The sequence below is a fragment of the Rhizobium anhuiense bv. trifolii genome (assembly GCF_024346605.1).
GTDB lineage: Bacteria > Pseudomonadota > Alphaproteobacteria > Rhizobiales > Rhizobiaceae > Rhizobium > Rhizobium anhuiense.
The window spans coordinates 1941909-2055680 of record NZ_CP098803.1; the positions used below are offsets into that span (position 1 = coordinate 1941909).

The following is a 113772-nucleotide window of genomic DNA, read 5'->3' on the forward strand; positions in this document are numbered from 1 at the left end:
CAACCGGAGTTCGGCGCCCCGGAGCCCGGCCGGATCATCTCGGGCGATCCGCAATTCCGTAGCTGGAACCTGGAGGAGGCCGAAGGTGGCCTCTATTCCGGTATCTGGGAGGCGACGCCGGGCAAGTGGCGGATTGTCTACGAAGAGTGGGAATATTTCAGCCTGCTCTCCGGCCATTCGATCGTGACGGAGGAGGGCGGCGAGCCGGTGCATCTGAAGGCGGGTGATCGGATGATCCTCAGGCCCGGCTTTAGGGGAACGTGGGAAGTCGTTGAAACGACTCGCAAGGATTATGTGATCAAGGTTTGAGCAGACCGACGCCGGCGACCCCGGGCCTGTCCCGGTTTGCGGCGATAATGGCCTGTTTTTCCGCCAATGACAGCGCTTCTTTGCGGGATAGAACGCTTTTAACCAATCCCATTAATCGGGCCTACATCGTCAAATGCTAGATCTGATCTGCAGCGCATTGCGGACATGATGTCTCCTGCCGTCTCACAGACATGGCCTTGCAATTAATCTTTGCGGAATTTGCATGTCGTCGAATCTTGCAGGTAGGCACGTTCGGACTCAGACGTCTTCCATCATTGCGACAACCGTCTGCTTCCTCGTCGTCGCTCTCGTCCTGACCGGCCTTATGGCTCATGTCGTCGTCAAGATGACCCGGTCGGCAAACGAGATCGACGATGCCAGGGCCAATCGCGCTGCCCGCGCCGCAATCGGCGCTTTTGTGGCTCGCCTGGGTTCGACAACGACTGACAATGCCGTATGGGACGATGCCTATCGTGCGACCTCATCGCCGACCGCCGCCGATTGGGCCTATGAGAATTGGGGAAAAACCAGCGAGGATTACGCGCTCTATGACGGCGCGATCGTCATCGGCCCCGACCGGTCTTCGGTTGTCTCGGCCTATGCCAAAGGCAAGCCCTTCCAGCCGAGCGCGTTTTTTGGCGAAACCTTTGATCAGCAGATCAATGCGGCCGCTGATCCTGGGCGGGCGCCGGTGGTCAATTTCATCAAGACCGAGAGCGGCGTCGCGCTGATCGCCTCGCAGGCAATCCAGCCGTTCGAGGCGAGCGGCGAGCTTCCGAAGCTCAGCACGTTGAGCTTCTACAAGGACATCACGCCTGAGGTTCTCGACACGCTCTCGAACGAACATGAACTCGAAGGCCTGCACCTCGAGACGACGCCCAAGCCGGCGTTCCTGAACGCGCCGATCACCGACATGAAGGGGGCCGTCATCGGCTATCTCGTCTGGCCGAGCAAGGCGCCCGGAAGCACCGTGTTTCATCAGGTTGCTCCTTACGTCGCGGCCGCTATCGCCATCCTTGCGCTGTTCCTGATCGGCGTTCTGTTGGTTGGCGCGTCCGAGGCGCGACGCCTGCGCCAGTTGGCGCAAGCAGCACTTTTCGAGGCGGGCCATGATAGCCTGAGCGGCCTGTTGAACAGGCATGGGCTTCTCAGCCTGCTGGAAGACCTCGAGGATGTGGGCTCTACGCCACTCCGGCTCTATCTGGTCGACCTTGATGGCTTCAAGGCCGTCAACGATGCCTGGGGGCATGCGGTGGGGGACGATTTGATTCGGCTGGTCTCGAACGCGCTGACCGCCTGCCACCCCGAAGTCGTTGCCGCGGCCCGGCTGGGGGGCGACGAATTTGCATTGGTGCACGTCGGATCCGCCACGTGCGAAGACATGGAAAAGACCATTCTGGCGCTGTTTACCGAGCCCTTCAAAATCGACGGACGAACGATCGAAGTCGGCGCAAGCATCGGAGCGGCTGCGCTCAACGGAGACATTCCGCCTTTGGAGCTGCTCCGCAGAGCGGATATGGCCCTCTATCGCGCCAAGACAAATGGCAGGGGGCAGGCGATCGAATACGATCCTGAACTGGACCAGGAACGCCAACGCGTCGCCGAGCTGGAAGGCCTGTTGAAGCACGCCATCAGCAGTGGCGCGATCGAAGCCGTTTTCCAGCCTCTCGTCTCCGCCACAACAGGCGCTGTCACTGGTCTTGAGGCGTTGGCACGCTGGCGAACGGCGACGGGCAACATCAGTCCGGAGATTTTCATCCCGCTTGCCGAGAGATGCGGCCTCATCGATGCGCTTGGCGTTCATATGCTCAGAACATCGATCGAGCATGCCAAGAACTGGCCCGATCTGGCATTGTCGGTGAATGTTTCGCCGATCCAGCTCTGCAATCCGGAATTTGCCGCCGAAGTGATCTCGGTGCTGCAGGAACTCGATTTCAATCCAAGCCGGCTGACGCTGGAGATCACCGAAGGTGTCCTGATGACAAATCCGGACCAGGCGCGACGATCGATAGATCAGCTGAAGCGCGTCGGCATCAAGTTTGCGCTCGATGACTTCGGCTGCGGCTACGCCAGCATTGGCGCATTGCGGCAGTTCGGGTTTGATCGCATGAAGATCGACCGCTCGCTCGTGTCGGCTCTCGACGAAGGCGCAAATGGCGCCGATGTTCTTCGGGCGACCATTTCCCTGGCGACCGCCCTGCAGATTCCGGTGACCGCCGAAGGGATCGAGAATACCCGCCAGGCGGCAATCTTGCGCGACGCCGGCTGCGATCAGCTGCAGGGATATCTGCTTGGAAGACCTATGTCGGCACACGACATATCCAGCAAGCTGGAAGAAGAGTCAGCCGCATGACTTTCCAGGCGCGGCTGTGATCACCATTGCAGATCCAGGCGGTCCAGCCCGTGGAAATGGTAGACGTCCTTGACCACCGGCGTCTTTGACAGTTTGAGACCGGGAAGCCGTTCGAACAGGATCGGCAGCACGACATTGAGCTCCAGCCGGGCCAGCGGCGCGCCGATGCAGAAATGGATACCGGCGCCGAAGGAGAGGTTCGCCGCCTCGTTGCGATCCGGCCGGAAGGTGAGGGGATCGCTGAATTTCGCCGGGTCGAGATTGGCGGCGGCGAGGATGAGGCTCACCTTGTCGCCGCGCTTGAAGGAGACGCCGTCGATTTCGGCAGGCTCCAGCGCCCAGCGCTGGAAGATGTGCACCGGCGCGCCGATGCGCAAGGTTTCCTCGACCGTGCGTTCCGTCGTCGCTTCGTCCCGGAAGAGTTCCGAGGGATCGCAGCCGCTGTCGAGGATGATGCGCACGGAATTGCCGATCTGGTGCACGGTCGCCTCATGCCCGGCATTGAGCAGCACGATCGTCGTCGAGACGAGCTCCTCCTCTGTCAGATATTGGCCCTTGTGCTCGGTATGGATCATGTGGGTGAGCAGGTCGTCGCGCGGTTCGGCGCGGCGTTCTGCGATCACCGTCTTGACGTAGTCGGAAAATTCCTTGGCCGCCCGTTCGGCCTCGTCTTCCTGCTCGCGCGTGCGGCCGAACATGTACATGCGGACATAGGCGTGCGACCAGGCAAGCAGCTGCGGCCCCATCTCCTCGGGAATGCCGATCATCCGGGCGATCATCGTCACCGGGATGATGTCGGCAAAGGCCGAGAGCAGCTCGACCTCGCCCTTTTCTGCAAAGCCGTCGATCAGCCGGTTGGCGAGTTCGGCAAGCTCCGGCTTCATCTTCTCGACATGGCGGGAGACGAAGGCGCGGTTGACCAGCGTGCGCAGCCGCGTGTGCTCGGGCGGCTCGATTTCGAGCAGAGAATACCGTTCCGAGAGATCGAAACTGGCAAGATGCGGCATCGGCTCGGCAAGGCCGAGCTCCTCGCGACTGGCAATATGCAGGATCTGCCGGCCGAAGCGGCGATCGCGCAGCAGTGCGTTCACATGGTCGTAGCCTGTGAAGAACCACTGCTTCTGCTCGCTCCAGTAGAAGGTCGGGCAATGGGCGTGAAGTGCCGCATAGGCGGCATTCGGATTGCCGTAGAAGGCCGGGTTGCGGCCGTCCAGCGAGACATGGCGGCGGGCCGGATCGATCGAGAGAAAGGACGGTATCATCATGTCCCGAGGCTTAGCGGATTTGCCGGGCCTCGGAAAGATGCGGGTGAAGAAGCGGGCTAGCCGGCCCGCGACAGCGTGCCCATGCGCCGCAGGGCCTCGACCTGATCGTCGACCGTCGGCACGAGTTCGCCGGCGGTGCTGCTCGGTGTGGCCGGTGCAGGGGCTGCGGCCTCCGCTTCGCCGAAGGTGACCGTGCAGTTGCGGCCGGCGGCCTTGGCGGCATAGAGCGCCCGGTCGGCAGCCGAGATCAGCTTGTCGATATTGGCTTCGATCGAGGAGGCGAGCGCGATGCCGATGCTGACCGTGACCGGGACGATCGCTTCGCCGGTGCTGACGGGCAGGCGGCAGAATTCGGTGCGGATCGCTTCGGCGATCGCCTCGGCTTCCGTCTGGTCCGTAACCGCGGCGAAGGCTGCGAATTCCTCGCCGCCCATGCGGCCGAAGATGCTGTTCGGAATATACTGGCGGGCCATGCGGGCAAACGCGGTGAGCACGGCATCGCCGGATTGGTGGCCGAAACGATCGTTGACGCGCTTGAAATGGTCGAGATCGAAGAGCATCACCGCGACCTGGCGCTGCTCGTTATGGGCTTTTTCCTGGGTGGCGTCGAAATAGCCGAGCAGGCCGCGGCGGTTGAGCACGCCGGTCAGCGAATCGGTCAGGGTCAGCGCACGCAGGTGCCGTTCGGAGCGCTCCATGATCAGCCGGCACGTGAACGCGAAGGCGATGGTCAGCAGGAAGGCGCTGGCCATGGCGGAGACGCCGCCGAGATTGGTCGCCTCGATGTCGCTCGGCAGCGTCAGCGCCGTCGTCAGCGCCGAGCCGAAGCACAGGCAGCCCTGGATGACGAAGACGCCCATCAGTTTGACGCGGGTGCGCTCGCGGCGCATGTCGCCGGCGGCGACCGCCATGGCGAGTGCCGTCGCACCTGTCGCCGAAGCGAGATTGTATAGCACCACGCGGTTCGAATAATCGCTGTTGACCCAGGGCAGGAAAACCCCGGCCAGCCAGATGACCGGCGGCAGCAGCGCCCACCATTCGATCCTCTTGCGGTCGAGTGCGACAAAACCCGCCACCCAGGCACTCTGGCCGAGCAGCGCAATGGCATTGCCCGCCTCGATGGAAAGCACGCTGGGGATTTCGCTGCGCAACGCAATCATCGCAAAGCCGATGCCGGTCAGCAGGAAGCCGAGACCCCAATAGAGATAGGCCTCGTTCCTGACGTTGTGGCGCCAGGCGACGAACAGCACCAAAGCAAGCGTCATGGCCTCGGAACACCAGATGGCGAGACCTGTAGCAATATTGAACACGGCAGCAAACCCCTCGTCTGTCGGCCCTTTTCAGTTGGCTTGCATCCTTGCCGAGGAAGCTCGCCACTTCCTTAATGTCGCTGCGCTGCGGCATGGTTTTGGGCCGATATCTGCCGGTAGGCTTTCCGTTGGGTAAACGTGTATAAGCACGGTCGAATGAAGTAAGCCTTCCTTCATCCTGTCATGGAGAAAAACCGGGGGAGACAATGCCGAGGGCTCGCCGTTAACAGGCGTTTGGGGGAAAGAGGCTACCAGGAACCGCCCGGCCCCGCCTTCTTAACGTTATCCTCAGGCGTGTCTTGAAGAGGAGGGCAGGGACACTCTATGTAGGGATAAGACATTTTTCTTTGATTCCCGGCGCCGGCCGGCGAGACGTTGACAAAGGACGCACATGAGAAACCCAGTCGATACCGCTATGGCCCTCGTGCCGATGGTCGTGGAACAGACCAACCGCGGTGAACGCTCCTACGACATCTATTCCCGCCTGTTGAAGGAACGCATCATCTTCCTGACGGGCGCCGTCGAAGACCACATGGCGACGCTCGTCTGCGCCCAGCTTCTCTTCCTCGAGGCCGAAAACCCGAAGAAGGAAATCGCCCTCTACATCAATTCGCCCGGTGGCGTCGTCACCGCAGGCATGGCGATTTACGATACGATGCAGTTCATCAAGCCCGCGGTTTCGACGCTCTGCATCGGCCAGGCCGCGTCCATGGGCTCGCTGCTGCTGGCCGCCGGCCACAAGGACATGCGCTTCGCCACGCCGAATTCCCGCATCATGGTGCATCAGCCCTCGGGCGGCTTCCAGGGCCAGGCTTCGGACATCGAGCGCCACGCCCGCGACATCCTCAAGATGAAGCGCCGCCTGAACGAGGTCTATGTCAAGCACACCGGCCGCACCTATGAAGAAGTTGAAAAGACGCTCGATCGTGACCATTTCATGGATGCGGACGAAGCCCAGGGCTGGGGCGTCATCGACAAGGTTCTGACGTCGCGCCTCGAAATGGAAGGCGAACAGGCCTAGTAATTAATTGGGATGGTGTTTTTGTCGCCACAGTTCTATCCCATTTGTGATTGAACAAGGGCTTTCATCCGGCGACGAAGACGCTAATAGTAACTATTAATGCTATGTTGAATTTTTATGACATAGCATTCGGCATTCGAAGGGGAATTCGTTGCCGCCGGAACCCGGACATGATTGGTTGGGACCGGTTCGTACCCCCTGAAGCCCTTCTCGGCAAAGGCTCCGGAAACGGAGTGCCGCCAGGAGCTGATAGAGTGGACCGCGATTTCGCCTTGAAATGCGGCGTGCTGGAAGGAAAATGATATGAGCAAGGTCAGCGGCAGCAACGGCGGCGACTCCAAGAACACTCTCTATTGTTCGTTCTGCGGAAAGAGCCAGCACGAAGTCCGGAAACTGATTGCCGGACCGACCGTCTTCATCTGCGATGAATGCGTCGAATTGTGCATGGACATCATCCGCGAGGAGAACAAGTCCTCGATGGTCAAGTCCCGCGACGGCGTTCCGACGCCCCAGGACATCATCAAGGTCCTCGACGAATATGTCATCGGCCAGCGGCAGGCGAAGAAGATCCTGTCGGTCGCCGTGCACAACCACTACAAGCGCCTGGCGCACGCCTCCAAGAACGGCGAAGTCGAGCTGGCGAAGTCGAACATCATGCTCGTCGGCCCGACGGGCTGCGGCAAGACCTATCTTGCCCAGACTCTCGCCCGGATCATCGACGTTCCCTTCACCATGGCCGATGCGACGACGCTTACCGAGGCCGGTTATGTCGGCGAGGACGTCGAAAACATCATCCTGAAGCTCCTGCAGTCTGCCGACTACAATGTCGAGCGTGCGCAGCGCGGCATCGTCTACATCGACGAAGTCGACAAGATTTCGCGCAAGTCCGACAACCCGTCGATCACCCGTGACGTCTCGGGCGAGGGCGTGCAGCAGGCGCTGCTGAAGATCATGGAAGGCACGGTCGCTTCCGTACCGCCGCAGGGCGGCCGCAAGCACCCGCAGCAGGAATTCCTGCAGGTCGACACGACGAACATCCTGTTCATCTGCGGCGGCGCCTTCGCCGGCCTCGACAAGATCATCTCCGCCCGTGGCGAGAAGACCTCGATCGGCTTCGGCGCCACCGTCAAGGCCCAGGACGACCGCCGCGTCGGCGAAGTCCTGCGCGAACTGGAGCCGGAAGACCTGGTCAAGTTTGGCCTCATCCCCGAGTTCATCGGCCGTCTGCCGGTTCTGGCGACGCTCGAGGATCTCGATGAAGATGCGCTGATCCAGATCCTGTCCGAGCCGAAGAACGCGCTGATCAAGCAGTATCAGCGCCTGTTCGAGATGGAAGACGTGGAACTGACCTTCCACGAGGATGCCCTGCGCGAAATCGCCCGCAAGGCGATCGTGCGCAAGACCGGCGCCCGCGGCCTTCGCTCGATCATGGAGAAGATCCTGCTCGACACGATGTTCGAACTGCCGACGCTGGAAGGCGTGCGCGAGGTCGTCATCTCGGAGGAAGTGGTGCGCGGTTCGGCCCGTCCGCTTTACATCTATGCCGATCGTCAGGAAGAAAAGGCCAACGCTTCGGCGTGATCTTGCTGCTTTCCTATGATTATTTTGGGGGCTTGCCATCGGCAGGCCCCTTTCTATTTGAAAAACCATGCGAGGCGCTGTTAGTATTTTGCCGGTGGGAACCGGAATTGCCTTTGCCGATGTTGCGCAAAGGGGAGTGCTTGGCAATGATGCGGTGATTCCGTAAGCCTATTGTTGGCGTTTGTATTTTAGCCGGGTCGGAAGTGGTAAGCGCCGGTCCAGCCACGCGCTTCATAGTGTTGGCGTTCCGTTGTAACAAAGCCGTCACATCCGGGGAACGCGGGCGTTAGCGTGGCTTGAAAAGCGTAGTCAGAACCTCCACTTGTAGCAACAAGTGAGAGTGCCGGCCGGTCCCAAGCGGCCGTGCAGAGAGCCCGGTAACGGGACGATGGAAAGGACATAAAATGACGAAGAAAACGTCTGTAGCGAGCAGCACTGCCTACCCTGTTCTGCCCCTGCGCGACATCGTGGTTTTCCCGCATATGATCGTGCCGCTGTTCGTCGGACGGGAAAAGTCGATCCGTGCGCTCGAAGAGGTCATGGGTTCCGACAAGCAGATCATGCTGGTGACGCAGATCAACGCCAGTGACGACGATCCGGATCCGTCCGCGATCCACAATGTCGGCACCGTGGCGAACGTGTTGCAGCTCCTGAAGCTGCCCGACGGCACCGTCAAGGTTCTGGTCGAAGGCCGCGCCCGCGCCGAGATCGATACCTATACCAGCCGCGAGGATTTCTATGAGGCGCTCGGCCATGTGCTCGAGGAGCCGCATGACGATCCGGTCGAACTGGAAGCCTTGTCGCGTTCGGTCGTCTCCGAATTCGAGAGCTATGTGAAGCTCAACAAGAAGATTTCGCCCGAAGTGGTCGGCGCCGCCAGCCAGATCGACGACTATTCCAAGCTCGCCGATACGGTCGCCTCGCATCTGTCGATCAAGATCACCGAGAAGCAGGAGATGCTGGAGACGACCAGCGTCAAACAGCGCCTCGAAAAAGCTCTCGGCTTCATGGAAGGCGAGATCTCGGTCCTGCAGGTCGAAAAGCGTATCCGCTCGCGCGTCAAGCGCCAGATGGAGAAGACCCAGCGCGAATATTATCTTAACGAGCAGATGAAGGCGATCCAGAAGGAACTCGGCGACGGCGAGGAAGGCCGCGACGAGATGAGCGAGCTGGAAGAGCGCATCTCCAAGACCAAGCTGTCCAAGGAAGCCCGTGAAAAGGCCGATGCGGAACTGAAGAAGCTGCGCCAGATGAGCCCGATGTCGGCGGAAGCCACCGTCGTGCGCAATTATCTGGACTGGCTGCTCGGCATTCCGTGGGGCAAGAAGTCGAAGATCAAGGCCGATCTCAACAATGCCGAGAAGATCCTCGAAGCCGATCACTTCGGTCTCGACAAGGTCAAGGAGCGCATCGTCGAATATCTGGCCGTGCAGGCCCGCGCCACCAAGATCAAGGGCCCGATCCTGTGCCTCGTCGGCCCTCCGGGCGTCGGCAAGACCTCGCTCGCCCAGTCGATCGCCAAGGCGACCGGCCGTGAGTATGTCCGCATGGCACTCGGCGGCGTTCGCGACGAAGCCGAAATCCGCGGTCACCGCCGCACCTATATCGGCTCGATGCCCGGCAAGGTCATTCAGTCGATGAAGAAGGCGAAGAAGTCCAACCCGCTCTTCCTGCTCGACGAGATCGACAAGATGGGCATGGACTTCCGCGGTGATCCGTCCTCGGCTCTGCTCGAAGTGCTCGATCCGGCGCAGAACTCGACCTTCATGGACCACTACCTGGAAGTCGAATACGACCTGTCGGACGTGATGTTCATCACGACGGCGAATACGCTGAACATTCCAGCACCCCTGATGGACCGCATGGAAATCATCCGTATCGCCGGCTACACCGAGGATGAAAAGCGCGAGATCGCCAAGCGGCACCTGCTGCCGAAGGCCATCAAGGAACATGCGTTGCAGCCGGAAGAATTCTCGGTCAGCGACGACGCCCTCATGGCGATCAGCCAGCAGTACACCCGCGAAGCCGGTGTCCGCAGCTTCGAACGCGAATTGATGAAGCTCGCCCGCAAGGCGGTCACCGAGATCATCAAGGGCAAGACGAAGTCCGTTCACGTGACGGCCGCCAACATCTCCGACTATCTGGGCGTCCCGCGCTTCCGCCATGGCGAAGCCGAGGGCGAGGATCAGGTCGGCGTCGTGACCGGTCTTGCCTGGACGGAGGTCGGCGGCGAGCTGCTGACCATCGAAGGTGTGATGATGCCGGGCAAGGGCCGCATGACGGTCACCGGCAATCTGAAGGACGTCATGAAGGAATCGATCTCGGCAGCGGCCTCCTATGTCCGCTCGCGCGCCGTCGATTTCGGCATCGAGCCGCCGCGCTTCGACAAGAGCGACATCCACGTGCACGTGCCGGAAGGCGCGACACCGAAGGACGGCCCCTCGGCCGGCGTCGCCATGGCAACCGCGATCGTCTCGATCATGACCGGTATCCCGGTGAGCAGGCATGTGGCCATGACCGGTGAAATCACCCTTCGCGGCCGTGTGCTGCCGATCGGCGGTCTCAAGGAAAAGCTGCTCGCAGCGCTTCGCGGCGGCATCAAGAAGGTGCTGATTCCGGAGGAAAACGCCAAGGACCTGGCGGAGATTCCGGATAACGTGAAGAACAACATGGAGATCATCCCGGTATCCCGCATGGGCGAGGTGATCAAGCATGCGCTGATCCGGCGGCCGGAGCCGATCGAATGGGACGGCACGGTGGAAACGCCCGTCATCGCAACGGTCGAAGGCCTCGATGAGACGGGCGCAACCATAGCGCATTGAGTGGCCTGTGCCACATTTATGCCCCATTGGGACAAAACAGACAAAAAGGCTGGCGGAAACGCCAGCCTTTTTTGTGAAAACGTCATGTAGACGCTTGCTTTTCCTTGATTTGCAGGGCTTTTGGGTTTCCGGCGGGCCTGATGAAACCTATTCTGCGCCTAGCTTACATTTGAGTCGTTTCATACCATTTAGAAAGGGGTGGAAACATGAACAAGAATGAACTCGTGTCCGCAGTAGCCGAAAAGGCAGGACTGACGAAGTCTGACGCGGCTTCCGCTGTTGACGCGGTTTTCGACGTTGTCCAGGCTGAACTCAAGAACAAGGGCGACATCCGCCTCGCGGGTTTCGGCAGCTTCACCGTTTCTCATCGCGCTGCAACGAAGGGCCGTAACCCGTCCACGGGCGCTGAAGTCGACATTCCGGCTCGCAACGTGCCGAAATTCACGCCCGGCAAGGGCCTGAAGGACGCCGTCAACGGCTGATCTGAGATTATCCGCCAACCGGAAACGAGACCGGTTGTGCAGGATTTGAGAGGGGTTCGGCTTTGCCGGACCCTTTTTGCTTTTGGCAGGCCCTCTTGCCTTTTTGCTTTGGCTGACCTTGCTGTCGCGCGGGCTTTAATTTACGACATTTCTGTTCTCAGGGCGGGGTGAAACTCCCCACCGGCGGTAAGGGTCTCGACTCAAGCCCGCGAGCGCCTTCTCTCGCGTCGAAGCGGGGAGGGGTCAGCAGATCCGGTGCGATTCCGGAGCCGACGGTTAAAGTCCGGATGGAAGAGAATGAGTGTCGGCTGTGCGAAGGGCAGGGATCTGCCCCGTGTCGCTTGGTCGTGGCTCATGCGTCCTGATTTATGTTGGTCCCTGGTTTCGGATGAAAGACATGAATCAGACTTCCCTAGCCGCAGAGCCGTCTCGCGCCGTTGTCGGCGCCCTCTGGATGGTCCTTGCCGGCATTGCTTTTTCGCTTCTCAACGTCGTCACCCAATGGCTGACGATGACGCTTGCCTTCCCCTCGGCCTCGGCCGCCTTCTGGCAATATGGCTTCGCCTTCCTGTTTTCGCTGCCCTTCCTTCGCAGGCTCGGCCTTGCGACGATGCGCACGCGCTATCCCTGGCGTCACCTGGCGCGCGTGGCACTTGCCGCGCTCGGCGTCGAGGCCTGGGTCGCCGGCCTTGCTTCGGTGCCGATCTGGCAGGCGATCGCACTGGTGATGACCTCGCCCTTCTTCATCATTCTGGGCGCCCGGCTTTTCCTTGGCGAGCGCGTCGGCCCGGCCCGCTGGGCGGCGACCGCGGCCGGTTTCACCGGAGCGATGATCATTCTGCAGCCCTGGTCGGACGGTTTTGGCTGGGCGGCTCTCCTGCCCGTGCTCTCGGCGCTGCTGTGGGGCGCCTCGTCGCTGATCACCAAGAGCCTGACGGGCATCGAACGACCGGAGACGATCACCGTCTGGCTGCTCGTGCTGCTGACGCCGATCAATGGCGGGCTGGCGCTTGCGGCGGGCTTTGCCGTGCCGACCGGTGCAACGCTTGCCCTGTTCCTGCTGGCGGGGCTTTTGACCGCGGCAGCCCAGTATTTCCTCACACTTGCCTATGCCGCGGCCGATGCCGCCTATGTCCAGCCTTTCGACGATCTGAAGCTGCCGTTGAACGTGCTGGCCGGTTGGCTGTTCTTCGGTTATGCGCCGGCGGGTTATCTCTGGCTGGGAGCGGCTCTGATCCTCTCCGCGTCGCTTTTCATCATGCGAAACGAGATGCGCAGGGAGCGCAAACCCGCCTGAGGTGATCCGGCGAAAAATGCCGCCTCTGTCATGCCTCTGTCATGCCGCTCCCGCAGAAAACTCATGTTTCGAATATTCGACACATGGGGGATTTCATGACCATTTCATCGCGCAAGGCAGCGCTTGCTGCCGTGCTTCTCGCATCCGTCGCCTTTCCGGCCGCGGCCGAACCAGTTTTCAACCGCATCGCTTCCTTCCCGGTCGCCCAGAACCTGCCTGATGACAAGGACAAGCTGTCGGTCAGCTCCGCCGAAATCATCACTGCGACCGACGACGGCAACACGCTGATCTATAGCGACAGCCCGCTCGGCGCGATCGGCTTCATCGACATCACCGACGCCAAGGCTCCGAAAGCCGGCGGCGCTGTCATGATGGACGGTGAGCCGACCTCGGTTACCTCGAGCGCCGGCAAGGCGCTCGTCGCCGTCAACACCTCCGAAAGCAAGGCAAAGCCCTCGGGGCGTCTCGCGATCGTCGATGTCGCGACCAGGAAGATCGAGAGCACTTGCGATCTCGGCGGCCAGCCGGATTCGATCGCCCTCAACAAGGACAAGACGCTCGGCGCCATCGCCATCGAAAACGAGCGTGACGAAGAGGTCAATGACGGCAAGATCCCGCAGATGCCGGCCGGCGACCTCGTCGTCTTCCAGGTCAGGAACGGCACCGTCGATTGCGGCACCATCAAGCATGTGGCGCTGACCGGCCTTGCCGGCGTCGCCCCGGAGGATCCGGAGCCGGAATTCGTCGCCTTCAACGGGTTGAACGAGATTGCGCTGACGCTGCAGGAAAACAACGAGATTGTCATCATCGACGCCAATACGGCCGCGGTGAAGACGCATTTCTCCGCCGGCAGCGTCGATCTGACCGGCATCGACACCAAGCGTGACGGCGCCCTGAAATTTTCAGGCGAATCCAAGGGCGTGCTGCGCGAGCCCGACGCCGTGAAGTGGCTCGACGACAACCGCCTCCTCGTCGCCAATGAAGGCGACTACCAGGGCGGCTCGCGTGGTTTCACCATCTTCGACAAGACGGGCAAGATTCTCTACGAATCGGGCGCATCCTTCGAACGCGCTGTCGCCCATATCGGCCACTATCCGGAAAGCCGGTCGGGATCGAAGGGCGTCGAGCCCGAAGGTCTCGAAGCCGCCAAATTCGGCGACGAGCAATATTTCTTCCTGCTCGCCGAACGCGCCTCGGTCGTCGGCGTCTATAAGGATACCGGCGCCGATCCCGAACTCGTCCAGTTGCTGCCGTCCGGCATTTCGCCGGAAGGCGCGATCGCCATTCCTGCGCGCAATCTGCTTGCAACCGCCAACGAACTCGACCTCGGCAAGGACGGCGGTGCGCGCTCGCATGTGATGATCTATGAGCGCTCGGAAGGCGAAAAGGCCTATCCGCAGATCGTCTCCGCCGACAAGGACGGCAATCCGATCGGCTTTGCAGCTCTTTCGGGTCTTGCTGCCGTTCCGGGCAAGCCGGGCATGCTCTATGCCGTCAGCGACAGCGTTCTCGGCTCGCAGCCGACGATCTACACGATCGATGCCAGCAAGAAGCCGGCCGTCATCACCGAGGCCCTTGTCGTCAGGCGTGACGGCGCTCCGGCCCAGAAGCTCGACATCGAAGGCATCGCGGCTGCCGCCGACGGCTCCTTCTGGCTCGCCTCGGAAGGCTACAGTGAACGTCTCGTTCCGCACGCCCTCTATAACGTCAATGCCAAGGGCGACATCAAGGCCGAGATCGCCCTGCCGAAGGAGCTTGCCGCCAACGAAATCCGCTACGGCTTCGAAGGCGTGACCATTGTCGGCACCGGTGACGATACGACACTCTGGATGGCGGTGCAGCGCGAGTGGGGTGACGACGAGAAGGGCTTCGTCAAGCTCGTCTCCTACAATCCGAAGAGGAAGGAATGGGGCGCCGTGCGCTATCCGCTCGACAAGACGGAAAGCGGCTGGGTCGGCCTGTCGGAAATCTCGGCCCAGGGCGACAGCGTCTACATCATCGAGCGCGACAACCTGGTCGGCGATGCCGCCAGGCTGAAGAAGCTCTACAAGGTCGCGATATCGGAGCTGAAGCCCGCCAAGCTTGGCGGTGCACTGCCGGTCGTCAAGAAGACCGAAGCACACGACTTCCTCGGTGAACTCAAGACCGCGACCAACGGCTATGTGCTCGACAAGCTCGAAGGCTTCACCTTCGACGCCTCGGGCAAACCCTACGCGGTCACCGACAATGACGGCGTCAGCGACTCCTCCGGCGAGACACTGTTCTTCCCGGTCGAGCTGAATGCGACAAACTGAAAGCTGCCCCTCGCCCTAGCCCTCTCGCCGTAAAACGGGGAGAGGGGACGTGCCCTGCGAGAGGTGTACGGGGAACGGAGGCGTTGCGGCATGGTCCCTTCACCCCGCGAGTGGGGAGAAGGTGGCGGAAGCCGGATGAGGGGCCATCTGGCCTCCCCAGCAAAGAATCAGCACTCCGACTCTACCAGCGCTGATGCACATGCGGCGCGATCAGCCGCTCGTAGATTTCGCGGGTTGCGGCCATGACGTCGGCCGAAAGCGGTGCAAGGTCGGCGGCGGCTGCGTTGGCCTTGGCCTGCTCGGCATTGCGGGCGCCGGGGATGACGACGGTGACGGCTTCAGCCATCAGGATCCAGCGGAGGGCGAAGGCGGCCATGGTGGCGCCTGCGGGCACCAGCTTGCGCACCTCTTCCACTGCCTGCAGGCCGACCTCGAAGGGCACGCCGGCAAAGGTCTCGCCGACATCGAAGGCCTCGCCGTGACGATTGAAATTACGGTGGTCGTCGCTGGCAAAGTGCGTGTCTCGGGTGATCTTGCCGGAGAGGAGACCGCTTGCGAGCGGCACGCGGGCGATGATCGCCACGTTCTTGCGGCGCGCCTCTTGGAAGAACAGGTGGTCGGGGCGCTGGCGGAAGATGTTGTAGATGATCTGGATGCTGACGACGCCGGGATATTCGATCGCCTTCAACCCGTCCTCGACCTTTTCGACGCTGACGCCGTAACCCTTGATCTTGCCGGCCTTCTGCAGAGCGTCCAGGCTCTCGAAGACCTCCGGTTGGTAAAGCACCTCGCGCGGCGGGCAGTGCAGTTGCACGAGGTCGAGGCTGTCGACCACGAGGTTCTTGAGGCTGCGATCGATGAAGCCTTCGAGATTGGCCGTGGTGTAGCCTTCGGCGACATGCGGGTTGAGGCGGCGGCCGGCCTTGGTGGCGACCATCGGGCGGGCGCCGCCGCGCGTCTTCAGCACGTCGGCGATGATTTTTTCCGAGCGGCCGTCGCCGTAGACATCAGCCGTATCGATGAATGTCATGCCGGCATCGAGTGCGGCATTCAGGGCGGCGCGTCCGTCCGCCTCGCTGATATCGCCCCAGGAGCCGCCGATCTGCCAGGCGCCGAAGCCGACATTGGTGACGGTGAAGGGCATGCGGCCAAAAGCATGGTGTTTCATGAAAAATCCTCCCTACTGCATGTCGCCTGAAACTGTGTAGGGATAACGACATGCATAAAAACAAAGAGCCAAGGCGCGTCGCATGAAGCAAGCGCGATGCGATGCGCTTTGGTGATGAAAGACATTGGAATTATCAGTCGGGCGACTTTGCGGCAATTGTCGATCCGGCTTTGATTGGCCGCCTCGATGAAATATCGTTCCGCCACAAGGCTTCAACCGCAATGAATGGAAAAGGAAAGATCATGGAGATCAAACCCGCCGGCTCTCGCCCCTCGACGAAGCCACCGGCCGACTATTTCACCGGCGCCGTCCGCCAGGATCCGCTGATGGAAGCGCCGGCGCCGGCCCGGGCGAGGGCGGTCTCCGTCACCTTCGAACCCGGCGCCCGCACGGCCTGGCATACGCATCCGCTCGGCCAGACACTGATCGTCACATCAGGCAAGGGCCTCGCCCAGAGCTGGGGCGGGGACATCCGCGAAATCCGCCCCGGCGATACCGTCTGGTTCGCACCTGATGAAAAACATTGGCACGGTGCTGCCCCGGATACGGCGATGACGCATATTGCCGTGCACGAGGCGCTGGACGGCAGCCATGTCGACTGGATGGAAAAGGTCAGCGACGAGCAATATTCCGGCAAAGTGTGAGCGGATCAGAGCCGTTTCAGGCAATAGGAAAAATGCGCGTGCGATTCGACCGTCAGGAACTCGAATTGCCAGCAGTAATCCTTGCAGAACTTGGTGACCGCCTCGACGACGCCATAGACGATCGGTTTGACCGTATTGCCGGTGCAGAAATCATGCCCGGCAATGCGCCCCGTCCGCTTCACCTTCTTGTCGCAGAGCAGCAGTTCCTGCCAGGTGAGATCGAAGGAATGGTCGGTATCGATATAGGCCCAGTCGAGGAAATCGTCCTCGAACTCGGCAAGCTTCTCCAGCGACGTGCCCTGCATCAGGTGCAGCCGGCCGGCCGCGATCTCGGCCGCGAAATTCGTGTGGATCGCGTCCAACCCGGAGCTGTAGCGATCCATCGACCAGGGATCGATGAGGTAGAGCTGCGCCGGACGGTTCTTTTCCAGGATCTCCGCCGTATATTCGCCGAAGGCTGCGCCGACCTCGACGCCGATGCCGCCGTTCGGGATCCGGTAAAGCAATTCGCCGCGGTCCGGCAGCAGCCGGGCATTCTCCATGTGATGGGCGCTGAGCGGAGTGCGCGGCATGCTCGCCCGGAGCGCCTGCCTTTCTTCACGTGTCTTCATCTCGGATCTCGGGATTGCGGGCGACTGACGGCCCTGATGCGGTTTGACGGGAAGGTAGGAGCGACTGGTGCCGATGACAACCGCATGACGGGAATTTGCTTCTTTCGGACAAACCGCTAAGTTCCATCTGTGAACTGACGAAAAAGCCTCGGGAGGAGCGATTTCATGAGACGCATGTGGCCTGAAGAATTCAACGCCATCATCAGCGGAGCTGAGGAGGTGATGTTGGAAACACCAGCCGAGGCCGGCGAAGCGCCGCTGCAGCGCAAGGCGCTGAAGGCGCGAATCACCATGCAGGATTATGAGCGGATCTGGCCGCTCGCCGAGATGCGCTTCCGGCTTGGCGAAAGGGATGGCAAGGCCATCACCCTGATCACCACCAATCCCCATTACCACGCCTGGCACCCGAAGGACGGCGGCAGCGTCGATTCCGTGTCGGACAGCGGCCGCCATTACAAGACGGATTATCTCATCGTGCACTTCCTGCTCGACGATGTGAAGGAAACGTCTCCCGCCTGAGGCTGAGGCCCGGTGCGGCCGGAAGCCGCACCGGCGTCCTGTGGAAGCCAAGTTGATCCCGACGCTGATGACAACGGCGGCGATATCGCTAACTTGGGCGAACCATATCCTTACGAATTGGAGGTTCCCGTGACAGGCAACGTGCTGGATATCCCGGTCAAGACTGTGGATGGTCGCGAGACCACGCTCAACGAATACAAGGGCAGGGTGCTCCTGGTCGTCAATGTCGCCTCGAAATGCGGGCTCACGCCGCAATATGAGGGGCTGGAAAAGCTCTATGGCGAAAAGCGCGAGCGCGGCTTCGTCATCGCCGCTTTCCCCGCCAACGACTTCAAGGGCCAGGAACCCGGCACCGACGCCGAGATCCTCGACTTCTGCACCAGCGCCTACGACGTCACCTTCCCGATCTTCTCGAAGATCTCGGTCAAGGGCGAGGCGCAGCATCCGCTTTACCGGCAACTGACCAAATCGGGTGTCGCGACGACCGGCGACGGACCGATGCGCGAGCGCCTGAAATCCCACGGCATGACAGGCGGCGACGAGGACGACATCCTCTGGAACTTCGAAAAATTCCTGATCGGCCGCGACGGCAGAGTCGCCGCCCGTTTCGCGCCTGACGTGACCGCAGATGATTCGCGGCTGGTTTCGGCGGTGGATAAGGAATTGGCGAAGAAATGAAGGCCCTCGGGCGACACCAGTGGCGTCTGGACTCTCAGATAGTCTTCAGATTCCAAGCACGGTCACAAGCGGGGGCGTAAAGTCCTTGTAGCCCAGTCTCGGCCAGTCACACCTTCTGTCGAATCGCGTTTTTGGTTCGTGGCGCTGGCATTTCGGATTCGTCTTGAAGGCGTATCCGGGCAGGCTGACATAGATGGCACTTGGCGTGCAAAGGGCAATCGCGATGCACAGCGTCAATGCGGAGCATAGGGTCCTCATGACAAACCTCCAGGCGTCGTAAGCCTTCAAGCGCGGAGACTTTCCGGGCGGCGAATTCTCCCACTTTTGCCGGTCTCCATCCATTCGCCCAATAGGAAGTGGCGCGAAGGCGGGGAGTAGCCCGTTTTGTGGAGCGCTGCGGGGATGGCGTATCTGAAGCTGCCGGGCGTAACGCCTTGGTGCGCGGGAACGTCTTGCCGAATGCCGCTTCGAGAACGCAGACCTACCCGCACTCGGCCACGGTCGCAGTCACTCCAGCCAGAAGCGGGCAGAGATTTTGATAGCATGAGGTTGATATAGGACTGATCGCCGCTTCGCCTTACGTCGCTCTAATGGTGGACGATTCGCGGCTGGTTTCGACGGTGGACCAAGAACGGGCGAAGCGATGAAATGGTGACGATGAGTGCCCGCCAGACGGAAGGCGTACCCATCACCCCAATCACCCAGTCACTTCTGTGTCAGAGAAAATGAGAAGGCGCATCGGGCGCCGCTCATAAATGAAACGCGGTTCTGGAAAAACGAAAACCTATATTCATCGCCACTTTGACCGCTGTCTCTAAAAGATGCGGGGAATCGGCTGATTTTGCTGAAGACGCCGCGCTGGCTGGCTTTCATGATTTCCAGGCTGCAGGCTGAATTGTCGGCATCGACCGAAAAAACAATCGGCAGATCCGACTGCATTCTCAGGAGATATGTTCTGGCTTCGCGGCCCGGAGTTTCTCCCGACGTAGTCATCGTCTGGTCTCCGACAGACAGGAACACCTCTTGCGCGGGCTCCTTGGCAATGCACGGCGCAGCCGCGCTGGCGAGAAGCAGCGCGGAGGTGATGGCAACGATTTTCATGAGGTGTCTCCTGACGAAACACCTTGCGCAGATCGTGACCGGATTAGCGAGCGAATTCGGAAACCCGAATCGGATGGACAAGCAGCGGAAACTTTGGAAATGGTGGGCGATGAGAGACTCGAACTCCCGACATCCTCGGTGTAAACGAGGCGCTCTACCAACTGAGCTAATCGCCCATCGCAAACGAAGCCGGATCGGCCTGCCGCGTTGGTGGCCGTGATCTATGCGGAACGCGGCAAAACCGCAAGAGTGTTTGTGAAGATTTTTTGATTTTTTTGGTGGTGCTCCCGTGTCTTGCCCCGTGTCTGGCAATGCCGCTTAGGTTCGGCTCGGCTGTGGAAAAGTGAGGGGAGGGTGGCGAGCATCTCCGTTTCGAAGGCGCTGCGTCTGCGCCTGAGCATCGCTGCGGAACACGGAAGTGCCGGCTTTTGTTCGTCTGGCACCCAACCCGCCGAAACATTTCACAGACTGTCATGGTTTTGTCTCCAAACCTGCTTGACACTAAAAGACGAACCCCGTAGTTAGCCGCTCATCGAAACGGGCAGCCGTTTTGGTGAGGGTGCGAAGGCATCCGGACTGCTTGAAATGAATTGCGGGTGTAGCTCAGTTGGTTAGAGTGCCGGCCTGTCACGCCGGAGGTCGCGGGTTCGAGCCCCGTCACTCGCGCCATTTCAAGTCTTTGTAAAACGCAAATGCGATTTGTCGTTTGTCCGGTTTCTTCATCCTCGCGGCCGCCAATGGCCGATCATATGCGCGGGTGTAGCTCAGTCGGTTAGAGTGCCGGCCTGTCACGCCGGAGGTCGCGGGTTCGAGCCCCGTCACTCGCGCCATTTTCTTCCGAAAGCCATGCAGTTTCCAATGGTCAGACATGCAGCTTCAGGCAGCTTGCGTGGATTTGTCGCGACATCGTTGCATCTGCTTGATAATGTCCGCGCGCGACGCGTCGAATTGCCTATGTAAATCTCTTGCGCCGGGGCGTCGGCTGCGCTAACCACGGCTTGTTGCAACGCACGTTCGCTTGCCGGGCATTTGCCCAAATGCGCGCCTGGCGCCTCCGGCAAGCAGGGATGAACATGATGACTGAACTGCTCAGTTCTTATATTCCGATCGCTATCTTCATCGCTATCGCGCTCGTTATCGGCCTGGCGCTGCTCATTGCGCCGTTCGCCGTGGCTTTCAAAGCGCCTGATTCGGAAAAGCTCTCGGCTTACGAATGCGGCTTCAACGCGTTCGACGACGCCCGCATGAAGTTCGACATCCGCTTCTACCTCGTGTCGATCCTCTTCATCATCTTCGACCTCGAAGTCGCCTTCCTCTTCCCGTGGGCCGTTTCCTTCGGCGCCATCGGCTGGTTCGGCTTCTGGTCCATGATGGTCTTCCTTCTCGTGCTGACCATCGGCTTTATCTATGAATGGAAGAAGGGAGCCCTGGAATGGGAGTAGCCCCTGTGAGCAATCAGCCCCTCGTCGCCCAGCAGCCGAAGGGGATCATCGATCCCTCGACCGGCAAGCCGATCGGCAGCAATGACGCCTTCTTCGGCGAGATCAACAACGAACTCGCCGACAAGGGTTTCCTTGTCACCTCGACCGACGAGCTGATCAACTGGGCCCGTACCGGCTCGCTGATGTGGATGACCTTCGGTCTGGCCTGCTGCGCCGTCGAAATGATGCAGCTGTCGATGCCGCGCTACGACGTCGAGCGCTTCGGCTTTGCGCCACGCGCCTCGCCGCGCCAGTCCGACGTGATGATCGTCGCCGGCACGCTGACCAACAAGATGGCGCCGGCGCTGCGCAAGGTCTACGACCAGATGCCCGAGCCGCGCTACGTCATCTCGATGGGCTCCTGCGCCAATGGCGGTGGCTATTATCACTATTCCTATTCGGTGGTGCGCGGTTGCGACCGCATCGTGCCGATCGACATCTACGTGCCGGGCTGTCCCCCCACGGCGGAGGCGCTGCTTTACGGCGTGCTTCTGCTGCAGAAGAAGATTCGGCGTACCGGCACGATCGAACGCTAAGGGTTAAGGACAAGGCAATATGAGTGAAGCCCTGACTGAGCTTGCGTCCTACCTTGGTGAAGCGCGCGGCAACCTGGTCGCCGCATCGCAGACGAAGTATGGCGAGCTGACGGTGACGACGACGGGTGAAAACCTGGTCGCGCTGCTGACCTTTTTGCGCGACGACGCCAAATGCGGTTTCGTCAACCTGATCGATATTTGCGGCGTCGACTGGCCGCAGCGCGAGCTGCGTTTCGATGTCGTCTATCATCTGCTGTCGCCGAAGAAGAACCTGCGCATCCGCGTCAAGGTCGCGACCGACGAAGATACGCCAGTTCCCTCGGCCTGCGCCGTCTATCCCGGCGCCGACTGGTTCGAGCGCGAGACCTGGGATATGTACGGCGTGCTCTTCACCGGTCACCCGGACCTGCGCCGCATCCTGACCGACTACGGTTTCGAAGGCCACCCGCTGCGCAAGGACTTCCCGACGACAGGTTTCGTCGAGGTCCGTTACGACGACGCCGCGAAACGCGTCGTGTACGAGCCGGTCGAGTTGAAGCAGGAATTCCGCAACTTCGACTTCATGTCGCCATGGGAAGGCACCGACTATGTGCTGCCCGGTGATGAAAAAGCGAAGCAATAAATTAAAGGCGGCTGGCGGCTTTCGCCGCCACTCATCGGTTATCTGAGAACGCGAGCCATCGCCATGACAGAACATAACGTCCGCAACTTCAACATCAACTTCGGACCGCAGCATCCGGCGGCGCATGGCGTTCTTCGTCTTGTCCTGGAGCTTGACGGCGAAATTGTGGAGCGGGTTGATCCGCATATCGGCCTGTTGCATCGCGGCACCGAGAAGCTGATCGAGACCAAGACCTATCTTCAGGCCGTGCCCTATTTCGATCGCCTCGACTATGTCGCGCCGATGAACCAGGAGCATGCCTATGCGCTGGCCGTCGAAAAGCTGCTCGGCATCGAGATTCCGATCCGCGGCCAGCTGATCCGCGTGCTCTATTCGGAAATCGGCCGCATCCTCTCGCATCTTCTGAACGTCACCACGCAGGCCATGGACGTCGGGGCGCTGACGCCGCCGCTCTGGGGCTTCGAAGAGCGTGAAAAGCTGATGGTGTTTTACGAGCGCGCCAGCGGTTCGCGCATGCACGCTGCTTATGTCCGCCCGGGCGGCGTCCATCAGGACCTGCCGGAACAGCTCGTGCAGGATATCGGCGACTGGTGCGACCCCTTCCTGAAGGCGCTCGACGACATCGACGACCTGCTCACCGGCAACCGCATCTTCAAGCAGCGCAACGTCGATATCGGCGTCGTCTCGCTGGAAGACTGCTGGGCCTGGGGCTTTTCCGGCGTCATGGTGCGCGGTTCGGGCGCTGCCTGGGATCTGCGCCGCGCCCAGCCTTATGAATGTTATTCCGATCTCGAATTCGACATTCCGATCGGCAAGAACGGCGACAACTACGACCGCTACCTGATCCGCATGATCGAGATGCGCGAATCGGTCCGCATCATGAAGCAATGCGTCAATCGCCTGCTGTCCGATGCCAAGACCGGCCCCTTCTCGTCGATCGACGGCAAGGTCGTACCGCCGAAGCGCGGCGAGATGAAGCGCTCGATGGAAGCGCTGATCCACCACTTCAAGCTCTATACCGAAGGCTACCACGTGCCGGCCGGCGAAGTGTACGCCGCCGTCGAGGCGCCGAAGGGCGAGTTCGGCGTCTATCTCGTCTCCGACGGCTCCAACAAGCCTTATCGCTGCAAGATCCGCGCGCCGGGTTATGCCCATCTGCAGGCGATGGACTTCATGTGCCGCGGCCATCAGCTTGCCGACGTCGCGGCCGTGCTCGGCTCGCTCGACATCGTCTTCGGCGAGGTGGACCGCTGATGCAGCTTCTGCCGCTGGCCGTCGCACTCCTTCTTTCGGCATCCGGAGTTTCGGCTCAGGAGGCCGATAGCCTCGGCACGCCGCTGGGCCATAAGGAAGAGACGCCGCCGGCGCAGCAATCGTCCATGGGCGAGCTTTTGTCCAAGGGCTATCAGATCAAGGCTGCCGTTCCGAACGGCGGCAAATTCGTAGTGTTTATGCAGAAAGACCAGTCGGCCTATGCCTGCGAAATGCAGTCTTTGACCGCTTCGCGGTGTGGAACCCTAAACTGACAAGGCGTGAGGAAGAATGTCCGTTCGTCGATTAGCCGAAGATCAATTTCAGCCTGCCGCATTCGCCTTCAGCGATGAGAATGCGGTCTGGGCGGACAAGACGATCCAGAAATACCCCGCCGGCCGCCAGCAATCGGCGGTCATTCCGCTATTGATGCGGGCGCAGGAGCAGGACGGTTGGGTCACGCGCGCGGCGATCGAAAAGATCGCCGACATGCTCGACATGGCCTATATCAGAGTGCTCGAGGTCGCGACCTTCTATACGCAGTTCCAGCTGCATCCTGTCGGCACGCGCGCCCATGTCCAGGTCTGCGGCACGACGCCCTGCATGCTGCGCGGCTCGGAAGCGCTGATGTCGGTCTGCAAGAGCAAGATCCATGCCCATGCCTTCGAGCGCAATGCCGAAGGCACGCTGTCCTGGGAAGAGGTCGAATGTCTCGGGGCCTGCGTCAACGCGCCGATGGTGATGATCGGCAAGGACACCTATGAGGACCTGACGCCCGAGCGTCTCGAAGAGATCATCGACGTCTTTGCCGCCGGCAACGGCGCCAGCATCAAGCCCGGCACCCAGATCGACCGGATATTTTCAGCACCCGAAGGCGGCCCGACCTCGCTGACGACGGAAGAGCCGAAGGCCAGGACGCGCGCCAAGAAGGCCGATGCCGAAACCGTGTCGGCTCCGGTCGATGCCGCGCCGGTTCCGCCTTCCGAGGCCGCCCGCCCGAAGAGCACCGATGCCGAGACCAATGCAGCGCTGAAGACGCCGGCAACCGCACCGAAGGCGGCGGCGAAGAACGCCAAGGCCGCCGAAGAGCAGCCGATATCGGGCACGGCGGCTGCCGAACCGGCGCCGAAAGCTACCGTCAAGGCCGAAGCCGCCCCGTCGGCCAAGCCTTCCCTGACCGACAAGAACCGTCCGTCCGGCATCGAAAAGCCCGCAGCCCCGGATGATCTGAAGATGATCTCGGGCGTCGGTCCGAAGATCGAGGCGACGCTGAACGAAATCGGCATCTTCACCTTCGCGCAGGTCGCGGGCTGGAAGAAGGCCGAACGCGAATGGGTCGACGGCTACCTGAACTTCCGCGGCCGCATCGAGCGCGATGACTGGGTCAAGCAGGCCAAGGCGCTCGCCAAGGGCGGGGAAGCGGAATATATCAAGGTCTTCGGCAAGAAGCCGCGGTAAGAGGTGAAGCATGTTACAAGATAAAGACCGCATCTTTACCAACATCTACGGCCTCAAGGACAAGTCCCTGAAGGGCGCGATGAGCCGCGGCCACTGGGACGGCACCAAGCAGATCCTCGAAAAGGGCCGTGACTGGATCATCAACGAGATGAAGGCATCCGGCCTTCGCGGTCGCGGCGGCGCTGGCTTCCCCACGGGTCTCAAATGGTCCTTCATGCCGAAGGAAAGCGACGGACGCCCGCATTACCTCGTCGTCAACGCCGACGAATCCGAGCCCGGTACCTGCAAGGACCGCGACATCATGCGCCACGATCCGCATACGCTGATCGAAGGCTGCGTCATCGCGAGCTTCGCCATGGGCGCCAATGCGGCCTACATCTATGTGCGCGGCGAATATATAAGAGAGCGCGAGGCGCTGCAGGCGGCGATCGATGAATGCTATGATTACGGCCTGCTCGGCAAGAACAACAAGCTCGGCTGGGACATGGACATCTTCGTCCATCATGGCGCCGGCGCCTATATCTGCGGCGAGGAAACCGCGCTGCTCGAAAGCCTCGAAGGCAAGAAGGGCCAGCCGCGCCTGAAGCCGCCATTCCCGGCCAATATGGGCCTCTACGGCTGCCCGACGACTGTCAACAACGTCGAATCGATCGCTGTTGCACCGACGATCCTGCGCCGCGGCGCCGGCTGGTTCTCCGCCATCGGCCGCCCGAACAATGTCGGCACCAAGCTGTTCATGCTCTCCGGCCACGTCAACAAGCCGTGCACGGTCGAAGAGGAAATGGGCATCACCTTCCGCGAGCTGGTCGATCGCCACGCCGGCGGCATCCGCGGCGGCTGGGACAATCTGCTCGCCGTCATTCCGGGCGGCGCATCCTGCCCGATCGTTCCGGCCAAGGACATCATCGACTGCCCGATGGATTTCGACGGCTTGCGCGGCGTCGGCTCCTCCTTCGGCACGGCGGCGGCGATCGTCATGGACAAGTCCACCGACGTCATCAAGGCGATCGCCCGCATCTCCGCCTTCTTCAAGCACGAGAGCTGCGGTCAGTGCACGCCGTGCCGCGAAGGCACGGGCTGGATGTGGCGGGTGATGGAACGCATGGCCAAGGGCAATGCCCAGAAGCGCGAAATCGACATGCTGTTCCAGGTGACCAAGCAGATCGAAGGCCACACCATCTGTGCGCTGGGCGACGCAGCCGCATGGCCGGTGCAGGGTCTGATCCGTAACTTCCGTCCCGAGATCGAAAAGCGCATCGACCAGTATACGGCGAGCGCGCTCGATCACGGCGCGGTTCTGGAGGCGGCTGAATAATCATGGCGGACAATGCATCCAAGGCTGGGAAGAAGGAAGAAGTCGCCGATTTCGCGGCCGGTTTCGGCCGCCTTGCCGCCGAGATGCTTGAAAATGCACAGGCGATGCCGGTGCATCCGCTGATGGCGCATCCGGCTGCAGCCTTTGCCGCGGCAACGGCGATCGGCTTCGGTTTCTCGACGCAGATGGCCGGCGCCTTCTTCGGGGCCTGGCAGAGCGCCCTGGAAACCACGAGCAAAGTCGCTGCCGCTCTCGATGACACGCCGCCGGACGAGCCGGCGCCCGATGTCGAAATCCGGCCGGAGAATATTCGCCCTGCCGTCAAGGCTTTCACCAAGCCGGCGGCCGGGAAGAAGGCAGGGCCGACACTGACTGTCGTCAGGCCGGTCAGCGAGCCGATCCCGGCCAGCCAGACGAAGCCGGTCACTGAAGCGAAGTCGGTCGGCCAAACGAAGCCGGTCAGCCAAACGAAGTCGGTTAGCGATACGAAGCCGGGCCAGCTGAAGCCGGCCGTGAAGGCAAGACCGGCTGCGCGGGCTGTCAAGGCCGACGATCTCAAGCTGATCGCCGGCATCGGCCCGAAGCTGGAGCAGGTGCTGAACGCCAAGGGTATTCGCAGCTTCGCCGAGATTGCCGCCTGGACCGACGCGGAAATCGCCCGGCTCGACGCGGAACTCGGCTTCAACGGCCGCATCGGCCGTGACGACTGGACCGGTCAGGCAAAAGTTCTGGCAGGGCGAGGCCGCAGGAAGAAATGAACTGTCCGGCCGTGTCAATCGGCCGGAAGAATGGGCAGATCGGCGGACGGGCGGGGGCCTTTCGATGCCGGTGCGGGTTCCGGGTCTGGAACGCGTGACAGAGAATTTCGGCGACATCCGGTGTCGGCAGGACGAAAGATCCGGCTTGGCAATGAGAATGTTGCAAAAATAGGTTTGTTTGCCGTCATCAGGCAAACGGGAAACAGGACTGAGCGACGATGGCAAAACTGAAGATTGACGGCAACGAGATCGAAGTTCCGGATCATTTCACGCTATTGCAGGCGTGTGAGGATGCCGGCGCCGAGGTTCCGCGCTTCTGCTTCCACGAGCGCCTGTCGGTTGCCGGCAATTGCCGCATGTGCCTCGTCGAGGTGAAGGGTGGCCCGCCGAAGCCGCAGGCTTCCTGCGCCATGAGCGTGCGCGACATTCGCGGCGGCCCGAACGGCGAACTGCCCGAGGTCTTCACCAACACCCCGATGGTCAAGAAGGCCCGCGAAGGCGTGATGGAATTCCTGCTGATCAACCATCCGCTGGATTGCCCGATCTGCGACCAGGGCGGCGAATGCGACCTGCAGGACCAGGCGATGGCCTTCGGCATCGACACCTCGCGCTATCAAGAAGACAAGCGCGCCGTCGAAGACAAGTATATCGGCCCGCTCGTCAAGACGGTGATGAACCGCTGCATCCACTGCACGCGCTGCGTTCGCTTCACGACGGAGGTTGCCGGCATTTCCGAACTCGGCCTGATCGGCCGTGGCGAGGATGCCGAGATCACCACCTATCTCGAACAGGCGATGACCTCCGAGCTGCAGGGCAACGTCGTTGACCTTTGCCCGGTCGGCGCGCTCACCTCCAAGCCCTTCGCCTTCACCGCGCGCCCGTGGGAATTGAACAAGACCGAATCGATCGACGTCATGGATGCCGTCGGTTCGGCGATCCGCGTCGACACCCGTGGCCGCGAAGTCATGCGAATCCTGCCGCGCGTCAACGAGGCGATCAACGAAGAGTGGATCTCAGACAAGAGCCGCTTCATCTGGGACGGACTGAAGACCCAGCGCCTCGATCGGCCCTATGTGCGCCGCGACGGCCGCCTGCAGCCCGCCACCTGGGCCGAAGCCTTCGGCGCCATCAAGGCCGCCGTCAGCGCCACTTCGGGCGACAAGATCGGCGCGATCGCGGGCGATCTCGCTTCCGTCGAGGAAATGTATGCGCTCTCCGAACTGGTGAAGTCGCTGGGCTCGACCAATCTCGACTGTCGCCAGGATGGGGCGGCACTCCATCCGTCGCTCGGCCGCGCAAGCTACCTGTTCAACCCGACCATTTCGGGCATCGACCAGGCCGATGCGCTGTTGATCATCGGCGCCAATCCGCGCTTCGAGGCGGCGATCCTCAATGCCCGCATCCGCAAGCGCTGGCGCCGCGGCAAGTTCCCGATCGGCGTCATCGGCGAGCCGGGCGAGCTGCGCTACAGCTATGATTACCTCGGCGGCGGTCCCGACACGCTGAAGGATCTGATCGACGGCAACCACGCTTTCGCTGACGTGCTGAAGAACGCCGCCAAGCCGATGATCATCATCGGCCAGGGCGCGCTGTCGCGCACCGACGGCGCCGGCGTTCTCGCCAGTGCCGCCAAGCTCGCCGGTTCGGTCGGCGCAGTCGTCGAAGGCTGGAACGGCTTTGCCGTCCTCCATACCGCAGCCTCCCGTGTCGGCGGCCTCGACCTCGGCTTCGTGCCGGGTGCTGCCGGCGTCAATGCCGCCGAAATGCTGAGCGCGATGGACGTGCTCTTCCTGCTCGGCGCCGACGAACTCGATTTCGCCGCCAAGAAGGCCAGGCTCACCGTCTATATCGGCTCGCATGGCGACAACGGCGCGCATCATGCCGACGTCATCCTGCCGGCTGCAGCCTATACCGAAAAGTCCGGCACCTGGGTCAACACCGAGGGCCGCGTCCAGATGGGCAACCGCGCCGGCTTTGCGCCGGGCGACGCCCGCGAAGACTGGGCGATCATCCGCGCCCTGTCCGACGTGCTCGGCAAGAAGCTTCCCTTCGATTCGCTGGGCGAACTGCGCGTCCGGCTCTATGCCGCTTTCCCGCATTTCGCTGCCATCGACGAGATCGCCGAAAGCGATAGCGCCCAAATTGCCGCAGTTGCGAAAAAAGCCGGCAAGATGAACAAGTCAGGGTTTGCGTCGCCGGTCAAAGACTTCTATTTGACGAACCCGATAGCGCGCGCCTCGGCTGTCATGGCGGAGTGCTCGGCATTGGCCCGCAACAACTTCAAAGTCGCGGCAGAGTAAGGGCAGGGGACTATGGATTCTTTCTTTTCGACCTATGTCTGGCCGGCGATCATCATGATCGGTCAGTCGCTGCTGCTTCTGGTCTGCCTGCTCGTCTTCATCGCCTATGTGTTGCTCGCCGACCGCAAGATCTGGGCGGCCGTGCAGCTGCGCCGCGGCCCGAACGTCGTCGGTCCCTTCGGCCTGTTCCAGTCCTTCGCCGACCTTCTGAAGTTCGTCTTCAAGGAGCCGATCATTCCGGCCGGCGCCAACAAGGCGGTGTTCCTGCTGGCCCCGCTGGTGACCGTGCTTCTGGCGCTGTCCACCTGGGCGGTGGTGCCGCTGGCCGACGGATGGGTGATCGCCAACATCAATGTCGGCATCCTCTATATTTTCGCCATCTCCTCGCTCGAGGTTTACGGCATCATCATGGGTGGCTGGGCTTCGAACTCGAAGTATCCGTTCCTCGGCGCGCTGCGTTCGGCGGCCCAGATGGTCTCCTATGAAGTTTCGATCGGCTTCGTCATCGTCACCGTGCTTCTCTGCGTCGGCTCGCTGAACCTGACCGATATCGTCAATGCCCAGCATACCGGCCTCGGCACCATGCTCGGCCTGCCGTCGTCGTTCCTCGACTGGCACTGGCTGTCGCTCTTCCCGATGTTCATCATCTTCTTCATTTCCGCACTTGCCGAGACGAACCGTCCGCCCTTCGACCTGCCGGAAGCCGAATCGGAACTCGTCGCCGGCTTCATGGTCGAATACGGTTCCTCGCCATACATGATGTTCATGCTCGGCGAATATGCGGCCGTCGTCCTGATGTGCTCGCTGACGACCATCCTGTTCCTCGGTGGCTGGCTGCCACCGGTCGATTTCTGGCTCATCAATTGGGTGCCGGGCATCATCTGGTTCATGCTGAAGGCCTGCTTCGTGTTCTTCATGTTCGCGATGGTCAAGGCTTTCGTTCCGCGTTACCGCTACGACCAGCTCATGCGCCTCGGCTGGAAGGTCTTCCTGCCGCTGTCGCTCGCCATGGTCGTCATCGTTGCATTCGTGCTGAAACTGACGGGTTGGGCATGATCATGTCCGCTCTCGTTTCCGGCAAAATTGGAGGTTGAAGATGGCAAGCTTGTCCGGCTCCATCAGCTCGCTGTTTCTCAAGGAATTCGTCGGCGCGTTCTTCTTGTCGATGCGCTATTTCTTCCGCCAGAAGGCGACGATCAACTATCCCTTCGAAAAGGGCCCGGTCTCCCCGCGTTTCCGCGGCGAGCATGCGCTGCGCCGTTATCCGAACGGCGAGGAACGCTGCATCGCCTGCAAGCTCTGCGAGGCGATCTGTCCTGCCCAGGCGATCACCATCGAGGCGGGTCCGCGCCGCAATGACGGCACGCGCCGCACGGTGCGTTACGATATCGACATGGTGAAGTGCATCTATTGCGGCTTCTGCCAGGAAGCCTGCCCGGTCGACGCGATCGTCGAAGGCCCGAATTTCGAATTTGCGACGGAAACCCGCGAAGAGCTTTATTTCGACAAGGCGCGGCTTCTGGACAACGGAGACCGGTGGGAGCGCGAAATCGCCCGCAACATCGCGATCGACTCGCCGTACCGCTGATTGAGATTTGAAATGCCGCGATGGAGCAGTTGCTCCGAGCGCGGTCAATATGCACAGGAGCCTTGCCGGTTCTCGCCGCGCAAAGCTCTATCGGGCAGGGAAACTCCCGGCTGCCCGGGGGAAGATGAAAAAGGCACCAACATGGGTCTGCAGGCTCTATTTTTCTATCTTTTCGCCTTTGTCGCGGTGGCGTCGGCGTTCATGGTCATCTGGGCGAAGAACCCGGTTCACTCGGTTCTGTTCCTGATCCTGGTGTTCTTCAACGCAGCCGGCCTCTTCCTGCTGCTCGGTGCCGAATTCCTGGCGATGATCCTGCTGGTCGTCTATGTCGGCGCCGTCGCCGTGCTCTTCCTCTTCGTGGTGATGATGCTCGATATCGACTTCACCGAACTGAGGGCCGGCGTTCTCGAATATGCGCCGATCGGCGGGCTGATCGGGGTGATCCTGGCGGCCGAGCTGATCGTCGTCATCGGCGGCAGCGTGATTTCGCCTGAGATCGCCAAATCGGTCGCCATGCCGATACCGGCATTGACGGAGCGCACCAATACGGCCGCCCTCGGCGACGTGCTCTACACCAACTACGTCTATTTCTTCCAGATCGCCGGTCTGGTGCTGCTGGTGGCCATGATCGGCGCGATCGTGCTGACGCTCAGGCACCGCACCAACATCAAGCGGCAGAATATCCCCCGGCAGGTTGCCCGCACGCCCGCCACCGCCGTCGAGGTGGTGTCGGTCAAGCCCGGGCAGGGCGTCTAAAGGCAGGTCAAGGAACAAAGAACATGGTCATCGGACTTTCCCACTACCTGACGGTCAGCGCCATCCTCTTCACGCTCGGCGTCTTCGGCATCTTCCTCAACCGGAAGAACGTCATCGTCATCCTGATGTCGATCGAACTGATCCTGCTTGCCGTCAATATCAACATGGTCGCCTTCTCCTCCTTCCTGAACGACATCGTCGGCCAGGTCTTCGCGCTGTTCATCCTGACGGTCGCGGCAGCCGAAGCGGCGATCGGTCTTGCAATTCTCGTTGTCTTCTACCGCAACCGCGGCTCGATCGCGGTCGAAGACGTCAATATGATGAAGGGCTGAGTGGCTCATGTTCCTCTATAAGGCTATCGTCTTTCTTCCCTTGATCGGTGCGATCGTCGCCGGCCTCTTCGGCCGCGCCATCGGCGCCAAGGCTTCGGAATATGTCACCAGCGGCCTGATGATCATCGCCGCCATCCTGTCCTGGATCGTCTTCTTCACGGTCGGCATGGGCCACGCCGAAGGCGGCCCGATCAAGGTCGAGGTGCTGCGCTGGATCCAGTCCGGCGGCATCGACGTCTCCTGGTCGCTGCGCGTGGATACGCTGACCTCGGTCATGCTGATCGTCGTCAACACGGTCTCGACGCTGGTGCATGTCTATTCGATCGGTTACATGCACACCGATCCCCATCGCCCGCGCTTCTTTGCCTATCTCTCGCTCTTCACCTTCGCCATGCTGATGCTGGTGACCGCCGACAACCTTGCCCAGATGTTCTTCGGCTGGGAAGGCGTCGGTCTCGCCTCCTATCTGCTGATCGGCTTCTGGTTCAAGAAGCCGTCGGCAACCGCTGCGGCGATGAAGGCCTTCATCGTCAACCGCGTCGGCGACTTCGGCTTCGTGCTTGGCATTGCCGGCGTCTTCGTGCTGTTCGGCTCGATCAATTTCGACACGATCTTCGCCAATGCCTCGAACTTCGCCCCGCATGAAGGCGGCGGCGAGGCGGGCGAGGTGATCCTCAACCTCTTCGGCATGCAGCTCGACAAGGCGCATGCGCTGACCGGCATCTGCCTGCTGCTGTTCATGGGCGCGATGGGCAAGTCGGCGCAGTTCCTGCTGCACACCTGGCTGCCTGATGCCATGGAAGGCCCGACTCCGGTCTCGGCCCTCATCCATGCCGCCACCATGGTCACCGCCGGCGTCTTCCTCGTCGCCCGCATGTCGCCGCTGTTCGAACTGTCGCCGGATGCGCTCGTCGTCGTCACCGTGATCGGCGCGATCACCGCCTTCTTCGCGGCCACCGTCGGCCTGGTGCAGAACGACATCAAGCGCGTCATCGCCTATTCCACCTGCTCGCAGCTCGGCTACATGTTCGTGGCGCTCGGGGTAGGGGCCTATGGCGCGGCGATCTTCCATCTCTTCACCCATGCCTTCTTCAAGGCGCTGCTCTTCCTCTGCGCCGGCTCGGTCATCCACGCCGTCGATGGCGAGCAGGACATGCGCTACATGGGTGGCCTGTGGCCGCACATCAAAGTTACAGCCGGCCTCATGATCATCGGCACGCTGGCGATCACCGGTGTCGGCATTCCCTTCACGCCGTTCGGTCTTGCCGGCTTCTTCTCCAAGGACGTGATCATCGAGGCGACCTATGCATCGCATTCGCCGGTCGCGGGCTTTGCCTTCTCGCTGCTGGTCATCGCGGCTCTGTTCACTAGCTTCTATTCCTGGCGCCTGATCTTCATGACCTTCTTCGGCAAGCCGCGCGCTTCGCACGAGGTCATGCACCACGTTCACGAATCGCCGCAGGTCATGCTGGTGCCGCTCTATATCCTCGCGCTCGGCGCGGTGCTTGCGGGCGTGATCTTCGAAGGCCGGTTCTATGGCGAGGAATATGCCGAGTTCTGGAAGGGCGCGCTCTTTACTGGCGCTGAGAACGAACTGGTCGAAGAGTTCCACCATGTGCCGGCGCTCGTGGCTTTGAGCCCGTTCATCGCCATGGTGCTCGGCTTCGTCACGGCTTGGTACATGTATATCCGCTCGCCGCAGACGCCGCGCATCCTGGCGCAGCAGCATCGCGTGCTCTACCAGTTCCTGTTGAACAAGTGGTATTTCGACGAGCTCTACGACTTCCTCTTCGTCCGCACCGCCAAGGCGCTCGGCCGCTTCCTGTGGAAGAAGGGTGATGTCGGCGTCATCGACACCTACGGCCCGAACGGCGTCGCCGCCCGCGTCGTCGCCGTCACCGACCGCGTCGTCCGCCTGCAGACCGGTTACCTCTATCACTACGCCTTCGCCATGCTGATCGGCATTGCGGCGCTCGTTACCTGGATGATGCTCGGGAGTTCCTTCTGATGACCGATTGGCCTATTCTTTCAACGGTCACCTTCCTGCCGCTCGTCGGCGTGGTGCTCCTGCTATTGATGAACGGCGAGAGCGAAACCGGCCGGAAGAACGTGCTGTGGATCTCGCTCATCACCACCGTCTTCACCTTCGTCGTCTCGCTCTTGATCTGGACCGGCTTCGACAATGCTAATCCGGGCTTCCAGATGGTCGAGAAGCATAACTGGCTCGGCACCGGCATCGGCTACCACGTCGGCGTCGACGGCATCTCGATGCTGTTCGTCATCCTGTCGACCTTCCTCATGCCCTTCTGCGTGCTGGCGAGCTGGCTCTCGATCGAGAAGCGCCTGAAGGAATATATGATCGCCTTCCTCATCCTGGAAACGATGATGGTCGGCGTCTTCGTCTCGCTCGATATCGTGCTGTTCTACGTCTTCTTCGAAGCGGGCCTCATTCCGATGTTCCTGATCATCGGCGTGTGGGGCGGCAAGGACCGCGTCTATGCGAGCTACAAGTTCTTCCTCTATACGCTGCTCGGCTCGGTGCTGATGCTGCTCGCCATCATGGCGATGTATTGGCAGGCCGGCACGACCGACATCACCGCGCTGCTCGCCTACAAGTTCCCGCCGGCGCTGCAGACCTGGTTATGGCTTGCCTTCTTCGCCTCCTTCGCGGTGAAGATGCCGATGTGGCCGGTCCATACCTGGCTTCCCGATGCCCACGTTCAGGCACCGACGGCAGGCTCGGTGATCCTGGCCGGCGTGCTCCTGAAGCTCGGCGGCTACGGTCTTATCCGCTTCTCGCTCGGCATGTTCCCGGTCGCCTCCGATTATTTCGCGCCGCTCGTCTTCGCCATGTCGGTGATTGCCATCATCTATACCTCGCTGGTGGCGATGATGCAGGACGACATCAAGAAGCTGATCGCCTATTCCTCCGTGGCCCATATGGGCTACGTGACCATGGGCATCTTTGCGGCCAACATGCAGGGCGTTCAGGGCTCGATCTTCCAGATGCTGTCGCACGGCATCGTCTCCGGCGCGCTCTTCCTCTGCGTCGGCGTCGTCTACGACCGCACGCACACCCGCGAGATCAACGCCTATGGCGGCCTCGTCAGCAACATGCCGAAATATGCCGTCGCGATGATGGTCTTCACCATGGCCAATGTCGGGCTTCCCGGCACGTCGGGCTTCATCGGCGAATTCCTGACGCTGATGGGCGTCTTCCGGGTCAACACCTGGGTCGCGCTCTTCGCCGCCACCGGCGTCATCCTCTCGGCCGCTTACGCGCTCTGGCTATATCGCCGGGTGATCTTCGGCGCTCTGGAGAAGGAAAAGCTGAAGGCGCTGCTCGATCTGTCGCCGCGCGAGCAGCTGATCCTCTACCCGCTGGTCGCGCTGACCATCTTCTTCGGCGTTTACCCGGCTCCGGTCTTCGATGCGACGGCCGCCTCGGTGGATCTGCTGGTCAACAACTACACGGCCGCCGTGCACGCAGCGCAGAATGTTGCGCTGTCTATGAAATGATGACGGGACTTATTGGACATGACCGCTGAAACAATTCTCCTCAGTCTGCATCTTTCCGCGCCGGAGCTCATCCTCGCGGTCGGCGCCCTTGTCCTGTTGATGGTCGGCGTCTTCACAGGCGAGCGGTCGGGCCTTGTCGTCACCGGCCTCGCCATCGTCCTGCTCCTGGCCTCGGGCCTGTGGCTGCTCTTCGTGCCCGCAGAAGGCCTTGCTTATGGCGGCGTCTACATGGCCGACGGCTTCTCCCGCTTCATGAAGCTGGTGGCGCTGATCGGTTCGCTGGTGGCTCTGTTCATGACGATCGGTCACGCCCGCGAAAACCAGCTCGACAAATTCGAGTTCCCGGTCCTGCTGGTGCTTGCGACCCTCGGCATCCTGCTGATGATCTCGGCCAACGACCTGATCTCGCTCTATCTGGCGCTGGAACTGCAGTCGCTGGCGCTCTATGTCGTCGCCGCGATCAACCGTGACAGCCTGAAGTCGACCGAAGCAGGGCTGAAATATTTCGTCCTCGGCGCGCTGTCCTCCGGCATGCTGCTCTACGGCATGTCGCTGGTCTATGGCTTCACCGGCCACACCCACTTCTCCGAGATCGCCCAGGCGCTGTCGGTCGAGGGTGCGCGTTCGCTCGGCCTCATCTTCGGCCTGGTCTTCATCCTCGCCGGCATCGCCTTCAAGATTTCGGCCGTTCCCTTCCACATGTGGACGCCCGACGTGTATGAAGGCGCGCCGACGCCGGTGACCGCCTTCCTTGCCGCAGCCCCCAAGGTTGCCGCCATGGCGATGATGACCCGTATCGTCATCACGGCCTTCCAGCCGGTTCTGGCGGACTGGCAGCAGGTCGTCGTCTTCATCTCGATCGCCTCGATGCTGCTCGGCTCGTTTGCCGCCATCGGCCAGAAGAACATCAAGCGACTGATGGCCTATTCCTCGATCGGTCACATGGGTTATGCGCTGGTCGGCCTTGCCGCCGGCAATCAGACCGGCGTCACCGGCGTCATGCTTTACATGGTCATCTATATGGTCATGACGCTCGGCACCTTCGCGATCATCATGTCGATGCGCCGCAAGGACGGCACCGTCGTCGAGAATGTCGACGATCTCGCCGGCCTTTCCACAACGAACCCGTTCATGGCCGCGGTGCTGACGGCGCTGATGTTCTCGCTCGCTGGCATCCCGCCGCTCGCCGGCTTCTTCGCCAAGTACTTCGTCTTCGTCGCCGCCATCGAAGCCAAGCTCTATGCGCTTGCCATCATCGGCGTTCTCGCCTCGGTCGTCGGCGCTTACTACTATCTGCGGGTCATCAAGCTGATGTGGTTCGATGAAGCGACCGGCGAATTCGCCCGCGTCTCCGGTGCGCTGCGTCTGGTCTTCGGTCTCTCTGGCCTGTTCGTCACCGTCTATGTCCTCATCGGCGGTCCGATCGGCGGTGCGGCAGAGCTTGCCGCCGCGACGCTCTTTTGATGGCTCCCGACGGGCGGCGCCGGATATCGCTCGGCGATTTCAGGCACGAGGCTCTGTCGGAGACATCGTCCACCAACAGCGAATGCCTTGCCCGGGCCCGGGCGGGCGACGGCGGTAATCTCTGGGTGACCGCCGAAAGGCAGACCGGCGGCCGCGGCCGCCGCGGCAGGCTCTGGGTTTCCGAACGCGGCAATCTCTACGCTTCGCTTCTGCTGATCGACCCGGCGCCGATGGAGCGCCTGAGTTCCCTGCCGCTGGCCGTTGCCGTTGCCGTACACCAGGCGATCCGCATGGTACTGCCTCCGGGCGCCGAGCCGCTCGAGGTCAAATGGCCGAACGATATTCTTATCGGCCGAAAGAAGACCTGCGGCATCCTCGTCGAAGGCGAGAGGCTGCCGGACGGCCGTTACGCGCTGATTGTCGGCATCGGCATCAATGTCTCGGTGATGCCGGATAATCCGCTCTACCCCGTCACCTGCCTGCGTCAGCAGGGAAGTGCGGCCTCTCCGGAGGAACTCTTCGCCCATCTCTTCGCCGCAATGGCTGAAGTGCTTGATCTATGGGACGAGGGCCGCGGCATCGGCGAGATCATGGCGCTCTGGCGCGCCATCGCCTGCGGCATCGGCGAAAAGATTACGGTGAATTTGCCGGACCGATCGATTTCCGGACAATTCGCCGGAATTGATGATAATGGCTTGTTGATGCTCGATACCGGCGCTGGCAGGATAGTGCCCATTGCCGCCGGTGATGTGTTTTTTGGATAGCGGAACAAACGAAAATTATGGCGAAACAGGACGAACTGGTATTCCTGCCTCTGGGCGGCGTTGGCGAGATTGGCATGAATCTCGCTCTTTATGGCTACGGCCCGCCCGAGCACCGCCAGTGGATCATGGTCGATTGCGGCGTCACCTTTCCCGGCCCCGACCTGCCGGGCGTCGACCTCGTGCTGCCCGATATCCGCTTCCTTGCCAGCGAGCGCAAGAACCTCAAGGCGATCATCATCACCCACGCGCATGAAGACCATTACGGCGCGCTGGCCGATCTCTGGCCCGGCCTCAATGTGCCGGTCTTTGCGTCGGGCTTTACTGCAGGTCTGCTCGAAGCCAAGCGCAATTTCGAGAAGGCGACGATCGGCGAAGTGCCGGTGACGCCGTTCAAGGCGGGCGATACGATCAATGTCGGCCCCTTCAGCATCGAAGGCGTGGCCGTCAACCATTCGATCCCCGAACCGATGTCGCTCATGATCCGCACGCCGGTCGGCAATGTCATCCATACCGGCGACTGGAAGATCGACCACGAGCCTTCGCTCGGGCCGCTGACCGACGAGACACGTTTCCGCCAGCTCGGCGACGAGGGCGTGCTGGCGCTGATGTGCGATTCCACCAATGCGCTGCGCGACGGTGTTTCGCCCTCCGAGAAGGATGTGTCCGAAAGCCTGCGCAAGATCATCGAGAATGCCGAGGGCAGGGTGGCGATCACCACCTTCTCGTCGAATGTCGGGCGCATCCGTACCGTTGCCGAGGCCGCCGAGGCGGCCGGCCGCGAAGTGCTGCTGCTCGGCAGCTCGCTGAAGCGCGTCGTCGATGTCGCCCAGGATATCGGCCTGATGGAAGGCGTGAAGCCCTTCATCTCCGAGGAGGAATACGGCTATATCCCGCGCGACAAGGTCGTCGTCATCCTGACCGGCAGCCAGGGCGAGGCACGGGCAGCCCTTGCCAAGCTCTCCCGCGACGAGATGCGCAATGTGGCCTTTGCGGCAGGCGATATCGTCGTCTTTTCCTCGCGCGCCATTCCCGGTAACGAGAAGGCGATCCAGGATATCAAGAACGGCCTCGTCGAGCAGGGCGTGCACATCATCACCGATACCGAGGCGCTGGTCCATGTGTCCGGCCATCCCCGCCGCAACGAGTTGCAGCGGATGTATGAGTGGACGCGGCCGAAGATCGTCGTGCCGGTGCATGGCGAGGCGACGCATCTGACGGCGCACAAGGAATTGGCCGAGCAATCCGGGATCGCGATCGTGCCGCGCGTGCGCAACGGCGATATCCTGCGACTGGCGCCCGGTCCCGTCGAGGTGATTGGCGAAGCGCCGCATGGCCGCATCTATAAGGACGGCACGCTGATCGGCGATTTCGACGAGATGGGCATCGGCGAGCGCAAGAAGCTCTCCTATGTCGGCCATGTCGCCGTCAACGTCGTGCTCGACGCCCGCTATGACATCGTCGGCGATCCCGATCTCGTGTCGATCGGCCTGCCGGTCTATGACGACGAGGGCGAGGAGATGGAAGATACGCTGTTCGACGCGGCGGTCAGCGCCATCGAAAGCATTCCGCGCGCCCGCCGCAAGGATATCGACATGCTGCAGGAGGCCGTGCGCCGCGCCATCCGCTCGGCCGCCAATCACGCCTGGGGTAAGAAGCCCGTCGTCACCGCCTTCGTCACCAAGGTCTGATCATGCTCGGCCGGGTCAACCATATCGCCATCGCCGTTCCCGATCTGGCAGTGGCGACGGCCGCCTATCGCGACACGCTGGGGGCTGCGGTATCGCAGCCGCAGGCTCTGCCGGAGCACGGCGTCACCGTCGTCTTCGTCGAACTGCCGAACACCAAGGTCGAATTGTTGCAGCCGCTGGGTGAAGCTTCGCCGATCGCAGCCTTCCTCGAAAAGAACCCGTCCGGCGGCATGCACCACATCTGCTACGAAGTGGACGATATTCTTCTCGCCCGTGACCGGCTGGTCGAGGCGGGTGCCAGAGTGCTCGGCGATATCAAGCCGAAGACCGGCGCGCATGGCAAGCCGGTGCTCTTTCTGCATCCCAAGGATTTCTTTGGCACGCTGATCGAACTTGAACAGGCCTGACCCCCGCTGCGGCAGAGTGACCCGAAGGCGACTAAACGCTTCGCTCGCTTTGAGTTGGTCGCCATTCCGCCGTATAAGGACGCGATATCAGCGCGACATCAACGGGACCGATAATGCTCGAGATCTTTCTTCAGGGATTTGCCGTCTACTTCATCATCTGGTGGATGACGCTTTTCGCCGTTCTGCCGATCGGCCTGCGCACCCAGGCGGAAGACAATGATGTCGTGCTCGGCACCGTTCCGAGTGCGCCCGCCCGGTTTCGCGCCGCTTTCGTCTTTTCGCTGACGACGCTGATTTCGGCTGTGATCTACGGCCTCTGGTACGTTTGCGACACCTATTTCGGTTGGGGCTTCGACGCCCTGCCGCAACTCGGTCCCAGCTTCTATTGAAGCGTGGCTTTTGCTCAAACTTTGAGCATATGCAAATCTATGGAAAAGCGAATTTCGTCATACCGGCGTCATGCTGTTGCGGCACAGAGCTGACGTAACGGAATGAGGTTCATCCCCTACGGAAGCTGCGGGTTTCGTGGATGAGGTGAAAAGCCGAAAAGCCAAAAAAAAACAAGGCTAGAAGCCTTGTTTTAAGTATCGCGTGATCTGTAACCGTTGCCGGGGCTGCGACGAGCGCGCCTAAGATCTGATCCTCCCAAGACTTGACCGCGAATTCGGCAAGAATTTATCCTTCCTGCCTGTTTTGTGAGCTAAAGCTAGCTCAAACATTGGGCTTTGTCATCAGCTTTTTTTGCATTTTTGCTACACTCTAGCAAAATTTTTCTGTTGACAAGATTTTCGTTCAAGTCCTTATAAACACGCGCTTTTTCTGGCCCGTTCATTTTGCGGGTGCGAACATGCGCTTCCGGGAGGTTGCCAACATCCGTTGCGGGTTTCCTTCCTGCCGCGAAGCGGCTATGAACGCTCCCACGTCAACAATTGCCTTCGATTCCGCTTGCTGCGGGATCTCAACTGCTCCGGAATCCGCCATGCGTCTGTCCCGCTTTTTCATGCCCATCCTCAAGGAAAATCCCAAGGAGGCGGAAATCGTCTCCCACCGGCTGATGCTGCGCGCCGGCATGATCCGTCAGCAGTCGCAGGGCATCTATTCCTGGCTGCCGCTCGGCAAGCGCGTGCTCGACAAGGTCAACGCCATTATCCGCGACGAGCAGAACCGCGCGGGCGCCATCGAGCTGTCGATGCCGACGCTGCAATCGGCCGAACTCTGGCAGGAAAGCGGCCGCTATGACGCCTACGGCAAGGAGATGCTGCGCATCAAGGACCGCCAGGATCGGCCGATGCTTTACGGCCCCACCAACGAGGAGATGGTAACGGATATTTTCCGCTCTTCCGTCAAATCCTACAAGGACCTGCCGCTCAATCTCTATCACATCCAGCTGAAATTCCGCGACGAGATCCGTCCGCGCTTCGGCACCATGCGCTCGCGCGAATTCATGATGAAGGACGCCTATTCCTTCGATCTGACGCGCGAAGGGGCGGAGCATTCCTACAACAAGATGTTCGCCGCCTATCTCAGAACCTTCGATCGGTTGGGCCTGCGCGCCATTCCGATGCGCGCCGACACCGGCCCGATCGGCGGCAATCTCAGCCATGAGTTCATCATCCTCGCCGATACCGGCGAATCCGAAGTCTTTTGCCACAAGGACTTCGTCGGCTTCGATATTCCCGGCGAACACATCGATTTCGACAGCGTCGAGGGCCTGCAGGCGATCTTCGACAAGTGGACCTCGCTCTATGCGGCGACCTCGGAAATGCACGATGAGGCGGCTTTCAACGCCGTTCCCGAAGGCGACCGGCTTTCGGCGCGTGGTATCGAGGTCGGCCACATCTTCTATTTCGGCACCAGATATTCCGAGCCGATGGGCGCAAAAGTGCAGGGACCGGACGGCAAGGAGCACTTCGTCCACATGGGTTCCTACGGTATCGGGCCGACACGCCTTGTTCCCGCCATCATCGAAGCATCGCATGACGACAATGGAATCATCTGGCCGGCATCGGTCGCGCCCTTCGATGTCGTGGTGATCAACATGAAGGCGGGCGATCAGGCCTGCGACGATACCTGCGAGCTGATCTATGCCGCGCTGAGCAAGGCCGGCAAGGATGTGCTCTACGACGATACCGACGATCGGGCCGGCACGAAATTCGCGACCGCCGACCTGATCGGCGTGCCCGTCCAGATCATCGCCGGCCCGCGCGCGGTCGCCAACGGCGAAGTTGAAGTGAAGGACCGCAAGACCGGCGCCCGCGAAACGATGACCATCGAAGCGGCGATCAACCGGTTCGTGGCTTAAGGAAACGGAGGCGAAATGGCAGAGGCAGCAGTGGACCGGAGTTCAAAATCCGGCTTGGGTCCGGCTGGCAAGCCATTTTCCACCTTCGAACGCCTCGTGGCGTGGCGTTATCTGCGCGCCCGCCGCAAGGAGGCCTTCATCTCGGTGATCGCCGGCTTCTCCTTCGTCGGCATCATGCTGGGCGTTGCGACGTTGATCATCGTCATGGCCGTTATGAACGGCTTCCGCACCGAGCTCGTTTCGCGCATTCTCGGCATTAACGGCCACATGATCGTCCAGCCGGTCGACGGCCCCTTCACCGATTATCCCGCTCTCAGCGGCAAGCTCGCCGCCGTACCCGGCGTCAAGATGGCGCTGCCCTTGGTGGAGGGCCAGGTGCTCGCTTCCGCCCAGGCCGGCGGCAGCACCGGCGCGCTGGTGCGCGGCGCCCGCGCCGACGACCTGACCAAGCTCAAGACGATCTCCGACAACATCAAATCCGGCGATATGGTAGGCTATGCCTCCGGCGACGGTGTGCTGATCGGCACCCGCATGGCCGACCAGCTCGGTCTGCGCGTCGGCGATCTCATTACGCTGACGTCGCCAGATGGTGACATCACGCCGATGGGCGTCAGCCCGCGCATCAAGTCCTACAAGATCTCAGGCCTCTTCGAGATCGGCATGTCGGAATATGACTCCTCGATCATCTTCATGCCGCTCGAGGAAGCGCAGCTCTATTTCAACGCCGAGGGGCTGGTGCAGTCGATCGAGCTCTTCGTCGACAATCCGGACGATATCGACGATCTCAGGCCCAAGGTGGAGGAGGCGGCCGGCCGCCAGATCGCCATTACCGACTGGCGCCAGCGCAACCAGACCTTCTTCTCCGCACTCCAGGTCGAGCGCAACGTCATGTTCATGATCTTGACGCTGATCGTGCTTGTCGCGGCGCTGAATATCATTTCCGGCCTCATCATGCTGGTGAAGGACAAGGGCAGCGATATCGCCATTCTGCGCACCATGGGCGCCACCGCCGGTGCGATCATGCGCATCTTCTTCATGACCGGGGCAGCGATCGGCATCGTCGGCACTATTGCCGGCGTTCTGCTCGGCGTTCTCGTCTGCGTCAACATCGAATCTGTCCGCCAGTTCTTCTCCTGGATATCAGGCACCGTACTCTTCAATCCGCAGGTCTATTTCCTCAGCCAGCTGCCGGCCGAAATGGATCTCAGCGAAACGATCTCGATCGTCGTCATGGCGCTGACGCTGTCCTTCATTGCGACCATTTTCCCCGCCTGGCGTGCCTCAAAGCTCGATCCGGTGCAGGCCCTGCGCTACGAATAAGGAATGCCGCCTTCATGAAACGCAACGTCGTTCTCAAGCTTACCGGCGTCGAGCGCCATTACGGGCAGGGCGATACGCTGCTCCCGATCCTGAAGGGCGCAGATTTTTCGATATCGAAAGGCGAAATCGTCGCTCTCGTCGCCCCTTCCGGCACCGGCAAATCGACGCTGCTGCATGTCGCCGGCCTCCTGGAGCATCCGGACGGCGGTGAAGTCAACATCAATGGCCATGCCTGTGACGGCCTGAGCGACGATAAACGTACCGCGATCCGCCGCAGCGAAATCGGGTTCGTCTACCAGTTCCACCACCTGCTGCCGGAATTCTCGGCGCTCGAAAACATCATGATGCCGCAGCTGATCGCCGGGCTTTCCTGGAAGGAAGCCGGAGAGCGGGCCGCCCAGCTTCTCGATTATATGCGCATCGGCCATCGTGGTTCGCACCGCCCGGGCGAGCTTTCCGGAGGCGAGCAGCAGCGCGTTGCGATCGCCCGCGCCGTCGCCAATGCGCCGACCCTGCTTCTTGCCGATGAGCCGACCGGCAATCTCGACCCGGAAACGGCAAGCTACGTCTTCGACGCGCTGGAAGCGCTGGTGCGCCAGTCCGGCCTTGCCGCCCTGATCGCCACCCACAATCACGAGCTTGCCCGCCGCATGGATCGGCGCGTCACGATCTCGGACGGCAAGATCGTTGATTTCTGAGGCTGTGCTCAGGGGATGACCAGCCCGCCGCGATAATCGAGCGCATAGGCCTTCTGGCCGTCGACCATGATGCATTCATGGCCGGTGAACCGCGCACAGCCGCCTTCGCTGCTATCGATATAGCGGCCGAACGGATGATCGAATTCCATGCCGTCCAGAAACCGGCCCTCTCGATACATCGCCGAAAGTGCAGCCTTGATCACCGCTCCGGCTGCTGTGCCGTCGATGAGCTCAGGCGCAATGACGCAGCCGAAATAATTCATCGCCCAGGCGGGCTCTCCGGCAAACCACACCACTTCCTGCCCGGCGAAATCGGTGCCGCCGAAATAGCTGTCGAGATAGCGCCAGTCACCGCGTTCGTAACCGATATCGTGGGAACCCGGCCGGCACGGCGCGCGCGGCACGCCGCCCCCGACATAGGTCGCAGCCTTCGCCTCCACGATGAATTCATTCAGCATCGCAATGTCGAGCATGTCGTTCTCCCTTCGGCCCGATGCTGGCAAATAGGTCGCGACATGTAAAGAACAAAAAGAGAACTTCTGGTGGAGTAAGCGCATCACTTTGAGGGGAAGGCGGCCGCCCGAACACGATGTCTGGTCTGTGGGGGCGGGGCAAGGGCATGGCGGCCCCAGATCACAACAAGTGCCAGTTCGTGCGATTCGCCGCGCGCATCCGGGATTTTCCACACGCAAGAAAGAAGGAAAAGATTCCTGTTGACAACGGAACATACATGGAACAAATTGAAAACATAACGAGTAAAGGAGAGCCCGATGACTGACATGATCCGTGATATCGCAGCATTTACCTCCATCGCAATGTTCGTTGCCAGCTTCTCGCTCATCGTGATGGCGATCTAAAGTTTTCAGGGGACCGCATGGCAATCATGCGGTCCGGAGGCGGGACTTCTTCTGGACATCATCGCCCTCTATGCCGACAATGCGTCCGATTCATTCGGGTGATTGGGAAGGCATGTCATGGCGGATACGGCAAAGGGTTCAACGGGTGAGGCGACCGGCGGCACGCCGGGTTTCATCCACCTGAGGGTCCATTCCGCCTATTCGCTTCTCGAGGGCGCTCTGCCGCTGAAGAAGATCCTCTACAAGGCGACCGGCGACAGCCAGCCGGCGATTGCGATCACCGACACCAACAATCTGTTCGTCGCCCTCGAATTCTCCCAGAAGGCGATGGACGAGGGCCTGCAGCCGATCATCGGCTGTCAGGTCTCGATCGACATGGGAGATGGGTTGGAAACGGAAAAGCGCGGCGGCCAGCAAGCCCTGGTCAAGCTGCCGTCGATCGTTCTTCTCGCCGCGACCGATGCCGGCTACGAACGGCTCGTCGATCTCGTCAGCCGGGCCTATCTCGGCGGCGAAAGCAACCAGGCCGTTCATATCAAAGCCTCCTGGTTGGAAGAGGCCGGCACGGAAGGGCTGATCGCATTGACCGGCGCCCCGACCGGCCCGGTCGACATGGCGATCAGGGAAGGACATCCCGCCCAGGCGGAGGCCCGACTGCTCTTGCTGAAGCGTCTCTTCGGCGACAGGCTCTATGTCGAGCTGCAGCGCCACGGCACCTACGACAAGCGGCACGAGCAGAAGATTGTCGGGCTTGCCTATGCCCACGACCTGCCGCTGGTTGCGACCAACGAGGCCTTCTTTCCGACGCGCGACGATTACGACGCCCATGATGCGCTGATGGCGGTCGCGCACAACGCCATCGTCTCCGACGACAGCCGCTTTCGCCTGACGCCCGATCACTATCTGAAGAGCCGGGCCGAGATGGCCAAGCTCTTCGCAGACCTGCCGGAAGCGCTGGAAAATACCATCGAGATCGCCAGGCGCTGCTCCTTCGTGCTGAAGACCAGAAAGCCGATCCTGCCGCGCTTCACCGGTGCGACCGACGATGCCGAGGAGGCCGAACGCGCCGAGGCGAGCGAGCTGCGCCGCCAGGCGGTCGAAGGGCTGGACATGCGGCTGGCCACGCTCGGCATGTCGCCGGGTTACGAGGAGAAGGATTATCGCGAGCGGCTGGATTTCGAGCTCAGCGTTATCGAACGCATGCGGTTTCCCGGCTACTTCCTGATCGTTGCCGACTTCATCAAATGGGCCAAGCAGCATGACATTCCCGTCGGTCCCGGCCGCGGCTCGGGCGCCGGTTCGCTGGTCGCCTATGCCTTGACGATCACCGACGTCGATCCCTTGCGTTTTTCGCTGCTCTTCGAGCGCTTCCTCAATCCCGAACGCGTCTCGATGCCGGACTTCGACATCGACTTCTGCCAGGACCGCCGCGAAGAGGTGATCCGCTACGTCCAGGCCAAGTATGGCCGCGAGCAGGTGGCGCAGATCATCACCTTCGGTTCGCTGCAGGCGCGCGCCGCCCTTCGCGACGTCGGCCGCGTGCTGGAAATGCCTTACGGCCAGGTCGACAAGATCTGCAAACTGGTGCCGAACAACCCGGCCAATCCGACCCCGCTGTCCAAAGCGATCGAAGAGGAGCCGAAGCTGCAGGAGGAGGCGGCTAAGGAACCGGTTGTCGCGCGCCTGCTCGATATCGCCCAGAAGATCGAGGGACTTTACCGCCACGCCTCGACCCATGCCGCCGGCATCGTCATCGGCGACCGCCCGCTTTCCAAGCTGGTGCCGATGTATCGCGATCCGCGCTCCGATATGCCGGTCACCCAGTTCAACATGAAATGGGTCGAGCAGGCCGGCCTGGTCAAGTTCGACTTCCTCGGTCTGAAGACGCTGACGGTGCTGAAGGTCGCTGTCGATTTCGTCGCCAAGCTCGGCATCAAGGTCGATCTCGCGGCCATTCCTCTCGACGACAAGAAGACCTACGAGATGCTGTCGCGCGGTGAAACGGTCGGCGTGTTCCAGGTGGAAAGTGCCGGCATGCGCAAGGCGCTGATCGGCATGAAGCCGGACTGCATCGAGGACATCATCGCGCTGGTGGCGCTCTATCGTCCGGGCCCGATGGAGAACATCCCGACCTACAATGCCCGCAAGCACGGTGACGAAGAGCTGGAATCGATCCATCCGATGATCGACCACCTGCTCAAGGAAACGCAAGGCGTCATCGTCTACCAGGAGCAGGTGATGCAGATCGCCCAGGTCCTGTCCGGTTATTCGCTGGGTGAAGCCGACCTTCTGCGCCGCGCCATGGGCAAGAAGATCAAGGCCGAGATGGACCAGCAGCGCGAGCGCTTCGTCGTCGGCGCCGTCAAGAACGGCGTGTCGAAGCCGCAGGCCGACAATATCTTCGAACTGTTGGCGAAGTTCGCCAATTACGGCTTCAACAAGTCGCATGCCGCCGCCTACGCCATCGTCTCCTACCAGACGGCCTACATGAAGGCGCATTATCCGGTCGAATTCCTCGCCGCCTCGATGACGCTCGACATGTCCAACACGGAAAAGGTCAATGACTTCCGCCAGGATGCCAAGCGCCTCGGCATCGAGGTGATCGCACCCTCGGTGCAGACCTCCTTCCGCCATTTCGAAACCGGCGACAACCGCATCTACTACGCGCTCGCCGCCCTCAAGGGCGTCGGCGAATCCGCCGTCGACCATATGGTCGAGGTGCGTGGCGACAAGTCCTTTGCCAGCATCGAGGATTTCTGCCTGCGCATCGATCCGCGCCAGGTCAATCGGCGCGTGCTCGAAAGCCTGATCTATGCCGGCGCCTTCGATTGTTTCGATATGGACCGCGCCCAGCTAGCCGCCGGCCTCGACCGCGTCCTCGGTTATGCCCAGCGTGCCCAGGAGAACAAGCTGAGCGGCCAGTCGGACATTTTCGGCAGCACGCTGACCTCGGGACCTGAGAAAATCTCCCTGCCGCCGTTCTCGCCCTGGCTCCCCTCGGAGCGGCTGCTGAAGGAATTCCAGGTGCTGGGCTTCTATCTCACGGCCCACCCGCTCGATTCCTACAACAACATCCTGCAGAAGATGCGGGTGCAGACCTTTGCCGAATTTTCCCAAGCGATCAAACAGGGCGCGGCCAATGCCCGGCTTGCCGGCACCGTCATCTCCAAGCAGGAGCGCAAGACCCGCACCGGCAACAAGATGGGCATCATCGTCTTTTCGGATTCTTCCGGCCAGTTCGAAGCGGTGCTGTTTTCGGAAATGCTGAACCAGTATCGCGACGTGCTGGAATCGGGAAAATCCTTCGTGCTGACGGCCACCGGCGAGGAGCGGCCGGAGGGCATCGGCCTGCGCATCCAGACGATCCAGTCGCTGGAGGAAAAGTCGCTGCAGATGCAGAAGGCGCTGCGCGTCTATGTCAGAGATTCCGGGCCGCTCAGGATGGTGGCCGGCCATCTGAACGCCAAGGGCGACGGCCTCGTTTCCTTCATCGTCATCAAGGAGGAGGGCAAACGCGAGGTGGAAGTGGCGCTGCCGGAGAAATACCGCATCACCCCGGAGATCGCCGCCGCCCTTCGCGCCGCCCCCGGTGTCGTCGACGTCGAGCTTGTTTGATCAGCCCCGCGTCACCCGCGGGTGATCGTGATGAAATCCGTGCCTTCGCCGGTCTCCCGGCCGAGGCCGGTATCGGAGATCGTCAGCGTCGAGCCGGGCGCGATCAGCGCATCGATCCTGCGGCGGGTCTCGTCGGGGATCGTGATGCGGCTGAGTGAACGGGCGATCGGCTTGCCCGTGACGATCGAGCTTTCCTGATTGGTGATGCCGAGCCGCTTCATCGTCTCGCGGGAGAGATTGTTCTCGAGCGTGATGCCGAGCCAGTCCGCCGTACCGGCCTTTTCATCGACCGCGTGCAGCGTGAAGAAATGTGTGCCGAGCGCCAAGCCCGGATCGGCGATCGTCACCGGCGCTTCGAAGATCGGCTTGAAGGCCTGCCGCACCATGATGACACCATTCGGCGGCGCACCCTTGCCGGTTGCGGCATAGACTTCCTTGAGGAGCGTGTCGGAGACCAGGCTCCTGTCGCCGGCAAATTCCGCCGGCCGCAGCGCCCTGAAATCCTTGATCGCCTGCACGGTCGACGGGCCGAGCAAGCCGTCCGGATCGCCGGCGGAAAAGCCGAGCTGGTTGAGCAGGGTCTGGATGTCGATCACCGTCTCGCGCAGCGTCCGGCGCGTGATCAGCATGCTGATCGGCTCGGACGGCGGTTCGGGTTCGGGTGTTGCGGCCGGCTGTATTGCCGGCATCGGCATCGCAGCCGTGTCGTTCATTGCCACCTGCACTGGTATCCCGGGGCTGTCGGGCATGGAGGGCCGCAGCTCCACATCCGAAAGCAGCGGCATGGCCGCCGGTGCGTCGGGATGGAAAAGGGTCGGGTGGTCGATCGGCTGCGGCACGACTTCGCCGTCGCTGATGATGACGGGAACACCGGGGTCGGTCATGCCATAAAGCATTTTGGCGAAGGCGCCGGGCATACGCACGCAGCCATGCGAGGCTGGATAACGCGGCACCGAATTCGATTCATGCAGCGCGATGCCGGACCAGGTCAGCCGTTGCATGAACGGCATCGGGGCGTTGGAATAGAGATTGGATTCGTGGTATTTCTGCTTCTCGAGCACCGAGAAGATGCCGCTCGGCGTCGTGTGGCCGTCCTTGCCGGTCGAGACTTTCGAGGTCGCGACGACCTCGGTGCCATCATAGACCGCAAGCGACTGCTTGTCCTTCGAGACGATGATCTGCAGCGTGCGCGCATCCACAGCAAGGGCAGGGTGCACGAGTGCGGTGGCCGACAGCAAGCCGAGGCCGAAGACGAGACGCGAGAACATGATACCCAACCATACGCAATACTTGTCCGGCAGATTATGGGACGAAGTTTAAGGAAGATTTTATAGGCCGGGCTTGATGTTGCCCTCACGCGTTAGTGATCGCGTTTGCCGCCGCCGAACGTATAGCCGGTCTCGACCGTCTTCTTGCCGAACTTGTCGCGCAGCTTGTCCATCGCTGCTTCGGCGGCCGCTCGCCGGCCCGATTGCTGGTCGATGAGGTCGGGCGGATCTGCGCGGGCGGCGTCGCCGAGATCGGTGACGCCGATGCCGAGCAGTCGGAACTTCGTGCCGTCGGTCTCTTTTTCGAGAAGCTCGAGCCCAGTGCGGAAGATCTTGTCGGCAAGCTGGGTCGGGTCTTCCAGCTTGCGGTTGCGGGTGCGCGATTTGAAATCGGCGCTCTTCATCTTCAGCACCACTGTCTGGCCGGCAATGCCGCTTTTCTTCAGCCGCCAGGAGACCTTTTCGGAGAGGTTGCGCAGGATCGGCACCAGCTCCTCATGACGCGAGATGTCGTCGAAAAAGGTCGTCTCGGACGAAACGCTTTTGGCCGCATCGTTGAGATGCACCTCGCGGTCGTCGATGCCGCGCGACAGCCGTGCGAGCCGCTGGCCGATGCTGCCATAGCGGCGCATCAGGTCGTTCTCCTCCATCTGCTGCAACTGGCCGATGGTGCGGATGCCGTCCGCTTCCAGCGTCGCCGCAAAAGCCTTGCCGACGCCCCAGATCGTGGTGACCGGACGCGGCGCCAGGAATTCGACCGCTTCCTCACGGCCGATGACGGAAAAGCCGCGCGGCTTCTGCAGGTCGGAGGCGACCTTGGCGAGAAATTTGCAGTAGGAAAGCCCGACCGAAACGGTGATGCCGATTTCCTTTTCGACGCGGCGGGCGAATTTGGCGAGCGTGCGCGCCGGCGGATCGTGATGCAGCCTCTCGGTGCCGCCAAGCTCCAGAAAGGCCTCGTCGATCGACAGCGGCTGCACCAGCGGCGTCAGATCCTGCATCATGGTCCGCACCTGCCGCCCGACCCGGACATATTTTTCCATGTCGGGGCGGATGACGATCGCCTGCGGGCACGCCTCCAGCGCCTTGAACATCGGCATGGCCGACCGCACGCCGTGGATGCGGGCGATATAACAAGCGGTGGACACCACGCCGCGTTTGCCGCCGCCGATGATGACGGGCTTGTCGGCAAGTTCCGGATTGTCGCGTTTCTCCACCGCTGCGTAGAAAGCGTCGCAATCGATATGCGCAAGCGTCAATGCGTAGAGTTCACGATGGCGTACGAGACGGGGGCTGCCGCAGGAAACGCAACGGCGCGCCTCGCCCTTCTGCTCGGCAAGGCAGTCGCGACAAAAGCCGGGTGTCTTGTCAGGCGCAGGCGTCATGATGAGAACAAAGATTGAACGCCGGGACATTACGCCTTAAGCTTCCGAGTCACAAGAGACGCGGGAGCTTTGCCTTTGGATGACGACCTTCGTTTCGAGCCGGTCACCTCAGAGCGCTGGGACGACTTCGAAATCCTGTTCGGGCCGCAGGGTGCCTTCTATAACTGCTGGTGCGTTGCGCTGCGCCTGCCGCATGCGATCAGGACCGAGATGGCGCCCGACGAGCGCAAGGCGCATATCCGGGAGCGGATCAAGGCAGGCCCGCCGCCGGGCATTCTCTGTTATGCCGACGGCACGCCGGTCGCCTGGGTGCAGGTCGGGCCGCGTCATGACGTGCCACAGTTCAATTCGCCGCGCACCGTCTCGCGGCCGCTGGAGGAAGACGATGCGCATGATCCGTCCATCTGGGCCGTCAGTTGCTTTTTCCTGCTGCCCAAACTGCGCGGCAAGGGAATGAGCCATCGCCTGCTCGCCGCCGCGATTGATCATGCCCGGCGCCAGGGAGCGCGGCTGCTCGAAGCCTGCCCGATCGATCATGTGAAGCAGTCGAAATCCGTGACGCTCTGCATCGGTTCGACGGCGATCTTTGATGCCGCCGGTTTCGAAACGGTGGCGCGGCGCAAGGACGGCCGTCCGCTCATGCGGCTGGAACTGCGCGAGTGACCGCGCCGGACAGAAAATGCGCCTCGATGAGTTCGGCCACATGCGTCCAGTCCGTAGCGCGGGTAATGTCATCGGCGGCCGCCGGTGCGAAACGATGGACAGGTGAGTTCGGCATCAGATGAATGAGCAGGCAATCGGCGACGTGATCCCTGACGGAATGCAGATTGCGCGCCATATCATCGATGAAGACGACGGGAAGGGAGCGGCTGGCATGCAAGGCGTGAACGATCGGCCCCTTGGGCTGTTCGGTGGCAAGCAGCGGAAAAAGCAGGCCCATCCTGTCGAGCAGGCGACGGCGCTGGTCCTGGAACCGCGGCTGCATGGCCGTCAGGAAAAGCACATCGGCCTCTTCGGAAAGCCGGTCGAGCGTTTCGACGACGCGATCGAGCGGCGTCTGCCACTGCTCCTGCGCTTCGAAGAACTCCTCGATCAGCCGACTGACCTGCTGATCCTCGATCTCCGTGCCATCCGCCTGCGAGACGATGTTGCCGTGAAGCCGGAACGATCGCGGCAGAAACGCATGCCCCTGGCTCTCGAGGAAAAGCTGGAAGGGACCGATGAACTGCAGCACGACGTCGTCGACGTCGCAGACGATCAGCGGCCGTTCGCCGAGGCGAATATGCGAGATGTCGAATTCCCCGGAGGTCACGGTCAGTATTCTCCGGAATCGAGGCCCGGCGAAGAGAAATGCCGCCAGGCGGCGGTCACCGTCTCCGGGCTTATGCCGCTTGCCGCGCAGAAGGCCAAGGCCGTCGGTTCGTGGTTCATCAGGAAATCCATCATGCCGGCGAGAAATCCCGGATCGTTGACGGCGTTGCGCACCTGGCCGGGCGCCACACCCGTCAGGGCGAGAAAGCGGCCGAACATGTCGGGATCGCCGGCAAGCCAGCCGAGCACGGCAATCGCCGTCTCGTGCGGGTCGGCTGCCAGTTGTTTCGATGTCTTGAAGTTGCTTTGCATTTCGCGGGGTAAGTTACCTTTTCTTCAACCAAATACCGGTAGCGTGCGCTATCGGTTTCACGCAGCTTTTGTCCGCATGTGCCTTTCTCATGGGACGAACCGCTGCGCGAACGGACGTAGGGACAGCTTGTCATGCCCAAACAGGTGATGATTGTAGAAGATAACGAGCTCAACATGAAGCTCTTTCGCGACCTCATCGAGGCGTCCGGTTATACCACGATCCAGACCCGAAACGGCATGGAGGCGCTGGATCTGGCGCGCAAGCATCGCCCCGATCTCATCCTCATGGACATTCAGCTTCCCGAGGTCTCCGGCCTCGAAGTCACCAAATGGCTGAAGGAAGACGACGAGCTGCATGTGATTCCCGTCATCGCCGTCACGGCTTTCGCGATGAAGGGCGACGAGGAGCGGATCCGCCAGGGCGGCTGCGAGGCCTATGTTTCCAAGCCGATCTCGGTTCCAAAATTCATCGAGACGATCAAGACCTATCTGGGCGATGCTTGACGCATCGGAAAGACACTTATGACTGCGCGAATACTGGTGGTTGACGATATTCCGGCCAACGTGAAGCTGCTTGAGGCGCGGCTGCTCGCGGAGTATTTCGACGTGATGACCGCAGCCGACGGCTACACGGCGCTGGCGATCTGCGAGCGCAACCAGGTCGATCTCATCCTGCTCGACATCATGATGCCCGGCATAGACGGTTTCGAGGTCTGCGAACGGCTGAAGGCGAGCCAGAAGACAGCCCATATTCCAGTCGTCATGGTCACCGCGCTCGACCAGCCGGCCGATCGCGTGCGCGGCCTGAAGGCTGGCGCCGATGATTTCCTCACCAAGCCGGTCAACGATCTGCAGCTGATCTCTCGGGTGAAGAGCCTGCTGCGGCTGAAGACGTTGAGCGACGAGCTGCGCATCCGCTCCGATACCGCCCATACGATGGGCATCGACGACCTCGCGCGGGCAGGCGAGGGCCGCGCCGATGAGACCGCTCAAGTGTTGCTCGTTGACGGCCGCGCCAATTCGCAGGAGCGCCTCGTCAAGGCGCTGAAGCCGGTCGCCGACGTGCTTGCCCTTTCCGATCCGCAGGCTGCCCTCTTCGAGGCGGCCGAAAGCGCCTTCGATCTCGTCATCGTCAATGCCAATTTCGATGACTACGATCCGCTTCGCCTCTGCTCGCAGCTGCGCTCGCTGGAGCGCACGCGCTTCCTGCCGATTTTGATCATCACCGAGCAGGGCGCGGACGACATGGTGGTGCGCGCGCTCGATCTCGGCGTCAACGATTACATCATCCGCCCGGTCGATCCCAACGAGCTTGTTGCCCGCAGCCTGACGCAGATCCGCCGCAAGCGCTACAACGACCGCCTGCGCGCCAGCGTCAAGCAGACGATCGAGCTTGCCGTCACCGATCCGCTGACCGGCCTTTATAACCGGCGCTATCTCGACAACCATCTGAACGTACTCTTCAACCGTTCGATGGCCCGGGGCCGACCGCTTTCGGTGTTGATCACCGATATCGATCGCTTCAAGCAGGTAAACGACACCTACGGCCATGACGGCGGCGACGAAGTGCTGCGGGAATTCGCAAATCGCGTCCGTTCGACCATCCGTGGCGCCGATCTCGCCTGCCGCTACGGTGGCGAGGAATTCGTCGTCGTGATGCCCGACACCTCGCCGGAAATTGCCGCTACTGTAGCCGAGCGCCTGCGCGCGGCGATCGAAAGCGCTCCCTTCATGCTGAAACACGCCGGCCAAGCGCTGAACGTCACCGCTTCCTTCGGCATCGCCTCGCGGATTGCGGCGGTACTGACCCCGGACCAGCTGATGAAACAGGCGGATCTGGCCCTTTACGAGGCCAAGAATACCGGCCGCAACCGCGTGGTCGCCGCAGCCGCCTGACGAATCAGTTGCCGCCATAGGCACCATTTGCGGGTTTTCCACCGCTGTAAGCCAATCGTTACCGATTTTTAATCTTCGCTTATGCAATGCGGGGCGAAAATTTTGCAACTCAATAGCCCAAAAATGGACCATCGGCGTTGCTGCGGATATGTCGACCTGCGACAGTGTTGAGGATGTCTGGCCGCTGGCTCAAGATGAAATGGAGACTATAAAAAATGCCTGTCGCCGGAAGGGCCAAATAGACTGCGGCGACGTCACCTCACGTAAGGGGAGGGGAGGCGTAAGTTGTTAAGTTATATTGTCGAATTTCTTGGGATGGTCCAACTCTAGGCTTCAAGCCCAAGCAGAGCCGACAAATCTTTGTATGTCCCAAATCTGGACTTTTAACCATAGAATCAGGCTAACAAATTTCACCATTAAGAATTTGTTGATTTTCTTTCATTTCTGCGCAAATTATCGGCTCATAAGAGAAGCGCTCCCGTTGAGGAGTTGTCGATACCCCATGATGCTCAGGTCCGCCGCATCTCCTGGGTCGTGGGGTCGGTCGGCTAGTAGGCAAGTTATAGCGGTTCCTCGTGCCGTTTTGCATGCTGGCCGACCCCCTTTCACAAAAACGCCGTCACTTCCCGAAGATGGAAGGGCGGCGTTTTGTCTGTTTGCGCTATCATCTCGTCAAAGACGATCATCCGGACAATAAAAAACGCGCAACCCGAAAGCGCGCGCTTTTTTGAAATCCGTCAGCTCAAGCGATTACTTGATCTTGGTTTCCTTGAACTCGACATGCTTCTTAGCAATCGGGTCGTACTTCGTCTTCGTCATCTTGTCCGTCATCGTACGGCTGTTCTTCGTCGTGACGTAGAAGAAACCGGTGTCGGCTGTCGACAGCAGCTTGATCTTGATTGTTGTAGCCTTGGCCATGGTCGTCCTGCCTTTAAGAAAATGAAAGCCGTGGAAGCCGGATGGGCTCCACGGCAAATTCTGGCGCGAAACTACGAATCCAGCCCGAAAAGTCAAGTCCGTTTTCGAATGAACATCAGTCTGATGCCGGAAAGTAGGGCGTACAGGCCGAAGAAGGCGGCAATCGCCCAGGCAAAACCATTATTTCCAGCGACATCGATCGCCGCGCCGATCGCCTGCGGCCCGGCCACGGTTCCCATCGCATAACAGAAGACGAAGGCAGCATTGGCCGCCGCAAGGTCGGAACCCGTCAGCCGCGAGCCGAGATGGCTGAGTCCGACCGTATAGAGGCCGGAGACGCAGCCGCCCCAGAAAAGCAGGAGCCCGGCCATCAGCAGCCAGTTGTCGACCAGCAGCGGCAGCATCATCGAGCCGATGAACCCCATCAGCGCCATGGCAGCCAGAAGCGGCCGCTTGTCGCCGATGCGGTCGGAGAGCAGGCCGAGCGGGATCTGAAAGATGACGTTGCCGACACCCATCATGGTCAGCAGAAGTGCTGCCTGCGATTCGGTGAAATGGGCGCGCACGGCAAAGATCGGGAAAAGCGACAGCCCGCCCGCTTCGACCGCGCCGAAGATGAAGACCGCCGCCGTCGCCGTCGGCACCAGGAAGACGTAGCGCATGAAATGCAGCTCCGGTTTTTCCTCGAGCACCGGGCTTTCGTCGCGGGCGATGAAGATCGGGATGGCGGCAAGCAGGATGGCGGCGGCGCCGATCAGGAAGGGGAAGATGCCGTCGCTGCCGAGGATCGAAAAGAGCAGCGGCCCGGCCGCAAAGCCAAGGGAAAGCACCGTCGCGTAGATGCCGAGCACGAAGCCGCGCTTGGAAGGCGGCGAAGCGGCATTGATCCAGAATTCGGAGAGGATGAACAGCGTCGTCGTCGCGCCATGGAAGGCGAAACGCAGCGGAAACCACATCCAGAAATCCTCGGCGTAATAAAAACCGAGCGCGCTCAGCGCCGAAATCAGCACCGCCCAGAGCATCGTCGGCGCAACGCCGTATTTATGGGCAAGCTTGGTGGTGATTGGTGCGGCGGCCATCGCCGCAACCCCGGCCATCGCCGTGTTGAGCCCGATCAAGGTGGACGAGATGCCGCGTTTTTCGAGGATGATGCTGAGAAGCGGGAGTCCGAGGCCGATTGCTATGCCGACGGCTGATATGGACGAGATGGCTGCCACCAGAGAAGGCCAATGGATTTCCTCGACATCGCCCGGTGTGCCGTTTCTCGGCTGAGACATTTATCCATCCTTAGAAAGCTACGCGAGCGAACCGGCCTGTCACCTCGCATAGAAAGACACAGGCGTGCCAAACCCAGGTGACGGGCAGCGTTTCGCAGTATTTCCGATGTGAGTGACCACCTGCGGAATGTAAAGCCTGTTCAGACAAGAAAAGCGTACCATGTCAAGTCGTTGAGGATCGTCGGCTGCCGCGTTCGGGTGGTGGTCGGTGGAGCGCTGGCACTACACGTTAAATATGTCTGGAAGGTGAAGGCGCTAAAGTGCGTCGCGATCTTTCAGATTCGCGGCTCGCGCTTTTGCTCGACATGCTCTAATCCGGCCGGCCGGGGATGTCATAATCGTCCGCACCATCACTCTCCCCGCCGAAACCGTGCATGCGCAGCGCCCACTGCAGGCCGATGACGCCGCCCTTGATAGGCTGGATCGAGGCGAGCGCTGTGATGACGGTGATCGGCGCCCAGATGGCAAGGTGCACCCAGACCGGCAGCACGAAGGTCAGGTCGGTCAGCATATAGCCGCCGACCACGACGTGGCCAAGGACGAGAATGACGATATAGGGCGGCAGGTCGTCGGCGCGTTGGTGATGCATCGCCTCGCCGCAGGCCGCGCAATGATCGACCGGTTTCAGGAAGGCGCGAAAGAGCTTGCCGTTACCGCAGGCCGGGCAGCGGTTCATCAGCCCGCGCATGACCGAGCGCCCAACCGGACGCTCGACCTCGGGCGCATCTCCGTAGCGGACCGCCGGATCGGTCGGTGTGATCATCGCCTGTTCCTCTTTCGGACATAGAGCCCCGTGCGTCCTTTCGGACGCACAAAGAACGCTCTAACTCTTTCAATCCTTGCATCACGCTTTTCGAAAATCGATTCCGATTTTCGAGCCGGTGGGCTAGTGCCGTCCGCGCGGCGGCCTCGTTCCGGGTTTCTTGCGGACCTGGCCCCTGTCGCGGCGGCCCGCTTTGTGGAAGGAGCGCACCGCCGTCGGCATCTCGCGGCCCTCGCTGATCATCTCGAAACGCAGCGCGCCGGCAAGCGGGATCGCTTCGGCAAGCTTCACGGTGACGCTGTCGCCCAGGCGATAGCCGAGCCCCGTTCGCTCCCCCGACAGCGCCTGATGCGCCTCGTCATAGATGAAATAATCGGTGCCGAGCGTAGATATAGGGACGAAGCCGTCGGCGCCATAGTCCGGCAAGGCGACAAAAAGCCCCGATTTCGTCACGCCGGAGACCCGCCCGGCAAATTCCTCGCCGACGCGGCCGCTCAGATGATGGGCGATCAGCCGGTCGACCGTCTCGCGCTCGGCGGCCATGGCGCGGCGCTCGAAGGTCGAGATTTCGGCGGCGATATCGTCGAGTGCCGCCTCTTCGTCGGGCGTAATGCCGCCTTCGCCGAAGCCCAGCGAACCGACGAGGGCGCGATGCACGATGAGATCGGCGTAGCGGCGGATCGGCGAGGTGAAGTGGGCGTATTTCATCAGGTTGAGGCCGAAATGACCGATATTCTCGGGACCGTAGATCGCCTGGCTCTGCGAACGCAGCACCATCTCGTTGACCATGGTCTGGTGCGGCGTACCGTCCGCCTTCGCCAGAATGCCGTTGAAGCTGTTGGCGCGCATATTCCCGCCCTTGGCCAGCGAGATGCCGAGTGTCGCCAGGAACTCGCGCAGGATTTCCTGCTTGGCGAGCGTCGGGCCGTCATGGATGCGATAGATCAGCGGCTGGCGTTTCTTTTCCAGGGTCTCGGCGGCACAGACATTCGCCTGGATCATCATTTCTTCGATCAGCTTATGCGCATCGAGCCGCGGCGGCACGAAGACCCGGTCGACCGTGCCGTCGGGCTTCAGCAGGATCTTGCGCTCCGGCATGTCGAGTTCCAGCGGCTGGCGCCGGTCGCGTCCGCGCTTCATCACCTCATAGGCGTGCCAGAGCGGCTTCAGGATCGGCTCGAGCATCGGTCCGGTCTGATCGTCCGGCTTGCCGTCGATCGCCGCCTGCGCCTGCTGGTAGGAGAGCTTTGCGGCGCTCTTCATCATGATGCGATGGAAGGTGTGGCCGATCTTGCGGCCTTCCGCGGAAAAGCTCATGCGCACGGCGAGCGCCGGGCGGTCGACGCCTTGCTTCAGCGAGCAGAGATCGTTGGAGATGCGCTCCGGCAGCATCGGCACGACGCGATCCGGGAAATAGACCGAGTTGCCGCGCTTCAGCGCCTCGCGGTCGAGCGGCGAATTGGGGCGGACATACCAGGAAACGTCGGCAATCGCGACGGTGACGAGGACGCCGCCGGGATTGTCGGGCGAGGGGTCGAGCTCGGCATAGACCGCATCGTCATGGTCCTTGGCGTCGGCCGGATCGATGGTGATCAGCGGCACGTCGCGCCAATCCTCGCGATGCGACATGTTGGCAGGCTTGGCGTCATCCGCCTCGGCGATGACCGCAGGCGGGAAGACATGCGGGATGCCGTGTGCATGGATGGCGATCATCGAGATTGCCTTTTCCGAACCGACGGAACCGACGACGGAAAGCACCTTGGCGCGCGGCAGGCCGAAGCGGCCGAGACGGGCGACTTCCACTTCGACCAGGTCGCCGTCCGCGGCGCCGCCGGTGAAGTCGGGATCGATCACCATTTCCTCGCCGCGCCGTTCGATCGGCAGCAGCCGGCCACCGCCGCCGGGTGCTGCGCGGAAGACGCCCATCGAGGCGCCGCGGCGCCTGTCGATCACCTTGATGATCCGCGCCGTATAGGCCGGCCCGCCGCGATCGACGGCCGGGAAGATCTTTGCCAGGATGCGGTCGCCGAGGCCGGCGACGGGCGCCTTGCCCCTGCCCTGGCGGCCTGCGGGCGATTGCTGGCGGATGGCGACGGCGGGTGCGACGCCCTGGTCCTCCGGCCATTCCGCCGGCCGGCCGATCAGATCGCCATCCTTGTCGCGTGTGGTGATATCGAGAACGGTGACGGGCGGCAGCGCGCCGGGACGGATCAGCGACTTGCGGTTCTTCTGCAGCATGCCTTCCTGCTCGAGTTCCTGCAGCATGTGCTTGAGCTCGACGCGGCTGTCGCCCTTCAGGCCGAAAGCCTTGGCGAGTTCGCGTTTGGAGGCTTTCTGCGGATGATCGGCGATGAAGCGCAGGATCACCTCGCGTGAGGGCAGGGCGCCGTGGACGATGTTCAGCGGCTCGACGGCGGGAGCATCCTTGCCCGAGCGGCCGATCTTGCCCGGGCGCTTGCCCGCGGGGTTCGTTCTCTCGCGCGGTATCCTGCTCACGTCAGCCCTTTTTCGATTTCGCCGGCGCTTTCGCCTTCGTTGCCTTCGGCTTGGCCGCCGTCTTGGTGGTCTTGGCTTCGGCGGCCGCCGCCTTCGGCTTGGCCTTCGCCTTTGCCGTCTTGCCTGCAGGCGCCTTGCCGGCCTTTTCGGTGATCAGCGCGAGCGCTTCCTCGACGGTGATCGCCTGCGGGTCCTTGCCCTTCGGCAATGTCGCATTGACCTTGCCCCAATTGACGTAAGGTCCGTACTTGCCGTCGCGAACGGTGATGGGGCCGCCATCAGGATGATCGCCGAGCGTCTTCAGCGCCGCCGGTGTCCCGCGCGAACCCCGCCCCGGCGCCTGGTTCGCCTTTTCGGCGATAACAGTCACGGCACGGTTGAGGCCGACCGAGAACACGTCCTCGACGGTTTCCAGATTGGCATAGGAACCGTCATGCAGGAGGAACGGCCCGTAGCGACCGATGCCGGATGAGATCATCTTGCCCGTTTCGGGGTGTTTGCCGATATCGCGCGGCAGCGAGATCAACGCCATCGCCTTTTCATAGTCGATATCCTCGGGCTTCCATCCCTTCGGCAGCGAGGCGCGTTTGGCTTCCTTGCCGTCGCCGCGCTGGATATAGGGGCCGAAGCGGCCGGACCGCAGCGTCAGCTCCTCGCCGGTCGTCGGATCGGTGCCGAGGTTCTTCGGCTCGTTAAGGGCAGCACCGTCCGCCTCTCCGCCGTTTTCGGAGGAGAGCTGGCGGGTGTAGTTGCAATCCGGATAATTTGAGCAGCCGACGAAGGCGCCGTATTTGCCGAGCTTCAGCGACAGGTTGCCGGTGCCGCAGACCTGGCAGATCCGGGGATCGCTGCCATCCTCGCGCTTCGGGAAGACGAGCGGCGCCAGCGCCTCGTTCAGCGAATCGAGCACGTTGGTGACGCGCAGTTCCTTGGTGTCCTCGATCTGGGCGAAGAAATCCTTCCAGAAGTCGCGCAGCACCTGCTTCCAGTTCAGCTCGCCGGCGGAAATCCGGTCGAGCTTCTCTTCGAGATCGGCGGTGAAGTCGTATTCGACATATTTGGTGAAGAAGCTTTCGAGGAAAGCGGTCACCAGCCGGCCCTTGGCCTGCGGGATAAGCTTGCGCTTGTCGATCGTCACATAGTCGCGGTCGCGCAACGTCGCCAGCGTCGCGGCATAGGTGGAGGGGCGGCCGATGCCGAGCTCTTCCATCTTCTTGATCAGCGAGGCTTCCGAATAGCGCGGCGGCGGCTCGGTGAAATGCTGCGTCGAGTTGATCTTCTGCTTGGCGAGCGTCTCGCGTGCATTGATCTCCGGCAGGCGGCCATCCTCGTCGCCGTCGTCACTCTGCTCGCCGTCCTCCTTCTGGTCGGTATAGGCGGCGATGAAACCGTCGAAGCGGATGACCGAACCGACGGCGCGCAGCCCGGCCTTCTCGCCCTTGTTGTCGGCGGTGATTTCAGCCGTCGTGCGCTCGATTTCGGCCGACGCCATCTGGCTGGCGATGCCGCGCTTCCAGATCAGGTCGTAGAGGCGGATCTGATCGGCATCGAGGAATTTGCGCACGCGGTCGGGCGAGCGGTAGAAATCGGTCGGACGGATCGCCTCGTGCGCCTCCTGGGCGTTCTTGGCCTTGGTGGAATAGAAGCGCGCCTTCTCGGGCATATAGCGCTCGCCGAACTGGTCGACGATGGCGCGGCGCGCCGCATCGATCGCCTCGGGCGCCATCTGCACGCCGTCGGTTCGCATATAGGTGATGAGACCGACCGTCTCGCCGCCGATATCGACGCCTTCATAGAGCTTCTGGGCGATCTGCATGGTGCGCGAGGCGGAGAAGCCGAGATTGGAGGAGGCGGCCTGCTGCAGGGTCGAGGTCGTAAACGGCGGTCCGGGATTGCGCTTGACCGGTTTCGCTTCGACGGAGTCGACGATATAGCTTGCGCCTTCGAGCAATGCCTTGAGCTTGCCGGCATCCTCGCCGTTGCCGATCGCGCGCGGCTGCAGCCGTTTGCCATTCGCCGAAACCAGCCTGGCCTCGAACTCGTCGCCGCGCGGTGTCTTTAGAAGGGCCGAGATGTTCCAGTATTCTTCCGAAATGAAGCGTTCGATCTCGGATTCACGGTCGCAGACCAGACGAAGCGCCACCGACTGGACGCGGCCGGCCGACCGGGCGCCGGGCAGCTTGCGCCAGAGCACCGGCGAAAGATTGAAGCCGACCAGATAGTCGAGCGCGCGCCGCGCCAGATAGGCGTCGACGAGCGGCACGTCGATGTCGCGCGGATCGGCCATCGCGTCGAGCACCGCCTTCTTGGTGATGGCGTTGAAGACGACGCGTTTGACCGGCTTGCCGTTCAGCACGCGCTTCTTGTTCAGCATATCGAGAACGTGCCAGGAAATCGCTTCGCCTTCGCGATCCGGGTCGGTCGCGAGAAAAAGGCCGTCGGAGGATTTCACCGCATCGGCAATATCCTTCATCCGCTTTGCGGAGGCGCTATCGACCTCCCAAAGCATTTCGAAATCCTGATCAGGAAGAACTGAGCCGTCCTTGGCAGGCAGATCGCGCACATGGCCGAAGGAGGCGAGCACTTTGTATCCCGGACCCAGATACTTGTTGATCGTCTTGGCCTTGGCAGGCGATTCCACCACTACAACATTCATGATGATTCTCTAAAAAGGAAACGACGCCAGCGTTGAAGCCAGCGCGACACACACCGAAAGATGGATCCCGGCCCTCCGACATGGACAGGGAAATCGCCGCGGTCAAGGGGTTTGCTACAATTTTAGTTCTTGCATCCGGTGCAGCCGAAGGGAGTTTATCGGGGAAATGCAATCTTAGATAGGTTGTCGAAGGTTTTCGACACAGGGGGCGGCAATTCTGCGATATCGTGCAAAGTTCAATCGGAAAGCGAGACGAACCCGCCCTGATGCCGCTGCAGCCTGCCCGATATATCGAGTTCCAGAAGGATGAGATAGACCGCGGATGCCGACAGACCGGTATGGCGGATGACGTCGTCGATCTCGACTGGCGTCGGCCCGAGCGCATCGATGACGCGGGTTCGGTCGGGATCGCCGGGTGGCACCGAAATTGCCTTGCCCTCACGCGCCGGTTCCTCTGCCATCGATGACGGGAACAGGTCGAATTGCGCAAGCGGCGCCAAAGCCTCGACGACATCGACGGGGGCGGTGACGATCGATGCACCGTCCTTCAGCAGGCCGTTGGTGCCATGGCAGCGCGGATCGAGGGGGGAGCCGGGCACGGCAAACACCAGGCGACCGAACTCGCCGGCAAGCCGCGCCGTGATCAGCGAGCCCGAACGTGTCGCTGCTTCGATGACGACGAGGCCGAGCGCAATGCCGGCGATCAGCCGGTTCCGGCGCGGAAAGTCGCGGGCGCGGGGCTCCCAGCCGAAGGGCATCTCGCTGACCGCCAGGCCGTTGCCGCCGGTGATCTCTTCGAGCAAGCCGATATTCTCCGGCGGGTAGGGCTGGTCGAGACCCCCCGCAAGGGCAGCGATGGTGCCTGTCTCGAGGCTCGCACGGTGGGCTGATGTGTCGATGCCGCGCGCCAGCCCCGAGACCACGGTATAACCCGCCCTGCCGCAGTCGCGCGCCACCATCGCCGCGAATTTCGCGCCTGCGACCGAGGCGTTGCGTGAGCCGACAATGCCGACGGCCGGTCGTTTGGCGGCGGCAAGCGCGCCTTTGACGGCGAGAAGCGGCGGTGCGCCGTCGATCTGTTTCAGTGCCTGCGGATAGTCCGGCTCACCGATGCCCACGAAGCGGGCGCCGAAACGATGCGCTGCCTCCAGTTCCCGATGTGCTTCGGCCTCGCTGGCGATGCGGATTGCCCGCGTGGCGCCGCCGCGCGCCGAAAGCTCCGGCAATGCGGCAAGCGCTGCCTCGGCCGAACCGAAATGATTGATGAGGTCGCGAAAGGTGGCGGGGCCGATATTGTCGGAACGGATGAGGCGCAGCCAGGCAATTCTCTGCCGTTCGGTCAGCACGACGCCTTTTGGTCCCGCGCTCAGCGCATCCATTATCCCTTTGCCCCGATCTTGCTTTCCGTCCCGCCCATCAGCCGCGAGATATTCGCCTTGTGCTTCCAGTAGGAAATCAGGGTCATGATCGCCATCACTGCCGCAACCTTTTCGTTGCCCAGGATCCACAGCGCCACCGGGATGACAAGCATGGCGACCAGTGCCGACAGCGAGGAGTAGCGGGTGGTGAAGGCGACGGCCAGCCAGACGGCGGCGAAGAGCACGACCATGATCGGCGCGACGCCGAGCAGGGTGCCGATATAGGTGGCGACACCCTTGCCGCCCTTGAAGCCGATCCAGATCGGGAAGAGATGGCCGATGAAGGCGAAGAAGCCGGCGATGATCGCCGCCTCCTCACCGAGGAAATAGCCGACGACCCAGGCCGCCGCCGATGCCTTCAGCGCATCGAGCAGCAGCGTCGCCGCGGCGAGCTTGCGGTTTCCGGTTCTGAGCACATTGGTCGCGCCGATATTGCCGGAGCCGATGCTGCGCACGTCGCCGAGGCCGGCCGCACGCGTCAGGATCAGGCCGAAAGGAATGGAGCCGAAGAGATATCCGATGATGGCTGCGGCAAGCGCGATCGGCAGGGTGATCTGCCATGACATGAGATTGGATAACATATGCCCCCTCGGCCCTCCGTGGCCTATCCTCGGTCCAGCCGTCTCCTAAATTGCGTGGACAAGCTTTCCCGAGACGTATGTCGCGACCGCCCGTCCGCTGAAGCGCGCATCCTCGAACGGCGTATTCTTCGAACGGGAGAGAAGCATGTCTTTGGCGACAAGCCAAGGCTCATCGAGATCGATCAGCGCGATATCGGCCGCCGCACCCGGCTTCAGCGTGCCGGCGGCGAGGCCGAAAATCTCGGCGGGGCGGGTCGACATGGCGTCGATCAGGCGCATCAGGCTCACCTGGCCGCCATGGTAAAGCCTCAGCGCCGCCGCCAGCATGGTTTCGAGCCCGATCGCGCCGTCCTCCGCCTCGGCGAAGGGCAGGCGCTTCGTATCGACATCCTGCGGGTCATGCGAGGAGACGATGATGTCGATCGCGCCGCTGGCAAGGGCCTCGACCATCGCCACCCGGTCGTCTTCCGGTCGCAGCGGCGGATAGAGCTTGAAGAAGGTGCGGTATTCGCCGATGTCGTTTTCGTTGAGCGCCAGATTGTTGATCGAGATGCCTGAGGTCACCTTGGCGCCGCGGCTGCGGGCGCGTTCGATCGCCTCGACCGATTCCGGCACCGAGATCATCGCGGCATGATAACGTCCACGCGTCAGCGCAGCGATCCTGAGATCGCGTTCAAGCGGAATGAGTTCGGCTTCCTTCGGAATGCCGGAGAGCCCGAGCCAGCTGGCGAAAAGCCCCTCATGCATGACGCCGTTGGCGCCGAGATATTTGTCACGCGTCTCGCAGGAAATGACGGCGCCGAATTCGCGCGCATAGGTCATGATCCGGCGCAGCACCTGCGTGTCGTGGACGCTGGAATGGGCATCGGTGAAGGCGACGGCGCCGGCCTGCATCAACAGGCCGATCTCGGTCATTTCCTCGCCGGCAAGGCCCTTGGTGATGGCGGCTGCCGGATAGACATTGACGGCGGCCGTATCCCGCGCCGTCTTCTTGACGAATTCGACGAGCGCGATGTCGTCGATGACGGGATCGGTGTCCGGCATCATGATGATCGAGGTGACGCCCCCGGCCGCCGCCGCCCGGCTCGCCGAGGCGATCGTCTCACGATGCTCGCCGCCGGGTTCGCCGATATGGACGCGCGCATCGACGAGGCCGGGCGTCGCCACAAGGCCCGTGCAGTCGCGGATGACGGCGCCATCAGGCGCGCCCTGGTTCTGCGCCGCATGGCCGGCGGCGATGATCACGCCGTTTTCGGCGATGATCGTTCCGACTTCATCGAGGTTGCGCGAGGGATCGATGATGCGGACGTTCTTGAGGACGATCGGGTTGCTCATGCCATCATTCCATCGCTGCGGGGACCCTGGTTCTGCGAGACGAGCAGCGTCTCCATGACCGCCATGCGCACCGCCACCCCCATCTCCACCTGTTCGGCGATCACACTCTGCGGCCCGTCCGCCACCTCGGACGCGATCTCGACGCCGCGGTTCATCGGGCCGGGATGCATGACCAGCGCATCCTCCTTGGCGGCTTTCAGCGTTTCGGCGTCGAGTCCGTAGAAGTGATAATATTCGCGCACCGAAGGCACGAAGGCGCCGGACATGCGCTCGCGCTGCAGCCGCAGCATCATCACGACGTCGGCGTCCTTCAACCCTTCCTTCATCGAATGGAAGACCTCGACGCCCATCTCGGCGATGCCGGCAGGCAGGAGGGTTGCAGGTGCGACGACACGGACGCGGGCGCCCATCGCGTTGAGCAATAGGATGTTGGAGCGCGCCACCCGCGAATGCAGCACGTCGCCGCAGATTGCCACGATGATGCGCGACAGCTTGCCCTTGGCGCGACGGATCGTCAGCGCGTCGAGCAGCGCCTGGGTCGGATGTTCGTGCTGCCCGTCGCCGGCATTGACGACCGAGCAGGAGACCTTCTGGGCGAGAAGGGCGGCGGCACCTGCGCTCGAATGGCGGATCACCAGCACGTCGGGGCGCATCGCATTCAGCGTCATCGCGGTGTCGATCAGCGTTTCGCCTTTCTTCACCGAGGAATTGCCGACCGACATGTTCATGACGTCGGCCCCGAGCCTCTTACCGGCAAGCTCGAAGGAGGCCTGTGTGCGGGTCGATGCCTCGAAGAAGAGATTGATCTGCGTCAGCCCGCGCAGCGTCGACGTCTTCTTTTCTCTCTGGCGGCTGATCTTGACGGCCTCATCCGCCTTGTCGAGAAGATAGGTGATATCCTGCTCGGTGAGGCCCTTGATGCCGATGAGGTGGCGGTGGGGGAAAAAGACCATGACCTTGCCTCTTGCTGTCTCTGCCGGGTCTATAAAGAGTGCTGCCCGCCGGGGCAAGCATGCGCTGTGGGCAAAGGCTTATGTCCCCATGCATTTTCGCCCGAATTCCGATAGAGCAGAATGAACCGAATCATAACTTCCGGTTTCCCTTTGCCGGGTTCTTACACTAGAAGCGAATTATGACCTCCGCCAACCGGACTGACGACAAACTCGCAGAACTCAACCAGCCGAGCCTGTGGTCCGGCATCAACGCCTATCGATCCGATCCGCTGATCGTCGACCTGACGGCGGCCCTCCCGCGCGGCATCCGCGAAGACCTGGAAAATATGGGCCGCTACGTCACCTCGCCGGAGGCGCAGGAACTGGCGCGCATGGCCAACCAGGGCGCGCCGCAGCTGCGCACCCATGGTCCGCGCGGTGAGCGCCTCGACGTCGTCGAGTTCCATCCCGCCTGGCACGCGCTGATGCGCCGCTCCATGTCGGTCGGGCTGCATTCCTCCGTCTGGGACCCGCAGGCCGATACCGAGGCCAAGGATGAGGCGCACAAGGTTCGCGCCGCGCGGTTTTATCTGACGTCACAGCTGGAATCCGGCCATCTCTGCCCGCTGACGATGACCAGCGCCTCGGTTGCGGCGCTGTCGGCTTCGCCCGCTGTCCAAAAGGACTGGGCGCCAAAGATCCTCTCGCGCAAATATGATTCGTCGAACAAGCCCGCCATGCAGAAATCCGCCGTGACCATCGGCATGGGCATGACGGAAAAGCAGGGCGGCACGGATGTGCGCGCCAACAGGACCGCTGCCGAAAAGGTCAGCGAGGGTATCTACCGGCTGTCCGGCCACAAATGGTTCATGTCCGCGCCGATGAGCGATGCCTTCATCATGCTGGCGCAGACGAAGGAGGGCATGGGTTGCTTTCTCGTGCCGCGCCTTCTGGAAGATGGTTCCGCCAACGGGTTGCAGTTCCAGCGGTTGAAGGACAAGGTCGGCAACCGCTCCAACGCCTCTTCCGAGGTCGAGTTTACAGACACATTCGGTTTCCTGCTCGGCGGTCCGGATGCCGGCATCCGCACCATCCTCGATATGGTGACGCTGACCAGGCTCGACTGTGCGCTGGCCTCATCGGGCATCATGCGCGCCTCGCTTGCCGAAGCCGTGCATCACACCCGCGGCCGCAGCGTCTTCGGTAAGATGCTGGTCAACCAGCCGATCATGACGCGCGTGCTCGCCGACATGGCGCTCGATGTCGCCGCCGCGACGGCGCTGTCCTTCCGTCTTGCCGACGCCTTCGACAAGGCGCGCGGCAATGCCGAGGAGGCGGCCTATGCCCGCGTCATGACGCCGGTCGCCAAATACTGGTGCTGCAAGATCGCGCCGGCGCTGATCTACGAGGCGATGGAATGCATCGGCGGCAACGGCTACATCGAAGATCGCCCGATCGCCCGCCATTACCGCGAGGCGCCCGTCAACGCCATCTGGGAAGGCTCCGGCAACGTCATGGCGCTCGACGTGCTGCGTGTGCTCAACCGTGGCAAGGATCTGTTCGAAACCGTCTTCGCCGGCCTTGCCCGCGATCTCGGCCCTGCCGGCAAGAAGACGATCGACGTGTTGCGCGCCGCAATCGCGCTGTGTGAACAGGACGAGGGCGCCGCGCGCCTGCTTGTCGAGCAACTGGCGCTGGCTGCCGGTGCCGCCGAACTCTATCGGCTGGGCGCCGGGCGCATTGCCGATGCCTTCATCGAGACGCGCCTTGCCGGCGGCTGGCGCTCCACTTACGGCATGCTCGATTCCCGTTTCGACGCCAGCTACATCGTCGACTTGCTCTATCCGCCGGCGGCCTGATCGCAACCGGGGATGATGGTCGCTCTTCGCCGGCGTCGAGCCGAGCGATAGTGAAGCGCTCTATGCCGTCTCGCTTGCGGTACACAGTGGCAAAGTGCCGCCCATTTCTACTCCCCACGCTATCGCCATAAACGAAAATCCGGCCGCGTCGCCGCGGCCGGATTTCAGTGTTTACGTCCGAAAATCAGCGTTCAGAAGAAGCCACGGCGCTGCCACCAGCCGGCTTTCTTCGGCTTGCCGTCATCGCCGTCGCCATTCTCGACGCGGGTGGTGGATTTCACCGTCGGCTCGGAGGAGGAGATATTGGATTCGCGGTTGGCGCGAACCGGCTTTGCCTCTTCCTGGACTGATGTTTCGAGATCGGCGGAGGCTTCCACCAACTCCGGTTCTGCCTCGACCACAGGTGCGGTCTCCGCCACCGGTTCCTCGACCGGCGCTGCCGCCGGTTTGCGGCGGCCGCGGCTGCGGGCGGGCTTCACATCTTCGGTGATGACCACTGCGCTCTCGACGGCTGCCATCGCGGGCTGAGCTTCGTCAGCCTGCTCGGCAATCGCCTCGACAGCTACGGCTTCACCAGGAGCGCCGTCGTTCGAAACGTCGTCACCTTCGTCCTCGTCGCCGCCATTGTCTTCACCGGCTTCGCCGGCCGTCAGCTCGGAGCCATCCTCGGCGCGATTGCGGCGACCGCCACGCTTGCCGCGACGGCGGCGCTTGCGGCGCTGCGATTCCTCGCTTTCAGCGCGCGTCTCGGGTGTGGCTTCGGTGTTTTCATCACCTTCGCCGCCCTCGTCGTCGCCATCCTCATCCTCGTCACCGGCTTCGCCTGCTGCCGATACCGGCTGCTCGGCATTGCCGTTGCGGCCGCGGCGGCGCCTGCGGCGCTTGCGCTTGCGGTTACTGTCACCTTCGCCTTCCGAGCGCGCTGCTGCGGGGCGTTCGGCAGCGGCCGGCTTTTCCTCGAGTTCTTCGTCTTCCTCTTCATCCACTTCGATGACGATATCGTCGTCGTCATCCTCGGGAATGGCTGCGAAGTTGAAGAGTGTTTCGATCTTGACCGGGTTTTCCACGGCTTCGCCGCGATCGATCGCGAAATGCTGCGCACCGACCGAACCGTCCGCGTCGATGACGATCGCGACGCCGAAACGGCTTTCGTAATCGATGATCGTCTGGCGCTTGTGGTTGAGCAAATAGAGCGCGATGTCAGGAGTGGTGCGCACGGTGATGTTGTGCGTGGTGTTCTTCAGCAGATATTCCTCGATGCCGCGCAGCACATGCAGCGCGACGGAGGACTGCGAACGCACATGGCCGGTGCCGCCGCAATGCGAGCACACCTGCGTGGTCGATTCGAGAACCGAAGCGCGGATGCGCTGGCGCGACATTTCGAGCAGGCCGAAATGCGAGATCCGGCCGACCTGGATGCGGGCGCGGTCGTTCTTCAGGCATTCCTTCAGCTTCTTCTCGACGGCGCGGTTGTTGCGCTTTTCTTCCATGTCGATGAAGTCGATGACGATCAGGCCGGCAAGGTCGCGCAGGCGAAGCTGGCGGGCGATTTCTTCCGCGGCTTCGAGGTTCGTCTGCAGCGCGGTATCCTCGATTGAGTGTTCGCGCGTCGAGCGGCCGGAGTTGACGTCGATCGAAACCAGCGCTTCCGTCTGGTTCATGATCAGGTAGCCGCCGGAACGCAGGGTCACCTGCGGCTGCAGCATGCGGTCGAGCTGGGCTTCGATGCCCGAGCGCGAGAAGATCGGGTGGATGTCGCGATAGGGCTGAACCACCTTGGCGTGGCTCGGCATCAGCATCTTCATGAAGTCTTTCGCTTCACGATAGCCGTCTTCGCCGGCAACGATGATCTCGCTGATGTCCTTGTTGTAGAGGTCGCGGATCGAGCGCTTGATCAGCGAGCCTTCCTCATAGACGAGGCAGGGAGCGGTGGACGCCAGCGTCAGCGTGCGTACGTTCTCCCACAGGCGCATCAGATATTCGAAGTCGCGCTTGACCTCGACCTTGGTGCGGTTGGCGCCGGCGGTGCGAAGAATGACGCCCATGCCCTGAGGTACCTCGAGCATGCGCGCGATTTCCTTCAGGCGCTTGCGGTCGGCAGGGTTGGTGATCTTGCGGGAAATGCCGCCGCCGCGCGCCGTGTTCGGCATCAAGACGGAATAGCGGCCGGCGAGCGAGAGATAGGTGGTAAGGGCTGCACCCTTGTTGCCGCGCTCTTCCTTGGCGACCTGCACGAGCAGGATCTGGCGGCGCTTGATGACTTCCTGGATGCGGTACTGCTTGCGCGGCTTGCGCTGCACGCGGTCCGGCACTTCTTCCATCGCGTCTTCGGCGCCGACGGATTCGATGACTTCCTCTTCGCCGTGATCGTCATCGTCGTCATCATCATCGTGGCGACGCTTGCTGGTATCGACGTCCTCGGAAATCTCGTCGGTTTCCACCATGGCGGCCATCGCGCCGCCGGTCGAGCCGTCATCCTCGTTGTCGACGGTCGAAGCGCCTTCGGCTTCGACGTCTGTGGGAACGGCGTCCTCGGTCGCGGTCGTTTCGGCGACCGGTTCGGTCACCTTCTTGCGGCTGCGGCGCGGCCTTGCCTTCTTGGCCGGCGCTTCGTCTGCGGCCTCGGGCGATGCCGCGGCCTCTGCCGCTGTCGTCTCTTCCGTTACGGCAGCCGCTTCCGGCGCCTTTGCCGGAACGATGCCGACATCCGGCTGATCCTGCTTGGAAAGATCGACCATCGGCGCGGTTTCGACATGCTCGACATCTTCGTCGCGGCGATGCTCCTCGGCTTCGGCACGAAGCAGTGCCTGACGATCGGCAAGCGGTATCTGGTAATAGTCGGGATGGATTTCGGCGAAGGCCAGGAAGCCGTGCCGGTTGCCGCCGTAATCGACGAAGGCGGCTTGCAGCGAGGGCTCGACCCTCGTTACCTTTGCAAGATAGATGTTGCCGCGGATCTGCTTCTTGTGCTGGGACTCGAAGTCAAATTCTTCTATGCGGTTCCCGCGAACGACAACGACGCGCGTCTCTTCCTCGTGAGACGCATCGATAAGCATTTTGTCTGCCATGTAAGCTGTGCTCCTCGGCGTGGCCGCGAGAGCGCATTCCCGACTGCTGTTGAAACAGAAAGAATGCGGTCCACTGTAGCCGCGCCGGATAATGAAAGTCGCGCCTGATGCGAGGGGGAGGGCAGCAGCCAGACAGCAGCCGGAACCATTTCGGTCCGGGGCCTGTACACTTCAGATAAAACCTGCTGCGAAACCATCAACAACCAAGCGTGATCGACAAATACGAAGACCCGTTCGGGTCCGATGAGTTTGCTCCCTGAGAGCGTGGTGGCTGATCCACCAATGAATTCCGACAATAAGCCGGAAAATCAGGATCCAGTTCTAGGGATGAAGCGCATGAGACGGCGGACGATGACCGATGTGGCGCCAGGTCCTGATCTGGCTGGCAGCCTTTGCGGCGACTCTATCCCGTCAACACTTTACCCTGAAATTCGTTGTATGTTTTCTGTGTCACAATAGCAAGGGAAAAGCCAAATGTGCCATAATATTGATGGATTTCGTAACGCATAGAAGCTGGGGATAAAGTGATCGCGATTCGGCAGGCTAACGGGTGTTTCGTCACGGGGACGTTCGCTGCAGCCGCGTCGGGTTCATGGCAATTCAAATAGGGTGTGGCGGTTTATTGTATAAGAGGGCTCGGATCGCGGCGAAATCCGCAGCGCGGCGATCGACATTCGCAAGGCGGGTTCTGACGGCAATGCTTCTGGCCGCCAGCCTCCTGGCCGTTGCCGGCTCCGTCGAAGCCGGAGATCCGCTGCTCGCCTATGGTGCGCGCATCGTCGGCGACGACGCCAGGACCCGCATCGTCATCGACTTCGATCGCGAACCGCGCTTCTCCGTCCACTATATCGCCAATCCGGAACGCATCGTCGTCGACCTGCCGGCCACCGCCTTCGGCTTTCCGGCGAAGGATCTTGCCGCCCGCGGCCTGTTCAAGGACATCCGTTACGGCAAGATGGACGAGGAAAGCGCCCGCATCGTGCTGACGACGGCAAGGCCGGTGAAGCTGGCGCTCGCCAAAGTGCAGGCCGACGAGGCAGGCAAGGGGCATCGCCTCGTGCTCGATGCCGAGATGATCGACAAGCAGGCCTTTGCCGAGCTGGTGAAGACCCAATCCTGGAACGATCAAACTGAGGCGGACCAGACGACCAGCGCCATTCCGGCGCCTGAGAAAGCCGCTCCCGGCGATTTCGTCATCGCCGTCGATGCCGGCCATGGCGGCATCGATACCGGCGCGATCGGCGTCGACACCAAGACCGAGGAAAAGCAGGTAACGCTCGCCTTCGCCAAGGCGCTGACCGACCGGTTGAACAAGGAACCGGGCATCAAGGCTTTCCTGACGCGCGAGGATGACGAGTTCCTGTCGCTTTCGCAGCGCGTGCTGATCGCCCGCCAGAACCATGCCGGCCTGTTCATTTCCCTGCATGCCGACACGCTGAAGCAGAAAGATATCCGCGGCGCGACCGTCTACACGATCTCCGACAAGGCATCCGACAAGCTCGCCGCCGACCTTGCCGATCGTGAAAACCTTTCCGACCAGATCGCGGGCAAGGAGACGGTCGCCGAGCCGCCCGAGGTCGCAGACATCCTGCTCGATCTGACCCGGCGCGAGACCCAGGCCTTTTCGATCTCGCTGGCCGAGAGCGTGCTGAATTCCTTCAAGGATCAGGTTGGCACCATCAACAATCCACACCGTCACGCCGGCTTTCGCGTGCTGCAGGCCCCTGACGTGCCGTCGATCCTTCTCGAGCTCGGCTTCCTCTCGAATGCCGATGACGAGAAACTGCTGCTCGACGAGACCTGGCGCGACAAGATCGCCGGTCTCTTGACCGACGCAGTGAAGCGATACCGCGCCGCCGTCATGGCGAATGGCGGCTAATCAATGCCACGCAAAGAGCTGTAGCGGGTTGTGGCATGGCGATATGCATAAAAAACAACGACTTAAAGCGCGTCACACGAATCAAGTTCTGAGCAAGATGCCTCAGATTGGCGGCGGCGACGGCGTTGCTTGGATGTGACAGTTCTAATGAAACGCTGCTGCAGCGGTGAATGCGGCGGGCAGAGCCCTATTTTGCTCACATTCGCGCCGTTACTCCGGCTTATGTTTCGTAGGCCTGAGGCGCGGAATCGGCTTGTGGCGGTAACGCTCATGGAGTAAGCCGCGCAACGTGCAAATTGCCTTGATCCATGCAATCGTTGCGTCTGCGCCGATTGAAGATCGAAAAGACCGGTAGCTGAAATATGGTTAGACTTTTTGGATATTTCTTCGGAATGGCCTGCGTCCTGTTTCTGGTCGCGGCGGCGGGTGTTGCCATCTATATCACCAATGTCGCCAGGGATCTGCCGGACTATGCCGTTCTGAACAGCTACGCGCCGCCGGTGACCACCCGCGTTCATGCCGGCAACGGCGCCCTGATGGCCGAATACGCCAAGGAAAAGCGTCTTTTCCTGCCGATCCAGGCCATTCCCGACCGCGTGAAGGCCGCTTTCCTGTCGGCCGAAGATAAGAATTTCTACAATCACCCGGGCGTCGATCTTACCGGTCTCGGCCGCGCAATCCTCGTCAACCTGCAGAATTTCGGCTCCGGCCGCCGTCCGGTCGGCGCCTCCACCATTACCCAGCAGGTCGCCAAGAACTTCCTTTTGAGCTCGGACCAGACGATCGACCGCAAGATCAAGGAAGCGATCCTCTCCTTCCGCATCGAGCAGGCCTACAGCAAGGACAAGATCCTCGAACTCTACCTGAACGAGATTTTCTTCGGCCTGAATTCCTACGGCATCGCCGGCGCAGCACTCACCTATTTCAACAAATCCGTCACCGAACTGACCGTCGCCGAGGCAGCCTACCTGGCCTCGCTGCCGAAGGGGCCCGCCAATTATCATCCTTTCCGCCACCCGGAAGCTGCGCTCGAGCGCCGCAACTGGGTGATCGACCGCATGGTCGAGAACGGCTATGTCAGCCAGAGCGACGGTGAGGAAGCCAAGAAGCAGCCGCTCGGCGTCACCGCCCGCACGACCGGCCCGTCGCTCTTTGCATCGGATTATTTCGCCGAAGCCGTGCGTCGCCAGCTGATCGACCAATATGGCGAAAAGGTTCTCTATGAGGGTGGCCTTTCAGTGCGCACGTCGCTCGATCCGCAGATGCAGCTCGCTGCCCGCAAGGCGCTGCAGGACGGTCTGGTCACCTATGACGAGCGCCGAGGTTTCCACGGCCCCCTCAAGCAGATCGATGCGAGCGGTGACTGGGGCAAGGCGCTTGCCGATATCCCCGCACTGTCCGACGTGCCGGAATGGCGGCTTGCCGTCGTGCTCGCCGTGTCCGACAGCAATGTCGACATCGGCCTGCAGCCGGCCAAGGATGGAAGCGGCAAGGTCGCGGCTGAGCGTCAACGCGGCACGATCGATGCCAAGAACATGCAGTGGGCCTTCCGTTCGGCCGACGGCGCCCGCAAGACCGCGAAGTCGCCGGTCGGCGTCCTGGCCCCCGGCGACGTCGTTTATGTCGCAAAGCTCGGCGACGACGCCTCGACCTCCTACCGCCTGCAGCAGCCGCCGAAGGTGCAGGGCGGCCTGGTCGCCATGGACCCGAAGACCGGCCGCGTGCTGGCCATGGTCGGCGGCTTCTCCTACTCGCAGTCCGAATTCAACCGCGCCACCCAGGCGATGCGCCAGCCGGGCTCCTCGTTCAAGCCCTTCGTCTATGCGGCGGCGATGGACAATGGTTATACGCCGGCCTCCGTCATCATGGATGCGCCGATCGAGATCGTGTCGGGCGGCCAGGTCTGGAAGCCGGAAAACTACGGCGGCGAAGTCGGCGGGCCCTCGACGCTGCGCTCGGGCATCGAGCATTCGCGCAACCTGATGACGGTGCGCCTCGCCAACGATCTCGGCATGAACATCGTCGCCGAATATGCAGAGCGCTTCGGCATCTACGATCACATGCTGCCGGTTCTCTCCATGTCGCTCGGCGCCGGCGACACGACGGTGCTGCGCATGGTCTCGGCCTATTCGGTCATCGCCAATGGCGGCAAGCAGATCAAGCCGACATTGATCGACCGTATTCAGGACCGCTATGGCAAGACGATCTTCAAGCATGAGGAGCGTCTGTGCGAGGGCTGCAATGCCGGTGACTGGCAAAACCAGGAAGAGCCGAATGTCGTCGACAATCGCGAAACCGTTCTCGACCCGATGACCGCCTACCAGATCACCTCGATGATGCAGGGCGTCATCCAGCGCGGCACCGCCGCCGGCAAGATCGACCTCGGCGGCCGCGACGTCGCCGGCAAGACCGGCACCACCAACGACGAGAAGGATGCCTGGTTCGTCGGCTTCACGCCGGATCTGGTTGCCGGCCTCTATATGGGCTTCGATACGCCGGCCCCGCTCGGCCGCGGCGGCACCGGCGGCGGTCTCTCCGCCCCGATCTTCAACGAATTCATGCAGGCCGCCGTCAAGGATACGCCGGAATCCAAATTCGTCATCCCGCCCGGCATGAACCTGATCCCGATCGACCGCAAGACCGGCATGGCGGCCGCGGACGGCGATCCGAACACCATTGTCGAGGCTTTCAAGCCCGGCACCGGCCCGGCCGACAGCTTCTCCGTCATCGGCATGGACAGCACCATGGCGCCGGAGGAGATCCTGAAGACCTCGCCGCAGGCCAACCAAGCCGTCCAGACCGGAACGCCCGGCCTGTTCTGACCGTCGCCGAATTTTGGAACGCTTGCCGCGGCCCTTTACATCCGCGGCGGGCGTCTCTAGAGCATTTCCAGCAAAAGTGCGCAGCGGTTTTGCGTCCGGAATTGCGTGAAACAAAGACGTAAACCAGCACTTGAAGAGACCGAGCAGAGAAGCGGAAAATGCGAGCGGAAATCGAAAACGTAGTCGATGAAACCAAGCAGGCTATCACCCTGCTGAGGAGGCATCTTTGACTGGGACCAGGCGATAAGACGACTGGACTGGTTGAACAACAAGGCAGAGGATCCGAACCTCTGGAACGATGCACAGGAAGCGCAGAAGCTGATGCGCGAGCGCCAGCAGCTCGATGACGGCATCAACGGCGTCAAGCAGCTCGAACAGCAGCTGAACGACAATATCGAGCTGATCGAGCTTGGCGAGGAAGAGGGCGACCAGGGCGTCGTCAAGGAAGCCGAGGACACGCTGAAGGCCTTGAAGGCCGAGGCCGCCCGCCGCCAGGTGGAGGCGATGCTCTCCGGCGAAGCCGATAGCAACGACACCTATCTCGAAGTCCATTCCGGCGCCGGCGGTACCGAAAGCCAGGACTGGGCCAACATGCTGTTGCGCATGTACACCCGCTGGGCCGAACGCCAGCGTTTCAAGGTCGAGCTTCTCGAAGTCCATGACGGCGAAGAAGCGGGCATCAAATCCGCGACCCTGCTCGTCAAGGGCCACAATGCCTATGGCTGGCTGAAGACGGAATCGGGCGTGCACCGGCTGGTGCGCATCTCGCCTTACGACAGCAATGCGCGCCGCCACACCTCATTCTCGTCGATCTGGGTCTATCCGGTTGTCGACGACTCGATCCAGATCGAGATCAACGAAAGCGACTGCCGCATCGATACCTATCGTTCGTCGGGCGCCGGCGGCCAGCACGTCAACACCACCGACTCGGCCGTGCGCATCACGCATATCCCGACCGGTATCGTCGTGCAGTGCCAGCAGGAGCGTTCGCAGCACAAGAACCGCGCCAAGGCGTGGGACATGCTGCGTGCCCGCATGTACGAAGCGGAACTGAAGAAGCGTGAGGACGCCGCCAACGCCGAAGCCGCCTCCAAGACGGATATCGGCTGGGGCCACCAGATTCGCTCCTACGTACTGCAGCCCTACCAGTTGGTGAAGGACCTGCGCACCGGCGTCGCCAGCAGCGCCCCGGATGATGTGCTCGACGGTGATCTGAACGAGTTCATGGAAGCGGCCCTTGCCCACCGCATCAGCGGCGCCGCGGACGCGGTTGTCGAGGATGTCGACTGATAGGGTACAGCAGAATCGAGACACGAAGGCCCCGGAGACGGGGCTTTTCTTTGTTCAGACCATGGCGCTGACGTCGCTGTCGTGAAACAGCGCGGCCGACAGATCGGCAATCTCGTCATGAATGGCGGCGCGTTCGATGCCCGGGGGATCGGTAAAGAGTTCTGCGGCAAAGGCGAGGCCGAGCGCCGTGCCCTCCGGCACGAAGACATAATGTCCAAGGCCGCCGCCGAAGATTCTAAGACGACTGCGTCGCAGCCGTGCATGCAGCCATGACGAACATTCCTCCGCCGGTGCCGCCGTGTCGGCATCGCCGACCAGGATAAGGGTGGGCGCATCGACGGCCTTCAGGCTTTCCTCGCTGAAACAGAGAACGGACCGGCCCGGCGCGCAGACGAGCGCGGCCTTGATTCTCTCGTCACGGTAGGACTGCGACACGCGCGACCATGAATCGCGAAACACATCGCTGGTGCGCAGCAATGTCGGGATATGGTCGGCCAGGTCGGGAAATTCCCTTGGTCCGCGCGAACCACCGGATTTCATCCGGGACGGGTCAAACTGCGAGAACTGGGCGACAGCACCAAGCAGCAGCATCACGCTATAGGCTCCAGCCGAAAATCCGGCCGCAAACACGCGGGCCGTTTCGATATGGCCCGAGAGATCGCCGAGCCAGTCATCGCTATGGTCGAGCATGTAGCTGAGGTCGGGCGCCCGCTCCCAAAGGCAGGCAAAGCCTTCGGCGCGATAAGGCTCGATGCCCGTATTGCCGTGATGGCTGACGCCGAGCGCTGCAAATCCGCGATCGACCAGGCGTCGCGCCAGCCACTCCAGTCCGGCCGCGGATCCGCCGGTGCCGTGCGACAGAAGGACGAGGGGGTAGGGCCGGGCCGCCGGCCGGATGGGCGCATCGCGGGCAACAGTCGCCTTCTGAAACCAGCTTCTTTCCGTTATATCGCTTTCCCGGGCGTCATCGGCAGCCGGGTACCAGAGCGACCAGTTGATCGGCCTGGGGCCGGCTGCGTCCCAATTCGACCTCTTCTTGTCGTAGAGGATGCCCTCGCGATAGCCCAGTTTCATCGCCCAGATGTCTCTCCGAACAATTCCCAGCCGTTCAATTCGTCGCCTTCTCCACGGTGATGTCGCCGAATTCGTCGATCAGCACGGTCCAGCTATCCGGCTCGGCGGCGGGATCGGTCTTCAGATAGATCGTGGCAAACAGCCCCGGCTCCTTGATGATGCCGTTCGAATTCTCCGGGCGTATATCGGTAACGTAAGGCTTCAGGTCGCTGATTTCCTGCAGTTCGATGGTCGAGGCGATCGCCGGGCCGGTCTCTGTCTGGGCAATCTGCTGCAGGTAGACCTTCGAGGTCCTGTCGGCCTGGCGGACGGCAAAGAGCTTGTAGTAGCCGTGGCGCTGGGTGGCCTTTCCCTCGGGGTTGGCGACGCTCTCGGCACCCATCGGCGCCCGCTCGACATCAGGTGCGTTGCCGTCATCCTCCCAATAGCCGGTGCTGGTCGCGAAAATCACCGATGCCGGCAGGATGGCATCCTGCGCCGGGGCGGCTGCGACCGACCATCCCAATAGGAAAATGGTGGTCGTCAATATCCCTCGCATGGCCATCGTCTCAATCCTTGAACTGCTCGGCGAGAATACGGTCGGACCAGGAGCGGTCGGGATCGGAGAGGATGCGCGCCGTCATATGCTCCGACTGGGCGATTCGGATATGCAGCACCGACTTGACCTCGGTATTGTCGGCCACGGCGTTCACCGGCCGCTTCTCCGGCTCGAGAATGTCGATATCGACGGTCACTTTGTTCGGAAGCAGCGCGCCCCTCCAGCGCCGCGGCCTGAACGCGCTGACCGGCGTCATCGCGAGCAGCGGCGCTTCGAGCGGCAGGATCGGGCCATGGGCGGAAAGATTATAGGCCGTCGATCCGGCCGGTGTCGCCACCATCAGCCCGTCGCAGATGAGTTCCTCCAGGCGGACGCGCCCATCTATCATGACCCGCAGATTCGCCGCCTGATAGGACTGGCGAAAAAGATAGACCTCGTTGATGGCCAGCGCCGTCGAGTTGGTGCCGTCGGCATTGGCCGTCGTCATCTGCAATGGCCGGAAGACGTTTTCGACGGCAAGGCAGATGCGTTCCTGAAGCTGTTCGGTGCGATAATCGTTCATCAGGAATCCGACCGAACCGCGATTCATGCCGTAAACCAGTTTGCCGGAGTTCATGGTGTGGTGCAGCGTCTGCAGCATGAAACCGTCGCCGCCAAGCGCGACGATGACGTCGGCTTCGTCAGCCGGCACGTCACCATAGAGGCGAATCAGCTCCTCGCGAGCGGCAAGCGCCTCCGTCGTTGGTGAGGCGAGAAAGGATAGCGTCTGAAATGAACGGCCCATGCAATGCCCTTTATGATGCTGTCCTAGCTAAAGGATAAAGGCCTTGTACGACAAGGACGTTTTCTGCCGCGAAGCGTTTTGAGCCGCAGCCGACCTGTTCGCGCAGGCACGGATTTCCCTTTACAGAATCATAGAATCTGCTAGTTGGGCAATTATTGCCCTTGTAGCTCAGTTGGTAGAGCACCTGATTTGTAATCAGGGGGTCCCGGGTTCGAACCCTGGCGGGGGCACCAGCCTACGCTCTGTGAGCTTCGGCTCGGCGAGCTGAAGAAAGCTGCTAAGCGAAGGCGCCGCCTTCGGAGGCCATAACCTCGGTTCGACGCTGCTTTGTTCGATCGCACCCAGCAGATTTTTTTAATAGCCCGCATCGCTCGATGAACCGCGCGTGAAGGGCTGCTTCAGCGCCAATTCAGCCGCGCCCGACTATCTTCGCCTCATCATCAATGAGGAAACAGCCATGAGGCTCGCACATCTCTTTCTCGCCGCAACCATTTCAGTCGGTGGGGCTTTCGCGTCCGTCGCACCGGCGGCCGCCATGCCGGTCGAGCGGCCGGCAGTGTCGGCACAGGGCGATATCGTTCAAATTCGTGATGGCTGGCGACGTGATCGCGACCGTGACGATGGTGACGACCGTGGCTGGCGTGACGACCGTGGCTGGCGCGACGAGCGCGATTGGCGCCGCTCCCATTGGCGCGATGATCGCCGTCATTGGCGGCGGTGGCGTGCCGAGCGTTGGCAGGAACGCCGCGAGTGGCGCGATCGTGATCGCGGCATGCCTTTCTGGCTCTACCGCAGCTGAAGATAAAGGCCCGGATCATTCGGGCCTTTGTTTTAATGCGCGATAGGTTCATTGACGCTCGCCTCGATCCTGTCGCCATTGCCGGTCTCTCCGGCGCCCGATGGCGACATCATCGCGATGCTGAGCACGGAGACGACCATGAAGGCGACGACGGCGATCATTATGCGCATGAGCGTTCAATCCTCGTTCGATTCCGGGATTAACGCGTAAGCGCCCTCCGCGTTCCGGCCGGGATTATTGCACCGGTCCCGGCGTCGCGGGGCCGGGCGCCGTCGGCGACAGGGGATCGGGCTGGTGGATGGGATGCGAGGTGTCCACCCAGATGATGCTGAGAATAATCACGACGAAGACCGCGACGAAGAGGATACCGAAAATCAGCGGTCGAATGGCCATGATGGGAATCGTTCCTTCTTGCTTCTGACCGGTCGCGCCAACCGGTCATCGCCCGATCATAGTGTTCCGGAAGGTCTTTCCAAGGCAAAAGTGGATTTCTCCGGCATCGGCCAGGCGTTGCACGGGTCTTGCCGGCATCCGTTTCCCATCTGTCGCGCCGGATCGAACCATGTCAGAGATACCGAAGCATTTCAGAGGCGGACTGTGATGAAGCGGACGATCAAGACATCGACTATCCTTGCGGCACTGATTTCCTTGGCCGGAGCGTCCGAAAGCCCGGCACCGTTCGACAGGCCGATAAAAGTGGACGTCGTCGCGCTGCCGAAGGACGAACTCAATCCTGATGCAAAGCCGAAGATCACCTGCAGCCGTTATCCCGCCTTCATGGTCAAGGAAGTCGATCTCGGCGAGGTCGGAGCCGAAAAGCTGGCGCTGCTTGCCGCCGATGCGCCCTGTGAGCGCGCCGACGAACGCGAGCGGGTGATCGAGGACGATATAGCCGGTTATCTCATGGGCGTCAGCGGCGGTTTCGTCTTCTTCCGGGCAGCGGACGGGTGGAACGGCGGACTGCCTTTCGTCGTCTACGATGCGGCGACGGGCGAGCGGCTACTCGACGATTCGTTTGAGGGCGACAATTTTGCCGCGATAAGGAGCGGGAAGGGGGAGCTGACCCTCGACTTCCGCCGCGTCTACACGGCGTCCTGCTCGCTCTATCTCGATGGTGCTGCCTGCGCAAAGGCGATCGCCGCCGACACCGGGCTGCCGCTGAAGCAGCTGCCGGATTGTGCCTCAGCCTACAAGGCGGAAATCAAACGCAGCCCCGGCCACGCTGGTGAAATCGAGAAGCTGCCGAGCGTGATCGTCTATCCCGTCGAGGTGGCCTATGTGGCGGGCGATACACTGCGCCGACCGCTGGACGGACCTGCCAGCTGCCAGACGCCGAGCTGAGCAGGAGCGCGGCGTCCGAGCAGGCCAGCCTATGCCTTCAGGTGGAGACGCGCCGCATAAAGCGCGATCGCTGCGGCATTCGAGACGTTGAGCGATTTGATCGCGCCCGGCATATCGAGGCGGGCAAGTGCGTTGACAGTTTCCCGCGTCTTCTGCCGAAGTCCCTTGCCTTCGGAGCCGAGCACCAGCGCCACCTTCTCGCCAGAGAAGGTGCCTTCGAGCGGCGCCGGCCCTTCCGAATCAAGGCCGATGGTGGAGAAACCGAGCTTGTGCAATTCGCCGAGCGCATCCGCGAGATTGGTGACCTGTATATAAGGTATCAGCTCCAGCGCGCCGGAGGCGGACTTGGCGAGCACGCCTGACTCGGTCGGGCTATGTCTCTGGGTGGTGATAACGGCGCCGGCATTGAAGGCGACGGCTGAACGCATGATCGCGCCGACATTGTGCGGATCGGTCACCTGATCGAGGACGAGCAGGAGAGGGCTGTCCTTCAGCGCTTCGAGTCGGCGTACCGGAAGCGGCCGTGTTTCCAGCATGACGCCCTGATGGATCGCTTCCGGGCCGAGCACCTTATCGATCTCCTGCGGCGAGACGATTTCGAAGGGAATGCCGAGCGTTTCGACGTCGACTTCGAGCCGCGCCAGCGCATTCTGCGTCACGAACAGCTTGATCTTCTTGCGCTCGGGATTGTCGAGGGCGGCGCGCACCGTATGCAGGCCGTAAAGATGCACCTGATCGGGGGCAAGAGCCGGCGGCTTCCAGTCCTCGGCCCCGCGCCTGCGCTTCTGCGGCTGAGGTGTCGGAATCTCGCCGCGTTCGCGCTTGGCGTCCCGGTGGGCGCGCCGCAGATTGGCGTAATGCGTATCCTTGGCGGATGGGTCTGTCGCGGACTTGCCGCCGGATTTGTTGTCTTTGCTCATGCGGCTTTATAGCTATGGCGCTCGCCGCCGCATAGGCTTTCTTTCATATGCCGGCTTTCGGCGGCGAATGAAATTTTTCGTGTTTTTTCCGTTGTCATCGTGTTGACAGACTGAAATGCTCCGGTCATATACGCGGCGCAGACGACGGGCGGCAACGCTTCGAAGTCTGACGAACTTGGTCTAGCGATCCGGACGAAAACTGGAGAGATGCCCGAGTGGTTAAAGGGGACGGACTGTAAATCCGTTGGCTCAGCCTACGTTGGTTCAAATCCAACTCTCTCCACCATTCGTCATCGGATCGGACCACCCCGCGGGTATAGCTCAATGGTAGAGCAGCAGCCTTCCAAGCTGAATACGCGGGTTCGATTCCCGCTACCCGCTCCAGTTTCCCTGAAGCCAGTTCATACGACCGCCGCCGCGGTAGTTTTTGGGTGTTTCCGCGCTGGCGATGAATTCCACGATGGCGGCCATCGCCTGACGGGCGAGGGGCGGTCGGCGCCGACCGCCTGAGCTTCGTCCCCCAGTCGTCCATGCGATTTTCTCTGAGATTTCAGGGATTTTCGAGGGCACTTCGGCGAATCGCCTTGCAGGCGGCGAATTGTCTCCCATATGCGCTGTCAGGCCAAGAATGGCGTCTGCAATTAAGTCTTGCGCAATGTCGCCGAAAGCCTTAAACGGCGGCACTAAACCGGTTCGCCGGGGCCCACCATTTCGTTCACAGGAAGCATTCAAATGGCAAAGAGTAAGTTTGAGCGCAACAAGCCGCACGTCAACATCGGCACGATCGGCCACGTTGACCACGGCAAGACGTCTCTGACGGCAGCGATCACGAAGTACTTCGGTGAGTTCAAGGCGTACGACCAGATCGACGCGGCTCCGGAAGAAAAGGCTCGTGGCATCACCATTTCGACGGCACACGTCGAATATGAGACGCCGGCCCGCCACTACGCGCACGTCGACTGCCCCGGCCACGCCGACTACGTCAAGAACATGATCACCGGTGCTGCCCAGATGGACGGCGCGATCCTGGTGTGCTCGGCCGCTGACGGCCCGATGCCGCAGACGCGCGAACACATCCTTCTGGCCCGCCAGGTCGGCGTTCCGGCGATCGTGGTGTTCCTGAACAAGGTCGACCAGGTTGACGACGCCGAGCTTCTCGAACTGGTCGAGCTCGAAGTTCGCGAACTGCTGTCGTCCTACGACTTCCCGGGCGACGATATCCCGGTCGTCAAGGGTTCGGCGCTCGCTGCTCTCGAAGATTCGGACAAGAAGATCGGCGAAGACGCGATCCGCGAGCTGATGGCTGCGGTTGACGCCTACATCCCGACGCCTGAGCGTCCGATCGACCAGCCGTTCCTGATGCCGATCGAAGACGTGTTCTCGATCTCGGGCCGCGGCACGGTTGTGACCGGCCGCGTCGAGCGTGGCATCGTCAAGGTTGGCGAAGAAGTCGAGATCGTCGGCATCCGCCCGACCTCGAAGACGACGGTGACCGGCGTTGAAATGTTCCGCAAGCTGCTCGATCAGGGCCAGGCCGGCGACAACATCGGCGCGCTGATCCGCGGTGTGAACCGTGACGGCGTCGAGCGTGGTCAGATTCTCTGCAAGCCGGGTTCTGTCAAGCCGCACAAGAAGTTCATGGCGGAAGCCTACATCCTGACGAAGGAAGAGGGTGGCCGTCATACGCCGTTCTTCACCAACTACCGTCCGCAGTTCTACTTCCGCACGACCGACGTGACGGGCATTGTGACGCTGCCGGAAGGCACGGAGATGGTTATGCCGGGCGACAACGTCACGGTTGCCGTCGAGCTGATCGTTCCGATCGCGATGGAAGAAAAGCTGCGCTTCGCTATCCGCGAAGGCGGCCGCACCGTCGGCGCCGGCATCGTCGCTTCGATCGTCGAGTAACTTTCGAGTTATCCGCAATTATGAAGACCCCGCTGGAAACAGCGGGGTTTTTCATTTTCATGGCTTCCGGTAGGTTTAACAGGTGTTGTAAAAATATCGTTAAATTGGCCTGTCACAGTATTTTGTTCATCTCACATTCAGAAACCGGTTTGTGAATGGCCCATTTTAGTCCAGACTCCTTCTTGCAAAGAGGAGAGCCCGGATGATTCCAAAGGCCACATTCGCTGCGACGATATTCGCTATGTATGTTTTCACGATGTTTTTCATCGCTGCAATTCCGCAAGAGGTTGTTCAGGCAGCCGGAGTGCAGGTCAACGAGATAAGCGTCGTCAAGTGACGACGTTGGAGTTAAGCGTCGTCAAGTGACGACGCTGGAGGTAAGTGTCGTCAAGTGACGACCCTTGCAGAGCATCGCAGCCTTCTGCGATGATCGGAAATGATCGGCCAGGCGCTCCCGGATAGGATGCTCCTGGCGACGCGGGGGTGAACCCTTGCACGACGCTCGCTTGCTCTTCGCGCGGAAGCGTCTCACTATGCCTCCGATTTCATGACGCGGAGGATATTCCATGAAGAGACGCATTCTGCTCACGGGCGGTTCGGGCAAGGCAGGTCGCCATACTGTGCCATGGCTCGTCAATGCCGGTTACGAGGTTCACAACCTCGATCTCGTGCCGCTGGATAGCCCCGGCGTCACCAATCTCATCGCCGACATCACCGACAGCGGTCAGGTCTTCAATGCGCTCTCGATGCATCGCGATTTTCCCGATCTCGATGCGGGCAGGGGCGTGCAGCCCTTCGATGCTGTCGTGCATTTCGCCGCCATCCCGCGCATTCTGATCAAGCCCGACAACGAAACCTTCCGCATCAACACGATGGGCACCTACAATGTCATCGAGGCGGCGGTGAAGCTCGGCATCAGGAAGATCATCGTCGCATCGAGCGAGACGACCTACGGCGTCTGCTTCGCCGAAGGCCATCGCGATTTCCACCATTTCCCGCTGGAGGAGGACTACGACGTCAATCCGATGGATTCTTACGGCCTTTCCAAGGTGGTCAACGAAAAGACGGCGCGCGCCTTTGCCGAACGCTCGGGTTTCGACATTTATGCGCTGCGCATCGGCAACGTCATCGAGCCGCACGAATACGAGAAATTCCCCACCTTTTTCGCCAATCCCGAGATGCGCAAGCGCATCGCCTGGAGCTATATCGACGCCCGCGACCTCGGACAGATCTGCCATCTGTGCATCGAGAAGGACGGTCTCGGCTATCAGGTCTTCAACGCCGCCAACGACACTGTCTCGGCCAACACGCCGTCGAAGGAGCTTGCAAAGCGATTCTTCCCGAACGTGCCCTTCATCCGCGAGATCGGCGAATATGAGGGTCTGCTCTCCAACCGCAAGATTCGCGAGGTGCTGGGCTTTAAAGAAGAGCACGATTGGCGGAAATATGTGAACCTCTGAACGGATCTTGGTCGCCCGGTGGAAAAGCCTACTGCTCGCATATGAGGAGAATGGCTTTGAAAATCGAAAATCGTGCTTGCCAATCCCGTGCCGTCGTCTTAAAGGGAGCGCCATGCTTTTCAGCAGCGATTTGCGGGCCTTGGCTCTGGCGCTGAATGACAGGTATGAAGGGGTATAGCTCAGTTGGTAGAGCGGCGGTCTCCAAAACCGCAGGTCGTAGGTTCGAGCCCTACTGCCCCTGCCATTCTCCTTGATGCGGGACAGCGCGGACATGCTCGCGGCATTCCGGCCGGGGATTGATGGGTGGTAAGTAATTTCGTTAAACTTCGGTTTCCCTCTTGTGTATTCGGAAATCGGTGTTTATTTAGGGTTCAACAGACACGCGGTGCGTGGGGCTGATAGTTTCAGCTTTACGCGCCGTAATTGCGTGGGCAGTCGATGGCATCCAAATCCAATCCGTTTGCGTTTCTGCAGCAGGTTCGCTCCGAGACGTCCAAAGTTACATGGCCGTCGCGCCGCGAGACGATGATCTCGACGGTTATGGTGCTTGTGATGGTGGTTTTCGCCGCGCTGTTTTTCTTTGCCGCTGACCAGCTGATTGGCTGGGTTCTGAGCTTCGTGCTGAATACCGGCAACTGATACGGGTGGAGATGAAAATGGCGGCACGTTGGTACATCGTCCACGCATATTCTAATTTTGAAAAGAAGGTGGCTGAAGACATCGAGAACAAGGCTCGCCAGAAGGGGCTGGAGCACCTGTTCGAGAAGATCCTCGTGCCGACCGAAAAGGTGGTGGAAGTGCGTCGCGGCCGCAAGGTCGATTCGGAGCGCAAGTTTTTCCCGGGCTATGTCATGGTTCGCGCCAATCTGACGGATGAAGCCTATCACCTGATCAAGAATACGCCGAAGGTCACAGGTTTCCTCGGCTCCGACAATAAGCCCGTTCCGATTCCGGATTACGAAGCCGAGCGCATTCTCGGTCAGGTCCAGGAAGGTGTCGAGCGGCCGAAGGCCTCCATTACCTTCGAGATCGGCGAGCAGGTCCGCGTTTCCGACGGCCCGTTCGCGTCGTTCAACGGCACGGTTCAGGATGTGGACGAAGAACGTTCGCGCCTGAAGGTGGAAGTGTCGATCTTCGGCCGCGCAACGCCGGTCGAGCTGGAATACGCTCAGGTCGAGAAGGTCTGATTGCAGAGACTGGAGGCTGGCCCTTGCGGCCTGTTTCCTGCGGACTTTGTCCGCATCCGCGTGGAAGGTGAGGGGTCTTAGCCGGACCCTAACGATCCGCACCACGCAACCGCAGCCGCCGGAGAGATCCGGCATCACGGGCCGGGCGACCGGCCGTTCATGAAAGGCAGAGAGATATGGCTAAGAAAGTTGCAGGCCAGCTCAAGCTTCAGGTCAAGGCAGGATCGGCAAACCCGTCCCCGCCGATTGGTCCGGCGCTTGGTCAGCGTGGCATTAACATCATGGAATTCTGCAAGGCGTTCAATGCCGCCACGCAGGAAATGGAAAAGGGTATGCCGATTCCGGTCGTCATCACCTATTACCAGGACAAGTCCTTCACCTTCGCGATGAAGCAGCCTCCGGTCAGCTACTGGCTGAAGAAGGAAGCGAAGATCACGTCCGGTTCCAAGACGCCCGGCAAGGGCGCCAAGGCCGGCTCCCTCACCAAGGCTCAGATCAAGACGATCGCAGAAGCCAAGATGAAGGATCTGAACGCAGCGGATATCGAAGGTGCAATGGCGATGATCGAGGGCTCTGCCCGCGCCATGGGCCTGGAAGTGGTGGGTTAAGATCATGGCTGGTAAGCGCACGCAGAAGATCAACGAAGGTGTTGATCCCACCAAGCTCTACGCTCTGAGCCTGGCCATCGGCATGGTCAAGGAACGGGCTGTCGCCAAGTTCGACGAAACCATCGAAGTCTCGATGAACCTCGGCGTCGACCCGCGCCATGCGGACCAGATGGTTCGCGGCGTCGTCAACCTGCCGAACGGCACAGGCCGTACGGTTCGCGTCGCAGTCTTCGCGCGTGGCGCCAAGGCTGATGAAGCCAAGGCTGCCGGTGCTGATATCGTCGGCGCTGAAGAGCTCGTCGAAATCGTCCAGGGCGGCAAGATCGAATTCGATCGCTGCATCGCCACCCCCGACATGATGCCGCTCGTCGGCCGTCTCGGTAAGGTTCTCGGCCCCCGCGGCATGATGCCGAACCCGAAGGTCGGCACCGTCACCATGGACGTCGCCGGAGCCGTCAAGGCTTCCAAGGGCGGCGCTGTCGAGTTCCGCGTCGAGAAGGCTGGCATCGTCCATGCCGGTATCGGCAAGGCCTCTTTCGACGCCAAGGCTCTGGAAGAAAACATCCGCGCCTTCGCTGACGCCGTCATCAAGGCAAAGCCGGCTGGCGCCAAGGGCAACTATGTCAAGCGCGTGGCGATTTCCTCGACCATGGGCCCGGGCGTCAAGATCGAAGTCGGCTCGGTCACCGCAGCTCCGACTGCATAAGTTCGCGCCCAAGGACTTGGGCGCAATGGTCGGGCTTTGAGCCCGGCGACTGAATTTCCGGCCTCGCAAGGGGCCGGAATATTCCGGAGAAATCCGGAATCCTGTCCGAGATTGCAGGTGGTTTTCCCTTAATCACTTGGCCTGCATGAGACGGGTAAGACCCGAATTGCATGAAGTTCGCTTCTCGTAACTCGGTTCGAGCCTTGGATGCCTTGTGCCTCTTTAGCCTTGATTGGCGCGGGAGCGCGGGGGGACAGGATCCTCAAGCGTCGCTTGGGATCTCACATGATCCCAGGAGGCAAAGGCAACCCGGCAGGTCCGATTTCGGTCCTGCCAACTGGAGATAGGCAGTGGAAAGAGCGGAAAAACGCGAATTCGTCACGGAACTGAACGAAGTCTTCAAGGCTTCGGGCTCAGTTGTCGTGGCCCACTATGCTGGTGCCACAGTCGCGCAGATGAACGATTTTCGTTCGAAGATGCGTGCAGCTGGCGGTACCGTCAAAGTCGCGAAGAACCGCCTGGCCAAAATTGCCCTTCAGGGTACGGAAGCGGAAGGGATTACCAATCTCTTCAAAGGTCAGACGCTGATTGCATACAGCAATGACCCGATCACCGCTCCGAAGGTCGTCATGGATTTCGCCAAGACCAATGACAAGATCATTGTTCTGGGCGGCGCCATGGGAACAACCACGCTCAACGCCGAAGCAGTCAAGTCGCTTGCGACCCTGCCTTCGCTTGATGAGCTGCGTGCGAAGCTGCTGGGCATGATCCAGACACCGGCTACCCGCATCGCTGGGGTTGTTGCAGCACCGGCAAGCCAGCTTGCTCGCGTGTTTGCGGCCTACGCCAAGAAGGACGAAGCCGCGTAAGGCGGTTTTTCGCTGTTTATAATCAACCGGTTCGAACCGAACAAAAGGAACTAGTAAAATGGCTGATCTCGCAAAGATCGTAGACGACCTCTCCTCGCTGACCGTTCTGGAAGCTGCAGAACTGTCGAAGCTTCTCGAAGAAAAGTGGGGCGTTTCCGCTGCTGCTCCGGTAGCTGTTGCTGCCGCTGCCGGTGGTGCTGGCCCTGCTGTCGTTGAAGAAGAAAAGACCGAATTCGACGTCATCCTCGTCGACGCTGGTGCCAACAAGATCAACGTCATCAAGGAAGTCCGCGCCATCACCGGTCTCGGCCTCAAGGAAGCCAAGGACCTCGTCGAGGCCGCTCCGAAGGCTGTCAAGGAAGGCGTCAACAAGGCTGAAGCCGCTGACATCAAGAAGAAGCTTGAAGACGCTGGCGCCAAGGCCGACGTCAAGTAATCTTGAACTGCTTTTGGGAGGCAGCATCTACTGCCTCCCATTTGCCGTTTTTCTGAACGAATTACCCAAAAGCCGCGTCAAAACGGCTTTTGGGTAATGGGTTCTTCAAAAGGATAGTCTCGCACCGAAGGCAGCACAGCAATCCGAGCTGAGCGTTTTCGGGAGTCGGACGAGATTGAATTACTCATTGATTGACGGGATCGACTGGCCATCGGTTCCCGTCCGTTGCAGGCCCGGGTGCAAGATTTTGAAGGAGCGACGATGGCTCAGACCCTTTCGTTCAACGGTCGCAGGCGCGTACGCAAGTTTTTTGGTAAGATCCCCGAAGTCGCAGAAATGCCGAACCTCATCGAGGTTCAGAAGGCGTCCTACGACCAGTTTTTGATGGTTGAAGAGCCGAAGGGCGGTCGTCCCGACGAGGGCCTTCAGGCCGTCTTCAAGTCGGTTTTCCCGATCACCGATTTCTCCGGCGCTTCCATGCTGGAATTCGTGTCCTACGAATTCGAACCGCCGAAGTTCGACGTTGATGAATGCCGTCAGCGCGACCTGACCTATGCAGCGCCGCTGAAGGTGACGCTGCGCCTCATCGTGTTCGATATCGACGAAGATACGGGCGCGAAGTCGATCAAGGACATCAAGGAGCAGTCCGTCTACATGGGCGACATGCCGCTCATGACCAATAACGGCACGTTCATCGTCAACGGCACCGAGCGCGTGATCGTCTCCCAGATGCACCGTTCGCCGGGCGTCTTCTTCGACCACGACAAGGGCAAGAGCCATTCGTCCGGCAAGCTGCTCTTTGCTGCGCGTGTCATTCCTTACCGCGGTTCCTGGCTCGATATTGAATTCGACGCCAAGGACATCGTCTACGCCCGTATCGACCGCCGCCGCAAGATTCCGGTCACGTCGCTGCTGATGGCGCTTGGCATGGACGGCGAGGAAATCCTCGACACCTTCTATACGAAGTCGCTCTACAAGCGCGACGGCGAAGGCTGGCGCATTCCCTTCAAGCCGGAAACGCTGAAGGGCGCCAAGGCGATCACCGAGATGGTCGACGCCGATACCGGCGAAGTCGTCGTGGAAGCCGGCAAGAAGCTGACCCCGCGCCTGCTGCGCCAGCTCTCCGACAAGGGCCTGAAGGCGCTGAAGGCCGGCGACGACGACCTTTACGGCAACTACCTTGCCGAAGACATCGTCAACTACTCCACGGGTGAAATCTATCTCGAGGCCGGCGACGAAATCGACGAGAAGACGCTTGGCGTCATCCTGTCGAACGGTTTCGACGAGATCCCGGTTCTCGGCATCGACCACATCAATGTCGGCGCCTATATCCGCAACACGCTGTCTGCCGACAAGAACGAGAACCGTCAGGACGCTCTGTTCGACATCTACCGCGTCATGCGTCCGGGTGAGCCGCCGACCATGGAATCGGCCGAAGCCATGTTCAACTCGCTGTTCTTCGATGCGGAGCGCTACGACCTCTCCGCCGTCGGCCGCGTCAAGATGAACATGCGCCTCGACCTGACCGTCGAAGACACCGTCCGCATCCTGCGCAAGGACGACATCCTGGCCGTGGTCAGGATGCTGGTCGAATTGCGCGACGGCAAGGGCGAGATCGACGACATCGACAACCTCGGCAACCGCCGCGTCCGTTCGGTCGGCGAACTGATGGAAAATCAGTACCGTCTCGGCCTCTTGCGCATGGAACGTGCGATCAAGGAACGCATGTCCTCGATCGAGATCGACACGGTCATGCCGCAGGATCTGATCAACGCCAAGCCGGCAGCCGCCGCCGTCCGCGAATTCTTCGGCTCCTCGCAGCTCTCGCAGTTCATGGACCAGGTCAACCCGCTCTCGGAAATCACCCACAAGCGCCGTCTTTCGGCTCTCGGTCCGGGCGGTCTGACCCGTGAGCGCGCCGGCTTCGAAGTCCGCGACGTGCATCCGACCCACTATGGCCGCATTTGCCCGATCGAAACGCCGGAAGGCCCGAACATCGGTCTCATCAACTCGCTTGCGACCTTTGCCCGCGTCAACAAGTACGGCTTCATCGAAAGCCCGTACCGCCGCATCGTCGACGGCAAGGTGACGAACGACGTGCTCTACCTCTCCGCCATGGAAGAGGCGAAGTACTACGTCGCCCAGGCCAACGCCGAAATGAACGCCGACGGTTCCTTCGTCGACGAATTCGTCGTCTGCCGTCATGCCGGCGAAGTCATGCTCGCGCCGCGCGACAGCATGAACCTGATGGACGTTTCGCCGAAGCAGGTCGTTTCGGTCGCAGCCGCGCTCATCCCGTTCCTGGAAAACGACGACGCCAACCGCGCGCTCATGGGCTCGAACATGCAGCGTCAGGCCGTGCCGCTGCTGCGTGCCGAAGCCCCGTTCGTCGGTACCGGCATGGAGCCGGTCGTTGCCCGTGACTCCGGCGCCGCCATCGGTGCCCGTCGCGGCGGCGTGGTCGACCAGGTCGACGCGACGCGTATCGTTATCCGCGCCACGGAAGACCTCGAAGCCGGCAAATCCGGCGTCGATATCTACCGCCTGCAGAAGTTCCAGCGTTCGAACCAGAACACCTGCGTCAACCAGCGTCCGCTGGTCACCGTCGGTGACGTCGTCAACCGCGGCGACATTCTCGCCGACGGTCCGTCGACCGATCTCGGCGACCTGGCGCTCGGCCGCAACGCGCTCGTCGCGTTCATGCCCTGGAACGGCTACAACTACGAAGACTCGATCCTGCTCTCCGAACGTATCGTTGCCGACGACGTGTTCACCTCCATCCACATCGAAGAATTCGAAGTGATGGCGCGCGACACCAAGCTTGGTCCCGAGGAAATCACCCGCGATATTCCGAACGTTTCGGAAGAAGCGCTGAAGAACCTCGACGAAGCCGGCATCGTCTATATCGGCGCCGAAGTTCAGCCGGGCGATATCCTCGTCGGCAAGATCACCCCGAAGGGCGAAAGCCCGATGACGCCGGAAGAAAAGCTTCTGCGCGCCATCTTCGGCGAAAAGGCCTCCGACGTGCGCGATACCTCCATGCGCATGCCGCCCGGCACCTACGGCACGATCGTCGAAGTCCGTGTCTTCAACCGCCATGGCGTCGAGAAGGACGAGCGTGCGATGGCGATCGAGCGCGAAGAGATCGAGCGTCTGGCAAAGGACCGCGACGACGAGCAGGCGATCCTCGACCGTAACGTCTACGGCCGTCTGATCGACATGCTGCGCGGCCAGGTCTCCATTGCCGGCCCGAAGGGCTTCAAGAAGGGCACCGAGCTTTCGAACGCCGTCGTCTCCGAATATCCCCGCTCGCAGTGGTGGATGTTCGCGGTCGAGGACGAGAAGGTCCAGAGCGAACTCGAAGCACTCCGCGGCCAGTACGACGAATCCAAGTCGCGCCTCGAACAGCGCTTCATGGATAAGGTCGAGAAGGTCCAGCGCGGCGATGAAATGCCTCCTGGCGTCATGAAGATGGTCAAGGTCTTCGTCGCCGTGAAGCGCAAGATCCAGCCGGGCGACAAGATGGCCGGCCGTCACGGGAACAAGGGCGTGGTCTCGCGCATTGTGCCTGTCGAGGACATGCCGTTCCTCGAAGACGGCACGCATGTCGACGTCGTTCTGAACCCGCTCGGTGTGCCCTCGCGCATGAACGTCGGCCAGATCCTGGAAACGCATCTGGGCTGGGCTTGCGCCGGCATGGGTCGCCAGATCGGCGAACTGATCGAAGCCTACAAGGCCAATGGCAACATCGAGCCGCTGCGCAAGACCATCGGCGATGTCGTCGGTGACGGTCCGAAGGCCGAACAGGTCCACGACTTCGACGATGAGTCGGTCCTGCGTCTCGCCGACCAGTGGAAGCGCGGCGTTTCGATTGCGACGCCTGTTTTCGACGGTGCGCATGAAGGCGACGTCAACGACATGCTGCGTCTGGCAGGTCTCAAGGACACGGGTCAGTCGACGCTTTATGACGGCCGTACCGGCGAGCAGTTCGACCGCCAGGTGACTGTGGGCTACATCTACATGCTGAAGCTCAACCACCTGGTCGACGACAAGATCCATGCCCGTTCGATCGGTCCTTACTCGCTCGTGACCCAGCAGCCGCTGGGCGGCAAGGCGCAGTTCGGCGGCCAGCGCTTCGGCGAAATGGAAGTCTGGGCGCTCGAAGCTTACGGCGCCGCCTACACGCTGCAGGAAATGCTGACGGTGAAGTCGGACGACGTCGCCGGCCGCACCAAGGTCTACGAAGCCATCGTCCGTGGAGACGACACGTTCGAAGCCGGTATTCCGGAAAGCTTCAACGTTCTCGTCAAGGAAATGCGCTCGCTGGGCCTCAGCGTCGAGCTCGAGAACACCAAGCTTGACGAGGCGCAGGCAGCTCAGCTGCCCGACGCGGCCGAGTAAGCACTTGATAGGGCGTGCGCTGCCAATGCGGCGCACGCCGGTCCCGCCGGGCGCCGTATCCGTGTCGGCCCGGGAGGGAAGTTTCGCCGCATCTTGCGGTTATTCTCGTTTAAGCGAGGGAGGCGGCTCCCGGGAAATTGCCGCCGACCATCGCATTTTGAGGGCGCTTTAGCCCATGAAGGAGACAGGCATGAACCAAGAGGTCATGAATCTTTTCAATCCGCAGGTGCCTGCACAGAATTTCGATTCCATTCGGATTTCGATCGCGTCTCCGGAGAAGATCCTCTCCTGGTCCTACGGTGAGATCAAGAAGCCGGAAACCATCAACTACCGTACGTTCAAGCCGGAACGCGACGGTCTGTTCTGCGCGCGCATCTTCGGGCCGATCAAGGACTACGAATGCCTGTGCGGCAAGTACAAGCGCATGAAGTACAAGGGCATCATCTGCGAAAAGTGCGGCGTCGAAGTCACGCTGTCGCGCGTTCGCCGTGAGCGCATGGGCCATATCGAGCTCGCCGCTCCCGTCGCCCACATCTGGTTCCTGAAGTCGCTGCCATCGCGCATCTCGACGCTGCTCGACATGACGCTGAAGGATGTCGAGCGCGTCCTCTACTTCGAAAACTACATCGTCACCGAGCCGGGCCTGACCGCCCTGAAGGAGCACCAGCTCCTCTCGGAAGAAGAGTACATGCTTGCCGTCGACGAATACGGCGAAGACCAGTTCACCGCGATGATCGGCGCTGAGGCGATCTACGAGATGCTGGCCTCGATGAACCTCGAAAAGATCGCTGGCGACCTGCGTTCCGAGCTTGCCGACACCACGTCGGATCTCAAGCAGAAGAAGCTGATGAAGCGCCTGAAGATCGTCGAGAACTTCATGGAGTCGGGCAACCGTCCGGAATGGATGATCATGAAGGTCGTCCCGGTCATTCCGCCGGACCTGCGTCCGCTGGTTCCGCTCGACGGCGGCCGTTTCGCGACGTCGGATCTGAACGATCTTTACCGCCGCGTCATCAACCGCAACAACCGCCTGAAGCGCCTGATCGAGCTTCGCGCGCCGGGCATCATCATCCGCAACGAAAAGCGCATGCTGCAGGAATCTGTTGACGCGCTGTTCGACAACGGCCGGCGCGGCCGCGTCATCACCGGCGCCAACAAGCGTCCGCTGAAGTCGCTCTCCGACATGCTGAAGGGCAAGCAGGGCCGCTTCCGCCAGAACCTGCTCGGCAAGCGCGTCGACTATTCCGGTCGTTCGGTCATCGTCACCGGCCCGGAACTGAAGCTGCACCAGTGCGGCCTGCCGAAGAAGATGGCGCTCGAGCTCTTCAAGCCGTTCATCTATGCCCGCCTCGACGCCAAGGGTTATTCCTCGACCGTCAAGCAGGCCAAGAAACTGGTCGAAAAGGAAAAGCCGGAAGTCTGGGATATCCTCGACGAGGTCATCCGCGAGCATCCGGTTCTCCTGAACCGCGCACCGACGCTGCACCGCCTGGGCATCCAGGCCTTCGAACCCACCCTGGTCGAAGGCAAGGCGATCCAGCTGCATCCGCTCGTCTGCACGGCCTTCAACGCCGACTTCGACGGTGACCAGATGGCCGTTCACGTGCCGCTGTCGCTCGAAGCCCAGCTCGAAGCCCGCGTGCTGATGATGTCGACCAACAACATCCTGCATCCGGCCAACGGCGCGCCGATCATCGTTCCCTCGCAGGACATGGTTCTCGGCCTCTACTACCTGTCGATCCTGAACCAGAACGAGCCGGGCGAAGGCATGGCCTTCTCCGACCTCGGCGAACTGCATCACGCCCTCGAAAGCAAGGTCGTGACGCTGCACACCAAGATCCGCGGCCGCTTCAAGTCGATCGACGAGGATGGCAAGCCCTACTCGAAGATCTATGAGACGACGCCTGGCCGTCTGCTCATCGGCGAACTGCTGCCGAAGAACGGCAAGGTGCCCTTCGACATCTGCAACCAGGAAATGACCAAGAAGAACATCTCCAAGATGATCGACACGGTCTATCGCCACTGCGGCCAGAAGGACACGGTCATTTTCTGCGACCGCATCATGCAGCTCGGCTTCTCCCATGCCTGCCGCGCCGGCATTTCGTTCGGCAAGGACGACATGGTCATTCCGGATGCCAAGGCCAAGATCGTTGCCGACACCGAAAGCCTGGTGAAGGAATACGAGCAGCAGTACAATGACGGCCTGATCACCCAGGGCGAAAAGTACAACAAGGTTGTCGACGCCTGGGGCAAGGCGACCGAAAAGGTCGCCGAAGAGATGATGGCCCGCATTAAGGCGGTCGAGTTCGACGAGAAGACCGGTCGTCAGAAGCCGATGAACTCGATCTACATGATGAGCCACTCCGGCGCCCGCGGTTCTCCGAACCAGATGCGTCAGCTGGGCGGCATGCGCGGCCTGATGGCCAAGCCGTCGGGCGAAATCATCGAGACGCCGATCATCTCGAACTTCAAGGAAGGCCTGACCGTCAACGAGTACTTCAACTCGACGCACGGCGCCCGCAAGGGTCTGGCAGACACCGCGCTCAAGACCGCCAACTCCGGTTACCTCACGCGCCGTCTCGTCGACGTCGCGCAGGACTGCATCGTCACGCACGTCGATTGCGGAACGCAGACGGGCCTCACCATGACCGCCATCGTCGATGCCGGCCAGGTCGTTGCCTCGATCGGTGCTCGCATCCTCGGCCGTACGGCGCTCGACGATATCGATCATCCGATCACCGGTGAGCGCATCGTCGATGCCGGTAAGATGATCCTCGAGCCCGATGTCGTCGAAATCGAGAAGGCCGGTATCCAGTCGATCCGGATTCGCTCGGCACTGACCTGCGAAATCCAGACGGGCGTCTGCTCGGTCTGCTACGGCCGCGACCTCGCGCGTGGTACGCCTGTCAACATGGGCGAAGCCGTCGGCGTCATCGCAGCTCAGTCGATCGGTGAACCGGGCACCCAGCTCACCATGCGTACCTTCCACCTTGGCGGTACGGCAACCGTGGTCGACCAGTCGTTCCTCGAAGCCTCGTATGAAGGTACGGTGCAGATCAAGAACCGCAACATCCTGCGCAACTCCGATGGCAACCTCGTTGCCATGGGCCGCAACATGACCGTCCAGATCCTGGACGAACGTGGTGTCGAGCGGTCGTCGCAGCGTGTGGCCTACGGTTCGAAGCTGCATGTCGACGAAGGCGACAAGGTCAAGCGCGGCCAGCGTCTGGCGGAGTGGGACCCCTACACCCGTCCGATGATGACGGAAGTAGCCGGTACCGTTCAGTTCGAAGACCTGGTCGACGGTCTCTCCGTTCTGGAAGCGACCGACGAATCCACCGGCATCACCAAGCGTCAGGTCATCGACTGGCGTTCGACCCCCCGCGGTTCGGACCTCAAGCCGGCGATCGTCATCAAGGATGCCAGCGGCAATGTCGCCAAGCTGTCGCGTGGCGGCGACGCCCGCTTCCTGCTCTCGGTCGACGCGATCCTGTCGGTCGAGCCGGGCACAAAGGTCTCCCAGGGTGACGTTCTCGCGCGTTCGCCGCTGGAAAGCGCCAAGACCAAGGACATCACCGGCGGTCTGCCGCGTGTTGCCGAACTGTTCGAAGCCCGTCGTCCGAAGGACCACGCCATCATCGCGGAGATCGATGGTACGATCCGCCTCGGCCGCGACTACAAGAACAAGCGCCGCGTCATCATCGAGCCGGCGGAAGACGGTGTCGAGCCTGTCGAATACCTGATCCCGAAGGGCAAGCCCTTCCACCTTCAGGAAGGCGACTATATCGAAAAGGGTGACTACATCCTCGACGGTAACCCGGCTCCGCACGACATCCTGGCGATCAAGGGCGTGGAGGCTCTGGCCTCCTACCTCGTCAACGAGATCCAGGAAGTCTACCGCCTGCAGGGCGTTGTCATCAACGACAAGCACATCGAGGTGATCGTCCGTCAGATGCTGCAGAAGGTGGAAATCACCGATGCAGGCGACTCGACCTATATCGTCGGCGACAATGTCGACCGGATCGAGCTCGAAGACGTCAACGATCATCTGATCGAGCAGGGCAAGAAGCCCGCCTACGGCGATCCGGTTCTTCTCGGCATCACCAAGGCGTCGCTGCAGACCCCGTCCTTCATCTCGGCCGCGTCCTTCCAGGAAACGACCAAGGTGCTGACGGAAGCTGCGATCGCCGGCAAGACCGACGGCCTGCAGGGTCTGAAGGTAAACGTCATCGTCGGTCGCCTCATCCCGGCCGGCACCGGCGGCACCATGACCCAGATCCGCCGCATCGCCACGTCGCGCGACGAGATGATCCTCGAAGAGCGCCGCAAGGGCACCGGGGCTGCCGTTGCTACGCCGATGCTGCAGGACATGGCCGAAAAGGCTCCGGCTGCGGAATAATCCGCCGGCTGAAGTCGTTGAATTGAAAAACCGCCCGGAGCGATCCGGGCGGTTTTCGTTTTTGGTCTGCTCTGTTTGGTCGGGCGGGGAGGGAGCGCGCCCCGCGCGGCTCCCTTCAGTTGAAGCGGATGATCGCGACTTCGCCGTCGACGGCGCCCTGATAGGCGGAGGCGTGCGGTTCCTCGGCAGGCACCTCGGTCAGCATGCCGATCTGGTCGAGATCGGCCTCAATGAAGCCTTCCTCGGCAAGGGCGTTCAGGGCCTCGCGGACGGCGGTGTCGTCGTCGGGCGCCTTCAGCATGATATGCAGGTCGATGCCTTCGCTGGCGTCGGACTCGTAGCCCTTGCCGATGATGATGAAGATCATCGGACCATCGAAATTATTGTCGTTATCAGGTGTCGTGATCATCGCCTGTCCTTCGGCTCTTTGACGATTCGCTCGCTCGAATCCCCTGTGAGGGCCGAGCGCTGCAATTGCTGATTCCTTAGCTGCTTTTGCTGCGATGCCCAAGTTTTTATCTTGGCGCACGGCTGTGAATTCGTCTAGGAGGGTGAAAACAGGGCGTCAGGCCCGCATATCAAGGCGATGCGGCGAGTTTATTTCTTAACCGGCCTTGACGAGATGGGTGGAAACCAGTAGTACCCCGGCCATCAGATCCCATGTGAGGCTTGGCTGTTCGGGGCGACGCGCCCTGAAGTTCACCTCAAACAAGGTTCTAAACGCACGTTGAAGTCATGATGCTGCACGCACGACGCATATTCTATGCGTCCTCTGCTCCTTGTGGTCCATCTGCGGAAGCGGATCGGGCCATATTTTGCGCATTGACGGAAAGCGTGCGTCACTGCCGGAGACGGCGCGAGTTCAAGCCCGCAAGGGTACTGAGATAAAACGTAAGGGATGGTTGAATGCCTACCGTAAACCAGCTGATCCGCAAGCCTCGCCAGGCGAACGTAAAGCGTAACAAGGTTCCCGCACTCCAGGAGAACCCGCAGAAGCGCGGCGTTTGCACGCGCGTCTACACGACGACGCCGAAGAAGCCGAACTCGGCTCTGCGTAAGGTCGCAAAGATCCGCCTGACCAACGGCTTCGAAGTCATTGGTTACATCCCCGGGGAAGGTCATAACCTTCAGGAACACTCTGTCGTCATGATCCGTGGCGGCCGCGTCAAGGACCTTCCGGGTGTCCGTTATCACATCATCCGCGGCGTTCTCGATACCCAGGGTGTCAAGAACCGCAAGCAGCGCCGCTCCAAGTACGGCGCGAAGCGTCCGAAGTAATTCGGTTTTGAATAATTCGGCGCTGCGCGAGGTCCTCCGCGTGATGAAGCGCCTTAACGATTGAAGAGACGAAAACTATGTCCAGACGCCATAAAGCAGAAAAGCGCGAGATCAATCCGGATCCGAAGTTCGGCGATCTCGTCGTCACCAAGTTCATGAATGCCATCATGCTCGACGGCAAGAAGTCCGTTGCTGAAAACATCGTCTACGGTGCGTTCGACGCCGTCCAGGGCAAGTCCAAGCAGGAGCCGCTCACGGTTTTCCATTCTGCGCTCGACAACATTGCCCCGCACGTTGAAGTCCGCTCGCGCCGTGTCGGTGGTGCGACCTATCAGGTCCCGGTCGACGTTCGTCCGGAGCGCCGCCAGGCTCTCGCCATTCGCTGGCTGATCGCTGCTGCCCGCAAGCGCAATGAAACGACTATGGTTGACCGCCTTTCCGGCGAACTGCTCGATGCGTCCAACAACCGTGGCTCCGCCGTCAAGAAGCGCGAAGACACGCACAAGATGGCTGACGCCAACCGCGCATTCTCGCACTATCGCTGGTAATTCCGAACGGTATCGAAAGGCAGTCCACAATGGCTCGCGAATATAAGATCGAAGATTACCGCAATTTCGGTATCATGGCGCATATCGACGCCGGCAAGACCACGACCACCGAGCGTATCCTTTACTACACCGGCAAGTCGCACAAGATCGGCGAAGTCCACGACGGCGCAGCCACCATGGACTGGATGGAGCAGGAGCAGGAGCGTGGCATCACGATCACCTCTGCTGCCACCACGACCTTCTGGAAGGGCCGTGACGGCAAGATGCGCCGCTTCAACATCATCGACACCCCCGGCCACGTCGACTTCACCATCGAAGTCGAGCGTTCGCTGCGCGTTCTCGACGGCGCCATCGCGCTGCTCGACGCCAACGCAGGTGTTGAGCCGCAGACGGAAACCGTCTGGCGTCAGGCCGAGAAGTACAACGTCCCGCGGATGATCTTCTGCAACAAGATGGACAAGACCGGCGCGGACTTCTACCGCTCCGTCGAGATGATCAAGACCCGTCTCGGCGCAACGGCTGTCGTCATGCAGCTGCCGATCGGCGCTGAAAGCGACTTCAAGGGCGTCATCGACCTCATCGAGATGAACGCTCTCATCTGGCGCGACGAGTCGCTCGGCGCCCAGTGGGATGTCGTCGAGATCCCCGAGGATATGAAGGCCAAGGCCGAAGAATATCGCGAAAAGCTGATCGAGACGGTCGTCGATATCGACGAAGCCGCCATGGAAGCCTATCTCGAAGGCGTTCTGCCCGACAACGATCAGATCCGCGCGCTGGTTCGCCGCGGCACGATCGACGTCAAGTTCCACCCGATGTTCTGCGGCACCGCCTTCAAGAACAAGGGCGTGCAGCCGCTGCTCGACGCCGTCGTCGACTACCTGCCGTCGCCGATGGACATCCCGGCGATCAAGGGCATCGACTTCAAGACGGAAGCTGACATCGAGCGTCACGCCGACGACAACGAGCCGCTTTCCATGCTCGCCTTCAAGATCATGAACGACCCCTTCGTCGGTTCGCTGACCTTCGCCCGCATCTACTCCGGCAAGCTCGAAAAGGGCGCGTCGGTCATGAACACGGTCAAGGACAAGCGCGAGCGCGTCGGCCGCATGCTGCAGATGCACTCCAACTCGCGTGAAGACATCGAAGAAGCCTTCGCAGGCGACATCGTCGCTCTCGCCGGCCTCAAGGAAACCACGACGGGCGACACGCTTTGCGATCCGCTGAAGCCGGTTATCCTCGAGCGCATGGAATTCCCCGAGCCGGTCATCCAGATCGCCATCGAGCCGAAGACCAAGGGCGACCAGGAAAAGATGGGCCTCGCGCTCAACCGCCTGGCTGCTGAAGATCCTTCCTTCCGCGTCAAGACCGACCAGGAATCCGGCCAGACCATCATTGCCGGCATGGGCGAACTGCATCTCGACATCATCGTCGACCGCATGCGTCGTGAATTCAAGGTCGAAGCAACCGTCGGCGCGCCGCAGGTTGCCTACCGCGAAACCATCACCCGGACGCACGAAGAAGACTACACGCACAAGAAGCAGTCCGGTGGTACCGGCCAGTTCGCGCGCGTCAAGATCATCTTCGAACCGAACCCGGACGGCGACGACTTCAAGTTCGAATCGAAGATTGTCGGTGGTTCCGTTCCGAAGGAATACATCCCCGGCGTCCAGAAGGGCATCGAAAGCGTCCTGTCTTCGGGTCCGCTGGCTGGCTTCCCGATGCTCGGCGTCAAGGCGACCCTCATCGACGGCGCCTTCCACGACGTCGACTCCTCGGTTCTCGCCTTCGAAATCGCATCGCGTGCCTGCTTCCGTGAAGCAGCCAAGAAGGCCGGCGCTCAGCTGCTCGAGCCGATGATGAAGGTCGAAGTCGTGACCCCGGAAGATTACGTCGGCGACGTCATCGGCGACCTGAACTCCCGTCGCGGCCAGATCCAGGGCCAGGAAAGCCGTGGTATCGCCGTCGTCATCAACGCGAACGTTCCGCTCGCGAACATGTTCAAGTACGTCGACAACCTGCGCTCCATGTCTCAGGGCCGCGCTCAGTACACGATGACCTTCGATCACTATTCGCCGGTCCCGTCGAACGTCGCAACAGAAATCCAGGCAAAGTATTCCGGTCAGAAGTGACCGGCATACCAATTGACCGATAACAAGAATTAGATCCCCTCGGGGACTAGCAAAACGGAGAGCCGAAAATGGCAAAGAGTAAGTTTGAGCGCAACAAGCCGCACGTCAACATCGGCACGATCGGCCACGTTGACCACGGCAAGACGTCTCTGACGGCAGCGATCACGAAGTACTTCGGTGAGTTCAAGGCGTACGACCAGATCGACGCGGCTCCGGAAGAAAAGGCTCGTGGCATCACCATTTCGACGGCACACGTCGAATATGAGACGCCGGCCCGCCACTACGCGCACGTCGACTGCCCCGGCCACGCCGACTACGTCAAGAACATGATCACCGGTGCTGCCCAGATGGACGGCGCGATCCTGGTGTGCTCGGCCGCTGACGGCCCGATGCCGCAGACGCGCGAACACATCCTTCTGGCCCGCCAGGTCGGCGTTCCGGCGATCGTGGTGTTCCTGAACAAGGTCGACCAGGTTGACGACGCCGAGCTTCTCGAACTGGTCGAGCTCGAAGTTCGCGAACTGCTGTCGTCCTACGACTTCCCGGGCGACGATATCCCGGTCGTCAAGGGTTCGGCGCTCGCTGCTCTCGAAGATTCGGACAAGAAGATCGGCGAAGACGCGATCCGCGAGCTGATGGCTGCGGTTGACGCCTACATCCCGACGCCTGAGCGTCCGATCGACCAGCCGTTCCTGATGCCGATCGAAGACGTGTTCTCGATCTCGGGCCGCGGCACGGTTGTGACCGGCCGCGTCGAGCGTGGCATCGTCAAGGTTGGCGAAGAAGTCGAGATCGTCGGCATCCGCCCGACCTCGAAGACGACGGTGACCGGCGTTGAAATGTTCCGCAAGCTGCTCGATCAGGGCCAGGCCGGCGACAACATCGGCGCGCTGATCCGCGGTGTGAACCGTGACGGCGTCGAGCGTGGTCAGATTCTCTGCAAGCCGGGTTCTGTCAAGCCGCACAAGAAGTTCATGGCGGAAGCCTACATCCTGACGAAGGAAGAGGGTGGCCGTCATACGCCGTTCTTCACCAACTACCGTCCGCAGTTCTACTTCCGCACGACCGACGTGACGGGCATTGTGACGCTGCCGGAAGGCACGGAGATGGTTATGCCGGGCGACAACGTCACGGTTGCCGTCGAGCTGATCGTTCCGATCGCGATGGAAGAAAAGCTGCGCTTCGCTATCCGCGAAGGCGGCCGCACCGTCGGCGCCGGCATCGTCGCTTCGATCGTCGAGTAATTAGCGGCTGGGCCACCAGGCCCAAGGAAAGGATAGGGACGCCGATCTGGGTGTCCCTCTCGATCTTTGAAACCGGTGGCCCGCTAACGTAACTGAAGGTAAGTCGTGTCCCTCAATGGTGACACGCGGATAACAGACACAAGGATAAAGTCGAATGAACGGCCAGAATATCCGCATCCGCCTGAAGGCGTTCGATCACCGGATTCTCGATGCCTCCACGCGCGAGATCGTATCGACGGCGAAGCGCACCGGTGCCAGCGTCCGGGGCCCCGTTCCGCTTCCGACCCGCATCGAGAAGTTTACGGTCAACCGGTCCCCGCACATCGACAAGAAGAGCCGTGAACAGTTCGAGATGCGCACGCATAAGCGCCTTCTCGATATCGTTGACCCGACCCCGCAGACGGTAGACGCGCTGATGAAGCTCGATCTCGCCGCCGGTGTCGATGTTGAGATCAAGCTCTGAGACCTCGGGTCTTCGGGCTGAGTGAGAAGGATTGAACCGATGCGTTCAGGTGTGATTGCACAGAAGGTGGGAATGACCCGCGTCTATAACGACGCCGGCGAGCATGTCCCGGTAACGGTACTGCGCATGGAGGCCGTCCAGGTCGTTGCCACGCGCACTGTCGAAAAGAATGGCTATACCGCAGTTCAGCTCGGTGCCGGCCAGGCGAAGGTGAAGAACACGTCGAAGGCGATGCGCGGCAACTTTGCCGTTGCCAACGTCGAGCCGAAGGCCAAGGTCGCAGAATTCCGCGTGTCGGAAGATCAGCTGCTCGAAGTCGGCACTGAGATCAAGGCGGGTCACTTTGCAGCCGGTCAGCTCGTCGACGTGACGGGCACGACGATCGGTAAGGGTTTTGCCGGCGCCATGAAGCGCCACGGTTTCGGCGGTCTGCGCGCCACGCACGGTGTGTCGGTTTCGCACCGCTCGCACGGTTCGACCGGCTCGCGCCAGGATCCGGGCAAGGTTTTCAAGAACAAGAAGATGGCTGGTCACATGGGCCAGACGCGTGTCACGACGCAGAACCTGGAAGTGGTTTCGACCGACGAAGATCGTGGTCTGATCCTGATCAAGGGTGCTGTTCCTGGTTCCAAGGGTGCCTGGATCATCGTGCGCGACGCCGTCAAGTCGGCCGCGAAGTAAGGGAGCCAGATCAATGGAATTGAACGTCAAGACCCTCGAGGGAAAAGACGCCGGGAAGGTTTCCCTTTCGGACGCGATTTTCGGCCTCGAGCCCCGCGAAGACATTCTCGCCCGCGTCATCCGCTGGCAGCTTGCCAAGAAGCAGCAGGGCACGCACAAGGCTAAGGGCCGCGCTGAAGTTTCGCGCACCGGCGCCAAGATGTACAAGCAGAAGGGTACGGGCCGCGCCCGCCACCATTCGGCTCGCGCTCCGCAGTTCCGCGGCGGCGGCAAGGCTCACGGCCCGGTCGTGCGCAGCCACGAGCATGATCTTCCCAAGAAGGTTCGTGCACTCGGCCTTCGCCATGCCCTTTCGGCCAAGATCAAGGCCGATGACGTCATCGTCATCGACAACCTGGTTGCCACCGAAGCCAAGACCAAGGCTCTCGCGTCCGTTTTCGAGACGCTCGGCCTGACCAACGCCCTCTTCATCGGCGGCGCAGAGCTTGATGGCAACTTCAAGCTCGCAGCTCAGAACATCCCGAACATCGATGTTCTGCCGATCCAGGGCATCAACGTTTACGACATCGTGCGCCGCGGCAAGCTCGTGCTTTCCAAGGCTGCGGTTGAAGCGCTAGAGGAGCGATTCAAGTGACCGATCTTCGCCACTACGATGTGATCGTCTCCCCGGCGATCACCGAAAAGTCCACGCTGGTATCCGAAAACAACCAGGTTGTTTTCAATGTCGCCAAGCAGGCGACGAAGCCGGAAATCAAGGCTGCTGTCGAGGCGCTGTTCGGCGTCAAGGTTACGGCCGTCAACACTCTGCTGCGCAAGGGCAAGACCAAGCGGTTCCGCGGTTTCGTCGGCAAGCAGAAGGACGTGAAGAAGGCTGTCGTAACCCTGGCTGAAGGCCAGACGATCGACGTCTCCACCGGTCTCTGAGGTATAAGAAAATGGCATTGAAAACATTCAATCCGATCACCCCGAGCCAGCGCCAGCTGGTCATCGTCGACCGCTCGGCCCTCTACAAGGGCAAGCCGGTCAAGGCGCTGACGGAAGGTCTGACCAAGAGCGGCGGTCGTAACAACCTCGGTCGCATCACCGCCCGCTTCATCGGCGGCGGTCACAAGCGCACCTATCGTCTGATCGACTTCAAGCGTCGCAAGTTCGACGTCGAAGGCACCGTCGAGCGTATCGAATACGATCCGAACCGCACGGCGTTCATCGCGCTGGTGACCTATGCTGATGGCGAAAAGGCTTATATCCTCGCTCCGCAGCGCCTCGCTGCCGGTGACAAGGTCATCGCTTCCGAGAAGGCTGTTGACGTCAAGCCCGGCAACACCATGCCGCTGCAGTTCATCCCGGTCGGCTCCATCATCCACAATGTGGAAATGAAGCCGGGCAAGGGTGGTCAGATCGCTCGCTCCGCCGGTGGCTACGCACAGCTCGTCGGCCGCGACCAGGGCATGGCGATCCTTCGCCTGAACTCCGGTGAACAGCGTCTCGTCCATGGCTCCTGCCTTGCTTCGATCGGCGCCGTCTCCAACCCGGATCACGCCAACATCAACGACGGCAAGGCCGGTCGTACGGTTTGGCGCGGCAAGCGTCCGCATAACCGCGGCGTCGTCATGAACCCGGTCGACCATCCGCACGGCGGTGGTGAAGGCCGCACCTCTGGTGGTCGCCATCCGGTGACACCCTGGGGCAAGCCGACCAAGGGCAAGCGCACCCGGTCGAACAAGTCGACCGACAAGATGATCATGCGCTCGCGTCATCAGCGTAAGAAGTAAGAGAGGAAGTCTCCAATGGCTCGTTCAGTATGGAAAGGTCCGTTCGTTGACGGCTATCTTCTCAAGAAGGCTGAGAAGGTTCGTGAAGGCGGACGTGCAGAAGTGATCAAGATCTGGAGCCGTCGCTCCACGATCCTGCCGCAGTTCGTCGGTCTTACCTTCGGCGTCTACAACGGCAGCAAGCATATTCCGGTCAGCGTCAATGAAGACATGGTCGGCCACAAATTCGGTGAATTCTCTCCGACCCGCACCTACTACGGTCACGGCGCGGACAAGAAGGCGAAGAGGAAGTAACAATGGGCAAGGCAAAAGCCGAACGCCGGCTGAAGGACAACGAGGCGCAAGCAGTCGCCCGCACGCTCCGCGTCAGCCCCCAGAAGCTCAACCTGGTTGCTGCGGCTATCCGTGGCAAGAAGGTCGAGCGCGCACTCGCTGAGCTGGAGTTCTCCCGCAAGCGCATCGCAGGCGCCGTCAAGAAGACGCTCGAATCTGCGATCGCCAATGCCGAGAACAACCACGATCTCGACGTCGACTCGCTTGTCGTCGCCGAGGCCTATGTCGGCAAGTCGATCGTCATGAAGCGTTTCCACGCTCGTGGCCGTGGTCGCGCGTCGCGCATCGAAAAGCCCTTCGCGCACCTGACGATCGTCGTTCGTGAAGTGCAGGCAGTAGAGGAGGCCGCATAATGGGTCAGAAAATCAATCCAATCGGTTTCCGTCTTGGCATCAACCGTACCTGGGATAGCCGCTGGTTCGCGGACAATGCCGAGTACGGCCAGCTGCTGCACGAAGACCTGAAGATGCGCAAGTTCGTCATGAGCGAACTGAAGCAGGCCGGGATCTCCAAGGTGGTCATCGAGCGTCCGCACAAGAAGTGCCGCGTCACGATCCACTCGGCACGTCCGGGCCTCATCATCGGCCGCAAGGGCGCAGACATCGACAAGCTCCGCAAGAAGCTGTCGGACATGACGAATTCGGAAACGCACCTCAACATCGTCGAAGTGCGCAAGCCCGAAGTCGACGCGACGCTGGTCGCTCAGTCGATCGCCCAGCAGCTCGAGCGCCGCGTGGCTTTCCGCCGCGCCATGAAGCGCGCCGTTCAGTCCGCGATGCGTCTTGGCGCCGAAGGCATCAAGATCACCTGCGCCGGCCGTCTCGGCGGCGCTGAAATCGCCCGTACGGAATGGTACCGCGAAGGTCGTGTGCCGCTGCACACGCTGCGCGCCGACATCGACTACGGCACGGCTGAAGCAGAAACCGCATTCGGCATCTGCGGCATCAAGGTCTGGATCTTCAAGGGCGAAATCCTTGAGCACGATCCGATGGCTTCCGAGCGCCGTGCGATGGAAGGTGACGCCCAGGGTCCGGCAAGCCGTGACCGTGACCGCGACAGAGACCGTCGCCGCGACAACGCTTGATAGCGCGCGTGGCAGAGAAGTTCGGAGAATAAGAAAATGTTGCAGCCAAAGCGTACCAAGTACCGCAAACAGTTCAAGGGCCGCATCAAGGGCGTCGCCAAGGGCGGTTCTGACCTGGCATTCGGCGAATTCGGCCTGAAGGCTCAGGAACCCAACCGCGTCAACGCGCGCGAGATCGAAGCGGCCCGCCGCGCGATCACGCGTTATATGAAGCGCGCCGGCCGTGTATGGATCCGCGTGTTCCCGGACGTTCCGGTAACCGCAAAGCCGACCGAAGTCCGTATGGGTAAGGGTAAGGGCTCCGTTGAATACTGGGCATGCAAGGTCAAGCCCGGCCGTATGATGTTCGAGATCGACGGTGTCAGCGAAGAAATCGCCCGCGAGGCGCTTCGTCTCGGCTCTGCCAAGCTCTCGGTCAAGACGCGCTTCGTTCAGCGCATTGCAGAGTAAGGGATTGAGCTCATGAAAGCCTCAGATGTTCGCGGGTTCACCGCCGACCAACTCAAGGACGAGCTTGCCAAGCTGAAGAAGGAGCAGTTCAACCTGCGCTTCCAGAAGGCGACCGGCCAGCTCGAAAAGTCCTCGCGCATCAACGAAGTCCGCAAGGACATCGCCCGCGTGAAAACCATTGCCCGCCAGAAGGCGGCAGAAGTTAAGGCCTAAAGGAAGAAAAATATGCCGAAGCGCATCCTGCAGGGCGTCGTCGTTGGCGACAAGAACGAGAAGACGGTAGTGGTTCGTGTCGAGCGTCGTTTCGCTCACCCGCTGCTCCAGAAGACCGTTCGTCGTTCCAAGAAGTACAAGGCCCACGACGAGAACAACCAGTACAAGATCGGCGATACCGTATCCATCGAGGAATGCGCGCCGATTTCCAAGGACAAGCGTTGGACGGTGATTTCCGCCCAGGGCAAGTAACAGAATTTTGTGCGAGGCCTTGCGTCTCGCCGAAATATCTGTATGAAGCAGCGTCAGAACGCTCGAATGCCGGGCGTTCTTTTGCTTTGAGCGCACGGAAGGTCCCGTTCGGGAAACCACCCTGGCACGATCGACCCCGCGCTATTCAGCTATTGCCGCGTCTGTGTTGCCGTCATGGCAGCTCGGCCGGCGAAAATTTTCATAAGCCGGAGTAGGGGGCTAGCCCAACCATTCCGGTAAACCAAGAAGGCGACCTGATATGATTCAGATGCAAACAAACCTCGACGTCGCGGATAATTCCGGCGCACGTCGTGTCATGTGCATCAAGGTGCTGGGCGGCTCGAAGCGCAAGTATGCCTCGATCGGCGACGTCATCGTCGTTTCGATCAAGGAAGCGATCCCGCGCGGCCGTGTGAAGAAGGGTGACGTGATGAAGGCGGTTGTCGTTCGTACCGCCAAGGATATCCGTCGTCCGGATGGCTCCGTCATCCGCTTTGACACCAACGCAGCAGTCCTCATCGACAACAAGAAAGAGCCGATCGGCACCCGTATCTTCGGACCGGTTCCGCGCGAACTTCGCGCCAAGAACCACATGAAGATCATCTCGCTGGCTCCCGAAGTACTGTAAGGAGCGAAGCGATGCAGAAGATTCGTAAGGGCGACAAGGTCGTCATGCTCGCTGGCAAGGACAAGGGCCGCACCGGCGAAGTTGTCCAGGTCATGCCAAAGGAAGATCGTGCCGTCGTTCGTGGCGTCAACGTCGTCAAGCGCCACCAGCGCCAGACGCAGACCCAGGAAGCCGGCATTATCAACAAGGAAGCCTCGGTTCACCTGTCCAACGTTGCAATCGTCGACAAGGACGGTAAGCCGACCCGCGTCGGTTTCAAGGTTGTTGACGGCAAGAAGGTCCGTGTGGCCAAGCGTTCTGGAGAAGTGATCGATGGCTGAGGCAAAATACGAGCCACGGCTCAAGAAGGAATATGTCGAGCGCATCCGCAAGGCGATGCAGGAGCAGTTCTCCTACGCCAACGAGATGATGATTCCGAAGCTCGACAAGATCGTGATCAACATGGGTGTTGGCGAAGCGACCGCTGACTCGAAGAAGCCGACGGTTGCTGCCGCCGACCTCGCAGCGATCGCCGGCCAGAAGCCGGTCATCACCCGCGCACGCAACTCTATCGCAGGCTTCAAGGTCCGCGAACAGATGCCGATCGGCGCCAAGGTTACCCTTCGCGGCGCCCGCATGTACGAGTTCCTGGACCGTCTCGTGAACATCGCGCTCCCGCGCGTTCGCGACTTCCGCGGCCTGAACCCGAAGAGCTTTGACGGCCGTGGCAACTTCGCCATGGGCATCAAGGAGCACATTGTGTTCCCTGAGATCAACTACGACAAGGTTGATCAGATGTGGGGCATGGACATCATCGTTTGCACGACGGCGACGACCGACGACGAAGCACGGGCTCTTCTGAAAGAGTTCAGCTTCCCGTTCCGTCAATAACCGTAACGACGAGCGTAGAAAAGGAACCTGACATGGCGAAGACAAGCGCAGTTGAAAAGAACAAGCGCCGCCGTACTACGGTCGCCAACCAGGCCGCTAAGCGGGCTGCGTTGAAGGCGATCATCATGAACCAGGCTCTTCCGATCGAAGAGCGGTTCAAGGCCTCGATCAAGCTGGCATCCCTGCCGCGCGATGGATCGAAGACCCGTATTCGCAACCGTTGCGAAGTCTCGGGGCGTCCGCGCGCATATTACCGTAAACTGCGCATGTCGCGTATCGCGCTGCGTGAACTCGGCAATCTCGGCAAGGTGCCGGGCATCGTCAAGTCGAGCTGGTAAGGAGCAGGTTACATGACAATGACTGATCCGTTGGGCGATATGCTCACCCGCATCCGCAACGGCGCTTCCCGCCGCAAGTCGTCGGTCTCGACGCCTGCGTCCAAGCTCCGTGCGCGTGTTCTCGATGTCCTGCAGTCCGAAGGCTACATCCGTGGCTATTCCGTTGTCGATTTCGGCAATGGCAAGTCGGAACTCAGCATCGAGCTGAAATATTATGAAGGCGCATCGGTGATCCGTGAGATCGGCCGTGTGTCCAAGCCGGGCCGCCGGGTTTATGTCTCGGTCAAGTCCATTCCGCAGGTCGCGAACGGTCTCGGCATCACCATCCTTTCGACTCCGAAGGGTGTGATGGCCGATCACCAGGCTCGCGAACAGAACGTTGGCGGCGAGGTTCTTTGCTCGGTCTTCTAAGATCGGGCAGGGGTCTCCATAGCGAACAGACAGGATAGAAACATGTCTCGTATCGGTAAAAAGCCCGTTCAGGTACCTGCTGGGATCACGGCTACGGTCGATGGTCAGAAGGTGACTGCAAAGGGTCCGAAGGGCGAGCTGTTTTTCGTTGCTAACGACGAAATCAGCCTCAAGCTCGAAAATAACGCGGTCGTCGTAACGCCGCTCAGCCAGACCAAGGATGCACGTTCGAAGTGGGGCATGTCCCGCACGATGATCGAAGGCATCTTCAAGGGCGTCAAGGACGGTTTCGAGCGCAAGCTTGAAATCAACGGCGTTGGTTACCGCGCCTCCATGCAGGGCAAGAACCTGCAGCTGGCTCTCGGTTTCAGCCACGACGTGATCTATGAGCCGCCGGTCGGTATCTCGATCGCTGTTCCGAAGCCGACTGAAATCATCGTCAGCGGCATCAACAAGCAGCAGGTCGGCCAGGTTGCCGCCGAAATCCGCGAATATCGCGGTCCCGAGCCTTACAAGGGCAAGGGCGTCAAGTACGCCGACGAGCGGATCGTCCGCAAAGAAGGCAAGAAGAAGTAAGGATCACGCGAAATGGCTAGCAGGAAAGAAGCACTTGCACGTCGTGCCAACCGCGTGCGCCGTCAACTCAAGTCGGTGGCCAATGGCCGTCCGCGCCTGTCGGTTCATCGCTCCTCGAAGAACATCTACGCCCAGGTCATCGATGATGTGGCCGGCAAGACGCTCGCGTCTGCCTCCACCCTCGAAAAGGATCTGCGCGGTTCTCTGAAGACCGGTGCCGATACCGCCGCCGCTGCCGTCGTAGGCAAGCTCGTTGCCGAGCGCGCCTCCAAGGCCGGTGTTACGGAAGTCGTGTTCGACCGTGGCGCCTTCATCTATCACGGCCGCATCAAGGCTCTCGCCGAAGCGGCCCGCGAAGGCGGTCTCACCTTCTGATCAGTTTCCGGCCGGACGCTTTCAGCGCCGGCCGGATTTTCGCCGGACCGCAGGCACTTCCCGAAAGGGGAGGCTGATGCGGTCCACATGTGTTTGCCGATTGCACCCGGAAAAGAAAAAGGAAGAGGACAATGGCACAGGAAAGAAGGCCGCAGCGGGAAGACCGCCAGAGCCGTGAAGAGCGCGATAGCGAATTCGTCGACAAGCTGGTCGCGATCAACCGCGTCGCCAAGGTCGTCAAGGGCGGCCGTCGTTTTGGTTTCGCAGCACTCGTCGTCGTCGGCGACCAGAAGGGCCGCGTCGGCTTCGGCCATGGCAAGGCACGTGAAGTGCCGGAAGCCATCCGCAAGGCAACCGAAGCCGCCAAGCGCGAACTGATCTTCGTACCGCTGCGTGACGGCCGTACGCTGCATCACGACGTCCATGGCCGCCATGGCGCCGGCAAGGTTCTGCTGCGTTCGGCCAAGGTCGGTACCGGCATCATCGCCGGCGGTCCGATGCGCGCCGTATTCGAAACGCTCGGCATGCACGACGTCGTCGCCAAGTCGACCGGTTCGTCGAACCCCTACAACATGGTTCGCGCCACCTTCGACGCTCTGAAGCACCAGGTTCACCCGAAGGACATCGCAGCTCAGCGCGGCATCAAGTATGCAACGCTGCAGGCTCGTCGTAGCGCCTCCGGCAACGCCTCTGAAGAATAAGAGGAGTTTGACAGATGGCCAAGGCTACCAAGAAAGCTGAAGCG

Annotated in this window: 107 protein-coding genes, 7 tRNA genes and 1 riboswitch (2 of these 115 running past the window's edge); of the genes, 85 read left to right on the forward strand and 29 right to left on the reverse strand. The window is 61.3% G+C overall.

Annotated elements, in window-relative coordinates:
- A protein-coding gene (locus NE851_RS18210) for a cupin domain-containing protein (protein WP_047616480.1) crosses the window boundary here: on the forward strand, positions 1–309 show its 3' portion. Its footprint begins 42 nt before the window's first position; 309 of the gene's 351 nt are visible here — the last part of the coding sequence; its start codon lies off the left edge, out of view; its stop codon occupies positions 307–309.
- Positions 310–532: 223 nt separating this feature from the next.
- Positions 533–2662, forward strand: coding sequence for a bifunctional diguanylate cyclase/phosphodiesterase (locus tag NE851_RS18215; protein ID WP_097543018.1), 2130 nt, complete (start codon positions 533–535; stop codon positions 2660–2662).
- A gap of 20 nt (positions 2663–2682) precedes the next feature.
- Here the strand turns inward: NE851_RS18215 and NE851_RS18220 are convergent, their stop codons facing one another.
- Both NE851_RS18220 and NE851_RS18225 read right to left on the reverse strand, forming a co-directional pair.
- Positions 2683–3927 carry a cytochrome P450 gene (locus NE851_RS18220; protein ID WP_097543019.1) on the reverse strand — a complete coding sequence of 415 codons (1245 nt, stop codon included), beginning with the start codon at positions 3925–3927 and terminating at the stop codon, positions 2683–2685.
- A gap of 56 nt (positions 3928–3983) precedes the next feature.
- Positions 3984–5237 carry a GGDEF domain-containing protein gene (locus NE851_RS18225; RefSeq protein ID WP_097543020.1) on the reverse strand — a complete coding sequence of 418 codons (1254 nt, stop codon included), beginning with the start codon at positions 5235–5237 and terminating at the stop codon, positions 3984–3986.
- A 391-nt stretch (positions 5238–5628) separates the two neighbouring features.
- Here NE851_RS18225 and clpP point away from each other — a divergent pair, with 391 nt between their 5' ends.
- From clpP to NE851_RS18255, 6 genes are all read left to right on the forward strand, one after another.
- Positions 5629–6258 (forward strand): ATP-dependent Clp endopeptidase proteolytic subunit ClpP, encoded by a 630-nt coding sequence (gene clpP, locus NE851_RS18230; RefSeq protein WP_003573944.1) that lies wholly within the window; start codon positions 5629–5631, stop codon positions 6256–6258.
- Between the two features lie 303 nt (positions 6259–6561).
- Positions 6562–7839, forward strand: coding sequence for an ATP-dependent Clp protease ATP-binding subunit ClpX (gene clpX / locus NE851_RS18235; protein WP_003573940.1), 1278 nt, complete (start codon positions 6562–6564; stop codon positions 7837–7839).
- Positions 7840–8243: 404 nt separating this feature from the next.
- Positions 8244–10661, forward strand: coding sequence for an endopeptidase La (gene lon, locus NE851_RS18240; RefSeq protein WP_047616487.1), 2418 nt, complete (start codon positions 8244–8246; stop codon positions 10659–10661).
- Positions 10662–10867: 206 nt separating this feature from the next.
- On the forward strand, positions 10868–11143 hold the full coding sequence (gene hupB, locus NE851_RS18245) for a DNA-binding protein HupB (protein WP_003558438.1): 276 nt from the start codon (positions 10868–10870) through the stop codon (positions 11141–11143).
- A gap of 149 nt (positions 11144–11292) precedes the next feature.
- Positions 11293–11446, forward strand: a riboswitch (FMN riboswitch).
- A gap of 85 nt (positions 11447–11531) precedes the next feature.
- Positions 11532–12440: a riboflavin transporter RibN gene (gene ribN / locus NE851_RS18250; protein WP_425351153.1), complete on the forward strand. Its 909-nt coding sequence runs from the start codon at positions 11532–11534 to the stop codon at positions 12438–12440.
- A 95-nt stretch (positions 12441–12535) separates the two neighbouring features.
- Positions 12536–14734 carry an esterase-like activity of phytase family protein gene (locus NE851_RS18255; protein WP_097543052.1) on the forward strand — a complete coding sequence of 733 codons (2199 nt, stop codon included), beginning with the start codon at positions 12536–12538 and terminating at the stop codon, positions 14732–14734.
- A 181-nt stretch (positions 14735–14915) separates the two neighbouring features.
- Here the strand turns inward: NE851_RS18255 and NE851_RS18260 are convergent, their stop codons facing one another.
- Positions 14916–15902: an aldo/keto reductase gene (locus NE851_RS18260; RefSeq protein WP_063474301.1), complete on the reverse strand. Its 987-nt coding sequence runs from the start codon at positions 15900–15902 to the stop codon at positions 14916–14918.
- 242 nt (positions 15903–16144) lie between these two features.
- Here NE851_RS18260 and NE851_RS18265 point away from each other — a divergent pair, with 242 nt between their 5' ends.
- On the forward strand, positions 16145–16546 hold the full coding sequence (locus tag NE851_RS18265; protein ID WP_245294555.1) for a (R)-mandelonitrile lyase: 402 nt from the start codon (positions 16145–16147) through the stop codon (positions 16544–16546).
- A gap of 5 nt (positions 16547–16551) precedes the next feature.
- Here the strand turns inward: NE851_RS18265 and NE851_RS18270 are convergent, their stop codons facing one another.
- A complete protein-coding gene (locus NE851_RS18270) occupies positions 16552–17157 on the reverse strand; it encodes a class I SAM-dependent methyltransferase (protein ID WP_097543022.1) in 606 nt (201 codons plus the stop codon).
- A 165-nt stretch (positions 17158–17322) separates the two neighbouring features.
- On the opposite strand from NE851_RS18270, the gene NE851_RS18275 reads away from it, so the two are divergent.
- Both NE851_RS18275 and NE851_RS18280 read left to right on the forward strand, forming a co-directional pair.
- The gene (locus NE851_RS18275) at positions 17323–17676 is read left to right on the forward strand and encodes a hypothetical protein (protein WP_097543023.1); all 354 of its coding nucleotides are present in this window, start codon (positions 17323–17325) and stop codon (positions 17674–17676) included.
- A 129-nt stretch (positions 17677–17805) separates the two neighbouring features.
- Positions 17806–18354 carry a glutathione peroxidase gene (locus tag NE851_RS18280; RefSeq protein ID WP_097543024.1) on the forward strand — a complete coding sequence of 183 codons (549 nt, stop codon included), beginning with the start codon at positions 17806–17808 and terminating at the stop codon, positions 18352–18354.
- 45 nt (positions 18355–18399) lie between these two features.
- On the opposite strand, the gene NE851_RS35370 is transcribed toward NE851_RS18280, so the two are convergent.
- From NE851_RS35370 to NE851_RS18290, 3 genes are all read right to left on the reverse strand, one after another.
- Complete coding sequence (locus NE851_RS35370; protein WP_097543053.1) at positions 18400–18612, reverse strand: hypothetical protein; 213 nt, start codon at positions 18610–18612, stop codon at positions 18400–18402.
- 447 nt (positions 18613–19059) lie between these two features.
- On the reverse strand, positions 19060–19455 hold the full coding sequence (locus NE851_RS18285; protein WP_097543025.1) for a hypothetical protein: 396 nt from the start codon (positions 19453–19455) through the stop codon (positions 19060–19062).
- Positions 19456–19555: 100 nt separating this feature from the next.
- Positions 19556–19631, reverse strand: a tRNA-Val gene (locus NE851_RS18290).
- Positions 19632–20047: 416 nt separating this feature from the next.
- Here NE851_RS18290 and NE851_RS18295 point away from each other — a divergent pair.
- From NE851_RS18295 to NE851_RS18415, 25 genes are all read left to right on the forward strand, one after another.
- A tRNA-Asp gene (locus tag NE851_RS18295) sits at positions 20048–20124 on the forward strand.
- A gap of 84 nt (positions 20125–20208) precedes the next feature.
- Positions 20209–20285: transfer RNA gene (locus tag NE851_RS18300), tRNA-Asp, on the forward strand.
- 246 nt (positions 20286–20531) lie between these two features.
- A complete protein-coding gene (locus NE851_RS18305; RefSeq protein ID WP_010055493.1) occupies positions 20532–20897 on the forward strand; it encodes an NADH-quinone oxidoreductase subunit A in 366 nt (121 codons plus the stop codon).
- Positions 20888–21472 carry a NuoB/complex I 20 kDa subunit family protein gene (locus NE851_RS18310; RefSeq protein WP_003578567.1) on the forward strand — a complete coding sequence of 195 codons (585 nt, stop codon included), beginning with the start codon at positions 20888–20890 and terminating at the stop codon, positions 21470–21472. The genes NE851_RS18305 and NE851_RS18310 overlap by 10 nt, the downstream gene beginning before the upstream one ends.
- Before the next feature lie 19 nt (positions 21473–21491).
- Entirely contained in the window at positions 21492–22094 is a 603-nt protein-coding gene (locus NE851_RS18315; RefSeq protein ID WP_047616504.1) for an NADH-quinone oxidoreductase subunit C, read from the forward strand.
- Between the two features lie 63 nt (positions 22095–22157).
- Positions 22158–23348 carry an NADH-quinone oxidoreductase subunit D gene (locus NE851_RS18320; RefSeq protein ID WP_047616506.1) on the forward strand — a complete coding sequence of 397 codons (1191 nt, stop codon included), beginning with the start codon at positions 22158–22160 and terminating at the stop codon, positions 23346–23348.
- Complete coding sequence (locus NE851_RS18325) at positions 23348–23620, forward strand: hypothetical protein (RefSeq protein ID WP_047616508.1); 273 nt, start codon at positions 23348–23350, stop codon at positions 23618–23620. The genes NE851_RS18320 and NE851_RS18325 overlap by 1 nt, the downstream gene beginning before the upstream one ends.
- 16 nt (positions 23621–23636) lie before the next feature.
- Positions 23637–24803, forward strand: a complete 1167-nt coding sequence (locus NE851_RS18330; RefSeq protein WP_047616510.1) for an NADH-quinone oxidoreductase subunit E — start codon at positions 23637–23639, stop codon at positions 24801–24803.
- Positions 24804–24813: 10 nt separating this feature from the next.
- A complete protein-coding gene (gene nuoF, locus NE851_RS18335; RefSeq protein ID WP_003547378.1) occupies positions 24814–26118 on the forward strand; it encodes an NADH-quinone oxidoreductase subunit NuoF in 1305 nt (434 codons plus the stop codon).
- A 2-nt stretch (positions 26119–26120) separates the two neighbouring features.
- Positions 26121–26876 (forward strand): helix-hairpin-helix domain-containing protein, encoded by a 756-nt coding sequence (locus NE851_RS18340; RefSeq protein ID WP_047616513.1) that lies wholly within the window; start codon positions 26121–26123, stop codon positions 26874–26876.
- A 218-nt stretch (positions 26877–27094) separates the two neighbouring features.
- The gene (nuoG, locus tag NE851_RS18345; RefSeq protein ID WP_097623013.1) at positions 27095–29176 is read left to right on the forward strand and encodes an NADH-quinone oxidoreductase subunit NuoG; all 2082 of its coding nucleotides are present in this window, start codon (positions 27095–27097) and stop codon (positions 29174–29176) included.
- A gap of 12 nt (positions 29177–29188) precedes the next feature.
- Positions 29189–30232 (forward strand): NADH-quinone oxidoreductase subunit NuoH, encoded by a 1044-nt coding sequence (nuoH, locus tag NE851_RS18350; RefSeq protein WP_047616518.1) that lies wholly within the window; start codon positions 29189–29191, stop codon positions 30230–30232.
- A gap of 40 nt (positions 30233–30272) precedes the next feature.
- Positions 30273–30764: an NADH-quinone oxidoreductase subunit NuoI gene (gene nuoI, locus NE851_RS18355; RefSeq protein WP_003547385.1), complete on the forward strand. Its 492-nt coding sequence runs from the start codon at positions 30273–30275 to the stop codon at positions 30762–30764.
- A 141-nt stretch (positions 30765–30905) separates the two neighbouring features.
- The gene (locus NE851_RS18360) at positions 30906–31520 is read left to right on the forward strand and encodes an NADH-quinone oxidoreductase subunit J (protein ID WP_047616520.1); all 615 of its coding nucleotides are present in this window, start codon (positions 30906–30908) and stop codon (positions 31518–31520) included.
- A 23-nt stretch (positions 31521–31543) separates the two neighbouring features.
- Positions 31544–31852 (forward strand): NADH-quinone oxidoreductase subunit NuoK, encoded by a 309-nt coding sequence (gene nuoK, locus NE851_RS18365; RefSeq protein ID WP_003547388.1) that lies wholly within the window; start codon positions 31544–31546, stop codon positions 31850–31852.
- A gap of 7 nt (positions 31853–31859) precedes the next feature.
- Entirely contained in the window at positions 31860–33860 is a 2001-nt protein-coding gene (nuoL, locus tag NE851_RS18370) for an NADH-quinone oxidoreductase subunit L (RefSeq protein WP_047616522.1), read from the forward strand.
- Positions 33860–35371 carry an NADH-quinone oxidoreductase subunit M gene (locus NE851_RS18375; protein ID WP_097623012.1) on the forward strand — a complete coding sequence of 504 codons (1512 nt, stop codon included), beginning with the start codon at positions 33860–33862 and terminating at the stop codon, positions 35369–35371. The genes nuoL and NE851_RS18375 overlap by 1 nt, the downstream gene beginning before the upstream one ends.
- Before the next feature lie 18 nt (positions 35372–35389).
- Positions 35390–36835, forward strand: coding sequence for an NADH-quinone oxidoreductase subunit NuoN (nuoN, locus tag NE851_RS18380; RefSeq protein WP_254961976.1), 1446 nt, complete (start codon positions 35390–35392; stop codon positions 36833–36835).
- Positions 36835–37599 (forward strand): biotin--[acetyl-CoA-carboxylase] ligase, encoded by a 765-nt coding sequence (locus NE851_RS18385; protein ID WP_097623010.1) that lies wholly within the window; start codon positions 36835–36837, stop codon positions 37597–37599. Before nuoN ends, NE851_RS18385 begins: the two co-directional genes overlap by 1 nt.
- Before the next feature lie 17 nt (positions 37600–37616).
- Positions 37617–39287, forward strand: coding sequence for a ribonuclease J (locus tag NE851_RS18390; RefSeq protein WP_097623009.1), 1671 nt, complete (start codon positions 37617–37619; stop codon positions 39285–39287).
- A 2-nt stretch (positions 39288–39289) separates the two neighbouring features.
- Complete coding sequence (mce, locus tag NE851_RS18395; protein ID WP_097623008.1) at positions 39290–39694, forward strand: methylmalonyl-CoA epimerase; 405 nt, start codon at positions 39290–39292, stop codon at positions 39692–39694.
- A 113-nt stretch (positions 39695–39807) separates the two neighbouring features.
- Positions 39808–40083 carry a DUF1467 family protein gene (locus NE851_RS18400; protein ID WP_047616533.1) on the forward strand — a complete coding sequence of 92 codons (276 nt, stop codon included), beginning with the start codon at positions 39808–39810 and terminating at the stop codon, positions 40081–40083.
- Positions 40084–40673: 590 nt separating this feature from the next.
- Complete coding sequence (gene proS, locus NE851_RS18405) at positions 40674–41996, forward strand: proline--tRNA ligase (protein ID WP_097623007.1); 1323 nt, start codon at positions 40674–40676, stop codon at positions 41994–41996.
- 15 nt (positions 41997–42011) lie between these two features.
- Positions 42012–43316, forward strand: a complete 1305-nt coding sequence (locus NE851_RS18410; RefSeq protein WP_047616538.1) for a lipoprotein-releasing ABC transporter permease subunit — start codon at positions 42012–42014, stop codon at positions 43314–43316.
- A 14-nt stretch (positions 43317–43330) separates the two neighbouring features.
- Entirely contained in the window at positions 43331–44014 is a 684-nt protein-coding gene (locus NE851_RS18415; RefSeq protein WP_097543033.1) for an ABC transporter ATP-binding protein, read from the forward strand.
- 8 nt (positions 44015–44022) lie between these two features.
- Here the strand turns inward: NE851_RS18415 and NE851_RS18420 are convergent, their stop codons facing one another.
- A complete protein-coding gene (locus tag NE851_RS18420) occupies positions 44023–44487 on the reverse strand; it encodes a DUF5680 domain-containing protein (RefSeq protein ID WP_063474312.1) in 465 nt (154 codons plus the stop codon).
- A gap of 501 nt (positions 44488–44988) precedes the next feature.
- Here NE851_RS18420 and dnaE point away from each other — a divergent pair.
- Positions 44989–48486: a DNA polymerase III subunit alpha gene (gene dnaE / locus NE851_RS18425; RefSeq protein ID WP_097543034.1), complete on the forward strand. Its 3498-nt coding sequence runs from the start codon at positions 44989–44991 to the stop codon at positions 48484–48486.
- Positions 48487–48497: 11 nt separating this feature from the next.
- Here the strand turns inward: dnaE and NE851_RS18430 are convergent, their stop codons facing one another.
- Positions 48498–49754, reverse strand: coding sequence for a L,D-transpeptidase family protein (locus NE851_RS18430; RefSeq protein WP_097543035.1), 1257 nt, complete (start codon positions 49752–49754; stop codon positions 48498–48500).
- Positions 49755–49846: 92 nt separating this feature from the next.
- Positions 49847–51139: a DNA polymerase IV gene (locus tag NE851_RS18435; protein WP_063474338.1), complete on the reverse strand. Its 1293-nt coding sequence runs from the start codon at positions 51137–51139 to the stop codon at positions 49847–49849.
- 75 nt (positions 51140–51214) lie between these two features.
- On the opposite strand from NE851_RS18435, the gene NE851_RS18440 reads away from it, so the two are divergent.
- Complete coding sequence (locus NE851_RS18440) at positions 51215–51802, forward strand: GNAT family N-acetyltransferase (protein ID WP_097543036.1); 588 nt, start codon at positions 51215–51217, stop codon at positions 51800–51802.
- On the opposite strand, the gene NE851_RS18445 is transcribed toward NE851_RS18440, so the two are convergent.
- Both NE851_RS18445 and NE851_RS18450 read right to left on the reverse strand, forming a co-directional pair.
- Positions 51777–52451 (reverse strand): hypothetical protein, encoded by a 675-nt coding sequence (locus tag NE851_RS18445; protein WP_097543037.1) that lies wholly within the window; start codon positions 52449–52451, stop codon positions 51777–51779. The two genes, NE851_RS18440 and NE851_RS18445, sit on opposite strands and share 26 nt — an antisense overlap.
- A gap of 2 nt (positions 52452–52453) precedes the next feature.
- The gene (locus tag NE851_RS18450) at positions 52454–52762 is read right to left on the reverse strand and encodes a DUF3572 domain-containing protein (RefSeq protein WP_047616556.1); all 309 of its coding nucleotides are present in this window, start codon (positions 52760–52762) and stop codon (positions 52454–52456) included.
- Positions 52763–52894: 132 nt separating this feature from the next.
- On the opposite strand from NE851_RS18450, the gene NE851_RS18455 reads away from it, so the two are divergent.
- Both NE851_RS18455 and NE851_RS18460 read left to right on the forward strand, forming a co-directional pair.
- A complete protein-coding gene (locus tag NE851_RS18455; RefSeq protein ID WP_003547430.1) occupies positions 52895–53266 on the forward strand; it encodes a response regulator in 372 nt (123 codons plus the stop codon).
- 18 nt (positions 53267–53284) lie between these two features.
- A complete protein-coding gene (locus NE851_RS18460) occupies positions 53285–54658 on the forward strand; it encodes a PleD family two-component system response regulator (RefSeq protein ID WP_063474317.1) in 1374 nt (457 codons plus the stop codon).
- A gap of 750 nt (positions 54659–55408) precedes the next feature.
- Here NE851_RS18460 and rpmG read toward each other — a convergent pair.
- The 9 genes from rpmG to NE851_RS18505 all read right to left on the reverse strand — a co-directional run bounded on the left by rpmG (position 55409) and on the right by NE851_RS18505 (position 67055).
- On the reverse strand, positions 55409–55576 hold the full coding sequence (gene rpmG, locus NE851_RS18465) for a 50S ribosomal protein L33 (protein ID WP_003587245.1): 168 nt from the start codon (positions 55574–55576) through the stop codon (positions 55409–55411).
- Positions 55577–55668: 92 nt separating this feature from the next.
- Positions 55669–56853 (reverse strand): MFS transporter, encoded by a 1185-nt coding sequence (locus tag NE851_RS18470; protein ID WP_063474318.1) that lies wholly within the window; start codon positions 56851–56853, stop codon positions 55669–55671.
- Positions 56854–57163: 310 nt separating this feature from the next.
- Entirely contained in the window at positions 57164–57616 is a 453-nt protein-coding gene (locus NE851_RS18475) for a DUF983 domain-containing protein (protein WP_047616564.1), read from the reverse strand.
- Positions 57617–57739: 123 nt separating this feature from the next.
- Positions 57740–60112, reverse strand: a complete 2373-nt coding sequence (rnr, locus tag NE851_RS18480) for a ribonuclease R (protein WP_097543038.1) — start codon at positions 60110–60112, stop codon at positions 57740–57742.
- A gap of 1 nt (position 60113) precedes the next feature.
- Positions 60114–62768, reverse strand: coding sequence for a type I DNA topoisomerase (gene topA / locus NE851_RS18485; RefSeq protein WP_047616568.1), 2655 nt, complete (start codon positions 62766–62768; stop codon positions 60114–60116).
- A 236-nt stretch (positions 62769–63004) separates the two neighbouring features.
- Positions 63005–64147: a DNA-processing protein DprA gene (gene dprA, locus NE851_RS18490; protein ID WP_097543039.1), complete on the reverse strand. Its 1143-nt coding sequence runs from the start codon at positions 64145–64147 to the stop codon at positions 63005–63007.
- Entirely contained in the window at positions 64147–64767 is a 621-nt protein-coding gene (gene plsY, locus NE851_RS18495) for a glycerol-3-phosphate 1-O-acyltransferase PlsY (RefSeq protein ID WP_097543040.1), read from the reverse strand. Before plsY ends, dprA begins: the two co-directional genes overlap by 1 nt.
- A gap of 45 nt (positions 64768–64812) precedes the next feature.
- Positions 64813–66102 carry a dihydroorotase gene (locus NE851_RS18500; RefSeq protein ID WP_097543041.1) on the reverse strand — a complete coding sequence of 430 codons (1290 nt, stop codon included), beginning with the start codon at positions 66100–66102 and terminating at the stop codon, positions 64813–64815.
- Positions 66099–67055, reverse strand: a complete 957-nt coding sequence (locus NE851_RS18505; RefSeq protein ID WP_007626148.1) for an aspartate carbamoyltransferase catalytic subunit — start codon at positions 67053–67055, stop codon at positions 66099–66101. Before NE851_RS18505 ends, NE851_RS18500 begins: the two co-directional genes overlap by 4 nt.
- Before the next feature lie 179 nt (positions 67056–67234).
- Here NE851_RS18505 and NE851_RS18510 point away from each other — a divergent pair, with 179 nt between their 5' ends.
- A complete protein-coding gene (locus NE851_RS18510; protein ID WP_047616579.1) occupies positions 67235–68893 on the forward strand; it encodes an acyl-CoA dehydrogenase family protein in 1659 nt (552 codons plus the stop codon).
- Positions 68894–69084: 191 nt separating this feature from the next.
- Here the strand turns inward: NE851_RS18510 and NE851_RS18515 are convergent, their stop codons facing one another.
- Positions 69085–71961: an Rne/Rng family ribonuclease gene (locus NE851_RS18515; protein ID WP_097543042.1), complete on the reverse strand. Its 2877-nt coding sequence runs from the start codon at positions 71959–71961 to the stop codon at positions 69085–69087.
- A 622-nt stretch (positions 71962–72583) separates the two neighbouring features.
- Here NE851_RS18515 and NE851_RS18520 point away from each other — a divergent pair.
- From NE851_RS18520 to prfB, 3 genes are all read left to right on the forward strand, one after another.
- Positions 72584–73840 carry an N-acetylmuramoyl-L-alanine amidase gene (locus NE851_RS18520; RefSeq protein ID WP_097543043.1) on the forward strand — a complete coding sequence of 419 codons (1257 nt, stop codon included), beginning with the start codon at positions 72584–72586 and terminating at the stop codon, positions 73838–73840.
- Positions 73841–74202: 362 nt separating this feature from the next.
- The gene (locus NE851_RS18525; protein ID WP_047616584.1) at positions 74203–76662 is read left to right on the forward strand and encodes a penicillin-binding protein 1A; all 2460 of its coding nucleotides are present in this window, start codon (positions 74203–74205) and stop codon (positions 76660–76662) included.
- A gap of 158 nt (positions 76663–76820) precedes the next feature.
- Positions 76821–77952 (forward strand): peptide chain release factor 2 gene (gene prfB, locus NE851_RS18530; RefSeq protein WP_164735935.1). Its coding sequence is split into 2 segments (ribosomal slippage): positions 76821–76889 and positions 76891–77952, totalling 1131 coding nucleotides; the frame shifts between segments, so codons are not numbered across the junction.
- Positions 77953–78006: 54 nt separating this feature from the next.
- Here the strand turns inward: prfB and NE851_RS18535 are convergent.
- From NE851_RS18535 to NE851_RS18545, 3 genes are read right to left on the reverse strand one after another with little or no spacing between them, the layout of a single operon-like run.
- The gene (locus NE851_RS18535; protein WP_097543045.1) at positions 78007–79026 is read right to left on the reverse strand and encodes an alpha/beta hydrolase family protein; all 1020 of its coding nucleotides are present in this window, start codon (positions 79024–79026) and stop codon (positions 78007–78009) included.
- A gap of 34 nt (positions 79027–79060) precedes the next feature.
- On the reverse strand, positions 79061–79570 hold the full coding sequence (locus NE851_RS18540; RefSeq protein ID WP_047616589.1) for a hypothetical protein: 510 nt from the start codon (positions 79568–79570) through the stop codon (positions 79061–79063).
- 4 nt (positions 79571–79574) lie between these two features.
- Entirely contained in the window at positions 79575–80348 is a 774-nt protein-coding gene (locus NE851_RS18545) for an NAD kinase (RefSeq protein ID WP_047616590.1), read from the reverse strand.
- A 157-nt stretch (positions 80349–80505) separates the two neighbouring features.
- Here NE851_RS18545 and NE851_RS18550 point away from each other — a divergent pair.
- A tRNA-Thr gene (locus tag NE851_RS18550) sits at positions 80506–80581 on the forward strand.
- A 152-nt stretch (positions 80582–80733) separates the two neighbouring features.
- A complete protein-coding gene (locus NE851_RS18555) occupies positions 80734–81147 on the forward strand; it encodes a hypothetical protein (protein ID WP_183908215.1) in 414 nt (137 codons plus the stop codon).
- Positions 81148–81179: 32 nt separating this feature from the next.
- On the opposite strand, the gene NE851_RS18560 is transcribed toward NE851_RS18555, so the two are convergent.
- Together NE851_RS18560 and NE851_RS18565 are read right to left on the reverse strand one after the other, a co-directional pair.
- The gene (locus NE851_RS18560; RefSeq protein ID WP_164735934.1) at positions 81180–81317 is read right to left on the reverse strand and encodes a hypothetical protein; all 138 of its coding nucleotides are present in this window, start codon (positions 81315–81317) and stop codon (positions 81180–81182) included.
- 64 nt (positions 81318–81381) lie between these two features.
- Positions 81382–81540, reverse strand: a complete 159-nt coding sequence (locus NE851_RS18565; RefSeq protein ID WP_164735933.1) for a hypothetical protein — start codon at positions 81538–81540, stop codon at positions 81382–81384.
- A 207-nt stretch (positions 81541–81747) separates the two neighbouring features.
- Between NE851_RS18565 and NE851_RS18570 the strand changes: the two genes are divergently transcribed.
- On the forward strand, positions 81748–82488 hold the full coding sequence (locus NE851_RS18570; RefSeq protein ID WP_063474328.1) for a hypothetical protein: 741 nt from the start codon (positions 81748–81750) through the stop codon (positions 82486–82488).
- Positions 82489–82517: 29 nt separating this feature from the next.
- On the opposite strand, the gene rlmB is transcribed toward NE851_RS18570, so the two are convergent.
- Positions 82518–83408 carry a 23S rRNA (guanosine(2251)-2'-O)-methyltransferase RlmB gene (gene rlmB, locus NE851_RS18575; RefSeq protein WP_047616594.1) on the reverse strand — a complete coding sequence of 297 codons (891 nt, stop codon included), beginning with the start codon at positions 83406–83408 and terminating at the stop codon, positions 82518–82520.
- A gap of 201 nt (positions 83409–83609) precedes the next feature.
- Here rlmB and NE851_RS18580 point away from each other — a divergent pair.
- From NE851_RS18580 to rpoC, 14 genes are all read left to right on the forward strand, one after another.
- Positions 83610–83694: transfer RNA gene (locus NE851_RS18580), tRNA-Tyr, on the forward strand.
- Positions 83695–83718: 24 nt separating this feature from the next.
- Positions 83719–83792 (forward strand) — tRNA-Gly (locus NE851_RS18585).
- A 348-nt stretch (positions 83793–84140) separates the two neighbouring features.
- Entirely contained in the window at positions 84141–85316 is a 1176-nt protein-coding gene (gene tuf / locus NE851_RS18590; protein ID WP_028757605.1) for an elongation factor Tu, read from the forward strand.
- Between the two features lie 202 nt (positions 85317–85518).
- Complete coding sequence (locus NE851_RS18595; RefSeq protein WP_010069473.1) at positions 85519–85653, forward strand: hypothetical protein; 135 nt, start codon at positions 85519–85521, stop codon at positions 85651–85653.
- 229 nt (positions 85654–85882) lie between these two features.
- Positions 85883–86776: an NAD-dependent epimerase/dehydratase family protein gene (locus tag NE851_RS18600; protein WP_097545464.1), complete on the forward strand. Its 894-nt coding sequence runs from the start codon at positions 85883–85885 to the stop codon at positions 86774–86776.
- Between the two features lie 168 nt (positions 86777–86944).
- Positions 86945–87020, forward strand: a tRNA-Trp gene (locus NE851_RS18605).
- Between the two features lie 194 nt (positions 87021–87214).
- A complete protein-coding gene (gene secE / locus NE851_RS18610; RefSeq protein WP_003573826.1) occupies positions 87215–87415 on the forward strand; it encodes a preprotein translocase subunit SecE in 201 nt (66 codons plus the stop codon).
- Positions 87416–87432: 17 nt separating this feature from the next.
- A complete protein-coding gene (nusG, locus tag NE851_RS18615; protein WP_003547516.1) occupies positions 87433–87963 on the forward strand; it encodes a transcription termination/antitermination protein NusG in 531 nt (176 codons plus the stop codon).
- 176 nt (positions 87964–88139) lie between these two features.
- Positions 88140–88571, forward strand: a complete 432-nt coding sequence (rplK, locus tag NE851_RS18620) for a 50S ribosomal protein L11 (protein WP_047620024.1) — start codon at positions 88140–88142, stop codon at positions 88569–88571.
- A 4-nt stretch (positions 88572–88575) separates the two neighbouring features.
- Positions 88576–89277: a 50S ribosomal protein L1 gene (gene rplA, locus NE851_RS18625; RefSeq protein WP_047620022.1), complete on the forward strand. Its 702-nt coding sequence runs from the start codon at positions 88576–88578 to the stop codon at positions 89275–89277.
- Positions 89278–89627: 350 nt separating this feature from the next.
- On the forward strand, positions 89628–90146 hold the full coding sequence (gene rplJ, locus NE851_RS18630) for a 50S ribosomal protein L10 (RefSeq protein ID WP_028757410.1): 519 nt from the start codon (positions 89628–89630) through the stop codon (positions 90144–90146).
- Between the two features lie 58 nt (positions 90147–90204).
- Positions 90205–90582, forward strand: a complete 378-nt coding sequence (gene rplL / locus NE851_RS18635; RefSeq protein WP_028757409.1) for a 50S ribosomal protein L7/L12 — start codon at positions 90205–90207, stop codon at positions 90580–90582.
- A 261-nt stretch (positions 90583–90843) separates the two neighbouring features.
- The gene (gene rpoB / locus NE851_RS18640; RefSeq protein WP_028757408.1) at positions 90844–94983 is read left to right on the forward strand and encodes a DNA-directed RNA polymerase subunit beta; all 4140 of its coding nucleotides are present in this window, start codon (positions 90844–90846) and stop codon (positions 94981–94983) included.
- Positions 94984–95173: 190 nt separating this feature from the next.
- On the forward strand, positions 95174–99382 hold the full coding sequence (gene rpoC / locus NE851_RS18645) for a DNA-directed RNA polymerase subunit beta' (protein WP_254962054.1): 4209 nt from the start codon (positions 95174–95176) through the stop codon (positions 99380–99382).
- A gap of 115 nt (positions 99383–99497) precedes the next feature.
- Here the strand turns inward: rpoC and NE851_RS18650 are convergent, their stop codons facing one another.
- Positions 99498–99791 carry a hypothetical protein gene (locus tag NE851_RS18650; protein WP_028757598.1) on the reverse strand — a complete coding sequence of 98 codons (294 nt, stop codon included), beginning with the start codon at positions 99789–99791 and terminating at the stop codon, positions 99498–99500.
- A 497-nt stretch (positions 99792–100288) separates the two neighbouring features.
- Between NE851_RS18650 and rpsL the strand changes: the two genes are divergently transcribed.
- The 24 genes from rpsL to rpmD all read left to right on the forward strand — a co-directional run.
- On the forward strand, positions 100289–100660 hold the full coding sequence (gene rpsL, locus NE851_RS18655; RefSeq protein ID WP_003547537.1) for a 30S ribosomal protein S12: 372 nt from the start codon (positions 100289–100291) through the stop codon (positions 100658–100660).
- A 77-nt stretch (positions 100661–100737) separates the two neighbouring features.
- On the forward strand, positions 100738–101208 hold the full coding sequence (rpsG, locus tag NE851_RS18660) for a 30S ribosomal protein S7 (RefSeq protein ID WP_028757597.1): 471 nt from the start codon (positions 100738–100740) through the stop codon (positions 101206–101208).
- A 29-nt stretch (positions 101209–101237) separates the two neighbouring features.
- The gene (fusA, locus tag NE851_RS18665) at positions 101238–103337 is read left to right on the forward strand and encodes an elongation factor G (protein WP_029868122.1); all 2100 of its coding nucleotides are present in this window, start codon (positions 101238–101240) and stop codon (positions 103335–103337) included.
- A 68-nt stretch (positions 103338–103405) separates the two neighbouring features.
- On the forward strand, positions 103406–104581 hold the full coding sequence (gene tuf, locus NE851_RS18670) for an elongation factor Tu (protein ID WP_028757605.1): 1176 nt from the start codon (positions 103406–103408) through the stop codon (positions 104579–104581).
- A 154-nt stretch (positions 104582–104735) separates the two neighbouring features.
- On the forward strand, positions 104736–105044 hold the full coding sequence (rpsJ, locus tag NE851_RS18675; protein ID WP_003547547.1) for a 30S ribosomal protein S10: 309 nt from the start codon (positions 104736–104738) through the stop codon (positions 105042–105044).
- A gap of 39 nt (positions 105045–105083) precedes the next feature.
- Positions 105084–105725, forward strand: coding sequence for a 50S ribosomal protein L3 (rplC, locus tag NE851_RS18680; RefSeq protein ID WP_028757604.1), 642 nt, complete (start codon positions 105084–105086; stop codon positions 105723–105725).
- 13 nt (positions 105726–105738) lie between these two features.
- Positions 105739–106359 (forward strand): 50S ribosomal protein L4, encoded by a 621-nt coding sequence (gene rplD / locus NE851_RS18685; RefSeq protein ID WP_029868123.1) that lies wholly within the window; start codon positions 105739–105741, stop codon positions 106357–106359.
- On the forward strand, positions 106356–106649 hold the full coding sequence (locus NE851_RS18690) for a 50S ribosomal protein L23 (RefSeq protein WP_003547550.1): 294 nt from the start codon (positions 106356–106358) through the stop codon (positions 106647–106649). The genes rplD and NE851_RS18690 overlap by 4 nt, the downstream gene beginning before the upstream one ends.
- 11 nt (positions 106650–106660) lie before the next feature.
- Positions 106661–107497 carry a 50S ribosomal protein L2 gene (gene rplB / locus NE851_RS18695; RefSeq protein ID WP_003573799.1) on the forward strand — a complete coding sequence of 279 codons (837 nt, stop codon included), beginning with the start codon at positions 106661–106663 and terminating at the stop codon, positions 107495–107497.
- 15 nt (positions 107498–107512) lie between these two features.
- On the forward strand, positions 107513–107791 hold the full coding sequence (rpsS, locus tag NE851_RS18700) for a 30S ribosomal protein S19 (RefSeq protein ID WP_003573797.1): 279 nt from the start codon (positions 107513–107515) through the stop codon (positions 107789–107791).
- A gap of 2 nt (positions 107792–107793) precedes the next feature.
- Complete coding sequence (rplV, locus tag NE851_RS18705; RefSeq protein WP_007626081.1) at positions 107794–108183, forward strand: 50S ribosomal protein L22; 390 nt, start codon at positions 107794–107796, stop codon at positions 108181–108183.
- The gene (gene rpsC, locus NE851_RS18710) at positions 108183–108914 is read left to right on the forward strand and encodes a 30S ribosomal protein S3 (protein ID WP_003587196.1); all 732 of its coding nucleotides are present in this window, start codon (positions 108183–108185) and stop codon (positions 108912–108914) included. The genes rplV and rpsC overlap by 1 nt, the downstream gene beginning before the upstream one ends.
- 36 nt (positions 108915–108950) lie before the next feature.
- Positions 108951–109364, forward strand: coding sequence for a 50S ribosomal protein L16 (gene rplP / locus NE851_RS18715; protein WP_003573792.1), 414 nt, complete (start codon positions 108951–108953; stop codon positions 109362–109364).
- 12 nt (positions 109365–109376) lie between these two features.
- A complete protein-coding gene (rpmC, locus tag NE851_RS18720; protein ID WP_003547556.1) occupies positions 109377–109577 on the forward strand; it encodes a 50S ribosomal protein L29 in 201 nt (66 codons plus the stop codon).
- Positions 109578–109589: 12 nt separating this feature from the next.
- Entirely contained in the window at positions 109590–109829 is a 240-nt protein-coding gene (rpsQ, locus tag NE851_RS18725) for a 30S ribosomal protein S17 (RefSeq protein WP_003547557.1), read from the forward strand.
- Positions 109830–110088: 259 nt separating this feature from the next.
- Entirely contained in the window at positions 110089–110457 is a 369-nt protein-coding gene (gene rplN / locus NE851_RS18730; RefSeq protein ID WP_003573790.1) for a 50S ribosomal protein L14, read from the forward strand.
- Between the two features lie 11 nt (positions 110458–110468).
- A complete protein-coding gene (gene rplX, locus NE851_RS18735; protein ID WP_003587195.1) occupies positions 110469–110777 on the forward strand; it encodes a 50S ribosomal protein L24 in 309 nt (102 codons plus the stop codon).
- Positions 110770–111327 (forward strand): 50S ribosomal protein L5, encoded by a 558-nt coding sequence (gene rplE / locus NE851_RS18740; protein WP_003573788.1) that lies wholly within the window; start codon positions 110770–110772, stop codon positions 111325–111327. The genes rplX and rplE overlap by 8 nt, the downstream gene beginning before the upstream one ends.
- A 32-nt stretch (positions 111328–111359) precedes the next feature.
- Complete coding sequence (rpsN, locus tag NE851_RS18745; RefSeq protein WP_003573787.1) at positions 111360–111665, forward strand: 30S ribosomal protein S14; 306 nt, start codon at positions 111360–111362, stop codon at positions 111663–111665.
- A gap of 12 nt (positions 111666–111677) precedes the next feature.
- On the forward strand, positions 111678–112076 hold the full coding sequence (rpsH, locus tag NE851_RS18750; protein ID WP_003547562.1) for a 30S ribosomal protein S8: 399 nt from the start codon (positions 111678–111680) through the stop codon (positions 112074–112076).
- Positions 112077–112118: 42 nt separating this feature from the next.
- Positions 112119–112652 carry a 50S ribosomal protein L6 gene (gene rplF / locus NE851_RS18755; RefSeq protein ID WP_029868125.1) on the forward strand — a complete coding sequence of 178 codons (534 nt, stop codon included), beginning with the start codon at positions 112119–112121 and terminating at the stop codon, positions 112650–112652.
- Between the two features lie 12 nt (positions 112653–112664).
- Positions 112665–113027, forward strand: a complete 363-nt coding sequence (rplR, locus tag NE851_RS18760) for a 50S ribosomal protein L18 (protein ID WP_029868126.1) — start codon at positions 112665–112667, stop codon at positions 113025–113027.
- A gap of 131 nt (positions 113028–113158) precedes the next feature.
- Complete coding sequence (gene rpsE / locus NE851_RS18765) at positions 113159–113728, forward strand: 30S ribosomal protein S5 (RefSeq protein ID WP_003573784.1); 570 nt, start codon at positions 113159–113161, stop codon at positions 113726–113728.
- 14 nt (positions 113729–113742) lie between these two features.
- Positions 113743–113772: the 5' end (the start) of a 50S ribosomal protein L30 gene (gene rpmD / locus NE851_RS18770; RefSeq protein ID WP_003547566.1), read on the forward strand. 180 nt of this gene lie beyond the right edge of the window; the window shows 30 of its 210 coding nt (coding positions 1–30); the start codon lies at positions 113743–113745; the stop codon falls past the right edge of the window.

What these genes read in the sequence shown, in the direction of transcription:
- NE851_RS18215 (WP_097543018.1), top strand. Translation starts at nt 533, where the DNA reads ATGTCGTCGAATCTTGCAGGTAGGCACGTTCGGACTCAGACGTCTTCC.
- NE851_RS18220 (WP_097543019.1), bottom strand. Translation starts at nt 3,927, where the DNA reads ATGATGATACCGTCCTTTCTCTCGATCGATCCGGCCCGCCGCCATGTC.
- clpP (WP_003573944.1), top strand. Translation starts at nt 5,629, where the DNA reads ATGAGAAACCCAGTCGATACCGCTATGGCCCTCGTGCCGATGGTCGTG.
- clpX (WP_003573940.1), top strand. Translation starts at nt 6,562, where the DNA reads ATGAGCAAGGTCAGCGGCAGCAACGGCGGCGACTCCAAGAACACTCTC.
- lon (WP_047616487.1), top strand. Translation starts at nt 8,244, where the DNA reads ATGACGAAGAAAACGTCTGTAGCGAGCAGCACTGCCTACCCTGTTCTG.
- hupB (WP_003558438.1), top strand. Translation starts at nt 10,868, where the DNA reads ATGAACAAGAATGAACTCGTGTCCGCAGTAGCCGAAAAGGCAGGACTG.
- ribN (WP_425351153.1), top strand. Translation starts at nt 11,532, where the DNA reads ATGAAAGACATGAATCAGACTTCCCTAGCCGCAGAGCCGTCTCGCGCC.
- NE851_RS18255 (WP_097543052.1), top strand. Translation starts at nt 12,536, where the DNA reads ATGACCATTTCATCGCGCAAGGCAGCGCTTGCTGCCGTGCTTCTCGCA.
- NE851_RS18260 (WP_063474301.1), bottom strand. Translation starts at nt 15,902, where the DNA reads ATGAAACACCATGCTTTTGGCCGCATGCCCTTCACCGTCACCAATGTC.
- NE851_RS18265 (WP_245294555.1), top strand. Translation starts at nt 16,145, where the DNA reads ATGGAGATCAAACCCGCCGGCTCTCGCCCCTCGACGAAGCCACCGGCC.
- NE851_RS18270 (WP_097543022.1), bottom strand. Translation starts at nt 17,157, where the DNA reads ATGAAGACACGTGAAGAAAGGCAGGCGCTCCGGGCGAGCATGCCGCGC.
- NE851_RS18275 (WP_097543023.1), top strand. Translation starts at nt 17,323, where the DNA reads ATGAGACGCATGTGGCCTGAAGAATTCAACGCCATCATCAGCGGAGCT.
- NE851_RS35370 (WP_097543053.1), bottom strand. Translation starts at nt 18,612, where the DNA reads ATGAGGACCCTATGCTCCGCATTGACGCTGTGCATCGCGATTGCCCTT.
- NE851_RS18285 (WP_097543025.1), bottom strand. Translation starts at nt 19,455, where the DNA reads ATGAAAATCGTTGCCATCACCTCCGCGCTGCTTCTCGCCAGCGCGGCT.
- NE851_RS18305 (WP_010055493.1), top strand. Translation starts at nt 20,532, where the DNA reads ATGACTGAACTGCTCAGTTCTTATATTCCGATCGCTATCTTCATCGCT.
- NE851_RS18310 (WP_003578567.1), top strand. Translation starts at nt 20,888, where the DNA reads ATGGGAGTAGCCCCTGTGAGCAATCAGCCCCTCGTCGCCCAGCAGCCG.
- NE851_RS18315 (WP_047616504.1), top strand. Translation starts at nt 21,492, where the DNA reads ATGAGTGAAGCCCTGACTGAGCTTGCGTCCTACCTTGGTGAAGCGCGC.
- NE851_RS18320 (WP_047616506.1), top strand. Translation starts at nt 22,158, where the DNA reads ATGACAGAACATAACGTCCGCAACTTCAACATCAACTTCGGACCGCAG.
- NE851_RS18325 (WP_047616508.1), top strand. Translation starts at nt 23,348, where the DNA reads ATGCAGCTTCTGCCGCTGGCCGTCGCACTCCTTCTTTCGGCATCCGGA.
- NE851_RS18330 (WP_047616510.1), top strand. Translation starts at nt 23,637, where the DNA reads ATGTCCGTTCGTCGATTAGCCGAAGATCAATTTCAGCCTGCCGCATTC.
- nuoF (WP_003547378.1), top strand. Translation starts at nt 24,814, where the DNA reads ATGTTACAAGATAAAGACCGCATCTTTACCAACATCTACGGCCTCAAG.
- NE851_RS18340 (WP_047616513.1), top strand. Translation starts at nt 26,121, where the DNA reads ATGGCGGACAATGCATCCAAGGCTGGGAAGAAGGAAGAAGTCGCCGAT.
- nuoG (WP_097623013.1), top strand. Translation starts at nt 27,095, where the DNA reads ATGGCAAAACTGAAGATTGACGGCAACGAGATCGAAGTTCCGGATCAT.
- nuoH (WP_047616518.1), top strand. Translation starts at nt 29,189, where the DNA reads ATGGATTCTTTCTTTTCGACCTATGTCTGGCCGGCGATCATCATGATC.
- nuoI (WP_003547385.1), top strand. Translation starts at nt 30,273, where the DNA reads ATGGCAAGCTTGTCCGGCTCCATCAGCTCGCTGTTTCTCAAGGAATTC.
- NE851_RS18360 (WP_047616520.1), top strand. Translation starts at nt 30,906, where the DNA reads ATGGGTCTGCAGGCTCTATTTTTCTATCTTTTCGCCTTTGTCGCGGTG.
- nuoK (WP_003547388.1), top strand. Translation starts at nt 31,544, where the DNA reads ATGGTCATCGGACTTTCCCACTACCTGACGGTCAGCGCCATCCTCTTC.
- nuoL (WP_047616522.1), top strand. Translation starts at nt 31,860, where the DNA reads ATGTTCCTCTATAAGGCTATCGTCTTTCTTCCCTTGATCGGTGCGATC.
- NE851_RS18375 (WP_097623012.1), top strand. Translation starts at nt 33,860, where the DNA reads ATGACCGATTGGCCTATTCTTTCAACGGTCACCTTCCTGCCGCTCGTC.
- nuoN (WP_254961976.1), top strand. Translation starts at nt 35,390, where the DNA reads ATGACCGCTGAAACAATTCTCCTCAGTCTGCATCTTTCCGCGCCGGAG.
- NE851_RS18385 (WP_097623010.1), top strand. Translation starts at nt 36,835, where the DNA reads ATGGCTCCCGACGGGCGGCGCCGGATATCGCTCGGCGATTTCAGGCAC.
- NE851_RS18390 (WP_097623009.1), top strand. Translation starts at nt 37,617, where the DNA reads ATGGCGAAACAGGACGAACTGGTATTCCTGCCTCTGGGCGGCGTTGGC.
- mce (WP_097623008.1), top strand. Translation starts at nt 39,290, where the DNA reads ATGCTCGGCCGGGTCAACCATATCGCCATCGCCGTTCCCGATCTGGCA.
- NE851_RS18400 (WP_047616533.1), top strand. Translation starts at nt 39,808, where the DNA reads ATGCTCGAGATCTTTCTTCAGGGATTTGCCGTCTACTTCATCATCTGG.
- proS (WP_097623007.1), top strand. Translation starts at nt 40,674, where the DNA reads ATGCGTCTGTCCCGCTTTTTCATGCCCATCCTCAAGGAAAATCCCAAG.
- NE851_RS18410 (WP_047616538.1), top strand. Translation starts at nt 42,012, where the DNA reads ATGGCAGAGGCAGCAGTGGACCGGAGTTCAAAATCCGGCTTGGGTCCG.
- NE851_RS18415 (WP_097543033.1), top strand. Translation starts at nt 43,331, where the DNA reads ATGAAACGCAACGTCGTTCTCAAGCTTACCGGCGTCGAGCGCCATTAC.
- NE851_RS18420 (WP_063474312.1), bottom strand. Translation starts at nt 44,487, where the DNA reads ATGCTCGACATTGCGATGCTGAATGAATTCATCGTGGAGGCGAAGGCT.
- dnaE (WP_097543034.1), top strand. Translation starts at nt 44,989, where the DNA reads ATGGCGGATACGGCAAAGGGTTCAACGGGTGAGGCGACCGGCGGCACG.
- NE851_RS18430 (WP_097543035.1), bottom strand. Translation starts at nt 49,754, where the DNA reads ATGTTCTCGCGTCTCGTCTTCGGCCTCGGCTTGCTGTCGGCCACCGCA.
- NE851_RS18435 (WP_063474338.1), bottom strand. Translation starts at nt 51,139, where the DNA reads ATGACGCCTGCGCCTGACAAGACACCCGGCTTTTGTCGCGACTGCCTT.
- NE851_RS18450 (WP_047616556.1), bottom strand. Translation starts at nt 52,762, where the DNA reads ATGCAAAGCAACTTCAAGACATCGAAACAACTGGCAGCCGACCCGCAC.
- NE851_RS18455 (WP_003547430.1), top strand. Translation starts at nt 52,895, where the DNA reads ATGCCCAAACAGGTGATGATTGTAGAAGATAACGAGCTCAACATGAAG.
- NE851_RS18460 (WP_063474317.1), top strand. Translation starts at nt 53,285, where the DNA reads ATGACTGCGCGAATACTGGTGGTTGACGATATTCCGGCCAACGTGAAG.
- rpmG (WP_003587245.1), bottom strand. Translation starts at nt 55,576, where the DNA reads ATGGCCAAGGCTACAACAATCAAGATCAAGCTGCTGTCGACAGCCGAC.
- NE851_RS18470 (WP_063474318.1), bottom strand. Translation starts at nt 56,853, where the DNA reads ATGTCTCAGCCGAGAAACGGCACACCGGGCGATGTCGAGGAAATCCAT.
- NE851_RS18475 (WP_047616564.1), bottom strand. Translation starts at nt 57,616, where the DNA reads ATGATCACACCGACCGATCCGGCGGTCCGCTACGGAGATGCGCCCGAG.
- topA (WP_047616568.1), bottom strand. Translation starts at nt 62,768, where the DNA reads ATGAATGTTGTAGTGGTGGAATCGCCTGCCAAGGCCAAGACGATCAAC.
- dprA (WP_097543039.1), bottom strand. Translation starts at nt 64,147, where the DNA reads ATGGATGCGCTGAGCGCGGGACCAAAAGGCGTCGTGCTGACCGAACGG.
- plsY (WP_097543040.1), bottom strand. Translation starts at nt 64,767, where the DNA reads ATGTTATCCAATCTCATGTCATGGCAGATCACCCTGCCGATCGCGCTT.
- NE851_RS18500 (WP_097543041.1), bottom strand. Translation starts at nt 66,102, where the DNA reads ATGAGCAACCCGATCGTCCTCAAGAACGTCCGCATCATCGATCCCTCG.
- NE851_RS18505 (WP_007626148.1), bottom strand. Translation starts at nt 67,055, where the DNA reads ATGGTCTTTTTCCCCCACCGCCACCTCATCGGCATCAAGGGCCTCACC.
- NE851_RS18510 (WP_047616579.1), top strand. Translation starts at nt 67,235, where the DNA reads ATGACCTCCGCCAACCGGACTGACGACAAACTCGCAGAACTCAACCAG.
- NE851_RS18515 (WP_097543042.1), bottom strand. Translation starts at nt 71,961, where the DNA reads ATGGCAGACAAAATGCTTATCGATGCGTCTCACGAGGAAGAGACGCGC.
- NE851_RS18525 (WP_047616584.1), top strand. Translation starts at nt 74,203, where the DNA reads ATGGTTAGACTTTTTGGATATTTCTTCGGAATGGCCTGCGTCCTGTTT.
- NE851_RS18535 (WP_097543045.1), bottom strand. Translation starts at nt 79,026, where the DNA reads ATGAAACTGGGCTATCGCGAGGGCATCCTCTACGACAAGAAGAGGTCG.
- NE851_RS18540 (WP_047616589.1), bottom strand. Translation starts at nt 79,570, where the DNA reads ATGGCCATGCGAGGGATATTGACGACCACCATTTTCCTATTGGGATGG.
- NE851_RS18545 (WP_047616590.1), bottom strand. Translation starts at nt 80,348, where the DNA reads ATGGGCCGTTCATTTCAGACGCTATCCTTTCTCGCCTCACCAACGACG.
- NE851_RS18560 (WP_164735934.1), bottom strand. Translation starts at nt 81,317, where the DNA reads ATGCGCATAATGATCGCCGTCGTCGCCTTCATGGTCGTCTCCGTGCTC.
- NE851_RS18565 (WP_164735933.1), bottom strand. Translation starts at nt 81,540, where the DNA reads ATGGCCATTCGACCGCTGATTTTCGGTATCCTCTTCGTCGCGGTCTTC.
- NE851_RS18570 (WP_063474328.1), top strand. Translation starts at nt 81,748, where the DNA reads ATGAAGCGGACGATCAAGACATCGACTATCCTTGCGGCACTGATTTCC.
- rlmB (WP_047616594.1), bottom strand. Translation starts at nt 83,408, where the DNA reads ATGAGCAAAGACAACAAATCCGGCGGCAAGTCCGCGACAGACCCATCC.
- tuf (WP_028757605.1), top strand. Translation starts at nt 84,141, where the DNA reads ATGGCAAAGAGTAAGTTTGAGCGCAACAAGCCGCACGTCAACATCGGC.
- NE851_RS18595 (WP_010069473.1), top strand. Translation starts at nt 85,519, where the DNA reads ATGATTCCAAAGGCCACATTCGCTGCGACGATATTCGCTATGTATGTT.
- NE851_RS18600 (WP_097545464.1), top strand. Translation starts at nt 85,883, where the DNA reads ATGAAGAGACGCATTCTGCTCACGGGCGGTTCGGGCAAGGCAGGTCGC.
- secE (WP_003573826.1), top strand. Translation starts at nt 87,215, where the DNA reads ATGGCATCCAAATCCAATCCGTTTGCGTTTCTGCAGCAGGTTCGCTCC.
- nusG (WP_003547516.1), top strand. Translation starts at nt 87,433, where the DNA reads ATGGCGGCACGTTGGTACATCGTCCACGCATATTCTAATTTTGAAAAG.
- rplK (WP_047620024.1), top strand. Translation starts at nt 88,140, where the DNA reads ATGGCTAAGAAAGTTGCAGGCCAGCTCAAGCTTCAGGTCAAGGCAGGA.
- rplA (WP_047620022.1), top strand. Translation starts at nt 88,576, where the DNA reads ATGGCTGGTAAGCGCACGCAGAAGATCAACGAAGGTGTTGATCCCACC.
- rplL (WP_028757409.1), top strand. Translation starts at nt 90,205, where the DNA reads ATGGCTGATCTCGCAAAGATCGTAGACGACCTCTCCTCGCTGACCGTT.
- rpoB (WP_028757408.1), top strand. Translation starts at nt 90,844, where the DNA reads ATGGCTCAGACCCTTTCGTTCAACGGTCGCAGGCGCGTACGCAAGTTT.
- rpoC (WP_254962054.1), top strand. Translation starts at nt 95,174, where the DNA reads ATGAACCAAGAGGTCATGAATCTTTTCAATCCGCAGGTGCCTGCACAG.
- NE851_RS18650 (WP_028757598.1), bottom strand. Translation starts at nt 99,791, where the DNA reads ATGATCACGACACCTGATAACGACAATAATTTCGATGGTCCGATGATC.
- rpsL (WP_003547537.1), top strand. Translation starts at nt 100,289, where the DNA reads ATGCCTACCGTAAACCAGCTGATCCGCAAGCCTCGCCAGGCGAACGTA.
- rpsG (WP_028757597.1), top strand. Translation starts at nt 100,738, where the DNA reads ATGTCCAGACGCCATAAAGCAGAAAAGCGCGAGATCAATCCGGATCCG.
- fusA (WP_029868122.1), top strand. Translation starts at nt 101,238, where the DNA reads ATGGCTCGCGAATATAAGATCGAAGATTACCGCAATTTCGGTATCATG.
- tuf (WP_028757605.1), top strand. Translation starts at nt 103,406, where the DNA reads ATGGCAAAGAGTAAGTTTGAGCGCAACAAGCCGCACGTCAACATCGGC.
- rpsJ (WP_003547547.1), top strand. Translation starts at nt 104,736, where the DNA reads ATGAACGGCCAGAATATCCGCATCCGCCTGAAGGCGTTCGATCACCGG.
- rplC (WP_028757604.1), top strand. Translation starts at nt 105,084, where the DNA reads ATGCGTTCAGGTGTGATTGCACAGAAGGTGGGAATGACCCGCGTCTAT.
- rplD (WP_029868123.1), top strand. Translation starts at nt 105,739, where the DNA reads ATGGAATTGAACGTCAAGACCCTCGAGGGAAAAGACGCCGGGAAGGTT.
- rplB (WP_003573799.1), top strand. Translation starts at nt 106,661, where the DNA reads ATGGCATTGAAAACATTCAATCCGATCACCCCGAGCCAGCGCCAGCTG.
- rpsS (WP_003573797.1), top strand. Translation starts at nt 107,513, where the DNA reads ATGGCTCGTTCAGTATGGAAAGGTCCGTTCGTTGACGGCTATCTTCTC.
- rplV (WP_007626081.1), top strand. Translation starts at nt 107,794, where the DNA reads ATGGGCAAGGCAAAAGCCGAACGCCGGCTGAAGGACAACGAGGCGCAA.
- rpsC (WP_003587196.1), top strand. Translation starts at nt 108,183, where the DNA reads ATGGGTCAGAAAATCAATCCAATCGGTTTCCGTCTTGGCATCAACCGT.
- rplP (WP_003573792.1), top strand. Translation starts at nt 108,951, where the DNA reads ATGTTGCAGCCAAAGCGTACCAAGTACCGCAAACAGTTCAAGGGCCGC.
- rpmC (WP_003547556.1), top strand. Translation starts at nt 109,377, where the DNA reads ATGAAAGCCTCAGATGTTCGCGGGTTCACCGCCGACCAACTCAAGGAC.
- rpsQ (WP_003547557.1), top strand. Translation starts at nt 109,590, where the DNA reads ATGCCGAAGCGCATCCTGCAGGGCGTCGTCGTTGGCGACAAGAACGAG.
- rplN (WP_003573790.1), top strand. Translation starts at nt 110,089, where the DNA reads ATGATTCAGATGCAAACAAACCTCGACGTCGCGGATAATTCCGGCGCA.
- rplX (WP_003587195.1), top strand. Translation starts at nt 110,469, where the DNA reads ATGCAGAAGATTCGTAAGGGCGACAAGGTCGTCATGCTCGCTGGCAAG.
- rplE (WP_003573788.1), top strand. Translation starts at nt 110,770, where the DNA reads ATGGCTGAGGCAAAATACGAGCCACGGCTCAAGAAGGAATATGTCGAG.
- rpsN (WP_003573787.1), top strand. Translation starts at nt 111,360, where the DNA reads ATGGCGAAGACAAGCGCAGTTGAAAAGAACAAGCGCCGCCGTACTACG.
- rpsH (WP_003547562.1), top strand. Translation starts at nt 111,678, where the DNA reads ATGACAATGACTGATCCGTTGGGCGATATGCTCACCCGCATCCGCAAC.
- rplF (WP_029868125.1), top strand. Translation starts at nt 112,119, where the DNA reads ATGTCTCGTATCGGTAAAAAGCCCGTTCAGGTACCTGCTGGGATCACG.
- rplR (WP_029868126.1), top strand. Translation starts at nt 112,665, where the DNA reads ATGGCTAGCAGGAAAGAAGCACTTGCACGTCGTGCCAACCGCGTGCGC.
- rpsE (WP_003573784.1), top strand. Translation starts at nt 113,159, where the DNA reads ATGGCACAGGAAAGAAGGCCGCAGCGGGAAGACCGCCAGAGCCGTGAA.